Source organism: Virgibacillus sp. MSJ-26 (assembly GCF_018918075.1).
Classification (GTDB): Bacteria; Bacillota; Bacilli; order Bacillales; family Amphibacillaceae; genus MSJ-26.
In genome coordinates, this window is record NZ_JAHLPW010000009.1 from 1 (window position 1) to 115,343 (window position 115,343).

Annotated in this window: 118 protein-coding genes, 3 pseudogenes and 5 riboswitches (1 of these 126 running past the window's edge); of the genes and pseudogenes, 44 read left to right on the forward strand and 77 right to left on the reverse strand. The window is 36.5% G+C overall.

The features are described from left to right. Positions 1-329 precede the first annotated feature (329 nt). The 3 genes from KQI49_RS09765 to KQI49_RS09775 are packed head-to-tail and all read right to left on the reverse strand — an operon-like array spanning position 330 to position 3,069. Complete coding sequence (locus KQI49_RS09765; protein ID WP_216488458.1) at positions 330-740, reverse strand: YwpF-like family protein; 411 nt, start codon at positions 738-740, stop codon at positions 330-332. A 26-nt stretch (positions 741-766) separates the two neighbouring features. Then, positions 767-1,789 carry a GTP 3',8-cyclase MoaA gene (moaA, locus tag KQI49_RS09770; RefSeq protein ID WP_216488460.1) on the reverse strand — a complete coding sequence of 341 codons (1,023 nt, stop codon included), beginning with the start codon at positions 1,787-1,789 and terminating at the stop codon, positions 767-769. Positions 1,790-1,803: 14 nt separating this feature from the next. Further along, positions 1,804-3,069 (reverse strand): molybdopterin molybdotransferase MoeA, encoded by a 1,266-nt coding sequence (locus KQI49_RS09775; RefSeq protein ID WP_216488462.1) that lies wholly within the window; start codon positions 3,067-3,069, stop codon positions 1,804-1,806. Between the two features lie 208 nt (positions 3,070-3,277). On the opposite strand from KQI49_RS09775, the gene KQI49_RS09780 reads away from it, so the two are divergent. The 8 genes from KQI49_RS09780 to KQI49_RS09815 all read left to right on the forward strand — a co-directional run bounded on the left by KQI49_RS09780 (position 3,278) and on the right by KQI49_RS09815 (position 8,438). Then, positions 3,278-3,484 carry a DUF1657 domain-containing protein gene (locus KQI49_RS09780; RefSeq protein ID WP_216488464.1) on the forward strand — a complete coding sequence of 69 codons (207 nt, stop codon included), beginning with the start codon at positions 3,278-3,280 and terminating at the stop codon, positions 3,482-3,484. 240 nt (positions 3,485-3,724) lie between these two features. Next, positions 3,725-4,186, forward strand: a complete 462-nt coding sequence (locus KQI49_RS09785) for a YhcN/YlaJ family sporulation lipoprotein (RefSeq protein WP_216488466.1) — start codon at positions 3,725-3,727, stop codon at positions 4,184-4,186. 18 nt (positions 4,187-4,204) lie between these two features. After that, entirely contained in the window at positions 4,205-4,684 is a 480-nt protein-coding gene (gene spoVAC / locus KQI49_RS09790; protein WP_216488468.1) for a stage V sporulation protein AC, read from the forward strand. Continuing rightward, positions 4,684-5,700 carry a stage V sporulation protein AD gene (gene spoVAD, locus KQI49_RS09795; protein ID WP_216488470.1) on the forward strand — a complete coding sequence of 339 codons (1,017 nt, stop codon included), beginning with the start codon at positions 4,684-4,686 and terminating at the stop codon, positions 5,698-5,700. The genes spoVAC and spoVAD overlap by 1 nt, the downstream gene beginning before the upstream one ends. Further along, complete coding sequence (gene spoVAE / locus KQI49_RS09800) at positions 5,697-6,050, forward strand: stage V sporulation protein AE (RefSeq protein ID WP_216488472.1); 354 nt, start codon at positions 5,697-5,699, stop codon at positions 6,048-6,050. The genes spoVAD and spoVAE overlap by 4 nt, the downstream gene beginning before the upstream one ends. 11 nt (positions 6,051-6,061) lie before the next feature. Then, positions 6,062-6,262 carry a DUF1657 domain-containing protein gene (locus KQI49_RS09805; RefSeq protein ID WP_216488474.1) on the forward strand — a complete coding sequence of 67 codons (201 nt, stop codon included), beginning with the start codon at positions 6,062-6,064 and terminating at the stop codon, positions 6,260-6,262. Between the two features lie 17 nt (positions 6,263-6,279). After that, a complete protein-coding gene (locus KQI49_RS09810) occupies positions 6,280-7,137 on the forward strand; it encodes a DUF421 domain-containing protein (RefSeq protein WP_216488476.1) in 858 nt (285 codons plus the stop codon). A 74-nt stretch (positions 7,138-7,211) separates the two neighbouring features. After that, entirely contained in the window at positions 7,212-8,438 is a 1,227-nt protein-coding gene (locus KQI49_RS09815) for a dicarboxylate/amino acid:cation symporter (protein WP_216488478.1), read from the forward strand. A gap of 199 nt (positions 8,439-8,637) precedes the next feature. On the opposite strand, the gene KQI49_RS09820 is transcribed toward KQI49_RS09815, so the two are convergent. The 6 genes from KQI49_RS09820 to KQI49_RS09845 all read right to left on the reverse strand — a co-directional run bounded on the left by KQI49_RS09820 (position 8,638) and on the right by KQI49_RS09845 (position 14,948). Continuing rightward, positions 8,638-9,621 carry a zinc-binding dehydrogenase gene (locus tag KQI49_RS09820; RefSeq protein WP_216488480.1) on the reverse strand — a complete coding sequence of 328 codons (984 nt, stop codon included), beginning with the start codon at positions 9,619-9,621 and terminating at the stop codon, positions 8,638-8,640. Between the two features lie 448 nt (positions 9,622-10,069). Then, complete coding sequence (gene thiT, locus KQI49_RS09825; RefSeq protein ID WP_216488486.1) at positions 10,070-10,648, reverse strand: energy-coupled thiamine transporter ThiT; 579 nt, start codon at positions 10,646-10,648, stop codon at positions 10,070-10,072. Positions 10,649-10,747: 99 nt separating this feature from the next. Continuing rightward, positions 10,748-10,848: riboswitch (TPP riboswitch) on the reverse strand. Between the two features lie 94 nt (positions 10,849-10,942). After that, the gene (locus KQI49_RS09830) at positions 10,943-12,073 is read right to left on the reverse strand and encodes a tetratricopeptide repeat protein (protein WP_216488488.1); all 1,131 of its coding nucleotides are present in this window, start codon (positions 12,071-12,073) and stop codon (positions 10,943-10,945) included. 65 nt (positions 12,074-12,138) lie between these two features. Next, positions 12,139-12,996 (reverse strand): VanW family protein, encoded by an 858-nt coding sequence (locus KQI49_RS09835; RefSeq protein ID WP_216488490.1) that lies wholly within the window; start codon positions 12,994-12,996, stop codon positions 12,139-12,141. A 114-nt stretch (positions 12,997-13,110) separates the two neighbouring features. Beyond that, the gene (locus tag KQI49_RS09840; protein WP_216488492.1) at positions 13,111-13,365 is read right to left on the reverse strand and encodes a hypothetical protein; all 255 of its coding nucleotides are present in this window, start codon (positions 13,363-13,365) and stop codon (positions 13,111-13,113) included. A 374-nt stretch (positions 13,366-13,739) separates the two neighbouring features. After that, the gene (locus tag KQI49_RS09845; RefSeq protein ID WP_216488494.1) at positions 13,740-14,948 is read right to left on the reverse strand and encodes an NAD(P)/FAD-dependent oxidoreductase; all 1,209 of its coding nucleotides are present in this window, start codon (positions 14,946-14,948) and stop codon (positions 13,740-13,742) included. Positions 14,949-15,169: 221 nt separating this feature from the next. Between KQI49_RS09845 and KQI49_RS09850 the strand changes: the two genes are divergently transcribed. From KQI49_RS09850 to uraA, 4 genes are all read left to right on the forward strand, one after another. After that, positions 15,170-15,829, forward strand: a complete 660-nt coding sequence (locus KQI49_RS09850; protein WP_216488497.1) for a DNA-3-methyladenine glycosylase family protein — start codon at positions 15,170-15,172, stop codon at positions 15,827-15,829. 135 nt (positions 15,830-15,964) lie between these two features. Next, the gene (locus tag KQI49_RS09855; protein WP_216488499.1) at positions 15,965-16,459 is read left to right on the forward strand and encodes an AMP-binding enzyme; all 495 of its coding nucleotides are present in this window, start codon (positions 15,965-15,967) and stop codon (positions 16,457-16,459) included. A 123-nt stretch (positions 16,460-16,582) separates the two neighbouring features. After that, positions 16,583-18,178 (forward strand): amidohydrolase, encoded by a 1,596-nt coding sequence (locus KQI49_RS09860; RefSeq protein WP_216488501.1) that lies wholly within the window; start codon positions 16,583-16,585, stop codon positions 18,176-18,178. 262 nt (positions 18,179-18,440) lie between these two features. Then, positions 18,441-19,721, forward strand: a complete 1,281-nt coding sequence (gene uraA, locus KQI49_RS09865) for a uracil permease (protein ID WP_216488503.1) — start codon at positions 18,441-18,443, stop codon at positions 19,719-19,721. Positions 19,722-19,984: 263 nt separating this feature from the next. On the opposite strand, the gene KQI49_RS09870 is transcribed toward uraA, so the two are convergent. From KQI49_RS09870 to KQI49_RS09915, 10 genes and pseudogenes are all read right to left on the reverse strand, one after another. Further along, positions 19,985-20,773 (reverse strand): sulfite exporter TauE/SafE family protein, encoded by a 789-nt coding sequence (locus tag KQI49_RS09870; protein ID WP_216488741.1) that lies wholly within the window; start codon positions 20,771-20,773, stop codon positions 19,985-19,987. Positions 20,774-20,823: 50 nt separating this feature from the next. Continuing rightward, positions 20,824-21,051: a sulfurtransferase TusA family protein gene (locus KQI49_RS09875; protein ID WP_216488505.1), complete on the reverse strand. Its 228-nt coding sequence runs from the start codon at positions 21,049-21,051 to the stop codon at positions 20,824-20,826. Positions 21,052-21,082: 31 nt separating this feature from the next. Then, a pseudogene (locus tag KQI49_RS09880) lies at positions 21,083-22,213 on the reverse strand (MBL fold metallo-hydrolase). Positions 22,214-22,224: 11 nt separating this feature from the next. After that, complete coding sequence (locus tag KQI49_RS09885; RefSeq protein WP_216488507.1) at positions 22,225-22,788, reverse strand: sulfurtransferase TusA family protein; 564 nt, start codon at positions 22,786-22,788, stop codon at positions 22,225-22,227. A 30-nt stretch (positions 22,789-22,818) separates the two neighbouring features. Continuing rightward, a complete protein-coding gene (locus tag KQI49_RS09890) occupies positions 22,819-23,298 on the reverse strand; it encodes a DsrE/DsrF/DrsH-like family protein (protein ID WP_216488509.1) in 480 nt (159 codons plus the stop codon). 86 nt (positions 23,299-23,384) lie between these two features. Beyond that, positions 23,385-23,573, reverse strand: a complete 189-nt coding sequence (locus KQI49_RS09895; protein WP_253286772.1) for a metal-sensing transcriptional repressor — start codon at positions 23,571-23,573, stop codon at positions 23,385-23,387. Between the two features lie 175 nt (positions 23,574-23,748). After that, positions 23,749-25,155 (reverse strand): D-alanyl-D-alanine carboxypeptidase/D-alanyl-D-alanine endopeptidase, encoded by a 1,407-nt coding sequence (dacB, locus tag KQI49_RS09900; protein ID WP_216488518.1) that lies wholly within the window; start codon positions 25,153-25,155, stop codon positions 23,749-23,751. 278 nt (positions 25,156-25,433) lie between these two features. Beyond that, positions 25,434-26,855, reverse strand: a complete 1,422-nt coding sequence (locus KQI49_RS09905) for an MDR family MFS transporter (RefSeq protein ID WP_216488743.1) — start codon at positions 26,853-26,855, stop codon at positions 25,434-25,436. A 194-nt stretch (positions 26,856-27,049) separates the two neighbouring features. Then, on the reverse strand, positions 27,050-28,252 hold the full coding sequence (locus tag KQI49_RS09910; RefSeq protein WP_216488521.1) for a dicarboxylate/amino acid:cation symporter: 1,203 nt from the start codon (positions 28,250-28,252) through the stop codon (positions 27,050-27,052). A 206-nt stretch (positions 28,253-28,458) separates the two neighbouring features. Continuing rightward, on the reverse strand, positions 28,459-28,743 hold the full coding sequence (locus KQI49_RS09915; RefSeq protein WP_216488523.1) for a hypothetical protein: 285 nt from the start codon (positions 28,741-28,743) through the stop codon (positions 28,459-28,461). Between the two features lie 198 nt (positions 28,744-28,941). Between KQI49_RS09915 and KQI49_RS09920 the strand changes: the two genes are divergently transcribed. Then, entirely contained in the window at positions 28,942-29,040 is a 99-nt protein-coding gene (locus tag KQI49_RS09920; protein ID WP_216488529.1) for a YjcZ family sporulation protein, read from the forward strand. Positions 29,041-29,147: 107 nt separating this feature from the next. Beyond that, positions 29,148-29,225 (forward strand): annotated as a pseudogene (locus tag KQI49_RS18600) (YjcZ family sporulation protein); the annotation flags it as partial. A gap of 130 nt (positions 29,226-29,355) precedes the next feature. On the opposite strand, the gene KQI49_RS18770 reads toward KQI49_RS18600, so the two are convergent. Continuing rightward, on the reverse strand, positions 29,356-29,490 hold the full coding sequence (locus KQI49_RS18770; RefSeq protein ID WP_256439004.1) for a hypothetical protein: 135 nt from the start codon (positions 29,488-29,490) through the stop codon (positions 29,356-29,358). A gap of 209 nt (positions 29,491-29,699) precedes the next feature. Between KQI49_RS18770 and KQI49_RS09930 the strand changes: the two genes are divergently transcribed. Then, positions 29,700-29,975, forward strand: a complete 276-nt coding sequence (locus tag KQI49_RS09930) for a YqhV family protein (protein WP_216488534.1) — start codon at positions 29,700-29,702, stop codon at positions 29,973-29,975. 272 nt (positions 29,976-30,247) lie between these two features. Here the strand turns inward: KQI49_RS09930 and KQI49_RS18915 are convergent. The 3 genes and pseudogenes from KQI49_RS18915 to KQI49_RS09945 all read right to left on the reverse strand — a co-directional run. After that, positions 30,248-30,713: pseudogene (locus tag KQI49_RS18915) on the reverse strand (ATP-binding cassette domain-containing protein); the annotation flags it as partial. A gap of 45 nt (positions 30,714-30,758) precedes the next feature. After that, positions 30,759-31,520 carry an aliphatic sulfonate ABC transporter permease SsuC gene (gene ssuC, locus KQI49_RS09940; protein WP_216488535.1) on the reverse strand — a complete coding sequence of 254 codons (762 nt, stop codon included), beginning with the start codon at positions 31,518-31,520 and terminating at the stop codon, positions 30,759-30,761. A 32-nt stretch (positions 31,521-31,552) separates the two neighbouring features. Beyond that, on the reverse strand, positions 31,553-32,512 hold the full coding sequence (locus KQI49_RS09945; protein WP_216488537.1) for an aliphatic sulfonate ABC transporter substrate-binding protein: 960 nt from the start codon (positions 32,510-32,512) through the stop codon (positions 31,553-31,555). Between the two features lie 171 nt (positions 32,513-32,683). Here KQI49_RS09945 and KQI49_RS09950 point away from each other — a divergent pair, with 171 nt between their 5' ends. Next, positions 32,684-33,163, forward strand: coding sequence for a DUF3231 family protein (locus tag KQI49_RS09950; protein ID WP_253286773.1), 480 nt, complete (start codon positions 32,684-32,686; stop codon positions 33,161-33,163). A 22-nt stretch (positions 33,164-33,185) separates the two neighbouring features. Next, entirely contained in the window at positions 33,186-34,421 is a 1,236-nt protein-coding gene (locus KQI49_RS09955) for an MFS transporter (protein WP_216488539.1), read from the forward strand. 6 nt (positions 34,422-34,427) lie between these two features. Here KQI49_RS09955 and KQI49_RS09960 read toward each other — a convergent pair whose 3' ends face one another. Next, positions 34,428-35,027: a YitT family protein gene (locus KQI49_RS09960; RefSeq protein ID WP_216488541.1), complete on the reverse strand. Its 600-nt coding sequence runs from the start codon at positions 35,025-35,027 to the stop codon at positions 34,428-34,430. A 232-nt stretch (positions 35,028-35,259) separates the two neighbouring features. Between KQI49_RS09960 and KQI49_RS09965 the strand changes: the two genes are divergently transcribed. Continuing rightward, entirely contained in the window at positions 35,260-35,415 is a 156-nt protein-coding gene (locus KQI49_RS09965) for a Spo0E family sporulation regulatory protein-aspartic acid phosphatase (RefSeq protein WP_253286774.1), read from the forward strand. 127 nt (positions 35,416-35,542) lie between these two features. Here KQI49_RS09965 and KQI49_RS09970 read toward each other — a convergent pair whose 3' ends face one another. From KQI49_RS09970 to KQI49_RS09995, 6 genes are all read right to left on the reverse strand, one after another. After that, positions 35,543-38,317 carry a UPF0182 family membrane protein gene (locus KQI49_RS09970; protein WP_216488543.1) on the reverse strand — a complete coding sequence of 925 codons (2,775 nt, stop codon included), beginning with the start codon at positions 38,315-38,317 and terminating at the stop codon, positions 35,543-35,545. A 149-nt stretch (positions 38,318-38,466) separates the two neighbouring features. Further along, a complete protein-coding gene (locus tag KQI49_RS09975; RefSeq protein WP_216488545.1) occupies positions 38,467-39,084 on the reverse strand; it encodes an alpha/beta hydrolase in 618 nt (205 codons plus the stop codon). Between the two features lie 19 nt (positions 39,085-39,103). Beyond that, positions 39,104-40,090 carry a ring-cleaving dioxygenase gene (locus KQI49_RS09980; RefSeq protein WP_216488546.1) on the reverse strand — a complete coding sequence of 329 codons (987 nt, stop codon included), beginning with the start codon at positions 40,088-40,090 and terminating at the stop codon, positions 39,104-39,106. A 27-nt stretch (positions 40,091-40,117) separates the two neighbouring features. Continuing rightward, complete coding sequence (locus KQI49_RS09985; RefSeq protein ID WP_216488547.1) at positions 40,118-40,726, reverse strand: flavin reductase family protein; 609 nt, start codon at positions 40,724-40,726, stop codon at positions 40,118-40,120. A 91-nt stretch (positions 40,727-40,817) separates the two neighbouring features. Further along, a complete protein-coding gene (gene wrbA, locus KQI49_RS09990; protein WP_216488548.1) occupies positions 40,818-41,426 on the reverse strand; it encodes an NAD(P)H:quinone oxidoreductase in 609 nt (202 codons plus the stop codon). A gap of 280 nt (positions 41,427-41,706) precedes the next feature. Next, positions 41,707-42,159, reverse strand: a complete 453-nt coding sequence (locus tag KQI49_RS09995; RefSeq protein WP_216488549.1) for a MarR family winged helix-turn-helix transcriptional regulator — start codon at positions 42,157-42,159, stop codon at positions 41,707-41,709. 554 nt (positions 42,160-42,713) lie between these two features. Here KQI49_RS09995 and KQI49_RS10000 point away from each other — a divergent pair. Both KQI49_RS10000 and KQI49_RS10005 read left to right on the forward strand, forming a co-directional pair. Further along, positions 42,714-43,301, forward strand: a complete 588-nt coding sequence (locus KQI49_RS10000; RefSeq protein WP_216488550.1) for a cell wall hydrolase — start codon at positions 42,714-42,716, stop codon at positions 43,299-43,301. Positions 43,302-43,478: 177 nt separating this feature from the next. Beyond that, positions 43,479-44,165 carry a peptidylprolyl isomerase gene (locus KQI49_RS10005; RefSeq protein WP_216488551.1) on the forward strand — a complete coding sequence of 229 codons (687 nt, stop codon included), beginning with the start codon at positions 43,479-43,481 and terminating at the stop codon, positions 44,163-44,165. Between the two features lie 238 nt (positions 44,166-44,403). Here KQI49_RS10005 and KQI49_RS18605 read toward each other — a convergent pair whose 3' ends face one another. The 20 genes from KQI49_RS18605 to KQI49_RS10105 form a co-directional block, all read right to left on the reverse strand. Beyond that, positions 44,404-46,176: a carboxypeptidase regulatory-like domain-containing protein gene (locus tag KQI49_RS18605; protein WP_253286788.1), complete on the reverse strand. Its 1,773-nt coding sequence runs from the start codon at positions 46,174-46,176 to the stop codon at positions 44,404-44,406. Continuing rightward, entirely contained in the window at positions 46,152-47,696 is a 1,545-nt protein-coding gene (locus KQI49_RS18610) for a S8 family serine peptidase (RefSeq protein ID WP_253286776.1), read from the reverse strand. Before KQI49_RS18610 ends, KQI49_RS18605 begins: the two co-directional genes overlap by 25 nt. 248 nt (positions 47,697-47,944) lie before the next feature. Beyond that, a complete protein-coding gene (locus KQI49_RS10015; RefSeq protein ID WP_216488552.1) occupies positions 47,945-49,117 on the reverse strand; it encodes a hydroxymethylglutaryl-CoA synthase in 1,173 nt (390 codons plus the stop codon). A gap of 426 nt (positions 49,118-49,543) precedes the next feature. Then, a complete protein-coding gene (locus tag KQI49_RS10020; RefSeq protein ID WP_216488554.1) occupies positions 49,544-49,837 on the reverse strand; it encodes a HesB/YadR/YfhF family protein in 294 nt (97 codons plus the stop codon). Between the two features lie 441 nt (positions 49,838-50,278). Further along, positions 50,279-51,934, reverse strand: a complete 1,656-nt coding sequence (locus KQI49_RS10025; RefSeq protein ID WP_216488556.1) for an ABC1 kinase family protein — start codon at positions 51,932-51,934, stop codon at positions 50,279-50,281. A gap of 101 nt (positions 51,935-52,035) precedes the next feature. Then, positions 52,036-52,341, reverse strand: a complete 306-nt coding sequence (locus KQI49_RS10030; RefSeq protein WP_216488558.1) for a phasin family protein — start codon at positions 52,339-52,341, stop codon at positions 52,036-52,038. Positions 52,342-52,505: 164 nt separating this feature from the next. Beyond that, entirely contained in the window at positions 52,506-53,225 is a 720-nt protein-coding gene (locus tag KQI49_RS10035; RefSeq protein WP_216488561.1) for an ATP-binding protein, read from the reverse strand. Beyond that, a complete protein-coding gene (locus KQI49_RS10040) occupies positions 53,226-53,813 on the reverse strand; it encodes a cob(I)yrinic acid a,c-diamide adenosyltransferase (protein WP_216488563.1) in 588 nt (195 codons plus the stop codon). Positions 53,814-53,834: 21 nt separating this feature from the next. Beyond that, on the reverse strand, positions 53,835-54,269 hold the full coding sequence (locus tag KQI49_RS10045) for a bifunctional adenosylcobinamide kinase/adenosylcobinamide-phosphate guanylyltransferase (RefSeq protein WP_216488565.1): 435 nt from the start codon (positions 54,267-54,269) through the stop codon (positions 53,835-53,837). Further along, a complete protein-coding gene (locus KQI49_RS10050) occupies positions 54,203-54,841 on the reverse strand; it encodes a histidine phosphatase family protein (RefSeq protein WP_216488566.1) in 639 nt (212 codons plus the stop codon). The genes KQI49_RS10045 and KQI49_RS10050 overlap by 67 nt, the downstream gene beginning before the upstream one ends. Then, positions 54,799-55,593: an adenosylcobinamide-GDP ribazoletransferase gene (locus tag KQI49_RS10055; RefSeq protein WP_216488568.1), complete on the reverse strand. Its 795-nt coding sequence runs from the start codon at positions 55,591-55,593 to the stop codon at positions 54,799-54,801. The genes KQI49_RS10050 and KQI49_RS10055 overlap by 43 nt, the downstream gene beginning before the upstream one ends. Before the next feature lie 19 nt (positions 55,594-55,612). Then, positions 55,613-56,197 carry a bifunctional adenosylcobinamide kinase/adenosylcobinamide-phosphate guanylyltransferase gene (locus tag KQI49_RS10060; protein ID WP_216488570.1) on the reverse strand — a complete coding sequence of 195 codons (585 nt, stop codon included), beginning with the start codon at positions 56,195-56,197 and terminating at the stop codon, positions 55,613-55,615. Beyond that, on the reverse strand, positions 56,179-57,255 hold the full coding sequence (gene cobD, locus KQI49_RS10065; protein WP_216488572.1) for a threonine-phosphate decarboxylase CobD: 1,077 nt from the start codon (positions 57,253-57,255) through the stop codon (positions 56,179-56,181). The genes KQI49_RS10060 and cobD overlap by 19 nt, the downstream gene beginning before the upstream one ends. Beyond that, positions 57,230-58,189 (reverse strand): adenosylcobinamide-phosphate synthase CbiB, encoded by a 960-nt coding sequence (gene cbiB, locus KQI49_RS10070; protein ID WP_253286777.1) that lies wholly within the window; start codon positions 58,187-58,189, stop codon positions 57,230-57,232. The genes cobD and cbiB overlap by 26 nt, the downstream gene beginning before the upstream one ends. Then, complete coding sequence (locus KQI49_RS10075; protein WP_216488574.1) at positions 58,186-59,655, reverse strand: adenosylcobinamide amidohydrolase; 1,470 nt, start codon at positions 59,653-59,655, stop codon at positions 58,186-58,188. The genes cbiB and KQI49_RS10075 overlap by 4 nt, the downstream gene beginning before the upstream one ends. Before the next feature lie 4 nt (positions 59,656-59,659). Further along, complete coding sequence (locus tag KQI49_RS10080; RefSeq protein ID WP_216488576.1) at positions 59,660-60,718, reverse strand: FecCD family ABC transporter permease; 1,059 nt, start codon at positions 60,716-60,718, stop codon at positions 59,660-59,662. Further along, the gene (locus tag KQI49_RS10085) at positions 60,678-61,667 is read right to left on the reverse strand and encodes an ABC transporter substrate-binding protein (protein WP_216488578.1); all 990 of its coding nucleotides are present in this window, start codon (positions 61,665-61,667) and stop codon (positions 60,678-60,680) included. Before KQI49_RS10085 ends, KQI49_RS10080 begins: the two co-directional genes overlap by 41 nt. Before the next feature lie 128 nt (positions 61,668-61,795). Next, positions 61,796-61,976: riboswitch (cobalamin riboswitch) on the reverse strand. Between the two features lie 1,045 nt (positions 61,977-63,021). Further along, entirely contained in the window at positions 63,022-63,201 is a 180-nt protein-coding gene (locus KQI49_RS10095; RefSeq protein ID WP_216488581.1) for a hypothetical protein, read from the reverse strand. A 142-nt stretch (positions 63,202-63,343) separates the two neighbouring features. Next, on the reverse strand, positions 63,344-63,526 hold the full coding sequence (locus KQI49_RS10100; RefSeq protein ID WP_216488802.1) for a hypothetical protein: 183 nt from the start codon (positions 63,524-63,526) through the stop codon (positions 63,344-63,346). Between the two features lie 37 nt (positions 63,527-63,563). Continuing rightward, positions 63,564-64,256 carry an NAD(P)H-dependent oxidoreductase gene (locus KQI49_RS10105; RefSeq protein WP_216488583.1) on the reverse strand — a complete coding sequence of 231 codons (693 nt, stop codon included), beginning with the start codon at positions 64,254-64,256 and terminating at the stop codon, positions 63,564-63,566. 209 nt (positions 64,257-64,465) lie between these two features. Here KQI49_RS10105 and KQI49_RS10110 point away from each other — a divergent pair, with 209 nt between their 5' ends. The 3 genes from KQI49_RS10110 (at position 64,466) to htpX (ending at position 66,296) form a co-directional block, all read left to right on the forward strand. Continuing rightward, positions 64,466-64,765: a DUF3219 family protein gene (locus tag KQI49_RS10110; protein WP_216488585.1), complete on the forward strand. Its 300-nt coding sequence runs from the start codon at positions 64,466-64,468 to the stop codon at positions 64,763-64,765. A 79-nt stretch (positions 64,766-64,844) separates the two neighbouring features. Then, positions 64,845-65,393 (forward strand): LemA family protein, encoded by a 549-nt coding sequence (locus KQI49_RS10115; RefSeq protein WP_216488587.1) that lies wholly within the window; start codon positions 64,845-64,847, stop codon positions 65,391-65,393. Between the two features lie 12 nt (positions 65,394-65,405). Then, positions 65,406-66,296 carry a zinc metalloprotease HtpX gene (gene htpX / locus KQI49_RS10120; RefSeq protein WP_216488590.1) on the forward strand — a complete coding sequence of 297 codons (891 nt, stop codon included), beginning with the start codon at positions 65,406-65,408 and terminating at the stop codon, positions 66,294-66,296. A 93-nt stretch (positions 66,297-66,389) separates the two neighbouring features. Here the strand turns inward: htpX and KQI49_RS10125 are convergent, their stop codons facing one another. Both KQI49_RS10125 and KQI49_RS10130 read right to left on the reverse strand, forming a co-directional pair. Then, on the reverse strand, positions 66,390-67,238 hold the full coding sequence (locus tag KQI49_RS10125) for a cobyric acid synthase (protein ID WP_216488592.1): 849 nt from the start codon (positions 67,236-67,238) through the stop codon (positions 66,390-66,392). Positions 67,239-67,265: 27 nt separating this feature from the next. Continuing rightward, positions 67,266-68,108 carry a glycerophosphodiester phosphodiesterase family protein gene (locus KQI49_RS10130; protein WP_371817550.1) on the reverse strand — a complete coding sequence of 281 codons (843 nt, stop codon included), beginning with the start codon at positions 68,106-68,108 and terminating at the stop codon, positions 67,266-67,268. 271 nt (positions 68,109-68,379) lie between these two features. Between KQI49_RS10130 and KQI49_RS10135 the strand changes: the two genes are divergently transcribed. The 4 genes from KQI49_RS10135 to KQI49_RS10150 are packed head-to-tail and all read left to right on the forward strand — an operon-like array spanning position 68,380 to position 71,152. After that, the gene (locus KQI49_RS10135) at positions 68,380-68,760 is read left to right on the forward strand and encodes a GntR family transcriptional regulator (RefSeq protein WP_216488594.1); all 381 of its coding nucleotides are present in this window, start codon (positions 68,380-68,382) and stop codon (positions 68,758-68,760) included. 1 nt (position 68,761) lies between these two features. Further along, positions 68,762-69,646: an ATP-binding cassette domain-containing protein gene (locus KQI49_RS10140; RefSeq protein WP_371817551.1), complete on the forward strand. Its 885-nt coding sequence runs from the start codon at positions 68,762-68,764 to the stop codon at positions 69,644-69,646. Continuing rightward, positions 69,633-70,376, forward strand: a complete 744-nt coding sequence (locus KQI49_RS10145; protein WP_216488598.1) for a hypothetical protein — start codon at positions 69,633-69,635, stop codon at positions 70,374-70,376. Before KQI49_RS10140 ends, KQI49_RS10145 begins: the two co-directional genes overlap by 14 nt. Further along, complete coding sequence (locus KQI49_RS10150; protein ID WP_216488600.1) at positions 70,373-71,152, forward strand: hypothetical protein; 780 nt, start codon at positions 70,373-70,375, stop codon at positions 71,150-71,152. Before KQI49_RS10145 ends, KQI49_RS10150 begins: the two co-directional genes overlap by 4 nt. A 412-nt stretch (positions 71,153-71,564) precedes the next feature. Here KQI49_RS10150 and KQI49_RS10155 read toward each other — a convergent pair whose 3' ends face one another. The 3 genes from KQI49_RS10155 to KQI49_RS10165 form a co-directional block, all read right to left on the reverse strand. Next, on the reverse strand, positions 71,565-72,161 hold the full coding sequence (locus KQI49_RS10155; protein WP_216488602.1) for a DNA-3-methyladenine glycosylase: 597 nt from the start codon (positions 72,159-72,161) through the stop codon (positions 71,565-71,567). Between the two features lie 24 nt (positions 72,162-72,185). Beyond that, positions 72,186-72,938, reverse strand: coding sequence for a prepilin peptidase (locus KQI49_RS10160; protein ID WP_216488604.1), 753 nt, complete (start codon positions 72,936-72,938; stop codon positions 72,186-72,188). Between the two features lie 76 nt (positions 72,939-73,014). After that, positions 73,015-73,557: a histidine phosphatase family protein gene (locus KQI49_RS10165; protein WP_371817552.1), complete on the reverse strand. Its 543-nt coding sequence runs from the start codon at positions 73,555-73,557 to the stop codon at positions 73,015-73,017. A 98-nt stretch (positions 73,558-73,655) separates the two neighbouring features. Between KQI49_RS10165 and mnmM the strand changes: the two genes are divergently transcribed. After that, a complete protein-coding gene (gene mnmM / locus KQI49_RS10170) occupies positions 73,656-74,222 on the forward strand; it encodes a tRNA 5-(aminomethyl)-2-thiouridylate-methyltransferase MnmM (protein WP_216488606.1) in 567 nt (188 codons plus the stop codon). Between the two features lie 37 nt (positions 74,223-74,259). Next, positions 74,260-74,787: a gamma carbonic anhydrase gene (locus KQI49_RS10175; RefSeq protein WP_216488608.1), complete on the forward strand. Its 528-nt coding sequence runs from the start codon at positions 74,260-74,262 to the stop codon at positions 74,785-74,787. A 237-nt stretch (positions 74,788-75,024) separates the two neighbouring features. Here the strand turns inward: KQI49_RS10175 and KQI49_RS18920 are convergent, their stop codons facing one another. After that, positions 75,025-75,108: a putative holin-like toxin gene (locus KQI49_RS18920; RefSeq protein ID WP_371817555.1), complete on the reverse strand. Its 84-nt coding sequence runs from the start codon at positions 75,106-75,108 to the stop codon at positions 75,025-75,027. A 176-nt stretch (positions 75,109-75,284) separates the two neighbouring features. Between KQI49_RS18920 and KQI49_RS10180 the strand changes: the two genes are divergently transcribed. After that, positions 75,285-75,551, forward strand: a complete 267-nt coding sequence (locus KQI49_RS10180) for a YgjP-like metallopeptidase domain-containing protein (RefSeq protein WP_216488610.1) — start codon at positions 75,285-75,287, stop codon at positions 75,549-75,551. Positions 75,552-75,982: 431 nt separating this feature from the next. Here the strand turns inward: KQI49_RS10180 and KQI49_RS10185 are convergent, their stop codons facing one another. The 6 genes from KQI49_RS10185 to metK form a co-directional block, all read right to left on the reverse strand. Beyond that, positions 75,983-76,279 carry a DUF4870 domain-containing protein gene (locus tag KQI49_RS10185; protein ID WP_216488611.1) on the reverse strand — a complete coding sequence of 99 codons (297 nt, stop codon included), beginning with the start codon at positions 76,277-76,279 and terminating at the stop codon, positions 75,983-75,985. Between the two features lie 362 nt (positions 76,280-76,641). Further along, positions 76,642-77,208, reverse strand: a complete 567-nt coding sequence (locus KQI49_RS10190; RefSeq protein ID WP_216488613.1) for an NADPH-dependent FMN reductase — start codon at positions 77,206-77,208, stop codon at positions 76,642-76,644. Positions 77,209-77,515: 307 nt separating this feature from the next. After that, a complete protein-coding gene (locus KQI49_RS10195; protein WP_216488615.1) occupies positions 77,516-79,177 on the reverse strand; it encodes a peptide ABC transporter substrate-binding protein in 1,662 nt (553 codons plus the stop codon). A 253-nt stretch (positions 79,178-79,430) separates the two neighbouring features. Continuing rightward, a riboswitch (TPP riboswitch) is annotated at positions 79,431-79,532 on the reverse strand. A gap of 177 nt (positions 79,533-79,709) precedes the next feature. After that, positions 79,710-80,618 (reverse strand): DMT family transporter, encoded by a 909-nt coding sequence (locus KQI49_RS10200; protein WP_216488617.1) that lies wholly within the window; start codon positions 80,616-80,618, stop codon positions 79,710-79,712. A 41-nt stretch (positions 80,619-80,659) separates the two neighbouring features. Beyond that, positions 80,660-81,013 (reverse strand): DUF2200 domain-containing protein, encoded by a 354-nt coding sequence (locus KQI49_RS10205; RefSeq protein ID WP_216488619.1) that lies wholly within the window; start codon positions 81,011-81,013, stop codon positions 80,660-80,662. 448 nt (positions 81,014-81,461) lie between these two features. Continuing rightward, entirely contained in the window at positions 81,462-82,658 is a 1,197-nt protein-coding gene (gene metK / locus KQI49_RS10210) for a methionine adenosyltransferase (protein ID WP_253286780.1), read from the reverse strand. Between the two features lie 231 nt (positions 82,659-82,889). Then, positions 82,890-82,998: riboswitch (SAM riboswitch) on the reverse strand. A gap of 204 nt (positions 82,999-83,202) precedes the next feature. Here metK and pckA point away from each other — a divergent pair. From pckA to KQI49_RS10230, 4 genes are all read left to right on the forward strand, one after another. Continuing rightward, entirely contained in the window at positions 83,203-84,795 is a 1,593-nt protein-coding gene (gene pckA / locus KQI49_RS10215; RefSeq protein ID WP_216488621.1) for a phosphoenolpyruvate carboxykinase (ATP), read from the forward strand. Between the two features lie 392 nt (positions 84,796-85,187). Further along, complete coding sequence (locus KQI49_RS10220) at positions 85,188-86,180, forward strand: ABC transporter substrate-binding protein (protein WP_216488623.1); 993 nt, start codon at positions 85,188-85,190, stop codon at positions 86,178-86,180. Positions 86,181-86,192: 12 nt separating this feature from the next. Next, positions 86,193-86,966 (forward strand): ABC transporter ATP-binding protein, encoded by a 774-nt coding sequence (locus KQI49_RS10225; protein ID WP_216488625.1) that lies wholly within the window; start codon positions 86,193-86,195, stop codon positions 86,964-86,966. A 66-nt stretch (positions 86,967-87,032) separates the two neighbouring features. Beyond that, the gene (locus KQI49_RS10230; RefSeq protein WP_216488627.1) at positions 87,033-87,839 is read left to right on the forward strand and encodes an ABC transporter permease; all 807 of its coding nucleotides are present in this window, start codon (positions 87,033-87,035) and stop codon (positions 87,837-87,839) included. A 38-nt stretch (positions 87,840-87,877) separates the two neighbouring features. On the opposite strand, the gene ytkD is transcribed toward KQI49_RS10230, so the two are convergent. The 3 genes from ytkD to KQI49_RS10245 form a co-directional block, all read right to left on the reverse strand. Then, positions 87,878-88,360, reverse strand: coding sequence for an RNA deprotection pyrophosphohydrolase (gene ytkD / locus KQI49_RS10235; protein WP_216488629.1), 483 nt, complete (start codon positions 88,358-88,360; stop codon positions 87,878-87,880). 23 nt (positions 88,361-88,383) lie between these two features. Continuing rightward, a complete protein-coding gene (locus KQI49_RS10240; protein WP_216488631.1) occupies positions 88,384-88,932 on the reverse strand; it encodes a hypothetical protein in 549 nt (182 codons plus the stop codon). Positions 88,933-89,099: 167 nt separating this feature from the next. Next, positions 89,100-89,420, reverse strand: coding sequence for a hydrolase (locus KQI49_RS10245; protein WP_216488633.1), 321 nt, complete (start codon positions 89,418-89,420; stop codon positions 89,100-89,102). A gap of 1,037 nt (positions 89,421-90,457) precedes the next feature. Here KQI49_RS10245 and KQI49_RS10250 point away from each other — a divergent pair. Continuing rightward, entirely contained in the window at positions 90,458-91,441 is a 984-nt protein-coding gene (locus KQI49_RS10250) for an ABC transporter substrate-binding protein (protein ID WP_253286781.1), read from the forward strand. Between the two features lie 93 nt (positions 91,442-91,534). Continuing rightward, positions 91,535-92,323: a GNAT family N-acetyltransferase gene (locus tag KQI49_RS10255; RefSeq protein WP_216488635.1), complete on the forward strand. Its 789-nt coding sequence runs from the start codon at positions 91,535-91,537 to the stop codon at positions 92,321-92,323. 99 nt (positions 92,324-92,422) lie between these two features. On the opposite strand, the gene KQI49_RS10260 is transcribed toward KQI49_RS10255, so the two are convergent. From KQI49_RS10260 to KQI49_RS10280, 5 genes are all read right to left on the reverse strand, one after another. Beyond that, on the reverse strand, positions 92,423-93,877 hold the full coding sequence (locus tag KQI49_RS10260) for an o-succinylbenzoate--CoA ligase (RefSeq protein ID WP_216488637.1): 1,455 nt from the start codon (positions 93,875-93,877) through the stop codon (positions 92,423-92,425). A 201-nt stretch (positions 93,878-94,078) separates the two neighbouring features. Continuing rightward, on the reverse strand, positions 94,079-94,897 hold the full coding sequence (gene menB / locus KQI49_RS10265) for a 1,4-dihydroxy-2-naphthoyl-CoA synthase (protein ID WP_216488639.1): 819 nt from the start codon (positions 94,895-94,897) through the stop codon (positions 94,079-94,081). A 30-nt stretch (positions 94,898-94,927) separates the two neighbouring features. Further along, positions 94,928-95,740, reverse strand: a complete 813-nt coding sequence (gene menH, locus KQI49_RS10270; RefSeq protein ID WP_253286782.1) for a 2-succinyl-6-hydroxy-2,4-cyclohexadiene-1-carboxylate synthase — start codon at positions 95,738-95,740, stop codon at positions 94,928-94,930. Between the two features lies 1 nt (position 95,741). Further along, the gene (menD, locus tag KQI49_RS10275; RefSeq protein ID WP_216488641.1) at positions 95,742-97,487 is read right to left on the reverse strand and encodes a 2-succinyl-5-enolpyruvyl-6-hydroxy-3-cyclohexene-1-carboxylic-acid synthase; all 1,746 of its coding nucleotides are present in this window, start codon (positions 97,485-97,487) and stop codon (positions 95,742-95,744) included. Positions 97,488-97,523: 36 nt separating this feature from the next. Continuing rightward, the gene (locus KQI49_RS10280) at positions 97,524-98,912 is read right to left on the reverse strand and encodes an isochorismate synthase (protein ID WP_216488643.1); all 1,389 of its coding nucleotides are present in this window, start codon (positions 98,910-98,912) and stop codon (positions 97,524-97,526) included. A gap of 217 nt (positions 98,913-99,129) precedes the next feature. On the opposite strand from KQI49_RS10280, the gene KQI49_RS10285 reads away from it, so the two are divergent. From KQI49_RS10285 to KQI49_RS10295, 3 genes are read left to right on the forward strand one after another with little or no spacing between them, the layout of a single operon-like run. Then, a complete protein-coding gene (locus tag KQI49_RS10285) occupies positions 99,130-100,065 on the forward strand; it encodes a 1,4-dihydroxy-2-naphthoate polyprenyltransferase (protein ID WP_216488646.1) in 936 nt (311 codons plus the stop codon). Between the two features lie 33 nt (positions 100,066-100,098). Further along, positions 100,099-100,494, forward strand: coding sequence for a hotdog fold thioesterase (locus KQI49_RS10290; RefSeq protein ID WP_256439006.1), 396 nt, complete (start codon positions 100,099-100,101; stop codon positions 100,492-100,494). 52 nt (positions 100,495-100,546) lie between these two features. Beyond that, the gene (locus KQI49_RS10295) at positions 100,547-100,903 is read left to right on the forward strand and encodes a TraR/DksA C4-type zinc finger protein (protein ID WP_216488648.1); all 357 of its coding nucleotides are present in this window, start codon (positions 100,547-100,549) and stop codon (positions 100,901-100,903) included. 43 nt (positions 100,904-100,946) lie between these two features. Here KQI49_RS10295 and KQI49_RS10300 read toward each other — a convergent pair whose 3' ends face one another. From KQI49_RS10300 to KQI49_RS10320, 5 genes are all read right to left on the reverse strand, one after another. After that, positions 100,947-101,534: an ECF transporter S component gene (locus tag KQI49_RS10300; protein ID WP_216488650.1), complete on the reverse strand. Its 588-nt coding sequence runs from the start codon at positions 101,532-101,534 to the stop codon at positions 100,947-100,949. Between the two features lie 157 nt (positions 101,535-101,691). Further along, a riboswitch (FMN riboswitch) is annotated at positions 101,692-101,831 on the reverse strand. A 714-nt stretch (positions 101,832-102,545) separates the two neighbouring features. Then, positions 102,546-102,710, reverse strand: coding sequence for a hypothetical protein (locus tag KQI49_RS10305; protein WP_216488652.1), 165 nt, complete (start codon positions 102,708-102,710; stop codon positions 102,546-102,548). Between the two features lie 153 nt (positions 102,711-102,863). Continuing rightward, entirely contained in the window at positions 102,864-103,079 is a 216-nt protein-coding gene (locus KQI49_RS10310; protein WP_216488654.1) for a DUF3221 domain-containing protein, read from the reverse strand. A 379-nt stretch (positions 103,080-103,458) separates the two neighbouring features. After that, on the reverse strand, positions 103,459-107,796 hold the full coding sequence (locus tag KQI49_RS10315) for a S8 family peptidase (protein ID WP_305852325.1): 4,338 nt from the start codon (positions 107,794-107,796) through the stop codon (positions 103,459-103,461). A gap of 554 nt (positions 107,797-108,350) precedes the next feature. Beyond that, positions 108,351-109,412, reverse strand: coding sequence for a M20/M25/M40 family metallo-hydrolase (locus KQI49_RS10320; protein ID WP_216488656.1), 1,062 nt, complete (start codon positions 109,410-109,412; stop codon positions 108,351-108,353). A 143-nt stretch (positions 109,413-109,555) separates the two neighbouring features. Between KQI49_RS10320 and KQI49_RS10325 the strand changes: the two genes are divergently transcribed. From KQI49_RS10325 to KQI49_RS10340, 4 genes are all read left to right on the forward strand, one after another. Further along, positions 109,556-110,566 (forward strand): potassium channel family protein, encoded by a 1,011-nt coding sequence (locus KQI49_RS10325; RefSeq protein ID WP_216488658.1) that lies wholly within the window; start codon positions 109,556-109,558, stop codon positions 110,564-110,566. Between the two features lie 109 nt (positions 110,567-110,675). After that, positions 110,676-111,059 (forward strand): S1 domain-containing post-transcriptional regulator GSP13, encoded by a 384-nt coding sequence (gene yugI / locus KQI49_RS10330; RefSeq protein WP_216488660.1) that lies wholly within the window; start codon positions 110,676-110,678, stop codon positions 111,057-111,059. A gap of 250 nt (positions 111,060-111,309) precedes the next feature. Beyond that, positions 111,310-112,656 (forward strand): glucose-6-phosphate isomerase, encoded by a 1,347-nt coding sequence (locus tag KQI49_RS10335; RefSeq protein WP_216488662.1) that lies wholly within the window; start codon positions 111,310-111,312, stop codon positions 112,654-112,656. 211 nt (positions 112,657-112,867) lie between these two features. Then, positions 112,868-114,046, forward strand: coding sequence for a MalY/PatB family protein (locus tag KQI49_RS10340; RefSeq protein WP_216488664.1), 1,179 nt, complete (start codon positions 112,868-112,870; stop codon positions 114,044-114,046). Between the two features lie 133 nt (positions 114,047-114,179). Here KQI49_RS10340 and KQI49_RS10345 read toward each other — a convergent pair whose 3' ends face one another. Both KQI49_RS10345 and KQI49_RS10350 read right to left on the reverse strand, forming a co-directional pair. Beyond that, complete coding sequence (locus tag KQI49_RS10345; protein ID WP_216488666.1) at positions 114,180-114,764, reverse strand: superoxide dismutase family protein; 585 nt, start codon at positions 114,762-114,764, stop codon at positions 114,180-114,182. A gap of 89 nt (positions 114,765-114,853) precedes the next feature. Continuing rightward, a complete protein-coding gene (locus tag KQI49_RS10350; RefSeq protein ID WP_371817553.1) occupies positions 114,854-115,060 on the reverse strand; it encodes a hypothetical protein in 207 nt (68 codons plus the stop codon). Between the two features lie 117 nt (positions 115,061-115,177). Between KQI49_RS10350 and kapB the strand changes: the two genes are divergently transcribed. Beyond that, a protein-coding gene (kapB, locus tag KQI49_RS10355) for a kinase-associated lipoprotein KapB (protein ID WP_216488668.1) crosses the window boundary here: on the forward strand, positions 115,178-115,343 show its 5' portion. The gene runs 236 nt beyond the window's last position; 166 of the gene's 402 nt are visible here — the first part of the coding sequence; the start codon lies at positions 115,178-115,180; its stop codon lies beyond the right edge, outside the window.

A 115,343-nucleotide genomic window follows, 5' to 3' on the forward strand; every position in this document is an offset into this window, starting at 1 on the left:
GAACTACTTTCCATTTAAAGTCGGGTGAATAATATGGATTTGCCAATGAATACCTCTCCTTTTGAATAGTTGTTTTTTTATTTTTTAACTGTCTACTCAAAAGGGAGCATATCAAAGCGTAGCGTATTTCCGTAGCGATGGTTTACCTCATTCTTTTAATAGATAGTGTTAAATTACCACACAGTTTATGAATTTCGTGTATAAACAGCTTTCTTTATCAGTCAACGAAAAACCATAGTTCGATTGCCACGCTTAACGTATTGTCTGGAAAATGATTAGAGGAACTATAAGCAAAATCTCGTTTACTATGCGAAAGTTGAATTTATTAATTACACAAGTTCTTTGAAACGCTTAAGCAGCTCCTCGCCTTGGTAACCTTTAGTGATGAGATTACTTAATAAATCTTCTACCATACTTTTACGCCTATCAACCATTTCTCCAATTAATAGTACATTCATAAAGTCTCCAATGTCATTTAACCCTAAAATTCGACTGTTTAAAGTAACAGGTGCATTACTCTCTTTGGTTATTTTAACTTCTATCGTCGTTTGTTCGTTATTATCTTTTAACTGTTGAAATAAATCTTTATGTTGTTTATCTAAATATACTTCCGTTAACCATTGACCTTCTTCATCTTCTCGATTAATCATCAATCCGTCAATAAATTCAATAGGGTGTTTTTTTATTTCTTCTTGTTCATACAGTAGAATAGATAAAGAATTTAGTTTAAATGTTTTCATTACCGGTCATCTCCTACTGACAATGATTAGCCACCTATATAAGACATTTCAATTTTTTCACGGTTATCATGTTTTCGTTCAGCCCTCTCATCTGAATAGCGATCTTTTCGACCAGCCCAGAGAGAAACTAATTCTTCAGTTAGCTCTTCTTCGCTTAATCCCCCACGTATTTTTTGTTTAATATCAAATCCACTGGAAGCAAATAAACAGGTATAAAGCTTACCATCTGCTGACAGTCTTAGTCTTGTGCATGTACCACAGAACGAATCAGATACGGATGATATAACACCTATTTCACCTTCACCATCAATGTATTTATACCTGGAAGCTACTTCTCCATAATAATTTTCTTCAGCAGGTTCGAGTGGCATTTTCTCATTGATTCGGTCTACAATTTGTTTTTTTGTAATAACATTGTTTAGATCCCACCCATTATGGTTACCGACATCCATAAATTCAATAAATCGTAATATAACATCCTTATCCTTGAAATAGCGTGCTAGTGGAACAATCTGACTTTCATTCATCCCTTTTTTAACAACGGAATTCACTTTAACTTCTAAACCCGCTTTCTGAGCTGCTTCAATTCCCTTAAGAGCTGGGAGCGTCCCAACGTTACGACCATTTATTTTTTTAAACACGTCATCTTCTATCGCATCTAAACTAATATTCACACGTTTTAAGCCTGCATCTTTTAAAGCTTGGGCTTTTCTAGGTAATAGAAACGCATTCGTCGTTAATCCGATATCTGCAATACCCTCGATTTTTGTCAATTTTTGAATCAACTGTTCTAGATCTTTCCGCATTAAAGGCTCGCCACCCGTTAAGCGAATTTTTTGGACCCCTAAGCTAGCAAATTTTTCTGCTAAGCGAGTAATTTCTTCAAAACTTAATAGTTCACTTTTAGGTAAGAAAACGTAATCATCTCCAAAAACCTCTTTAGGCATACAATATGTACACCTTAAGTTACATTTATCAGTAACTGAAATTCGTAAATCCCTTAAAGGTCTTCCAAAATGATCCTTAATCGGCTCTATATGCTTAGTCATCTTGTTCACTCCTTTTAAAAGTTTGCTTGACCCTCAAATTCATTTAATAATAAGACATCAACCAAATCGCCTGAACGATACTCTTCAGTTCCACCGGGCAAAACCATAAGTGATGTGGAATGTGCTAAGGAACTTACCACATTTGATTTGTCTTTACCCGCCAAATGAACTCTTAAATCTCCATCAGAATCATAAGTCACATAAGTTCTTACAAATCTCGTAAAAGGATTCGCCTTTGGAAAGTCCATTGCCATCTTAGCTTTTGTACGCGTAAGGTAAGGATTTTTATTATATAAATTATACTGAATGATTGGTCTTGCAAATAATTCAAACCCAACATAACAAGCGGACGGATTGCCAGACAAACCAAATAAAAGTTTGTTGTCTAAAATGGCAACAGTTGTTACACTGCCAGGTCTCATTGCAATTTTATTAAATAAAACATCAGCCCCTAACTCTTTATAAATGTCAGGTAATAAGTCAAAATCCCCAACAGAAACACCGCCTGTCGTTATTAAGAAGTCTACTTGACTCAAGGCTTTTTGAACCATTTCCATACTGGGATTAAATTCGTCTGCCAACTTCCCATAATAAATATAGTCGCCACCTGCTCGTTTGACTTGCGATGCAACCATGTAAGCATTAGAATTACGGATTTTTCCTGGTTCCAAAGGTTCATCAACTTCAAGCAATTCTGTTCCTGTCGCAAGAATACCTACAATAGGTTTTTTTACAACTGATACTTCACTATAACCAAATGTGGCCATCACCGCTTTGACTCCAGGATTAATTAAAGTACCTTCTTCAACTAATACGTCTCCTTTCCTTACTTCAGAACCCGTCTCAATAATATTTTGATTTTTTTTCATTTTATGTGTCAGAGTCATATATACTTTATCGTTTTCTTCGTAAGTGTTGCAATTTTCTAACATAGCAACGCAATCAGCTCCAACAGGGATTTGTGCTCCGGTCATAATTCGAGTGGCCTGCCCTGTCTTTATTTCCTTATCCGGTAAAATACCTGCGCCTATATGTTCCACTATTTCAAAAGTTACAGGATTATCTGAATCAGCATCTTTGGTATCTTTTGCACGAAAAGCAAATCCATCATAAGGTGATTTATCAAATGAAGGCACATCATTTGTGGCTATGATTGGTTCGGCAAGTCTCCTGTTATCACTTTCAATAAGAGAAACTCTTTCCTCTTCACCAAGCAAACGATGTTCCATAACTAACTTTACAGCGTCTTCTACTGGAATCGGTTTTCTTATTTGCATCAAATCATCCAACCTTTCACAACTGTGTATATACTATTAAGTCTAACAAACTTAGAAAAAAAATGATATTTTACCCTCTCAAAGTTCATTAAAGTGTAAAAACATTATGTCGTTTTTAAGTATTCGTGACGTGAAGGAAAAAAATAGTACGTATAAATACAGCTAAAAATTAAAAATATAAGACGTGAATAGCAAAGGAGGGTGTGTTTTTATGACTGTGGGATCTCAAGTTAAACAAACAATTGCAGGTTTAAAAAGTGCCCAAGCAAGCTTTGAACAGTTTGCATTACAAACAGAGAACAAACAAGCAAAAAAGTTATATGAAGACGCAGCTAAACAAACAATGAGTATTTTGGAATCAGTTCAACCCCGAGTCCAAGAAATAGAACAGGAAGAACCCCAATATAAAGGGTTTTAAAGAACAAAAGCGAAAGCGACTGGTCAGCCCCGACAAGCTTAAGCAAGAAATCGAAGTGGAGACTTTTACCACGTAGAGTTATTGCTTAAGATCTCGAGGGGCTAGGCGACAAAAGCGCTGGGCACCAGCAATATATAAGCTGGAGATGGCCAAGTTTATTCTAAGTAAAAATAAAACAAGGGGGTGAAACTTGTATTGTTTTCACCCTCCCTCAAAATGTCTAATAACTAGGTGAATATCATGAATCGAAAAAAACTGTCCGTATTAATCCTTTTGATAATTACAATGATAGCATGTAGTTCTCAGCCTAACACTTTGGAAGATAAAAATAATACAGAAGTAGAAATGACTAAAATTAATAATCCAACTTCGTTCAATCAAGATATTTCTAATCAAGCGAAAGAATATGTAAGTAAAGATAAAAACATAACCAACGTTTATGCAGTTAATACTGAAAAAAAACTTGTAGTCGCAATAGAAATCCCTCATATGAAACGATTTCAACTACAAAAAATTGAAGACAAATCAAAGAAAAAAATTAAAGAAGAATTTCCTGAAATGGATATAAATTTTTCAACTGATAAAAAAATTATCATAGAGCTAGAACAACTTGAACAGAAATTAAAAACAAATTCTTTAACAAAAAAAGAAATGGATAAAAAGATTAAAAAGATTATCAGTTTAATGAATGAAAAAACTTAAATGAAAAGGTGAACATATATGGCAGATAATAAAAAGAAAAACTTACCACCAGAAGCACAAAAATATCAAGCTTTCCAAAAACAAAGAGAAACGGAACGTCCAGTCTTTAAAAATTGTTTAAAAGCTTTCTTTGTGGGTGGTTTCATTTGTGTTATAGGTCAATTTATTTCCACCTTCTATATATACTTTTTTGATTTCACCGAACAAACTGCAGGTAATCCTACAGTGGCAACCCTTATATTTATAACGATGTTACTTACAGGATTTGGGCTTTATGATAAAATAGCTCAATTTGCTGGAGCTGGTACCGCTGTTCCCGTTACAGGGTTTGGTAATTCTGTGATTTCGTCTGCCATTGAACATCGTACGGAAGGGTTTGTCCTCGGAGTTGGGGGTAATATGTTCAAATTGGCCGGATCAGTTATATTATTCGGTGTTTTCTCAGCATTTATTATTGCTTTAATCAAAACGCTCCTTATTCAATGGGGGGTTTTATAATGCTACTTGGACACCGAACATGGATGTTTAACAATAATCCAGTCATCATTAATACAGGTACTGTCGGAGGTCCATTGGAAGCAGAGGGTAAAATACCTGAAGCATTTAATATCTTACATGATGACTTATGGCTGAAACAAAGTTCCTATGAAAAAGCTCAACAGATGATGATGGAGGAAGCGAGTCAATATGCTATTAAAAATAGTCCTATCAATAAAGAACAAGTTGATTTTTTTATAAGTGGCGACTTAATTAATCAAATCACTCCAACTACATTTGCAGCTAATTCAGTTGGCACTCCTTATTTAGGTCTGTTCAGCGCATGTGCTACGTCAATGGAAGGCCTCGCTTTAGCTGCATTTATTATAAATGGAAAAGGAGCTAATTATATTCTAACTGGAACAGCAAGCCATTATAGTGCGACTGAACGACAATTTCGTTATCCCACTGAATACGGTGGACAAAAACCACCCACTGCCCAATCGACTGTAACTGGAGCAGGTTGTGGTCTTGTAGCAAGAGAAGGTAATGGTCCTGTGGTTACATCAGCTACGATTGGTAAAGTGGTTGATATGGGTATGACCGATCCTTTTAATATGGGAGGAGCAATGGCACCAGCAGCAGTTGATACTATAATAGCCCACTTAAAAGAAAGAGATATCGATCCGTCATACTATGATTTAATCGTGACAGGTGATTTAGGGAAAGTTGGATGGAAAGTTTCCTTTGATTTGCTGAGGGAAAGAGGAATAAATGTAACTGAAGACCAATACCTAGATTGTGGAACGGCAATATATCATGATAGTCAAGGAGTTATGTCAGGGGCAAGTGGTACCGCTTCTTCCGCAGTAGGTATTTATGGACATTTTTTAAAGTTAATTGAAACCGGTAAAATAAAAAGATTACTTGCTGTTGCCACAGGAGCTCTACATTCTCCTCTTACGGTACAACAAAAAGCAAGTATCCCGTGTATTGCACACGCTGTATCAATTGAAGCAGGAAGTGATAAATTATGATTTTTCTTTGGGCATTTATCGTTGGGGGTCTAATTTGTGTGATTGGTCAAATCATGTTCGATGTATTTAAACTAACCCCAGGTCACACTTTAAGCACGTTAGTTGTTATAGGCGCAATTTTAGACGGATTTGGTTTATACCAACCCCTTATTGACTTTGCAGGAGCTGGAGCTACAGTTCCGATAACAAGTTTCGGAAATCAATTAGTACATGGTGCAATGGCGGAAGGTGAAGAACATGGGATCATTGGTGTTGTTACAGGCATGTTTGAAGTGACCAGTTCTGGAATCTCAGCGGCAATCGTGTTTGGAATGATTGGTGCGATATTGTTTAAACCAAAAGGTGATTAGGAGGTGAAAATATGACTGTCGGGTCAGAAGTCAGAACATGTTATGCCACAATAAAAAGCATTGAAGCAGAACTAAGCACGCTTGCTGTAGAAACTACTGATAATAAAGCAAAACAATCTTTAGAAAAAAGCATTCAAATCATGGAAGAAATTAAAGCTGATTTGGATAAGCAACTTATTATGCTTATCAATGAGGAACCACAATACAAATAGGAGAAAGGATAATATGTATGCCTAATTGGGGTATCGTTATTCTCAAGACTTTCACGTTAATTACATTATTGTTTTTAATGACGAAACTGCTTGGTAAAAGACAACTAGCACAGTTCACAATTTTTGAATATATTTCAGGAATCGTGTTAGGTGGCATTGTTGCTATTCATACAAGTACAATGAAATATACATTTACTTACGGTATCATCTCAATGTTTATATGGTTCATTATTACATTTGCTGTCGAACAATTCTCCTTAAAGAATAAATCTTTTCGTGACTTGTTCCAAGGAAAAAGCGCAGTACTTATCCAAAATGGAAAAATTATGGAAGATAACCTGAAAAAAGAAGGCTTTTCAAGTGATGATCTGCTTGAGCACCTTCGTTATAAAGATATTTTTAATGTGGCTGATGTGGAATTTGCTGTATTAGAACCTTCAGGGATGGTAAATGTACTTCCTAAAAAAGAGAGTCTTCCTCCCACTGCAAAAGATCTCGAATTAAAATTAGCACCTGCTAAAGAGCCGCAAACTGTAGTAATGGATGGCGAAGTCATGCTCGAAGGACTTGCTAATCTGTCACTTAATCCTACATGGTTAGAAATAGAGCTTGAGAAAATGAACGTCAGTATTGAAAACGTATTTCTTGGCCAAGTGGATCATCATGGACAACTAACAGTTGATTTATACGATGATAACATTGCTGTTCCAAGTCCAACGCAAAAACCCCTTCTTAAAGCACAAATGAAAAAATGCCAAGCAGATTTAGAACTCTTCGCTCTAGCAACCGAAAACGATCAATCAAAAAAAATGTATGACAAAAACAGTGAAAAATTACAACAAGCGATTGATTTGGTTAAGCCTTATTTAAAATGATTATGCTTTTTTATTAAACTGTTTTCGTGTAAAATAAACTTATTGTAACAACCTCACGAAAAGGACTGAACATAATGAAAAGTAAATTAAAAGCATATCGTTTTCCTATAATTCTATTATTTTCAATTTTTATTGGCTCAATTATAGGATTAATTTTTGGAGAGAAAGCGGAAATTATTAAACCTCTTGGAGATGTTTTTCTTAACTTACTGTTTATGGTTGTTATCCCCCTTGTTTTTTTCACCATCGCTTCAGCTATCGCTAGCATGGATAGTATGAAACGATTAGGTAAAATCATGGGATCAATGATGACTGTTTTTATATTAACAGGACTGATTGCAGCTGTTGTCATGCTCGTCGCCACATTAATTTTTCCACCCGGAACAGGAGCTAACATCCCGATAGAAACACCTGATAATGTTGAGGAATTAACTTTAGCTGACCAGCTGGTTCAAACCTTTACAGTTTCTGATTTTGTAGATTTATTCTCACGTGAAAATATGCTAGCCCTCATCATCTTTTCTGTGTTAATTGGAGTCGCAACAGGGCTAACGGGTGAAAAAGGAAAACCTTTTGCGAAATTTTTAACAAGTGGTTCAGAAGTATTAATGAAATTAGTACAGCTCATTATGTACTATGCGCCTATCGGACTCGGTGCTTATTTTGCCTCTCTTATTGGTGAGTTCGGATCAGATTTAATTGGTGATTACGTTAAAGCAATTATTATTTATTATCCCGTTTCAATTTTATATTTCGTAATAGGTTTTACCCTTTATGCATTTTTGGCTGGTGGTAAAAAAGGTGTTAAACGTTTTTGGAAAAACGCTTTGTCACCTGCGGCAACATCGCTTGGGACAGGTAGCAGTATTGCTTCTCTCCCTGTAAACCTGCAAGCAGCAAAGAATATTGGTGTTCCAAAGGATATCCGTGAAACGGTTTTACCCCTCGGAGCCACGATTCATATGGACGGCTCTTGTCTCGCCGCAATGCTAAAAATTGCGTTTATATTTGGTGTGTTTAATATGGACTTCATGGGAATCGACACATTTTTAACAGCAATTGGAATCTGTTTGCTGTCAGGCATCGTCATGAGCGGGATTCCTGGCGGTGGATTTATGGGAGAAATGATGATCATCACCCTTTATGGTTTGCCTATCGAGGCTTTACCAATTATCTCTACCATTGGAGTACTTGTTGATCCGCCGGCTACTATGATTAACGTAACAGGCGATAACGTATCAAGTATGCTTGTTACAAGACATCTGGAAGGCAAAGACTGGATGGAAACAAAAGCTAAATAATATAGTCGTGAAAAATGATTCCAGGGAGGATAATAATGATACACTACCTGGAATGCGGTGCAAGAACAATTTCAGAGAGGATAATACTAATGCCCCCTACGTAATTATTAATCACGAGGGGGCTTACCAAGTCTCTGTAGAAAGCGTAGCGATTTTTAGCAACTTTGGAATATCACCTTCAGTCGTCAATCAGCTACTTTTAATGGTCAATTGTTAATGCTATCTTGCCGAATTGTTTATTTTCCTTTAGATAATCAAAAGCATCTTGTGCTTCTGTTAAGTTATAGACTCTATCGATTACTGGGTGAGTCTTGTACTGTTCTATGTGCTCAATCATTGCCTGAAGCTCTTGTTTACTACCCATTGTTGATCCAATTAATTGATACTGACCATAGAAGAAGTCACGCAAATTTAAGTTTATCGTATCCTCTGTTGTTGCACCAAATACAACCATTCTTCCGCCCTTTTTAAGAACTTTCAATGATCGATTAAATGTCGCACGCCCAACACTATCGATGACTAAATCAATCGTTTCATCTTTAAGTTCATCCAACCAATCCGAGTCAGTATTTAATGTCAAATCAGCACCCAGTTCTTTTGCTTGTTTAAGTTTAGCATCGTCTCTCGAGGTGACAATTACACGTGCTCCGATGTTTTTTGCAAAAGAGATCAAATAGGTAGCAACTCCACTCCCCGCTCCGGGAATGAATACAGTTTCCCCTTTTTTAATCTGACCTTTAGTAAACATTGCTCGATAGCCAGTAAGGGCCGATAAAGCAAGAACCCCTGCTTCTTTCCAAGATAAGTGTTTTGGTTTTGGTTCAAGTTGGTCAGCTGAAATCACAATTTTATTTGCAAAAGTCCCGTTATTAGGCATTCCAAGAATATCAAAGGATTCCGGTGGAGCAGGAGTTTCATCTTCCCACCTAAGAGATGGATTTATTATAACTTCATCCCCTACTTTCACATTGTCTACTCCTTCCCCAATAGAATCAATTATGCCTGCTCCATCAGACCCTAAAACGAGAGCCTCAGCTTTATCTCCTCTTCGATTTGGAATGTATAAATCACGACGATTTAATCCAGCAACCCGAAGGGAGACAACTACTTCACCTTGACTTGCTTGCGGTTCATCCACGTTCTTTAACTTTAATTGTCCATCTTCATGCACAAATGCCTGCATTTTATTCATCCTTTCTTTATTTCTATTATAATTTTCGGGTATTCAGAAAATAGTGTGGAAAATTTAATATTAAAAAATCGCCCCTCACGAAATATACTCGCTTTCCGTGGGGAAAGAAGAATTGTAGTTCATTCTTCGTCGCTGGTGAGCCTCATCTCCCACAAAGGTTTTTGGTGGGACGAAGCTTGCTGCAGTCCCAGGAGTGTCGCATATTCCATTCGCTATTAAAAGTTCCCTTTACAAATTCCACGTAAAAATCCGAATAGCCTAATTTTCTAAAATTGTTCTTTTATTTATCTTTACATATGATTATTATTTAGCAAGTTTTTTGTCTGGGTAATCTCAAATTTCTCGATAACACAAAAAGTCAGACGGTTTATATAAAACCATCTGACCTTTTTATATACACTATTTCTATCTATCTGTGAGCAGAAACTTCTATTTATTTTTAAGCAGCTGAACTTAATATGGTTCTTGGTTGTTTATAAAATAAATAATAAACGACAATCGTACTTAAGATAAATCCAGGTATTAAGTAAGTGCTATTATAGACCAATGAGTAAACCCACGCTGCCTGCCCTTCTGGCGCTGCATCACTAAAGAAAATAATTCCAGCAACAAAATGAGCGGTGAACCTAAGTGCTGTTCCAAACAGTACACCAAGCATAATATATATAAAACTCATCTTATTTTCACCTTGCTTAAACGACTGCTGAGCTGCATTAGCAAACACACCAGCAAATCCTAAGACCATAAATGCAAAACCATATTCAATGGCACCTTGCCAAAAATTAAGGATATAAGCATCTCCTACAGCAATCTGCAAAATCCCCCATAAAAACCCTGATAATAACCCACCCTTAAGCCCCCAGCGAAACGCAACAATAAAAATGGGAATCATTGCAAATGAAATCGAACCACCAGCGGGCCAGATTTTAAACTTTAAAAAAGGGATAATGTCTAAAACTAATGCTAAAGCTGTAAAGATTGCTACTTCAATTAAAAACAAAGTACGTTTTGAACTCAAGATAACTCCCCCCTATCTTTTTTCATACACACAAAAAAAGTAATGCCTAGGGGAGTTTCCTGATGGGAGTTCCGCTCACATTACTTAATATAAATATATCCATCAAAAAAACCACATCCCTACGCTAGTACTAACTAACAGGTTCAAAGGGTCTGAACAAATTGTTCACTCTCAGCCAGATGGCTCCCCCTGAGGCTTTATTTTCACTTTTTTTGTTACTTTTATCATACCATACCAACTATAAAACGGCAATTTGCGTATACTGCGTCATTCTGAGTCAAGCATATAAATTCACTAGTACGCCATATTTTTAACGAGTTTATCCTCAAAAAATCTCTTTTTCTTTTCATTTTTAGTTTGGTTAAAAAAAGATATAACATCAGCTAAAGCATTTTCAAGTAGCTCATGATCATTCGCTTTCTCAAGCAGTTCGATGGCTCGCTCATATGATTTACCAGCTTGAACATTATCTGCTGCTTTTTCGTGGGTAAGACAATAAGCATATTGCATGTAGATCATCCCAAGCGTACGTGCTGGATATTGAGGCTGTTTCATATAAGCTTCAATCGTTTGTTCATAATATGGAATAGCTTCTTCTAGTTTTGCCTGATTAAAATAGTAAAAAGCAAGTTCCGTTAATGCTTCAGCATGGGTTATACTATCTTCTAACGATGATCCTTTGATAATATCAAGAGCTTCTATTAAATGAGGATATGCTTGTTCTCCCATTTCATTGCCGGCATATGTTTTCGCTAGGCCGACAAGGCTATACACTTTTATATCGGACTGTTGATCATCTGCAAGTGCATTGGCCTGATGGAAATACTTAATCGCTTCTTCTGTCTCTTGTAAGGCTGAATACAACATACCAATTTTAAAAGTTAAATAAGTGAGCATATAGCTATCATCATTCATTTCTTCTGTTTCTTTATAATATCTTAAACCTTTTTGATAATATTTAATAGCTCGTTTATATTTCTGAAGATTTTCTTCAGCCTCTCCTAACACTAAATAACATCTTGTTAACATAAATAAATCCGGTGTTTTTTCGTTTTCTAAAACTTTAATGGCATCTGTCATTATCCTTCTAGAGAGTCGGTAATCACTCATAAAAGCAAGCTCAGCCAATTGGATTAACTGGCTAGTCTCTTTTGAGTTCAATTCATAATATAAACGGTCAATAATTTCTTTTGAAGCTTTATATTCACCTATCTCAGCATGACTAATAGCGTCGATTATATCCATGAGGTTCTTTAAATTTTTATCATTTGGAAATTGATTCACAGCAACTTTAGTTTTAGAAAGAACATTTGGATAATGTTCTCTTTTAAATTCTTGAATTATTTCCGCTAAAGTTTCTTTGTTTTCATCCGTTGTAACAGCTTCGATTAATTCATTCAAATCTAATATATTCATCGTCTCCATAGAATCAACTCCATACACTCTTTTTTTAACTAGTGTATCACTCAGCTAAAAAGAACTAAACTATTTCAACGGTGATAGGCATCATTTGATGAATAAAGAGTGACAATCACTTTGCCACCTTCAGTCTTAGCCCGAATTAATACTGGGTGACTATAATTATTTTTAAAAACGAAATCAGGCCCCCACCAACTCACTGTCGCGTCTTTACCAGGCGGGACATACGGAACACTACGACTATGTGAATAACGTTCTACTATTTCAATCCCTTTTAAATTGACGGCATTGAAGAGAGTTGATGATACTTGGCAAATGCCTCCACCTATATCTTCGGCTAATTCACCCTTAACAATCACTGGTGCCTTCTTATAACCTCTTTCCTTTGTTCGTTCACCCACGACGTTATTAAAAGAAAATTCTTCATACGGAAAAACAACATGATTGTTTATTGCTTTTACAGCCAGACGAATATTAATTGTTCTCTCTTTATTCGATTCTTTAAAATAAGTTTGATAACTTTCCAATTCATTTGATTTTATTTCTGATAAAAGTTCACTATCTACTTTTGGGAATGTATTTTTTTTAGGTAATTTTATTTTTTTGGATGATTGTCCATAAAAAGAATTCATAAAAATGGTGAGAAATTTAGATCGATTAAGCCTGGCACCTTGTTTTTCAGGGATAATCTGATCATTTTTATCCAGCGTGGCATTGACGGGTTTTTGATAAATCTCATTCTCTAATTTATCTAACAATAGATTAACTTTATCCCAATCTATAAACAGCTCATCTGTGTACGGTATAGTAAAATCATTATAAAAAATAGTTTCATTTATATCTTTTTCAGTAATAATTAACTTTTCTCCGGAAGCACTTATTGGTCCAACAAATATAAGTAGGACTAATATAAATATAACCCTAAACATAAAACAACCTCCTTGCTCTTAATTATAGTATTTATCGAATTACCAGAATCATGTATGAATCAAAGGAGGCTATTTTATTTTGATATATATATAAATAGGTGTCAGAGGAAAAAATCATACTAAATAAATAAACAAACCAATAAAAAACACAACTGTGAAAACACTATAGATAACAATTTGTAGTGGTACATCAGAAGATAATGAACGTTTTTCGTATTCCTCCGAGCGCTTGAGCTGATCTTCTAGGGTATCCCCTTCTTCTTCGTACTTTTTCATTTTATTTTCTTCTTGTTTAAAAATGAATAATGTCCAGACCAACGCGACAACAAATAAGATAAATGAAGCAATGATTAACCATGTTATATTCATTTTAATCATCCTTTCATGCTAATTTACAAGAAAATACAGCAATCACAGAACTTTATTATTAATGATTACACTATAATCATACTGTAAAACATACTAACTAACAGTGAGCTATATCACTTCATAGCAAACTTAAATCAAAGTTATAAAACAGTCTTACCTATTTTAGACAAAAAAACCATCCTGTTTTAAACAAGATGGTTTTTAATATAATCAAATTAACATTAAATTATCGAAAATCTCTTGAATCTTCCAACTTACGGCTAGCTACGATATACCCTATTAGTGAGGCTAGTCCCAAAAGTAAAAACGATCTTAATTTCATTCATGACCCCTCCTCTTTTCTGGAGATAAGCTAAATTAAAAAGCTTTTTATATTAAAACGGACGTACTTTTCCTTTTTTAAGTAAGAATTTCATACCACCAAGCATGTATAGTGAACGATTGTCTACTACTTTCTTCATTGTAGCGGCTGACTTACCGTACAATTTCTTACCATATACTGTCCCCATAGCATCAGATATACCAAGTGAAGCAACTGTTCCTTTGTCATCAAATACAAAGTTTTCTAATGGCTGGTTATGAAGAAGTGCTTTAATATTCTTAGCACATGTGATACCGTGCTGCGTTGCTGCTTGTGCCGTTGGTGGGAATGGGCGACCTTCTTTTTCATTCATGACCCATGCACAGTCACCAATGATAAAGATATTATCTTCACCTGGCGCTCTTAAGTCACCGTCGACAGTTACTTTACCTTTAGTCAATTCAAATCCAGAGTTGCTTAATACAGGGCTACCTGTAACTCCGCCTGTCCAAACGATGGTGCCAGCTTTAATTTCTTCATGATCGTCACCAACAACGAAACAATCTTCTTTACACTCTTGGATTTTCGCACCTAGTCTGAACTCAATACCACGGCTTTCAAGTGATTGTTTAGCATATTCGACCAATTCTTCATCAAAGCTTGGTAAAATCCTTGGAGCAGCTTCTACATTAATAATTTTGACCTTATAACGATCGATATCATATTTTTTACAAAGCTCTGGTACTTTTTCAGCTAACTCACCAACAAATTCAATGCCGGTAAAGCCAGATCCACCAACTAAAATAGTTAAATCGTCATCGTTTTTCTCTTCACTGTTTTTATATTTAACAAATTGATACTCGATATGGTCTCGGATCAACTGACTTGAGTCGATGTCTTGAATGAAGAATGCATTTTCTTCCATGCCTTTAATACCGAATGTATTTGTAACAAATCCTAAAGAGATGACCAAATAATCATATGTCAACTCACTATTTTCAAGGATCACACGGTTCTCGTCTCTTTTTACTTCTTCAACTGAATCATAAATCAAACGAACACGGTTCGGATTAAATACATCACTAAGCATTATACGTGCCTGGTTATGGTTAATCGTCCCGGCAGCTACTTCATGCAGCCATGTCGATTCATAGTGATAATTATGTTTATTTACTAGGACAATCTCTGCTTCTTCTGGTGATAGAGTTTGTGTTAATTTTCTTGCCGTCATCATGCCACCGTAGCCGGCACCTAATACGACAATTTTAGGTTTTGCGTTCATGAAATTTCCACCTTCCTTTTTTCTAACTATCTGTAACTGGAATCCTAAGGCAAGAGTAATATCTTAATTTTATAAATTGCATTCATACCCGGACACCTTTTTTCTCATATATATAATACCAAAGTTTTTTTAATTAATCTAATAAACGTTCAAAAATAAGACAAAAATCTCTGGAAATCTCATTAAAACTTTCTTATTCTATATATATAGGAGTGTTTAATATGTTTAAAAAGCGATATATTTCCCAAAGCGACCAATCAGTAGCTGAATTAGGAAACCGGGATCCTATTATGAAAAAGTTGATAAAATTAATTGGTGATTTAGAAGTAGAAACTAGACCAGATTTTTTCGAATCTTTAATTAGATCAATTATTGGTCAACAAATCTCTGTTCAAGCCGCTCATTCAATTTACCAAAGGTTACTCCAATTAACAGATAATCAATTAACGGTCGATAAGTTAGCTGAAATGACTCCGGAAGATTTACAATCAGCAGGCTTGTCAAAACCTAAAATCAAATACATCCAAGATTTAACTCAAAAAGTTTACAATGGTGACTTAAATTTAAAAAGTTTAACTCGACTCGACAATGAAACCGCCGTCAAAGAGCTGACAAAAATAAAAGGGATAGGCAAATGGACTGCTGAAGTGTTTCTCATATTCTCCTTGGAAAGAATGAATGTGTTAGCAATTGATGATATTGGATTACAACGGGGAGCAAAATGGCTTTATCAAGTAGATCAATCTGAAAGAAGAGATATACTGATAAAAAAAGAACCAACCTGGCATCCACACTTAACATTAGCATCGTTTTATCTATGGGAAGCTGTTCTCTTGAATTTTATAAATGATTATCAATCCATTGATGAAATAAATCACTAAAACAAAGCCCATGAGTTAAATTTTGTTCTTTAATTAAAATTTAGATAACTTTAATTAACCGCTTTCAATTATGATGTATTCTATGATATAATTTTGAATAATCCATCAACAACGTAAGAGAAAGAGGGTTTCCAAATGGTTGATACACAAGTGCGTATTGTTAATAAGTGTGGCAAAGATGTCACTAAAAATGGTAAGGAAATAGGAGAAATTATCGTCAAAGGTAAGGCAGTTACCAGCGAAGATTTAAATTTTTCTCAAGATGGCTGGCTTCATACTGGTGACCTAGGGACAATGGATGAAGAGGGTCGAATTAACGTGGTAAAAAGTAATCATGATATAAATGGAACGGAAGAAGAAATATCAACTTTTGATATTGAAACCGTTTTAACGCTGCACCCTGCTGTTGAAGAAGTTTCAGTTGTTCCACAACCTGATGAAGCATTAGGAGAGGTTGCCCACGCCTTCGTTGTTTTAACTGCGGGGTATAACGTAGATGAAGATGATTTAATTACGGATGTAAAAACTAAATTAGCACCTGAAGATCCTCCATTGAAAATTAATTTTATGGAGGAACTACCAAAAACTTCAAGTGGTAAGATTCTTAAAACGCAACTTGAAAACAAATAATGAAATATAATTAAAAAACCATACGTAAAATACAAATCCAGCATAGATAACTTGAATTGTTGTACAACAATTCAAGTTCATTTATTTTGAGGGGCTATTGAAAAAGAGTCAAGGAGGGAGTTAATGAAACAGCTTTTTATTAACGGTAATATACATACATTTAATCGGCTAATGCCGGTAGTAGAGTCAGTTGTTGTGGAAAATGGACGGATTATTGATCTCGGATCCACAGATGATATGCTTTTACAATGGGGGCGATCAGGACATCAAATTATTGACCTTGATGAAAAAACGGTTACACCCGGGCTAATTGATAGCCATCTACATTTATCAGGAATCGCAGGTAATTATCTTAATCTAGATTTAACCAGTTTAACTTCTAAGAAAGAACTTTTAAATAAATTAAAGGAAAAAGCCGACAAGCTTTCAGAACACGATTGGTTATTGGGCAGAGGATGGGATGAAAACCTTTTTACAGATGGTGATATACCAACAATTAAAGAACTTGACTTCGTAGCGCCCCACGTCCCTTTATTCCTGCCAAGAATATGTGGCCATGCTTTTTTAGTTAATTCAAAAGCGTTAGAAAGAGTCAATTACCACTCCAATATATCTGTACCTGAGGGTGGACTAATTGAGTTAGATAATCAGACTAAACAACCTACGGGCCTACTTCTAGAAACTGCTTCTACGCTCATAGAAAAACATATTCCGGAAGCCTCTTATGATGAAACAAAAAGAGCCATGCGAAAGGCCATTAAACTTGCCATTAGGAATGGACTAACAAGCGTTCACACAAATGATCCGCTTAACTTAGGAGGACTAACCTACACATACAACTTATTCGACGAGTTAATCAACCAAGAACAAATGCTATTAAGATGCAATCTATTGATTAATCATGAATTCATCGAGGAAATTAAAGATTTAGGATTTTATACAGGATTCGGAAATGATTCTCTAAAAATCGGTGCAATTAAAATATTTTCGGATGGGGCTCTCGGCCGAAGAACGGCCCATTTAAGTAAACCCTATTCTGATGAGACGTCCACATATGGTGAATCAATTTATAACGAGGAGACTCTATATAACATTATTAATAATACTCGACACTTACATATGCCTGTCGCTATACATACTATCGGTGACCAAGCATTAGAGAATGTACTTGATATATTGGATCAATTTCCTTTAACACCATATAGAGATCGTTTAATTCATGTGCAAGTTCTTCGTGAAGATTTAATTCAACGACTAGCGGAGCCAGGAAGATGTGCTGATATCCAACCTCGTTTTCTAGCTGGTGACTTCCCGTGGGTTCAAAATAGATTAGGTGATAAAAGAATGGAGAAATCCTACGCGTGGAAATCATTATTAGATGCTGGTGTGCTCTGCTCAGGCGGATCTGATGCCCCTGTAGAACCGGTAAATCCCTTACTAGGCATTCATGCAGCCGTAACAAGAAAACTTCCTAAGGAAATGCATAATGGCTATAATCAGCAAGAAAAATTATCCATATATGATGCCTTCAAATTGTTTACCGTTTTTGGTGCCTATCCAACAAACGAAGAAACCATTAAAGGCACAATTGAAAGAGGTAAATTGGCGGACATGACAGTTTACTCAAAGAATCCTTTTACGATGAAGGATCCTGATGATTTATTGAATTTAGACATTGACATGACTATTATTGGTGGAAAAGTAGCATATAGTAGGTGAAGCTACTAACCAATGTTGAAAATAAAGATTGACTTTTTCTATTGAACTTGTAATAATATTGATAATAAGTTTATACGGTTACCTTTAATCCAGTCCTGTGAGACTGGCAAGGTGAAGAGCAGGATTCATCTGCTCTACAAAAATTACACATTTGTCTTTATATGTCTAATTTTATTACCTTGCCAATTCAATGGCAAGGTTTTTTTATGGAAACAATGCGGTAACCGATAAACCATCAAATTAATGTAGGGAGAGATGGACTTTGTCACATTCTGAGATTCAAGTTGATGAACGATTACCGCTTTTAAAAAGTTTACCGCTTAGCTTACAACATCTATTTGCTATGTTCGGTTCAACCGTTCTTGTACCTGTATTATTCGGTGTGAACCCCGCCACAATTTTATTAATGAATGGTGTTGGAACGCTTATTTATATCTTTATGACCAAGGGAAAAATACCCGCTTATCTTGGTTCAAGCTTTGCATTTATATCCCCTGTGTTTGTGGTTTTAAATATGTATGGTGGAGATGGATACAGCTACGTTTTAGGAGGGTTTTTGGCTGTAGGAATTGTCTTATGTTTAGTGGCAGTGATTATAAGGTTCGTTGGCACGGCTTGGATTGATGTTCTATTCCCACCTGCAGCTATGGGGGCAATTGTTGCTGTAATTGGTCTTGAGTTAGTACCTGTTGCAGCCGATATGGCCGGCTGGATACCACCAGAAGATGCTGTTGAAAATTGGTCAATGGATTTGACAGTAGCACTCGTTGCCTTAGCTACACTCTTAATTACGATTATTTGTTGGGTTACATTAAGAGGTTTTTTAAAAATTATTCCTATATTGATTGGAATCGTTACTGGTTATATTATTGCCTATTTGGCTGGTCTAGTTGATTGGACACCTGTCCAAGAAGCGCAATGGATTTCCTCGCCACAATTTTACAGTATGAAATTTGATTGGTCTGCTATTTTGGTTATCCTGCCAGCAGCATTAGTGATTATACCGGAACATATTGGTCACTTATTTGTTACAGGTAATATTGTTAACAAAGATTTAACCAAAGATCCAGGTCTTGACCGGTCACTTGCAGGAAATGGTGTTTCTACGATACTTTCCAGCTTATTTGGTTCTACACCAAATACAACATATGGTGAAAATATTGGGGTATTAGCGATAACTAGAGTGTATTCCACTTGGATTATTGGTTTGGCGGCAGTTATTGCAATTGTCCTGTCGTTTGTTGGTAAGTTGGCAGCTATAATATCATCCATCCCCCCTGCTGTTATGGGAGGCATTTCATTACTATTATTTGGAATTATTGCTGTGAGTGGACTTCGAATGTTGGTTGAAGCCAAAGTGGATTACAATCGTCCGCAAAATTTAATTTTAACATGTGTTGTATTAGTTATTGGGATTAGTGGCGCTTCCATTAATATTGGTGAAATCTCCCTAACCGGTATGGGGCTAGCCACCATAGTAGCCATGATTTTAAGTCTCTTTTTCAACGCTCTGGATTTACTCAATTTAACCAATGAAGAATAAACAAAAGTAGTGAAGTTCTTAACAAGACTTCGCTACTTTTGTTATGTTGTTGCTCAGTTCATTAACATAAATAAAGCCATAAACTTTCCCAAAATTTGATTGGAAATACATTGATGTTCGCTAGTTCAACGATTTCCTTGAAATAATGTTTCACTGTCATGATAATTTATAAGATGAAGGACATAATTCGTTAAAAATCCTAAAACTTGTCCTTCATCGTTATTATGAAGGAAAAAATCTGAAGAAATTCCTTGTCCAATCTACTAAACGAGTATAATATCTAGCCATATTTTAATAGCTGTAGCCAAGATAAGTACGGCTAAGATGCCTTGCAATAGTTTTACATTTACTTTTTTACCTACTTTAACGCCAAGTGGTGAAGCGATAAGACTAGCTACAATCATAATTAAAGCAGGAACTAATAAAACCTGTCCAGTAAGTAGCTTCCCTGTCGTGGAACCAATGGAGGAGATAAACGTAATGGCAAGCGATGTCGCAATTGTCATTCGGGTTGGGATTTTTAAAATTAATAACATAATTGGAACTAATATAAAAGCGCCCGCAGCTCCAACTACTCCTGCTCCAATACCAACAAATAAAGCCGATACAGTAGCAACCCACTTATTGAAGGTTACTTTTTCAAGAGGAATGGAATCAATTTCTTTTTTTGGAATAAACATCATGACAGCTGCTAATACTGCTAAAATACCATAAACCAAGTTCACTGAACTATCAGTCATAAAACGGGAACCATATCCACCAATAAAACTACCAATTAATATACTTGTCCCCATATAAATAATTAATTGTTTATTTAAGTAATCACCCTTACGGTATGCAAATACACCACCAATAGTTGCAAAAAATACCTGAACGGCGCTAATTCCTGAAACTTCATGTGCAGAAAAAGCAATGAAACCTAATGCAGGCGGAATATATAACAACATAGGATATTTAATTATAGAACCACCAATTCCAACCATTCCTGATACAAACGAACCGATAAAACCGATAACAAACAATAATACTAAAAATATAATAGAATATTCGATTTTTGACACCCCCTAGAAATTAAGAAAGCCCCCGATTATGGAGGCTTATATTATCCTTTTTTTATCCAAAATTTAAAGACGCCCTCTTCTTCAGTATCTTTTAGCAGTTCATGTCCCCCTGACTTCGTCCAAGCTGTAAGGTCACTTTTTGATCCGGGATCTGTAGCATGAACCTCTAAAATTTCGCCCGATGCTATAGTTTCCATTGCTTTCTTAGTTCTAACGATTGGCATTGGGCAGGCAATTCCTGTGGCATCTAAAGTTTTTTTAACGTCCATTTTTCATCTCTCCTCTAATATAAATTAAAATTTATTTATGAACCGCACAACGATTGGGGCCTATTTCCATTTCTTTTTGTTCATCTATAGTTGGAGTCAATTTCCCCATATTTGTCTCCCTAATTTTCATGTGGGCATTCGGTTGTGGCGGTAAATTCTCAGTAACCATCTTTTTAAATTCTTCTTTATCGTTAACTTGGAGTCCAGAGTTTTTTTTATAAAGATCTCCCAAACTGGCTGACACATGTCCATCTTCCCCTAATTCTTCAATAAAGGAAAAGTGAGCTGGTAGGACAATAATCTCTTTAGATAATTCTTTATAACGCTCATATAGTGTCTCTCTTAAGTCACTTACCCAGTCATCTGCTTTACCGGCTAAATCAGGCCGGCCAATCGATTCAACAAATAAAATATCACCAGACAGCAAATAAGTGCCGTCGACAATAAACGATGTACTGCCTATCGTATGACCAGGCGAATAGATCGGTTGGACTGTAATAGAAGTATGACCAATTGTAATATCTTCACCTTCAACAAGCGGTTCATAATTATAAACTACTTCAGTTGCATCTTTTGGTGGTAAATGATAAGTTCCACCTACTTTTTCTGCCAAGCGTCTTCCACCGGAAATATGATCTGCATGTAAGTGCGTATCCAGCACATGAGTTATTTTCAATTCATGCTCGCTGGCAAATGTTTCATAAGCTTCGATATTACGGCTAATATCAATAACAGCAGCTTCTCCGTTTGATTCAATCAAGTAAGATAAACATCCTTTACCTAAACGAATGAATTGATAAAGTTTTCCTCCATCTTTTAGATCGGCAATTTTGACTGGAGTAAGCTGTTCACTCCAAGCTGCCATGCCACCCGTTTAATTATAAACCTTTGTATAGCCTGCCTCTTCAAGCATCTCAGAAATCATTTCTGATGATCCACCTTTAGCACAAACCACAAGTACCTCTTGGTCTTTTTCTATTTTTCCTTCAAGAGGGTCAACTCCATCTAGTAGATTGAAATAAGGTTCGTTAATGATATCTACCGTTTTTCCTTCAATCTTCCAGTCATCAAATTCTTCAGCATTCCTAATATCCAAAATAAATGTTTTCTTTTGATTTAAAATTCGGCTAGCTAACTCTTTTGATGTAATTCTTTTAACCACTTAAATCCCTCCTAATTTTTTTCAATAGTACCTTTCCATTGGTTCATGCCAGGCACTATATTAACAATTTGTTGAAAACCTTCGTCTGAAAGTCTTTGTGCAGCTAAATCACTTCGGTTACCTGATCTACAAATAACATAAATCGATTCATCTTTATTTAACTTATTAAATTCCATCTGACTAAAAGGCATATTTATTGCCCCAGGTATGTGCCCAAAAGCAAATTCTGCTGGCTCCCTGACATCTAAAATAAATAAGCTCTCATCATTTTCGATCTTTTCCTGCAAATTTTCTAGGCTTAAAACTGTATCGTGTTTTCTTTCTTCCTTAGTTTCTGGACTGCTTACCTTTCTTATATAATGCTTTATAAGCGGTCCTTCTTCATCTGTTCCTAAATAATCATGGTCAGCACTCTTTGCCCAAGCCTTCAAATCGGAAATAGAACCTTGATCTGTTGCCTGTACTTCTATGATTTCTCCAGGTTTCAAACCGGCGAAAGCTTTTTTTGTTTTCACTATCGGCATCGGACATGCTAAACCTTTTGCATCAAGAGTATAATCTACTTTAATTGTCATATTAAATCCCTCCAGAAACTGTACTTTAACTTAAATAAATAAATCAATACTACCATATTCAGCATCACCGATATAAGCGCCAACTCCTGCATATTCGATGTCGTCTAATAATTCTTCTTTTTGCAATCCAAGTAAATCCATTGTCATCGTGCAAGCAATCAATTTTATATCCTGTTCTTGGGCCATGTCAATTAACTGTGGAAGGGGGACAGCGTTGTGCTTTTTCATAACTTTTTTAATCATTTTTTGGCCTAAGCCTCCAAAATTCATTTTAGAAAGCCCCATTTTATCTGAACCTCTTGGCATAAACCTACCAAACATTTTTTCCATAAAACTTTTTTTAACTGGTATATTTTCTTCTTTACGTAACGCATTTAGTCCCCAAAACGTATGGAAAATTGTAACATCGTGATCATAGGCAGCAGCACCGTTTGCGATAATATATGCCGCCATCGCCTTATCATAATCTCCACTAAACAATACAATTGTTGTTTTCGTCTTTTGACTCATGACTTCATTCTCCTTCCTTATCCTCCACGATTAAATACATATACCCCTACATGTATTTAATTTAGTAAAAAAATAAATAAATTATTTTATCTACTTTTAATCAATAAATTAACAGCTTCTTCAACAAGTTTTTCAGCATGACGGTCTTCTTTTGATTCATGTATACATTGCTCTAAATGTTTACTTACTATCATGGCTGAAGCATGGTCTAATGCTCCTTTGACAGCAGACATTTGATAGACAATCTCTTCGCATTCTTTTTCTTTTTCCATCATATGAATTAACCCTCTACTTGGCCTTCAATTCGTAACGATTTTTCATCTTAGTATCATATTGCATTGTATTTCTCCCCTTTCTTTAAAGAAGTTAAAGTCCACTATATACCACGTGGGGTATATAGTCAAATATAATTATCTAAAAGGGGAGAAATTGATCTTTTAAGTGGCTACGCTATGCATGTTCTGCAATTATTTTGATTATATGGTCTAATATTCCCGGTCCATCTTCTTCATCAAGAAGGTTATTCAATAATAATGAAAAAATAAGTTTTTTATTCTCTCGACCAATGAGATAGCCAGACAATGTACTGACACTATAAATCGTACCTGTTTTAGCTTTCACCTCATATTCCTCTAAACGTTCGCTTAATGTGCCACCTACCATTCTTTCATTATTTCCTGCCTCAGGTAAAGAATTTAAAAAGACCGGAAACCAAGGTTCATTTTGTATATGGCATAAAGCTTCTATTATTTCATGGGCAGGAATTAATGTGGCATGAGAAATTCCTGAACCATCGCGAATTATTAATGTATCGGTATTTACTCCGCATGTTTTTAATTGATTGAGTAAAACATCTAGCCCATATTCCCAACTACCTTCGTTACACATAAATTTTCCCATTTCTTTTACTAACATTTCTCCAAGTCCATTATTACTTAATTTCATAAAGGGAATAATTATCTTAGATAGAGGTTCTGATGAATGACTGTACAAGAGTTGAGCCGATTCAGGTGCCGCTGCTCTGCGTAACTTACCTGTCCAGCTGACACCTTCTTGTTGCAATGCTTCCTTGAATAATGCAAGAACATAATAAGTTGGTTCCCATACTGCAATCCATTCACGGACTGGTGGTAGTGAAACAGGCATGAAGCCTTCAATAATAATTTTGTTTGTGCCATGTTCTCGGTAAATAATTAAATCATCTTCAGAGCCTGCTAGAGATGTTTCAGCTCTATTTTCGATATCAACGTAACTCGTGTTCGGAAGAATCTTTACAGCGGGTTTTTCATCAATCTCGGTGGAGGTCACTTCTACGATAATCGATCCCGTGTCAAAATCAGCGTTCGGTGAAACAGTTAAAGCTGAAACTTGAGAACCATAATAAAAATGTTCATCACTCCAAATCATATCATTCGATAAGCGTATATCATCATACCAAGTATCATCTCCTACAATATCTCCCTTAATAACATTAATTCCGCCTTCTTTTATTTGCTTAGCGAATATTTTCAAATCCGATGTTAAAAGAGTTGGATCACCTTTTCCTTTCAAATATAAAGTACTATGTAACTGACCATCTTTAACTGAACCATCTATTAATAAATCTGTACTAAATGTATAATCTTCACCTAAAACTGATAAAGCAGCAATGCTCGTAAATATTTTCATATTTGAAGCAGGTCTTAAACGGGTATGGGACATATGTTCTAAAATTGTGTTTCCAGTTGTTGCTTCTTTTACTTCCATGCCAACTAGAGCTCCTTGTAACTTGTCTTCGGTAGTTATGTATTCGGTGATTTTATTATTGAGCTTTAAATAGGCTTTATCCGTTGTTGTCGCCTTACTATGATAAACCATAGTTCATCTCTCCTTAGTCTTAATTCAAATATTTGCCTCATTAACTTATATAATTCCACATAAATCTCTTAATCCCTTTATTCACAAAAAAAGCGTGAGGCGCCGTTTAAGAATGTACAAACTGGATGTACTCCTGACGGGATAAAGGAGACCGGAAGAGCAAAGCGATTCAAGGATATTATAGTTTTTCAAATCAAAAAATAAGAAATCTTGAGAAGTATCATCCTCCAAGATTTCTTATTGGTCAGTTATAGATTTGTACTATTTTTTTGGTTCATTTAATTACCTTGCTGTGTCGGCATTTCAACTGGCTTTGTATTTTTAACAAAGAAGGCCAATACGAGTGCTATAATTGCAAATATACCAGCAACAATGAAGGAGACGTTGACACCTCGAATCATACCCTCAACTCCTTGTTCGGGAATGGTTGCTTTAGTCATTATGGTAACTAACAAAGCAGTACCTACAGATCCTGCAACTTGGCGCATAGTATTATTCATGGCTGTACCGTGCGGAATAAGCTCATTGCTTAATGAATTCAATCCTGCTGTTGTTACTGGCATCATCACCATTGCGATTCCAAACATTCTAATGGCGTTTACAGTTGCCAAATACGTAAAGGACGTTTCCACATGTAAATTTGCAAACATGAAGGTAGTAATGACCGTAATAACTAACCCAATAATCGCTAACCATCGTGCACCATATTTGTCAAATAGTCTTCCTGTAATTGGACTCATAAGTCCCATGATAATGGCTCCCGGCATAAGTGACATTCCAGATTTCATCGCAGAGAATCCAAGCATATCTTGCATCATGATTGGCATTATGACCGCAGCCCCTATCATAGCAACGAATGAGACCATTCCAAGCGCTGTTGTAATAGTGAACATTTTGTTCTTAAACACTCTAAATTCAAGAATTGGTTGTTCTAATTTCAATTGACGTAGGATAAACCATACTAAAGTAACAGTTCCAATAATTAAGGATACATACACATGTGCACTTGTCCAAGTATGGGTGCCTGCCGAGCTAAATCCATACAATATACCGCCGAACCCAAGAGTTGATAAGGCGATTGATAACATGTCGACCTTTGGATACTTCTGTTTAGTAACATTCTTTAAGAGGAAGTAAGCAACGATCAAGTCAATGACAACGATCGGTAAAACAATATAAAATAAACTTCTCCATGGGAATTGGTCTACGAGCCACCCTGATAATGTTGGTCCGATAGCTGGTGCAAAGGCGATGACCATACCAAACATTCCCATTGCAGATCCTCTTTTATTAATGGGAAAAATAAGAAATAAAATAGTCTGCATTAAAGGCATCATAATTCCAGCACCTGCTGCTTGCAGGACTCTACCTGTCAGCAAAATAGTGAAATTAGGAGCAATTGAAGATATAAATGTACCTACTCCAAATAAACCCATAGCTGTAAAAAATAATTGTCTTGTTGTAAAACGATCAATCAGGAACGCAGTAATAGGAATCATAATCCCATTAACTAACATAAAAACCGATTGTAGCCATTGAACAGAGTTAGCATCAATATCTAAATCTTTCATAATATGAGGAAATGCTGTTGTTAATAAGGTCTGATTTAAAATAGCCACAAAAGCTGCAGAAATTAAAACAATGACAATTGGTGTTCTATTTATTGTTTCTGAAGAATGAGGCGGATTTTGCTGGTCAATCACATATATCACACTTTCTTTTAGTAAGATTACATTAAAAAGTACGTTTTTTTAAACTACGAAAGCTAATTTTAGCATAGATACAAACGATAATAAATGAAAAAGACTATATAAATTAAACATAAAAAATACACCCTTCAACCTATTATGGCAAAAAGGTGTGTATTTTATAAAATATTGTTGTTTAATTTATCTCAAGACACTTTCTTCTGCTTCTTTTGTTCCGAGACGTCAACGACCACGCTGGCAGATGCATCACCTATTATGTTAACAGATGTGCGCATCATATCCAGAATACGGTCAATCCCTGCAACAAGTGCCAAACCTTCTAAAGGCAATCCAACAGCAGCAAGGACCATCGTTAACATAATCATTCCGGCACCTGGTACTCCCGCTGTGCCGATAGAAGCCAACGTCCCTATTAACGCAACTGTTGCTAGCTGAGCAAAGGTTAAATCAGTTCCAAAATATTGAGCGATAAAAACGACCGCCAAGCCTTGGTAAATCGCTGTTCCATCCATATTTATTGTTGCTCCTAAAGGGAGAACAAAACTACTCGTTTCCTTTGATACATTCAAATTATCTTCTGCAGACTTCATTGTTACCGGGAGAGTCCCCGCACTACTACTAGTGCTGAATGCTACCGCAGCTGCCGGGAAAATTCCTTTCAAAAACTGACCTAGATTCATATTACCCAACATTTTAACCGCTACAGAGTATACGATAATAATATGAATTAAACATGCAATAAGCATGGCTATTATTAATTTTATGAGTGGTAATAAAACAGCCGCTCCATATTCCCCGACAATCGGAGCTAAGAGACCGAATATACCTATGGGTACAACAGTCATAATCATACCTGTGATTTTATACATAATTTCAGCAAAACCATCGAAAAACCGTTTGACAGGTTCAGCTTTTTCTCCCACCATAGTGATTCCTATTCCCACAAATATAGCAAAGAAAATAATTTGTAGCATATCCGCATTTACTAATGATTCTATTGGATTCGTTGGGATGATGTTTAAAATGGTTTGAACAACACCTTCTGACTCTGCCACGTCTACTTCTTCACCGGTCATCTTTAAATCCGTCCCTGTTCCCGGTGAAAATACAAAGCCAGCTAATAAACCTAGGGAAATTGCAATGAAACTTGTCACTAAATAATAAGAAATTGTCTTTCCACCTAATCGACCTAACTTCTTTATATCTCCAGTACTTGTGACGCCTACAATGATTGTTGATAAGATTAATGGAACAATAATAAATTTAATAAGCCTTAAAAATAAATCACCAAGGGGCTCTACAACGCTAATTTGATTTCCAAATATAAGACCAGCTATAATAGCAAGAATAAATGCACCAACAATTTGCCAAATTAAACTCTTTTTCATATGACTCCCTCCTTTTATAATAAATCGCTTACATTGAAGATCTTTTTGGCATAGCGACTACGTCTTAATAAAAGCCTATTCATTACTTATCATAATATTAATTATTTTTTGATATCTTATCATTCATATTATCTACATAAAAAAACACCCACAGACAGGCTAACCTTTGATCCTCTGTGGATGTATATAATTTTCACATTAATTTGTTACCAAAAAATAAGAGGTAATAAAGATAAAGCAGCAATTGTACCTAAGGCAATTCGATATCCACGTCCATAACCATATGGACCATAACCACCCATTCCAGGACCGAATCCTCCATAGCCGAAGCCACCTAATCCACCGCCTCTTCTTCCTAATGGTCTCAAGTGAACGCGACGTTGATTCACATTTTCAATTATTCCTCTATGAACCTGCCCATGATGCGTCCTGATTTCTACAGCCCTGCCACGATACTGTTGGCAGAGACCATGATAATATTTAACTGACATGTATTCACCTCCAGTACAGCCTTGTCACATAATATGTTAGTAACCAAGACTCTGTATGGGGGAGGTAATTAGATTACAACTTTTCTTAAAAAATCTATCACTTTCGCCCAAATAGTCATTTCTAGTCCTCTCGCCTATAACGTTGAGGACACTTTCACATATATTAATGTTAGATAAAGAAATTGGAGGTGCTTTTGAATGAGTGAAGCAGGATATGGTTATGGCGGCGGATTCGCGCTGATTGTTGTATTGTTTATCCTATTAATTATTGTTGGTACCGCTTATGTTGGATGGTAAATCATAAATATTAATTAGGAGGTTTTTATATGTTTTGTGGATATGGAGGAGTTGGAAATTACGGGTACGGCTACGGTGCTGGCGGTAACGGCGGTGGCTGCTCCGGCGGCGGTTACGGTGGCGGCTTTGCGCTAATCGTCGTTTTATTCATCCTTCTCATTATCGTAGGAGCAGCTTGGATGTAATCTTATCCCTATCACTTGTCAATATTTGACAAGTGATAGATTGCTTTACATAAATATAATCCAAGTGATAATCTTAAGTGCAACTGAATCACTTAAAATTACCCCCCACCTCACAATGGTGGGGGGGCTGCTATTGTCGATAAATATCATCCGCATTTTTATAACGTAATCTTTCTGATTTTACTTTATTCTTTTTATTAGATGCAGATTTTTTCTTAATATTTTTAGATTCTTTTAAGATATCATCATTTTTGTCTTTTACCATACGGATAACCTCGTTAATCATGAATTATTTTATCTACATGCTTAAGGTTCTCTTCTCCTCTTAATTTATCCTAATAAATGCCGTTATATTTTTGATTAAAACATTAATTTAACTCATCCACCGCTTTACTCGTTCTAAACCTTTGTTCTTATGTGTACAAGCAGTGCATATAATGATTAAAAACAGATGTTAGATCGTGGAGGAATACAATGCTTACTTTTTTACAAAAAGCAATTATAGTAATGGCATTATTAAGGGTATTGTCTGGTTCAATTGAATTATTTGCGGCATTTCTTATGTTACGATTTAATGATATTGAAAAAGCTTTAGTTATTAATGGTTCTTTATCGTTAATTGGACCATTATTTTTAATTGTATCTATATCAGTGGGTCTTTATGATATGGCTGATAAATTACCGATTCAGAAAATGATTTGGATCGTTTTAGGTGTTGCTTGTATTCTTTACGGGGTTAAAAGCAGTTAAGTCTATTACGTCTCCCTTTAGCGTATCTTGACAATGATTGCTTCCTATAATATGATCTAATATTCTTTTATGGTAGTAAGAAAAAGCTTCTTGGGTACGTTCACGAGGTCTTATTAAGTTAATATGTTCGTCTAAAGCAATCAAACCGTCTTCGATTAAAACCACCCGGTCAGCCATAGCGACGGCTTCTTCAACGTCATGGGTTATCAAAACTGAAGTGAACCCTCGTTCTTTCCATAAATTTTCGATGAGTGCCTGCATTTCGATTCTAGTAAAAGCATCCAAAGCTCCAAGGGGTTCATCAAGCAAAAGCAATTCTGGATTATGGACTAAAGCTCTCGCTAAAGCAACCCTTTGCTTTTGACCACCTGATAATTGACTGGGCCAGTCATTCATCTTCTCTTTTAGTCCAACATTATTAAGGGCTTCAATTGCTCTATATTTATTATCTTTAGAAAGTCCAATACACACGTTATCTAGCACGTCTTTCCAGGGGAGCAACCTCCCGTCTTGAAACATGATTCGTGCCTTTTCATTTAATTTATCTAAAGGTTTATCATTCATATAAATTGTACCATGACACTGTTCTTCTAAACCTGCCATTAATCGTAAAAGTGTGCTCTTACCACATCCACTTTTACCAATGACAGCTATAAACTCACCTCTCATGATGTTTAAATTAACATTTTTTAATACAGATAATTTTTCGTAGTTCTTTTTTATATCTCTTAAAACCATATGATTTTTTTCATTTACCAAAGATTCCAAAATAGATCTCTCCTTCTACGTGTTCCATCTGAGATATCGCTCTTCAAAATACTTAGCAATGATGTCGGATATTTTACCTAATAAAGCATAAAGAACGATGCTAAGAACAATGATGTCCATTTGCATAAAATCTCGTGCATTCATTGCCATATAACCTATGCCAGCATGTGTCGATATGGTTTCAGCTACAATTAAAGTCAACCACATCACTCCAAGTGCATAGCGAATTCCAACTAAAATAGAAGACATTGCACTAGGAAAAACAACGTGAAAAAATAATGATTTTCCTTTTAAGCCGTAAGCGCGCCCCATCTCAATCAGTCCTTTATCAACAGACTTAATACCATGATAGGTATTAAGATAAACAGGAAATAACACACCGAGAGCCACTAAGAAAATTTTAGACATTTCGTCGATACCAAACCATAAAATGACGAGAGGAATCAAGGCTAAATGTGGAATGTTCCTCAACATTTGAACAGATGTGTCAAATAAAAGTTCAGAGAAACGGAATATTCCATTAAATAGCCCTAATAAAAATCCGATTCCTCCTCCTATTAGGAAGCCAATTAATGCCCGCCAAAGACTTGCGGAAAGATGAGTAAATAGTTCACCTGTTATCATAAGAGATATACCAGCTTGAAATACTGCTGAAGGTGCAGGTAATATTCTGTCTGGTATGATTCCCACCCAAGAGAATAATTGCCATAGAATTAATAATAAAACAGGGACAAGCCATGGTATTATTTTTTTGAATACGTTTCGATCCCGTTTCAAATTACCACCTCCTCAAAAATTCATCTCTCTCATTACTCCATAACATCACGTACATTTATTTCTTTAGGTATTATATTTAATTCATAAAAAGTATCTGCAATTTCTTGTTGTTCCTCAATTATCTCTTCCGTTATATCATCAACACCATATGTCCTTCTTTCCACTGCCATTTGAATGGATTCTTCATCGATATTTAAAATGGGAGCTAGCATAAGTATTAAATCGTCATGATTATTGTTTGCCCATTCAGATGACTCTGTTACCTCATTGATAATCATGTCAGCTATATCTGCATGGGCAACTGCAAACGATTCAGTCGCTATAAAGAAATCTCGGTCTGTCGATAAACCTTCACCATTTACAAGCATTTTCCCATCCGAATTAATTTCGGTTGAAGCGGTAAATGGATCCCAAACAACTATGGCATCGATATTTCCTTGTTCAAAAGCAACTCGCGCATCGCCTGGAGTTAAAAAAGCTGGGATAATATCCTCGTAATTAAGTCCGTCTTGTTCAAGTGCTTTGACTAATAAAAAATGTGAACTAGAACCTTTGGCAAAGCCAATTTCTTTTCCTTTTAAATCTTTTATTTGCTTTATATTTGAATTCTCTCGAACCAATATTCCACTACCATGAAATTTCGATTTCCCAGCTGCTAATATAACAAAAGAAGCTTCAGCTGCTTGTGCAAAGATTACTGGCGAATTTCCTGTTCGCCCTATATCAATACTACCTGCATTTAATGCCTCAACTAAGGCAGGACCTTCCTGAAATTCCTTCCATTCAACATCATATCCTCTTGACTCCAGTTTTTCATCAAGTGAGCCGAGGGACTTTACAATCACTAGAGGCCCATTCTTTTGATAACCAATACGAATCACGTTATCTTCTTTATCTTGCATAGCAGACGAAATCTCTTGGGAACTGCATCCGATTACGATTAACATCAACAAAGCTAAACTAGACCATAATAAAACTATTTTATGTCTCATATTTCCCACCTTATTTGCCCATAATAAACTTCTAAGTTAGCCTATGTATAAAATTTTGGTAGGTTCCTGTCCTTAAAAAATTCAAACATATTTTTATAAGCTATAGTAAATACTAAGAAAGTGAAAATTTTGCTGATATGCGGTGTATTGATCTAAAAAGGAGGATGAATATTGACTAAGGAACCTTATCATTCCGGTGAAGTTTATCATTTATGGAACTATCTATATGAAGCTAAAGAAATTATAGTCACAATACAAGTTGCACGTAATCACACTGAAGATAAAGATTTGAAACTTTTTCTTGACGATATGATGGAAAGCAATTTAACGGAGGAAGAGCAACAAGTGGAAGTTATATTGAAAGAGACAGGTATCAGGTTACCACCTGCACCACCAGACAAGCCTAATGTAGAAATTCAGGATATCCCTGCAGGGGCAAGGTTTAATGATTCAGAAATAGCGAGACTCGTTCAAAAAGAATTATTAGCAAGTCAACTTCAATGCAGTTACATCATAGGTATGTCAACACAAGAAAATATTAAAAATCTATTTGAAGAATTTCATTCCCAAAAAGCTGAATTTGAAATTAAACTCCTTACCATTACGAAAGATAAAGGTTGGTATACACCCCCACCAATTAATTTAAAATAACATGATTACAGGAGTGACTTAAATGGCAAAAAAAAGTCAAGGAATGGCCATTGCAGCCATTGGATCCATTCCGCTTATCATGACGTTGGGAAATTCTATGCTCATCCCAATACTTCCAGCAATGAAATCATCACTCGAACTTTCACAATTACAAGTCAGTTTTACCATTACTGTTTACTCGATTGCTGCTGCCATTTTCATACCAATTTTAGGCTATTTTTCCGATCGATTTTCGAGAAAAGTAATTATTATACCTTCACTCATATTAACAATTATTGGTGGAGTCATTGCTGGACTAGGGTCTTCAACATTAAACTCATATATCTGGTTACTCATCGGCAGAGTGGTCCAGGGTATAGGGGCAGCAGGGAGTGCTCCGATTGCCATGGCTTTAACAGGTGATCTTTTTAAAGGTGAGGAACAAAGTCGAGTGCTTGGCATTCTTGAATCTTCAAACGGACTTGGTAAAGTATTATCACCAATCTTTGGCTCACTCTTTGGCCTCATTGTATGGTACTCTGTTTTTTACGCTATTCCTATACTAAGCCTTATAGCTGTTATTTTGACCTGGATTTTCATTAAGGAAAAAGGGTATCGTGAAGCGCCACCTCCTTTTCGTAAGTATTTTCACGGTCTTTTAAACGTCTTTAAATTAGAAGGTAGATGGTTGTTTATTTGTTATTTAGCTGGTGGAGTATGTCTTTTTACGTTATTTGGTATTCTTTTCTTTTTATCTGACGTTTTAGAGGAAAAACATAAAATTGAGGGTGTCATCAAGGGTGTTATTTTGGCAATTCCACTGCTCGTTATGGTAACCACCGCTTATTTAACCGGCAGTAAAATTGGAAAAAATCTAGAAAAAATGAAACTTTGGATGCTAATAGGCTTTGGCCTTATGACTGCATCTTATATTTTATTAGCTTTTTTTGGAAAACTTATTCCTTTTCTAGCTATACTTAGTATCAGCAGTGTTGGTGCTGGTCTTATTTTACCTTGTGTAAACAGTCTAATAACAGGTTCAGTAGGAAAATCCAAACGAGGTTTTGTCACATCGTTGTATAATTCTGTTCGCTTTATTGGTGTTGCGATCGGTCCGCCTGTTTTTGCTCGTTTAATGGAGTGGTCGATAAAAGGGATGTTTTTATCACTTGCCACCTTGACATTAATCATTGGATTACTTGTCCTCCTGTTCATCAAGGTAAAAGGATTTGATGGAAAAGAAAATAAAGAAACAGTATTTCGTTATAATTATCTTTGAAGTTGTCTATCCAGTTGGAGAAGATGTACTGGTATGAAATCTAAATACAAAATCAATAACTGTAGTTGAGATCCATTGACTTAATAAGGCCAGGAAAAATATTTTCCAACTTATAATCGCCGCTGTCATCAGAAATATGGTACAATTGATAATAAGTAAGGGCTTTCCAGGTAAACTGCTTCTCGCCTTTGAAATCATAAAGGCCAATACTCCAACACCACCATTTGAAACGCCTACACGCATCAAAGTGCCAATGCCTGTCCCAAGAAAAATTGAACCAATCACCAAATCATAAAGTATATGTCTATTTAAGATCACTACATGACTTTCAAAAAAATGTATAGCAAAAGAAGTCATTGTAATACCAATGAACGTCCATAACGCGAATCTTTTCCCCAAATATTTAACGCCTAATAAGAGGAAAGAAAAGTTTACAACCCAAAGAGCGGGTCCCATTCTAATATTAAGCCAATAATTAATCAAAATGGCCATACCTCCCGCTCCCCCTGATGGTATGGCGTGAGGAAATAGAAAAACCCCCATACCAAACCCTTGGAAAATCGCACCGATTAATACTAATCCACCTTTAACAATTGTTCGTTTCATTGAGGACTCCTTCCGATAGCAAAGCTGTACAACCCTATTTATTAATGCTATTCTATTTAACAACATTTAATGAGCCATCAAGAGATAATACTTAAATTCATGGAAAATCCTAATAAATGCGGCATGATACTTATGATTTCATCAGTAATCAGGCAAAAGTGGCAAAGAGGAGGTTTAATACTTACCAAACAGGATACGGTACATTGTATAAAGAATCTGGAGGGTAAAAAACTTGAATGAACTAGAAGAAAAAATAGAACAGATTAGAGATAAAATGTATCAAGCATATAACGAACGCCAAGATGAAGACACGATTTTAAAAATATCGACTCAACTTGATCGATTACTGAATGAACAAAGGAGATTAACTACTAAAGTAAACAAATAAAAAAGGGAATTAATAATACGCTATAGAAAAATCCGAACAATATTTCGTGTCTTTTCAAAAGAGACTCGAATTTGTTCGGATTTTTTATATTGTAATTTAGAAAATCCTGTATTATTTTTTACTCGGTTTACTGTTGTTCCTCTAATCGCGCTTCAATCTCAGACATAATTTCGCCTGCCTCTTCCCAATCACCTTCAGATAGGGCGTCTCGATAAGCATCAAACAGCTCTGAAACTTCATCCAATAGCTCGTCAGCTCCTAAGATAGGATCTGGTGTTTCTTCTGTATCAGGTTCATCCTCTAATTCACTGTCTTCGGCTGCGTCTTTATCCTTATCTTCCTTGTCTTCAGTCTCTTCAGCTTTAAAATCCGAATCCACTTTAGACAAGATTTCTTCAAGAGCATTATCAAATGTATCTTCCATCACAATATTATCCTCATAGGCCATAATAACTTGTTTGACTTCAGGTAGAGATGTTTCATTGGAAGATTCAATATAGACAGGTTCAACGTACAATACTGTATCTTGGATCGGTATCGCAAGAAGGTTACCACGAATGACTTCGGACCCACCTTGTGACCAAAGATTCAATTGCTGTGAAATATAACTATCTTGGTTGATTCTATTCTCAATCTGTTGTGGCCCATAAATATTTTTCTGTTTAGGGAAGCGATAGACAAACATTTCCCCATAATTATCTCCATCATTACGTACACCCATCCAAGCAATCATATTTTGTCGCTTCTTCGGCGTATACGGCATCATGAGAATAAATTCTTCTTCATCGTATTCAGGTAATTTCATGGTGATATAGTACGGCTCCATTTCGATATCTTTGTTGAAGTACTTTTCTGTTGGAAATTGCCAGAAGTCTTCACGATTATAAAAGATTTCTAAGTTTGACATATGATAAGTCCCATACATGGATGCCTGTATTTCAAATAAATCAGTTGGATAACGGAAATGACTTTGAATATCTTCAGGTATATCCGATGTGAAAAGATCCGGGAAGATATTATCATATGTCTTCATTAATGGATCATCTGGATCAACAATATAATAGTCGACTTCACCCGTATAAGCGTCAATAGCAACTTTAACCGAATTCCGGATATAATTTTTTCTGCCATCAAATGCCTCTGAGTATGGATAATTTTCTGCTGACATATACGCATCTATTATCCATGCAAGTGAGCCGTCGTCTCTCACTATAATATAAGGGTCATCATCGTATTGTAGAAATGGAGCAATTTTTTTCACACGATCCATAATATTACGTGTTGCTAAAAACTGACTATCTTTTGTGATTTGATCTGAAACCAACATTCTAAAAGACTTCTCCTCTAATGCAAACAGGAAACGATTAATTCCTTTTAAAGGAATTCCTGACTCTGCTTCAAAGCGATGGGATTGATTTTCGTCACCTGTCGGATAATCAAATTCATCTACCTTTGAATTAACGATAACGTTTGGATAAGGCTCTTCCCCAAAATATATTTGTGGTCTTGTTACATCCACTGTTCCTTCAGGTGGAATATTTTTCACCATATATTCAGGCTGTCCTTGACTTGTTACCTGATTAACATGGCTCATTGCCACACCATATCCATGTGTATATCTTAAGGTACTATTTACCCAAGTTTTAGCTTGATCTGGTAAATCATCTGTACTCAATTCTCTTGCTCCAACAAACACTTGTTCATAATCGCCATCAATCTCATAACGATCGATATCCATATCATTAAACTTATAATATGTTCTAAAGGTTTGAAGTTGATTATAGATGTCTAGAAGTGGTCGTGAATCGTTTAATCTAACGTTATTTAATGTCAGTTCATTATCTTTTACCATGTCTTCATTCAACGTATGTTCACCGGGATGTTCCTCTTCTTTGATATCATCTAGACCATACGCTGATCTCGTATACTGGAGATTATGCTCTAAAAAAGGTTTCTCTCTAGAAAATTCATTTGGTGATACAATAAAGTTTTGTGTAACAATTGCTGCACCTTGCCCAACAATAACTAAAGCCACATAAACAACAATTGGAATAAGCATTGTTTTTAACTTGCCACGACTTAAACCAATAATTATCCAGATCGTTCCGATGATTGCAACTGCTGCTAAAATATAAGCCTTTGGAATATTGATAACCTTGTCAGTAAAACTCATGCCGTGCACAACACTTTGTTGGAAGAGATTCACTTGATTGGTTAGTAAGGTTTCATATGGTGCAAGTATATGAATGCCTGCTAAAAGGAGTCCAATAAAGCTAAGTGTAACTCCCATATGTAATTGAGCTGAGCGACTCATCCGATACATATTAAAAACAGAGTATGCCCCAACTTCGATTAATAAGAAAAAGACGCCTAAGCCCAGTAATACATAAAGAATGAATTTCACAAATGGCAAAATGAAAATATAGAATGATACGTCCATATTAAAATATGGGTCTTTTTCATTAAATGAGGCATGATTCAATAGTTTAAGTGTTGGCTCCCAACCAACTCCTTGGACAATTGAACTTCCTAAAAGTCCTAAAAACACAGAAATTGCAAGCATGATCAGCGTGCTTGATTTACGATACCGAATAATGGGTGGTACTCCCTCAGATCCTAAGTGCCCCATATAAGAAAAACGAATCCAAAATAAAGTGAAATAGGAAATGACGCTAAATATTAAAAAGCCAGCAACTCCTAAGTATACTTTGCTTGTAAAAATGGTTGTAAATACTTTTCCGAACCCAAGTGAGTCCATCCATATATAATTTGTCAGCCATTGAAATGTGATGAGACCAATGATGACAACAAACAGTAATACAGCAACAATAGTCCCTATTCGTTTACCGAACTTTTTTATCTTTTCGATTTGTTCGTGTGACAAATTTGTATTATTGTCCAAACTTTTCCCCCCTAAAATCTTTCAGACTTACAATCTATGATAACAGAAAATCGAATTGATTTCTTTCATTTTGTGAAGTCCTTACTTTAATTTATAGGGGGATTTTAAAAAAGTAGTTTATATTTAATAAAACTTCGTTTATTGGGATTTTACGCCCCATTAAACGTAGCTAAATACCAATCCTTGGCAGCAGCAACTTCCGACATTGTTAATTGGTGGCCTTTATTCTCCCAGTGTAAATGTACTTCTGCCTTGGCTTCTTCTAAGATAAATTTTAATTCCTCCGATTCTTGAGATGAACAAATAGGATCATTGGTACCTGCCGCAATAAAAATATTCTTATCCAATAAAACAGGAAGCTCTATTCCTCGTCTAGGAACCATGGGATGGTGTAAAATAGCCCCTTTAATCGCATCCTGATAATGAAACAACAAGCTTGCAGCAATATTAGCACCGTTTGAATATCCAATAGCTAATATGTTGTGACGATTAAACCCATATTTTTCAGCCGCTTTATCTAGAAATTCATATAACTCTTTTGTACGGAAAACCAGATCTTCTTCATCAAAAACACCTTCTGCCAACCTCTTGAAAAAGCGAGGCATACCATTTTCGAGAACATTCCCTCTTACACTCAAGATATTTACCTCAGGGTCTATTTTTTCAGCAATAGGGAGTAAATCGTGTTCTGTTCCCCCAGTTCCATGCAAAAGCACGAATGTCGGTTTTGATTGATCAGTTCCTTTTTGAAAGATATGTTTCATCACTTAATTTCTCCTTATCATGTTAGTTCTCATACTCTTTTTCAAAGTCTTTAGAACTTCTAACTGTATCAATAGGACGAACCAAATTTTCAATTTTTGCACGCTTTGATTCAAAAAATGGTGGTAAAGATAATTTTTCCCCTAATGTTTCATATGGTTCATCTCCCATAAACCCAGGACCATCTGTCGCAATTTCAAATAAAATTTGGGGAGCCACATTTGTATACAATGAGCCAAAATAATAACGTTCCACGTATCCAGAGTTAGGGAGATTAAATTCTTTTAGTTGTTCTATCCACTTATTCAGCGACTCACGGTCAGCAACACGAAAAGCAGCATGGTGAACAGTACCGTATCCTTGTCTTGCTTGTGGTAATTTATCATTAAATTCTACAATAACTTGTGCACCATTTCCTCCTTTTCCCGTTTCGAACAAATGAAAGGTACCTTCTTGAGCAATTTTTTTAAATAACAAGACTTTTTCCATCATTTCTTTGAAGTAATCAAGATGAGCGGTACGTACAAATACTGGTCCAAGACCGGTAATTGCATATTTCAGTGGTATCGGTCCCTTTTTCCATGGCGTTCCTGAAGCAACACCTTTATTATTTTCATCAGAAATCAACTGATAGTGTTGATCATCGAAATCAACAAATGATAACGTCTTTTTCCCAAATTGTTTTTTAATTTTTGTATGTTTGACGTCGAGACGTGTAAAACGTTTTGCCCAATAATCTAATGCTTCATCTGTCGGGACACGAAAAGATGTTTTTGAAATTTCATTGGTACCATGTTTACCTTTTGGGACACCTGGAAAATCAAAAAAAGTCATATCTGTCCCCGGATTCCCTGCGTCATCAGCAAAAAACAAATGATAGGTTTGTATATCGTCCTGATTAACTGTTTTTTTAACCAAGCGCATGCCTAATACATACGTGAAAAAGTCATATATTTTTTCTGCACTGCTTGTAATTGCAGTTATATGGTGAACACCTTTTAATTCATTCATGTTTCAAAACCTCCAATATCAATTTTTCTATTTTGGTCTTTCGATAGAAAATAGTTCTCCAATCTTTGCATAATCAGAACCTGCTAACCGGCTAATCGGACCAAGTAAATTGGGATTTATCTTTCCATCTTGATAGATTTCTTTATCAATGTGGAATCGAACGACCTTTCCGATTAAAAGATCAGATCCCACGGAATTATCTTCATCTAATTCCAGGGAATGTTTTAGGATACATTCAAAACGCACTTTAGATTCTCTAATACCTGGGACATTAACTCGTTCACTTTCAACAAGTGTTAAGTTTGTTTTTTGAATTTCACTTTCGTTAGGTGGCAGTGATGCTGCTGTAGCATTAATTTCATTAACGTTATATTCATCAACAATGTGTATGACATACTCTTTATTTTTCAATATATTTCTAGCTGTATCTTTAACAATCCCATTTCTTCGTTGAACAGAAATTGAAAGTAGCGGAGGATTGGATGAAACAACATTAAAGTAACTAAATGGTGCACCATTTACTGTTCCGTCTTCCGCCACAGTTGTTACAAACGCAATCGGCCTTGGAACTACACTCCCGATAAGTAACTTATAATTTTCACGTTCGGTATTATTTTCTGGATTAAAGGAAAACATGACATCCCCCTACTTTATTCATCTGAGTTTTTGATTTTGAGATTAATATAAAAACTGACTAGGTCAGTCCTAATCAGTTTTTATAAAAAATTTAATTTCCAACTATACGACCTGCAATATCCAGTGTTCGTTTAACTTGTACTTCAACGGCTGGCTTGACGTCTGGTGACATATTTCCTTCAGCATCTACAGTAACACTTGTACCATATGGATTCCCACCTGTTGTAAATAACACTGGATCAGAATATCCAGGAGGTACGACAATTGCTCCCCAATGCATCAATGAAGTATATAAAGAAAGAATACTTGCTTCTTGACCTCCATGATCGTTTTGAGCTGAAGACATAGCACTAACTACTTTATTAACTAAAGCTCCTTTAGCCCATAGTCCACCTTGCATATCAAGAAATTGTTTCATTTGTGAAGCCATACCACCAAAACGTGTTGCTGTACTGAAGATAATGGCATCTGCCCACTCAAGATCTTCTGATGTGGCTTCTTTAACAACATCTTTTGTTTCATTATGGTGTGCTTGCCAGGCAGGATTTGATGCAATTGCTGCATCTGGTGCAAGTTCACCAGCTTTCACTAATCTTACTTCAGCACCTTCTGCTTTAGCTGTTTCTTCAGCCCATTTAGCTAATGTATGGTTCGTTCCTGTTGCACTGTAGTAAACAATGGTTAATTTAACATTTGACATATTTTATTACTCCTTTTAAATTTATATTTCATTAACAGTTTTCCCTGATTTACAATTTTTAATTGAAATGTAAACTTTACGTACTGCTAACGCTATATTCCTAACTGTAAGTTGCTCCAGTTTCACATATTGTTGCATGATAGACGAAAAACTTAAACATACTCATTTCAAAATCTGTTTATAACAAAGATGAATAGTGAGATAATGCTCCTTTCTTTTTATCCTTAATTAATACATTACTAATTCGAGATATTTATATAAAAAAATTAAGTTATCTTTCTTAATTTTTTTGGGCATAATAACCTAATTTTTTTAGTTGATCGATCATTGATTCTTTTTCTTCGTAATTTAGTCCGCCCATAATATGGTCAATCGCTTTTTTATGTTCTGGAAAAATATCGTCCATCAATTGTTTACCTAATTCGGTCAAGGTTGCATAAGTAACCCTACGATCATTTGGACAAGCGCGTCGTTTTAAGTATTCTTTTGTTTCCAGTTTATCGACGACATAAGTCATACTGCTGCTCGCAAGTAGTACTTTTTGGCCGATTTTTTGTATCGGTTGATCACCTTTATTATATAGCAGCTCAAGAACCGCAAACTCTGATAAATTCAAGCCATGATTTTTTATATCTTTAATAACTTGCTTTTCAATCGATTGCAATGCCCTATTTAAAACAACAAATAATTTTAAAGAAAGATCACTATCTTGAGTGATTTTTTCAGAGTTCATTTATAACTCATCCTTCACAATAATATCTCGAATTCGAACTAATTATATAATATATAAAAAAAGATGTCAAGACTTTAACTTAATAATTTGCCCTTTATTAAACTTCAAGATCAATGCCATTTAACACTTGATTCCCAGAGTAATTCATTGTTAAGTCTCTTATAGATAACACCTTTTCACCGTATATAGTTATATACTCCTATGATTCAATGTTTTTACTAACATAACATTTTAGAAAAATACTGTCATTATTCTTTACATTAAAATTCAGTAGGGCATTATTAAATGAGCACGTGACACAAGAAAATCTACGTGAAGTATACGATAATTTTGTAATCTCTATGTAACAAACACATTACAATACACCCTATTATTTCCAATGCAACTATAATATTGAAATTAATAGTTCTGGAGTACTTTTCCAATTACTATCCTTTTCCCGTACTAGTATGTGAACAACCAAGGTGAAAATAAAAATCCAACATTTGTTAATGAAAAAGTATGTTACATCGATTACTATTTTAAAGTGAGCAAGAAAACTAGGAGGTTAACAAATGAATCGACTTAAAAAGCTTTCATTTTTATTTATATTTTCAATCAGTCTTTTTACGCTGCCGCTATCTACAGAAGCAGCTTCTTATACAGTAAAAAAAGGGGACTCCCTTTGGTCAATCGCCAATAAATTTGGAACAACCATTGATAATTTGCACATGGCTAATGGTCGCTTCATCCATACTTTGTATGCCGGTGAAGCAATTCAAGTACCTGATACAATATCAAAAACAGAAAAAGAACTACTCGCCAAACTCGTACATGCCGAAGCGAAAGGAGAACCTTATGCCGGAAAAGTAGCTGTCGCAACAGTGGTTCTTAACCGGGTCAAACATGAAGATTTTCCGAATTCTATTAAAGGTGTTATCTATGAAAAGGTCTCTGGCCACTATGCCTTCTCACCTGTTAAAGACGGTGCCATTAACCAAGAGTATAACGATGAAGATATGAAGGCAGTCAGCGAAGCTATTGCATACAAAGGGCAAGGAAATGGATCAATCTATTTTTACAACCCAAAAACAGCAACAAGTAAGTGGGTCTCTACACGGAAAGTGACCACTACAATAGGAAATCATGTTTTCGCAAAATAAGAATAAAAACCATGTCCAAAATTAATTAGGACATGGTTTTTGTTATGATGAGTTACTTAAGTTGAATACACTGTATAAGCAAAAAATGTATTAGTATGCTTTTAGAATAGTCTGTCCATAAAAAAAATGCTATACTATATCCAATTGACTTTTTCGACTTAGGAGGTTTGTGAAAAAATGTTCACAAAACATAGCAAGTTTTTTCTTATTGGTATGATTTTAATTCTTGCTGTATTAATTATTGGTTGCGGTACAGAAGATAAACAAGAAGCAGAAGAACAGGAGAATCAAACTGAAAACGAAAATGAGACGGAGCAAAACAATCAATCGGGACAATTAAATAAAGATGAAAATCCAGTTGTGACGATAACTATGGAAAATGAGGAACAAATTGTAATTGAACTATATCCCGATATCGCTCCCAATACTGTAAATAATTTTATTTCCCTCATTGAAAATGGCTTTTATGATGGACTTATCTTCCATCGTGTTATCCCTGACTTTATGATTCAAGGTGGCGATCCTGATGGTAACGGTACAGGAGGTCCAGGGTACGCAATCAAAGGAGAATTTAATTCCAATGACTTTGATAATGATTTAAAACATACTCGTGGTGTCATTTCAATGGCCCGTTCTCAAAGTCCTGATTCAGCTGGTTCGCAGTTTTTCATAATGGTCAGTGATTCACCTCATCTTGACGGCGACTATGCAGGGTTTGGAGAAGTTGTTGAAGGAATGGATACAGTTGATGACATTGTTTCAGTCGAGCGTAATGATCAAGATAAACCACTAGAAGATCAAGTGATGGAAAAAGTCGAAGTTGATACAAAAGGATTTGAGTATGACGAACCAGAAGTTGAATAAATGATTATACAAAATTATATGAACAAAAGCGCGGGGCACCCGTCTAGCAGCGTACGGACTGCGCCTCGCCAAGCGTGTTGAAGCTCATGAGCATCGGTTTTAATTGACCATTCATTACGTAGGAGATAAAGGAAACATGCCCCTGCAAAATGGAGCCTCAAAGCTTTCTTAGTTTCCTAAATAACAATGAAAAAGAGGTTGTTTTCTTTAGCAACCTCTTTTTCATTTACAAAATTATTTAATCAACATTAATATATAATTTTCCATTCGCTTTTTTATAGGTTTGGTTTCCATAATTATCTGTTACTTTTACTTCAATGACAGCTCCTTCGGCAACGGCTTGCTTACTAGCCGTCCAGTAACCAACATAATGACCATCAGACATCTCCATCAAGGGGAGTTCAGTTTGACTACTTATCAATGAATTGTAGCCAGTTAGTGGCATCTGAATCATAAATACCGCTCTTTGTCCTAGCTCGCTATCAAATTCTATTTTCACACTTTCCCCACTGTTTATGAAGACATCTTCACTGGGAGATAAATTTTTAATATTCGGCGAGTGATAATTGACATCAACTGTTACTGTTTCATTAGTGACATTACCAACTTTATCCTTAGCGACCACTTCTATTTCATTTTCTCCATTTTCTAATAACACTCTTTGAGAATAAGAATTTCCATTTATTTCAGCCTTTTGTCCATTTACTTCCACTGCATCAAGTTGCTTATCATGAACCGTACCTTCAACGATAATTGTTTCACGATTTATCTTTTCGCCATTTTTCGGAGTTTCAATTGTTAAATCTGGATTCTGATTATCAAGTATTACTGTGATAGTTTCAGATTCACCTGCATATGTGTCCTCAACATATGAAACAGCCTTTAATTGGTTTTCTCCTTGACCGAGTGCTAGTGTTGTATTAAATTCACCATTATCATTTACATTCACTTGTTCAATTTCCTCTTTATTATTAACGAGCTTTATCTCTGTATTTGGTGTCGCTGTCCCTTTTACAACTACTTCATCTTCCTTTGTCATATCTCCGTCTTGCGGTGATGTAATTATAGGCTGATCCACTTCATATTCAACTAGAGCTCGAATCATTTTATTTCCAGTGAGGAAGTTAGACTCCAATTGGTACCAATTTCCATGAAAATTTTCCCAACTGCGCTCTGTGAAAGGTCCGCTTTTATCTTGCTGTAACATTGGCGCGCCCCTGCCGTCTTCAATTTGCATGTAGGCAAGATAAAAATCATCTTCTACTACAATTCCTTCATTTCTTAAATCTACAATGGTCCATTCACCGTTTTTAATAGCGGTAGCATCAATTGGGCCAGCGATTCTTTCTCCAGGTGCACCACCCAATCCATTGGCATCGTATACCTCCACTTGAAAGGCCTCACCACCGCTTTTGGAAAATAAGAATTTGCCCCCTGTCACCATTGCCTTATCCTTCCCTTCAGGCAATGACATTCTGACGCCCCAGCCGCTACCCGCTTCATGGAACCGACTTCCACCATCACCCGTTCCATCGTCATAGATAAGTTCATCTTCCTCATAACTGTAAAACGGTTGGAGGGATAAATTTAAATTAGACGTTGTATCATCTACAGTCAGTCCAGTTTCTTTACCATGATACCCCTGCGCAGCTATTTTAAGTGTGTATTTCCCTTCATAGGCAGTCAGATTAAATTTTCCATGATCATCTGTTTTTATAGGGGTAACATTTGCGTCTTCTTTTAGCTGTAATGTCGCTCCCTCAATCACTTCCCCAGTCTGTTCATCAGTAAGTATTCCTTGTATTGTTCGCTCAGGAATAGGTTCTAAGTGAAAGTCTTGTGTGAGCGTCTCACCTTTTGCAAAAGTAAGTTTTTCTTCAATTGGATAATATCCATAACCCTCTGCTTCAACACCATATTCTCCAGCTGCATACTGAATCGAATATGATCCATCTCTGCTATCCGTATTGACAGAACGATCTTGTCCTATAATTCGAACCTCAGCCTGCAGAGGCTCTCCATCGTTAAAGCGTCTACTAGTCCATAACCATACCCATTATTTGGTGATGACTTATACTCCTCATCCGTTAGAGGAACGGTGGTCGATATTAAAATATCTTCCATCTCTCTGACTGTCAATGAATGATCCACTGAACGAAGTAATGCTGCCACTCCAGATACTGCCGGACCAGCCATGGATGTGCCGCTATTTTCTGCGTAATCTCCTCCTGGGACGGAAGAACGAATAACTTGGCCAGGAGCTGAAATATCTGGCTTGATTTCATCATAAGGTGATGGACCTCTTAATGAAAAATCCGCTACTTTATCTCTAATATCTGTCGCACCTGTTGCAAACGATTCAGGATAATTCGCAGGCGATACCACCGACCCAGAGCCACCAGAATTATCATTATCAACATTACCTGCTGAAAACTCTGGAAAAATATTTGCTTGTCGCCATTCCTTTACGACATCACGATACCATTCATCAAGCCCTGGACCACCACCCCAAGAGTTATTCACAATGTCAGGTGCCATGTCAATTCGGACATTACCCTCATCATCTGTTGGAGCTAAAATCCACTCAGCTGCAGCAAGTAAATCTTTATCCGTCCCTCCTTCATCTGTAAAAGCTTTAACTGCAATCCAAGAAGATTCTGGAGCAACCCCAATTTGATTAGTTCCATCTGACTCACTTCCAACCATCGTTCCAACAGTATGAGTACCATGTCCGATATCATCATAAGGTGCTGACTCATCTGCAGTTGCATCAAACCAACTAAATGTATGATCAACATCGCCTGTCTTAGAATTAAAGCCACGATATTTTTCTTTTATAGCGGGATGATCCCATTCCACCCCTGAATCAATACTTGCAATAACCACACCTTCCCCTGTTATACCTTTATCCCACACTTCTGGTGCTTTTACTTTTTCCACACTCCACTCAATATCCGCTCGCTCTGATTGTGGACGTTTGACCTGTTCACTTTGTTCAACGTCTGTAAATAATTCTCTATTTTCGTTCGGTAAAATTTTTTCAACTTCTGAAAAACTAGCAATTTCTTCAGCAACTTCTTTAGTAGCTGTGACAGCAAGACCATTAACAATAAAATAAGAATGAATATCTTTTACTTGGCTTGCGGCTTGTTTTTCAAGAAAATCTAAAACGTTTACTTGCTCGGTCAACGCCGTCTCTTTTAATTCAGAAATAACAGCGGAATGTTGCTGGCGTTGCAGCTGTTTACTAGATATTTTGTTTTTTTCAGCTGACTTTTTTACATCTTTAATAGCTTCCTCTGTATCCGCCTTCTCTTTAAATTTAACTAAAAACGTTATCTTATCTTCTTTATTGAATTGATCAATAACTCTACCGCTTAATTTGTTTGTTGTATTTTCATCAGAATCTCCTGATATTTCATGTTGTACTCTTCCTTCTTCAGCTAGAGTAACGGCTGGTAAAAATAGAGAAAACGCTAGCATGACAATAGCGATTATACTAAATAACTTTACATCTCTTTGTTTATTCAATCCCCTTCTCCTCTCACACTAAAGTAATTTACTAGATTGATAGCTTATTGAATTACTATAGCGTAAAGAGAATGTAATATATACCAATTTTCTGCAAAATATATTAATTTATCTAAAATGAGAGGATAGTCATAGCTAGTTATCAGTGAATTGACGTTATCTTATATAAGTGAAAAAACCCAAAACAGGACTTTTATATTAAAAAACACTTTACCCGCTCAAGCCTGCAAGTAAAGTGTATTACCACATTATTGTTTTTTATTAATATACTGACGCATATGACCCTTTATCCCAGCAACACATATTTCAGCTGGATCTTGACCGACATCTAACTCAACGGTTGATCCATCTATTGGCAGTGTCTTTAAAAACACTTCCTCATATTCAGAAACGGAGAGTTCTTTTCGAGAGGTTAGTAATTTTTCATGTGCTTCTTTTTGCAAGTAATCTTTAAAGCAAGGTTGCAGTATCCCACTGAAAAACTCACCAACTGCGCCTGATCCATAGCTATATAGACCAATTCGATCTCCAGATTCAAGGTTTGCTTGATGTTCTAATAATGAAAGTAAACTCAAGTAAAGTGAACCTGTATATATATTACCAACATTTTTATTATAAGTTTTGCTAATCTCAAAATTATCTAAGAGACGTTCTTGAGTTTCCTTAGAACCATCTTCTATAACTGTACGCAAAGCTTTTAAACCCATTTTTGTATATGGCAAGTGATAACATATCGCCGTAAAATCTTCTAGCCTTAGTTCAGTTTCTTTTTTATATTGCTGCCACACTTTTTGGAAAAAGTTGATGTATTGTTCATTGGAATATTTTCCATCAACAAACGCTTCTTCAGAGTAAGTCGGACGCCAAAAGTCCATAATATCTGCTGTTAAATAAGTACTTTTATCTTCAAGTGTCATAATTTTAGGGTTAGCACTAATAAGCATAGCAACCGCCCCTGCTCCTTGGGTTGCTTCTCCTGACGTCTGGAGCCCGTACCTTGCAATGTCAGAAGCGAGAACGAGAACTTTACTTTCGGGATTTAAAGCAATATGTCCTTTCGCTAACTGCAGAGCTGCCGTCGCCCCGTAACATGCTTGCTTCAATTCAACTGTTCGAGCTGACGAGTTAAGTCCTAGTAGGTGATGAACGTAGACACCAGCTGATTTTGAATGATCAATCCCAGATTCAGTACCGAACATAACTAAATCGATATCACTTTTATCATCGTCATTTAAAATTTTCAAGGCAGCGTTAGCCGCTAATGTGACAGGGTCTTGCGTAATCGGCGAAACAGCCATCTTTTCCTGACCGATACCAATGGTAAACTTTTCTGGTTCGACTTCACGATTAAGTGCAAGTTGATTCATATCTAAATATAAATTGGGAGTAAAAAAACCAATTTTATCTATTCCTATTTTCATCGTTATTTATCTCCTTTATTACACTGGACAACATTCATCTTAGGTACTCTGATTATAGCGTGATTTGATTCACATATAAATATAAACAAATTCAATCATAATACATTGAAATATAAAACTCAATTAAGAAACCAATCACTTAAGTGTATTGATGTACTTCAAATACTTAATTTGTAAATTCTCATATACTTTTTATAGACATCGGTTATATTGTTCTAGATGATACCCAATCAAAGGTTTTAAGTTAGAATATTGGCCTGGGGACAAATGGTTACTCACAATAATGTGAGTCTCAATATTATATGTATTAAGCTGATTGATCATAAGCATTTGTTCCTCTTCACGAAAAGCATTTAAGTGGATATGTGCATCAATGACTGGTAGCATCAATTCTCGCCTTTTATCGTTTTATGAAAAAGTGGACCTTTAATCAAATAAATAGTCCACTTCATTTTTCTCTTGTTCTTTGACAACTTTCATATTGAATTCATCAAGAAACCAAGAATCACGTTCATTAAAATAGAAAGTCACCCCTTCAACGACTCGTTTCACGGCCATATCACTTGATTCGCCTACTGAAATACCGAGAAAATAGTTTGGATGGGCGGTTGGTATTCCACCATATATTTTTACGAAAAATTGGATATAATCGCCTGATTCTATTCCCATTTCGTCTTTAAACCATTTTGCAGCTTCTTCACTAATTGAAAATTCCTTCATGACTAACACCTCTTTGTATGTTGTTCATAGATAGCACATGATTGCCACTATGTTTTGCCTACTCCTAGATTAAGATTTCTAAACTTATTATATCTATAGTTTTTGATGATCTCTTAATATTATTCTACTCTAATTCTTAAGTATATGGCTAGTATAATAACTTTGAATATAACTACTAAATGCTTTCCCTACTAGAAGAAAAATAAAACAACCAATAAATTCTTCAACCTTGAGTAGATTTATTAAACCGTGAATTTCTGCACAAATATCATTCAGATTTTCATCAGTTCCACCTTTTCTAAAAATTAACAACAAAAATAGCTTGTTAATAATTTTCGGTATCATTTAATTTCTTTAACACAAACCCCCATGAAACATTTACCATAAGAATGTTTCATGGGGTTTACAAAGGGGGGTATAGTTTTTCAGGCAAATTCTATGTTAAAACCGGCCCGATCGAAATATGCCGAATAAAATCCATAAAAACATCAGTGTCGCTACAACGAAGCCGACTTCAATTACAGGAATATTCCACAGCATCGTTGATTGTCCCGCAATCGCTGACCCAATAATAAGACCCGTCATAATGATACTAAAAGAAAGCAGGACAATACTAAATGAAAGTCGGTTACTAATTTGGTCCAGTTTTTTTAATGTTTGATTAAGACCAGGAATATTTAATTCAAATCGAACTTTTCCCTTTTTTATAACCGAACGTAATTCTTTTATCGTGTCAGGCAAATCAGAAACAATTTCAGTATATTGTTCGACTTCTGCTATAATGTTTTCTGCAATTTTCTTAGGGTGATACCGTTCTTTGATTAATTGTTTACCAAAAGGTTCAGCCATTTTCACGATACTTAGTTCAGGGTCAAGTCTCACAACTATAGCTTCAATCGTTAGTAAAGTTCTTCCAAGTAATGCGAGATCTGAAGGTAATTGAATATGATGGTAATAGGTAACTGTGAATAAATCATTGACTGCCTCACCTAAGCTTACTTGACTTAACGGTACATCATAATATTTCTCCCTAAGTAAATCAACGTCTGCTCTAAGTTGTTTCATATCCACGTCTTGAGGAATAACACCCATCCTATCAATTGCTTTAATTAATCGATCGGTATTCTGTCGCATTAAGGCAATGACAAAGGAAGATAAATGATGTTTCATTTCTGGAGAAAGACGTCCAACTGAGCCAAAGTCTATTAAAACAACTTCTTCACCCGGTAAAGCCATGATATTTCCTGGATGTGGATCACCATGGAAAAAACCATCAATAAATATTTGATGAAACATTGTGTCAACTAGGCGCTCAGCGAATACATCATGATTAATCCCTTTATCTAGCAATTCATCTTCATCATTCAATTTTGTACCGTGGATAAATTCCATCGTGAGGACTTTCTTGGTGGAGAATTCCCAGTAAATCTCCGGTATACGAACACGTGAATCATCTAAAAATTGATTAGCAATCTTTTCAGCATTAAGGCCTTCATTTGTATAATCCAGTTCAGCTCTTAATGACCGGGAAAATTCTTTAATAATATTTTTGACTTGGTATCTTGATGCCCATTCCAACTGATTCTCAGCTAAATTTGCTAAATCATACAAAATATCCAAGTCAGCAAAAATCTTATCCCGTATATCTGGTCGTTGAACTTTAATTGCAATTGGTTCTCCGGAAATTAAGACACCGCGATGCACTTGGCCAATGGATGCAGCGGCAAGTGGCGTTTCATCAAACTCTTTAAATAGTGATTCAACGTTGTCACCAAGTTCTTCCTCGACGATACTCATGGCTTCTGCTGAAGAAAAAGGGGGGACGTCATCTTGCAATTTCTCTAGTTCATGGATAATATCTTCAGGCAAAATATCTGAGCGTGTACTGGCAAATTGCCCTAACTTAATAAAAGTCGGTCCTAATTCCTGTAAAAATAGTCTCACGCGCTCTCCCGTTGTGTGAGCTGGAACCTTAGCCTTATCTTTTGTAAAGACGCGTTTTGGCAATGATAATAAATCGTAAAGGCCAAGTTCCACAGCAATATATCCAAACCCATAACGTGAAAATGCAAAAACAATATCACGATAGCGTTGCATATGTCTGATTCTTTTTTTAAAAATAATTATCCCCCCTATAAGTAGGTAAAACTTTATTCAGTGGCGGTTCGCTTCGTCTCTCCACTGAATAAAGTTCCGTTTTACTCTTGTTTATTCAACAATTCTGATTCTAAAAGTTCAACTCTCTTTTTTAAGCCTTCCACTTCTTCCTTAGTTGCTACATTCATTTCTGCTTTAAAGTCATCAAATTTCTTATTAATTCTTTCATCAATTTCTGTTTTAGCCGATTGTCCTTTTGCAACAAGATCATCAAAGTACTTACGTGACTCTTCTTTACTTAACTCGCCTTTTTCTACTAATTCATTAACGACTTTTTCAGCTTGTTCTTTCGTTACCACAGCAAGTCCTAATCCTAGCGATAAGCCTCTTTTAATTGTATCTTTCACGTTAATCCTCTCCTTACTTTGATTTGTTATTCATCACTACTTTACATTATTATAACTCTTATATCAGTTTTAAAGAAAATTAAAAACTTCTCCTGTGTGAAAAAGACATTACTCATATTCTATACCCAATCACGATATTCTTTAATCTCCTTAATAAATAAACGTTATCTAGAGACTAACCTCACTTCATGATACCAGCCTAAACACTTTTCGCTTACTCTATGTTTTAAGCTAGCAGGATATACAACAATAAAACACGTGGCTGGTCCTGATGACTTTTTCAAATCTAGTTCAGTTTCTAATTTAAATGTTCGTTTATTAAAAAGTTGATGTAACTCATGTAAAATTCCTCTCGAACCAACAGGAAGAATGGTAACGTTATCAAGTTTAGAAAGATCCTGAAATACTTTTAATGGCGCAATATCGTCCTGGTTGTTCACTAGTTCGTGACCGACAAGTGGCTTACCAATAACAGCAACTTTTAAATCATTTCTTTCCTTAAATGAAACGTTCTCTTGTTCGGACTTTTCCCTTTGTCCAATAATAACCAAGCCAACGGCAGACTGATGTAAGGAAAAATTACTCTCTGTACTTCCAGTAATACTTATGTTTTCCACATTTAGTTCTTTCATCCCTTGCTTAATTCCCTTTATGAGTGAAGACCAAGCCTCGTCACCTGAAAAATTATGCAAGATAATGGAAATAGGCTCTGCACCTGCTGATACGCATTCCATCCAAGCGACACGAAAATTATAATAGGAAACGACCTCATAAGGTACTTGCACATAGTCATTTGGTTTCATGCCAATCGATCCACTATTATCTACAGCTATTACCAGCTCATCTCCATTTGGTAGTTCAATTATTTCCACATCCCGTTTCAATTACTTATCCTTTTTTCGCCCTTCACGGAACACTTTTGCACTGCGCACATATTCGACGTCTGGTACATTGAGCCTGAAATTAATAACTCTTGCTAATGCGAAGAAGTAATCTGACAATCTATTTAAATATTGAAGTGTTACAGCTGGAACTGTATCATCCTGTTTAATTAAAGATACGACTAAACGTTCAGCCCGACGAGTAATTGTTCGAGCTATATGGATGGTTGCAGCTGGTTTTGTTCCACCTGGTAAAATAAATCTCTCTAGTTTGGGAGCTTCTTCCACCAAGACATCAATTCTTTCCTCTAAATATTCAATCATTCCCTCGTGAAGTTTTAACGGTCTTTTCTTGGCAACACTTGCTAAATCTCCGCCACAATCAAATAATTCATGTTGAATTTTTACTAGATCTTCAAGGACGTCTGAAAATAATTCGGACTCTTGCTCAAGTTCGGTAATCGCCTGACCTACAAATCCATTTAACTCATCTACTGTACCATATGCTTCGACACGAATATCATCTTTATCAACGCGTCCTCCAATTATTCCTGTTTGACCTTTGTCACCTGTTTTTGTATAAATTTTCATGTTGATCCTCCTCTTAACTTTTTATTTAAGTTGCTTAGCAATACCATACCAAATGTAATCTACTCTGTTACTTACAGCAACCAGATCTTGATAAAACCATCCTGTTAAATCACGCCATGTGCGTTCAAGGCCTGACATGGGGACAATTCCTTTTGAAATATCGTTTCCTATAATGATAAGCTGACGTTCGGGAATTTCTTTTTCCCACTCGGCCCATTGTTTAATTAATACTTTACCATAGTCACGATCTATATCTGTATGATTTGTTTTCAACTTATTTAAAAGCAAGCGTTCTATAGCGGCAAGCACAACAATATTCGATTTAAACTGTGATAAATCTTGTGGAACCGAATCTTTAGAAGCATCCAACCATAAATACAGATTATTTTCTAATTGATAATGTTCTTTGACCCAGCGAGCTTTTCCATTATAGGCACCTCCTGTAATGACATGCATCCCTTCTCCCCCTTTTTGTTATCTTTTTTCCATGTTAGTTGGTAGCCACCACCATGAGGCACTTGCCAATGGAAAAATGATTCAGGTTGCCTGGATAACGTCGATAATAACTGACGAATAACGCCGCCATGTGTTACGATAGCTATTTTTGAATAAGCATCCTTATTTATGACGTCTTTAACTTTTTCAAAGCCTTGTTCGACACGAAGCTTAAAGTCATTAAGTGATTCACCATGAGGCGGTGTGACGTCAAAAGGATTATCAAGCCAATTCCTATACAGTTGAACCTTTTTCAACTCATTATACGTCTTTCCTTCCCAATCACCAAAATCAATTTCTCTAAACTCTTGAATAGGTATTGCTGTTTCATTTGGAAATAATCGGTCAACAGTTTGAATACACCGTTTCATAGGACTGGAAAAAATAAGCTGATGCTCTTCAGTTGTAACTAGATTCAAATCATCTTTGCCCTGTTTACTTAAAGGTAAATCAGTCGATCCTATATACGCCTTCTTTTCATTCCACTTTGTTAGACCATGACGAAATAGTGCAATAGCCACACAATTAGCCATAAAAAAGTCTCCACTCCTTCCACAGAAGCCCCAATCACGTCACCTGTTATGCCACCAAACCATTTCATTATCTTTTTGCGACTAATGATAAATGCTATAGCAGATAAACCTACTAAAAGTAGATAAATCATACTTACCATTGGATAGATAAAATAACTTACAATACCAAATAGAACAAGATAACTTAAGTAAGTCCATGGTTTCTCATTGATAATTGCCTTTTTAAAGAAATATGCCATCCCACCGTTTTTCGCAAGAGGTAAATTGTACATCACCATACCCATGAACAGCTTTCCTAGAAAGGGAATAAACAAGATTAAGACGTAGGTAGTTAGATTTGCAGCTAAGACTGTTTCATAAATAAATAGAAAGCGAGCTGCCAGAAGAACGATTACATTTAAAACACCAAACGCACCGACACGGGAATCCTGCATTATTGTTAATCGCTTTTGAACATCTCGAAAAGAAAAATAGGCATCACTACAATCTATCCAGCCGTCTAAATGAATCGCACCTGTACCAATGATCAACAACAACCAAAGAAAGAAGCTGCTTGCTAGAGGTGACAGATGGACCACTTCTAGAACTAGATACAATCCTAATGCATACATAATCCCTTGCATAAAACCGATGAGAGGAAATGTCTCTACGGCACGTTTAATCGTTTTATCTGTTACTGGGACTTCTTTTGATAAAGGTATGATGGTGAAAAATTGTATATTTAAGATTAACCCGTATAAAAATGATTTCATACCTCACCATCCTCATCATTTAATTATATGTTTTGTACTCGCTTTTCATTTGTATTGGGACTCCCATTTCTACTAAGTAAGCTTCAGTTGATTGTTGAACCAACACTTGGTGCAGCCGACCTATTAATTCAGCATAGACCTCAACCACTGGGGAATCATTCAATGGAGCTAACAGCACCTCATTGGAAACAATAACCAACGAATGGACCTTACGCTTTAATAAATACAATCCATCTAAAACTTTTGAATAAATTTCATCTTTAAAAGTCCCTAATTCTCCTTCATTATTTTTTGAAAAAAGTTCATTTGTTAACAAAATAGTTAAACAATCAAGAAGGACAACATCTTGAGAAGTGAACTCAGGAGCAAGTTTATGTATATCGATAGACGCTTCCCATGTTGTCCATGCTATTTTACTTTCGGCACGATCTTTTCGATGGCGTTTAATGCGTTCAGTCATCTCCTCATCCGTTGCTTTAGCTGTTGCGATATAATGTAAATTGGAGCCTGAAGCACCACTCAATTTTTGGGCATATTTTTCAGCAAAAGCGCTTTTCCCACTTCTCGCTCCTCCAGTTATAAAAATTAATCCTTCTGTTTCCACTGTGATAAAGCCTCCACTAATCGATTATTTTCTTTTTCCAATCGTACCGCAAAGCGCAACCACTCACCAGCTAAACCGGGAAAATTTTCAGTATGTCTGGGAACGATGCCGTTTTTCAATAAAAATTTAAGCAAAGGACGCTGATTACCTAACGAAGGATCTTTTAATAGATAAAAGTTTACTTGACTATCAGATAGAATGTACCCGGTTTCTTTTAAAACAGTCTGTACTCGTTCTCTTTCTGCTTGGATGAATCGTTGCGTCTTTTGCACGAAACTAAGCTCATTAATGCATTCTTTTCCCGCTTCAAGGGCTAAAGCATTAACGCTCCATTCGGGCTGATAAGCTCTTAATTGTTTAATAACCCTTTCATTTGCAAGAACGTAGCCAAGACGTAGCCCTGCGATCGCGTACATCTTCGTTAAAGAACGAATGATAAGTAAGTAATCACTATTTTGAATTTCATGTGAAAGTTGTACGTAATCCGTATAAAAATCATAAAAAGCTTCATCGATGATTAAATAACAGTTATTTGCTTCACAAATTGCTAATAGATGTCGTATGTCTTCACTTGATTGAATCGTTCCTGTCGGGTTATTGGGATGACATAAAAAGATGGCATCAACATTAATAATGACCTCGGATAGTTCGTTTAAATCTAATTTCCAGTCAGGCGCTGATAAATTTATATGACAAATCTGACAACCAGAGGCTTTAGTCACTTTTTCATATTCTGAGAAAGCTGGTTGAATAATGCCTATATGCTTATTTGTTAACATTCTACCTATTAATGTAATCAGTTCTGCACCACCATTGCCAAGTAGAATATTAGACACTGGAAGTCCTTCTGATTCGGCAATAAGACGAAGAAGCTCTCGCCCTTCCGGATCCGGATAATCCCCGATCACAGAAAACCACTCTTCCCATTTTTCTTTTATACTCTTTGGCGGTCCAAATGGATTAACATTTACACTAAAATCAATCACGTTTTTCGGCATGGTTAAATTTAAAGCATGGTATAAATAATTTGGGTTAGAGCCGTGTAATGGCAAATTCAATTATAAAACCTCCAGCTATCATTAAAATTAAAAACAGGAAACTTGTCCGCTTCATGATCGTGACAGTTTTTGAAATATGTCCTGTATTGAGATCATAAATCGCGTCACCCATTTCAGTTCGATATGACTGCTCACCATCATAATAGTTGTTTCCACCGAGACGGACACCAAGAACCGCAGCAACCGCCGCTTCTCCCCAACCACTGTTTGGGCTCGGATGTTTGCTTGCATCACGTCGTAAAACAGACCATGCTTTTTTCATTGGTACCTCTTTAGAAGGCGAGCTAATAATCATAATAAGCCCAGTAATACGGGCTGGTATATAGTTAATGACATCATCCAACCGTGCAGAAGCCCATCCAAACTTGGTATATTTTTCATTTTTATAACCTACCATTGAATCACATGTATTAATCAAACGATAAGCTATCGCTAGTGGTGCTCCCCCAATAGCCGCCCAAAACATTGGCGCCGTGATGGCATCTGTCGTATTTTCAGCAACCGTTTCGACTGTGCCTCTAACAATCTCTTTTTCTGATAAATTATCAGTATCTCGACCAACAATATAGGAAAGCTTTTCACGGGCATTGATTAAGTCTTTATTTTTTAAAGGATGCTCAACTTCGCTTGCAGCTTGGCGTAAACCTTTTTGAGCAATCGTCGTCCAAATTAACACCGTTTCAATAAAGAGTCCTAAATATAGATTTAAACTATATGTAAATAACATTATTAACGTGGCACTTAATATGACAACAATTAATATGACAACCATGGCAGTTCCTTTTAGCTTTAGATAACGGCCTTTATTCCATTGTTTATCAAAAAAGCGAATCATGTTACCAAATAAGATAACGGGATGTGGAAAACGCGGTGGGTCACCGACTAAAAGATCCAGTATATATGCTAAAACTAAAGCACTAAGGTGCATAATCATGATTTGACTTCCTTATTAAAGTAATTCATTAACGCCTGTTTTGTACACTTAAACACGCCTTTTCCTATCATTTGCCCGAGCGGTGTCGCGCTCCCAGCATAGGTTAATTTCGCTCCTGCTTGAGTTGCTGCAATTAAAATACTATCAGTCGACGTGCCTGTTGCCAGTGTATTTGACTCTGGGTCTGTGACTTTGAAATTCTGTAAAGCTTTTACCTTCGCTTCAGTTGCTGTCATCACTGCTTGGATATATGCTTCCTCACTTAACTCTCCATTGATAAACACCCAAATATTAATTGTCCCTGGAATATAACCTGGTACACGGCTCACACCCAGAGTAGAGTCTACTGCATTCCCCACACCTGCAGTCACTACAAATAATCCGGAAAAACCTTCCTCATGGATAAATTGATAAGCGACCTGTGATAAATTAACGGCAGTCATCATTCCAACCGTATCGTCGGGATGGAAACCATGTGATTTTAAATATGCTTCCATTTCCTGTTTATGATCATCAACGTTGTAATTTTTATCAACATAACGATTGACGAATAGATGATTCCAACCAAAACCTGATCCTGTCACACCAGACGACATCGTTCTAAGAGATTGTTTTGCTTCAAGTGTAATTTTTTCATTAGTGAATCGCAGTAGCGTTTCATCTATTTGTGTCTTCTCATCTTTATTGACTGTTTTAGGTACGAGCATCATTTGTGGTTTCGCGACTTTTGGATGCGGATACTCTTCAATCGAAGCATGATAAACCTCTTCTATTCTCTCTTTTTTAATCACTTTATTAGGTGAGTCACAAATTTCCGTCTTACCATCCTGAAGCAGAAGTAAACGATCACAGTAAAGTCCAGCTAAATTTAAGTCATGAAATATTGAAATGACTGTTAGGTCCTTTTCCTTTGTCCACGATCTTAATACGTCCAACAGTTCCTTTTGATAAGCTAAATCTAAATGATTGGTCGGCTCATCTAGTAATAGAACTTCAGGATCCTGAGCAAGTGCTTGTGCTAGAAAAACACGCTGACGCTCTCCACCAGATAGTTCATCAATCGTTTCATTTTCATAAATATCTACGCCTGTCTGTTTCATCACATCTTGAATAATCGCTTCGTCGCTTTCAGTCAGGCTCTGGAAAAGACCCTTTTGATGAGCATATCTACCAAGTGATACAGTCTCACGCACTGTATAGCTGAACGTTTGTGTCGTCGTTTGTGGTAAAACAGCCACCAAACGGGCAAATTCTTTTGCATTATAAGTTCTGATTGATTTACCTTTAATTGTTATTTCACCTTTTTGAAACGGTAAAATATGACTAATCATTTTAAGCAATGTCGACTTACCGCTACCATTAGGACCTATCACGCCGAAAAGTTCTCCTTTATCCACTTCAAAGGAAATACTTTCAAGAATTGGTTTACTAGAATAACCGCCCGTTATTTTTTTGACATCAATCATGCTATCAACTTCTTTCCATTCGACTTTTCATTAAAATAACTGCAAAAATGGGCGCTCCTATTAAAGCAGTAATCACCCCGATGGGAAGTTCAGACGGTGAAATAATTGTTCTTGAGACTAAATCAGCCAAGATTAAGAAACTACCTCCCGCTAAAGTTGATAATGGTAAGAGGTGAATATGATTCGGTCCCCATAATAACCTTACAAAGTGCGGAATAACAAGCCCTACAAATCCAATCGTTCCTGAAACAGCAACGGCAGCACCCGTTAATATAGAACCAGCAATTAAGATATTCATTTTCTTACGTTCAACATCAACGCCTATATGCTTGGCGTGATCTTCACCGAAAGACATGGCGTTTAATTCCTTAGCATGCACAAGTAAAAGTATAGAACCAATTAAAAAAAACGGAACGATGATTTTAACATGATCCCAACCGCGCATCGAAACACTTCCCAGCAACCAACCGATAATCTGTCGTAATTCCTCTCCTGTGAGCGCAATCATGAGCGAGATAAGCGCCCCTAAAAAGGAACTAAAAATCACCCCTGTTAAGATAATGGTTTCCACTCGCATCGCCCGGTCGATTCTTTTGGCAAAATAGAGAACAACAAATATGGTTATAAATGAAGCAACAATACTTAAGAGGGGTAAAGTAAATGATCCTATAAAAGGGAATGAAAGTCCAAAAAAGATGGTCACTACTGCACCAACCGATGCTCCGGAAGATACCCCTAACGTATAGGGATCTGCCAGAGGATTTCGTAATAATCCTTGAAATGCAGCACCAGCAATCGATAGTGAAGCACCAACAAAGCCTGCCAACAAAACACGTGGCAGACGAATATTCCAGACAATATTAACATACATAGAATCAATAGAGTCGATTGATACACCTGGAATAATCTTCGATATAATAATTTTAATAATATCTAAAAAGGGGACCGATACAGTCCCAATCGACGTACCGGTCAGCACAGCTAGTCCCCCTATAAGTATTAAAATTATATAAGCAACTGCCTTACTTTTCACCGAAAACTTCTGGATAAATGGCTTTTCCAAGTTCCTCTGCTCCCTCTACTAGACGTGGACCAGGGCGGCTTACAATATCGGTATCAACAAGGTATACCTGTTCATCTTTTACTGCATCGATATCCTGCCATGCTTTTCGTTCCATAACATCCTCAACCGGATTATCAGTATAATCATAAGTTAAAACGATGACATCTGGATTCATTTCCACCACGGCTTCCTCACTTAATTCAACCCAGCCATCTTCATCTTTAGCGACATTCTCCGCATGAAGTATGTCTAAAATATCATCTTCAAACGTATTTTTCCCTGGAGTGAATATTTCAGGAGCTGGTGAAATTTCTATATAAACATTCTTCATGTCATCTTCATCAATCTCATCTGCTTTCCCAGCTACCACGTCGAGATCATCTTGCATTGTGGTAATAAGCTCTTCCCCCTTATCTTTTGCACCTGTTACCTCAGCCATCATTTCAATGGATTCATAGACTTCATCAAAATTAGTCGCATCGTTAACAACAAACACGGTCAATCCTGAATCTCTTAGCTGTTCAATAGCGTCAGCATCGTTTGTAGGATGTGCTAAAACTAAGTCTGGCTCAAGTGACAAGATTTTTTCAGTGTTTAGCTCAAGTCCACCTATTTTTTCTTTATCCTGTACTTCTTCTGGGTAATTATCATGGTCTGAGACACCTACAATTTTTTCACCTAAATCGAGTGCAAATGCTAGTTCAGTAATACTAGGAATAAGTGTTACAATTTGTTCTGGTTCTTCTTCAATTGTAACTTCTTCTCCACTTGTATCTTCTAGCGTGACAGGGAATACTCCTTCTTCAGCTTCATTATCACTAGTTTCAGTTTGTTCTGTTTCAGTGTCTTGATTATTACTGGTTTCTTCATTTTCAGATGTATCTCCACATCCTGCTAAAATTCCCATCATAAGTAATAATGATAGTAAAAATAAATTTATTTTTTTCATTATGTCTCCCCCTATAAGTGTGCATTAAAAAAACATCCCCGTTATAGAGATATTTGAATGAATAAATTAGAAATGTGATTTTCCTTCTAATTCTTTTCATACACCTCCTATCCGCGTAGGCTAACTGGCGCATTTTCAAGAAGAAGGTAGGTCTCCTGGCTTATGGCAGTAGGCATTGTGCCTTCCCATACTATAAAAGTACAGTGGCCTTTACAATGCTAAACCATATACAGTGGCGGGACCGCGTTGGATTTTCACCAAACTTCCCTATTAAGTCTTATAAAAGACACCTTAATCTATTAATTATTCAATTTTCGAGCGCTAATTACAGTATACACCATTTTTTTATAATAGGATAGAATAACTCTTTTATTCATTAGAAGACTTTATCTGTACTCCCCGAAACGCTGGCCTACACTTCTTCCGCCTAACTTGGTAAATCCAAGCATTTTGCCGCGTATACAGTCAAAAATTGAAGTAATATTATTGGCAATCCCATTAAATCTGGCACAACTTCAAGCGGATCAAGTTCACTATTTTTCATCAAAACTAATGCAAGCACTGTTATAACGGCAGCAACAAATATACGTAAATTTCTTAAAGAATTCGGCCTTACTCATGTTTTTAGTTCCTGTATATGATGCGATTGTGTATGTTGTTGAATCAAGCGTAGTCGTAAGAAGTATGATTGCGATGATAATAAACATAATTAAAAACAATGTTGAAAATGGCAGTGTTAGTAATATTTCTGGAATCGCCTATGATAACAAGGTCGGGGCTAACAAATATGTTAATATCATTTTCTTAATTGTCCGTCCGAGACACTTTTGCAGCAAACACACTATGACGTGGCCCATGTCACACTGTAAGCAAACCAAAATACTGCATGACTTTTGATATGTGTTGTTCCACTAATATCAAGTGAATTGGTACAAAATGCTAAATCAATAATGAGAATAAAAACCTGTTCGTATTCGTGAAAAAACGAGAATAAATACACCTGGTCCAATCACCATCACCAAGATAGCGAATAAACCTGTCAAATTAATCTATCGGACACGAGTTCTTGTAATTGTGATTTCCTTGTCCGATTGCGAGCTTCTATTGGACATGAATGTACGGAAATAGGAAGCCAATGTCCAATTGCATGGTTCAATTGGATGAATGCACAATGTTCCCCCTCTTCAATCCATAAAAAGAGAAACTTTGACTTGAATCAAAGTTCCTCTTTTTTCTTATTTTCTTATTCGTATCAGTGTGTCTTTCACTTAGTTCGAACGATGCATCGTCCCTTTAACACTTAAAGTATTTTTATCCACATGTCAATCAATAGCTTCCTTATTTTGGTAAAACATTACTCTAATTTATTTGATTCTGATTTTATATTTTCTTGTTTTACCTGTTCAGTGTCTGTATTACTATACACATGCGTGTTACGTCCACCTGTCGTTTTAGCAATCCACTCTTTCGCTTCGTTATATGTTAGGCCAGATTCCCGGCTCTGTTGCAATATTTTTTGCTTATCGTTATCCATACCAGTATCACCTCCACATACATTATGATGTGTTATAATCTCGTTACAATGTATCGATAACTATATTTAAAACTTTATTGACCAATAAACGGGGAATAAAAAAAGAGCAATCCAGCTTATATCAGACTGCTCTTTCCATATATTAATCATACCAGTTTTTCGGGCTCCAAAGCGTTCCGTCAAGTTCCCCTTCCATTTGCCATATACGTTTATCCTGTTCAAGGATTACTGTTTGTGCTGCTTTAATGAGTGCTTTTTCATCAAAGCCGACTTGTTCAAACAGTTGTTCTAGTTCTTTAACCATCCATTCATTTCTTTCTTCCAACAAGGAACACCCCTTTATATATTAAACTGTCGTAGTATTAATACATCTCTTCGATAACTTTAGTAAGTTCATTAATATTCATTCGGTTTTCTTCAATAAGCTCGACAGCGTGATTGATAATATTTTCTCCTGCCTCATCTATGTCAGCGGATTTAAGAAGCCTCAGTTGATTGACAATCCATTTTTCTTTTGAGGCTAAACTATCATCATTTTTATTTGTCAACATTCGCTGGTACTCGATAAATAAATCCATCTTCTCTTCATCGGTCATATAGGCAAATTGGAAGACAGTTAATGGTTTTAAATAAACCATGCCTGTTTTATGAGCCATTGCTTGAAACGGTTTTGTTAATTCGGAAATTGTATATAACTCTCTACCACCAGCTTGGTACTCCCTTTCATGAACGCCTAGCATAAAAATAAGGCCGAATTCTTTTCCAGCTAACTCGCCCTGCGCACCACCATGAGCAAAGCCTTCCGTCAAAACCTCATCCTGCCACTGTTTAAGAAATGCGGGGGAACTGTACCAATAAAACGGGAATTGAAAGATAACTCGATCATTATCTTTTAAAAGTTGTTGTTCTCTTTCCACATCAATTTTCCCATCTGGATAGGCAGCTTCTAAGTGATTAACGGTGACCTGTTCAGTCTGGGGAACGGCACTTAGCAAAAATTGTTGACTACTTGATTCCAATATGGAAGGGTGGGAAATAATGAGTAAAGTTTTCATTTATCGATACACCTACAATCATTAATAAATTATGTATATTTATATCTTATCATAAGTCATATTGAGGTCTTTAGCCAAAAATTTAAACCTTTTATTAATATAAAGTTGGAGTGAATACAACCTTCCTTAGAAGTGAAATTATTAATAAAACGTTGTATAATGACTGGATAGAAAGATTGAATGTCTTTTAAAATTTAGGAGGAACTAACTTGATTGAACAAATAATATTGAATACTACGCCAATTGAAGTGGACAACTTTTCTCATACAACGATCCATGATAATAAATCTCATGATCTTCGTCGTGTGGTAACAGTTGACTTTAAAGTAACTAGCGAAGATTACCATAACATTACAACATTACTTTATAAAAATGACTTTGACATCATCATCCCAGGTAAAAACGTCGAATTCCAAGGTCAGATCCAGAATTACTACACTTCAATCACCAATCTTTATCACGAAGGACAAGTGGGTAATTTTCACCTTGAGCTAATTGAGTCCCAATAACTAATCGTTACCTGCATGAAACAATGGGATAAGAATATATTATGATATAAGATCAACTTTAATAGAAAGGATGAACGGTATGCTATCGACCATTATCATTATAGCTATTATTGCTATCATCGTGCTTTTCTTAATTTCGACCTACAATAGCCTTGTTAAATATCGCAATTGGGTAAAGGAATCTTGGAGTCAAATTGATGTTCAATTGAAACGACGTCATGATCTTATTCCCAACCTTGTTAATACGGTAAAAGGTTATGCTGCACATGAAAAGGAAACACTTGAAAAAGTTATTCAAGCACGTAACCAATTAGTCAGTGGGACGCCTCAAGAAAGAATTGAAGCGGACAACCAAATTCAAGGTGCTTTAAAATCTATTTTCGCTTTATCTGAATCGTATCCTGACCTTAAAGCGAACCAAAATTTCCTTAATCTTCAAGAAGAATTAACATCATCAGAAAATAAAGTAGCGTATTCACGCCAACTTTATAATAAAACTGTGGCAGACTATAATATTAAACGTGAATCATTTCCGACAAACATTATTGCTGGTATGTTTAATTTCGAGCATGAAGATCAACTAACTATTCCGGAAGAAGAACGAGAAGTACCAAATGTGGAGTTTTAACGGAGGACGCGAATGCTATATAAACAAGTTTTACAAAATAAACGAAAAACAATTATGCTTGTTACCTTATTCAGTATACTTGTTTTAGCAATTGGTTGGGGCATTGGCTATCTTTTTGGGAATGACCCATATACTGGCCTAATCATCACAATCATTATTTTAGCCATCTATTTACCAATGACCTATTTTACCGCTAGTTCACAAGTTCTAAGCATGGCTGGCGCACAGGAGATTTTGAAAGAAGATCACCCGCAACTTTTCGATATCGTAGAAGAATTATCCCTTGCTGCCAGAATACCTATGCCTAAAGTTTATATCGTTAACGACCCATCACCCAACGCATTTGCAACAGGAATTAAACCTAAAAAAGGTGCCGTCTCTGTGACAACAGGATTACTTGAGAAATTGAACCGCGAAGAATTAACAGGCGTTGTTGCACATGAAATAGGCCATATTCGCAATTATGATATCCGGCTGATGACTATTTGTATCGCACTCGTGGGAGTGGTTGCGATACTTGCAAATATGGGTTCGCGAATGATGCTATTTGGTGGAGGACGAAACAGGGGAGGTAATAATAAACAAAACCCTATTTTGATGATTGTCGCCTTATTACTTGTTATTCTTGCCCCTTTGGCCGCTCAATTTGTCCAACTAGCTGTTTCAAGAAATCGTGAATATTTAGCAGATGCAACAGCTGTCGAATTAACACGCAATCCGGTTGGGTTGATTAATGCCCTCAGAAAAATCAGTGGCGATTCGCATGACGTCAAGCGTGCTAATTCAACGACAGCATCCATGTATATTGATATGCCTTTGAAGAAAGAACGTAGGAAAAGAGCAAGTTTACTTTCCACCCATCCTCCGATTGAAAGTCGGATTGAGCGGCTGGAAAATATGTAAATATCGATTACGGAACGGTCACTCATTACTTTGATGAGTGACCTTTTTTATTCCTTTTAATAAATAATAACTGGCCCTCTACTAAAAATATCATTACCTTCCATCCCACTCACTAACCAAATGTTTGATCCGTGTCCAATCAATGTTCTCTTTTACAGATTGAGCGAGATGATCAATTTGCTCATCGCTTGGTAAGTAAGATTCATTAAGATGGGAAGCTTGATTATCTGTTGACAGAGAATCTTCATCTTCAATATCGTGCTCTATATAAGGTATGACACCTAATACAGGAAGACCTGTCCTTTCTTCAATTATTCGAACCGCGTCTTGAAATAAAGATGTCTTCCCTTTAAATTTATTGATAATTATTCCCGTGACTCGCTGTCTTTCCTCAGGATTCATCAATGCTAAAGTACCCTCGATACTTGCAAAAACACCACCACGATCGACGTCAGCAACAAGCAAGACTGGCACATCTGCTATCTTAGCTGTTTTCATATTTGCAACATCGCTGTCTTGCAGATTAAGTTCAACAGGACTACCTGCCCCTTCTATGACAAGTACTTCGTAGGTTTGTTTTAATTTTAATAAAGCTTCACGAATGGCCTCTAACCATTTTTCATGAAGTTCTTCATCACTTATACCGTCTAACTCACCCACGTTTTCCCCGAATAAAACAATATCTGAACGCGAATCCGAACCGATGGTCAGTAATATTGGGTTCATAAATCTTGATGGTTCGACTCCTGCTGCTTGAGCTTGGATAACCTGAGACGTGGCTACTTTTTTTCCGTTTTTTAAGATGCGATAATTATGAGTCATGTTTTGCGCCTTAAAGGGAGCAACAGCAAATCCTTCGTCATGAAATATTCGACAAAGTGCTGTGCCAAGTATGCTTTTACCAACATTTGATGACGTGCCTTGTAGCATGATTCCTTTCAAAATACCAACCTCCTATCTAAAACCAGCCTACTTTTCATTCAATAAATCTATTAAAATATCAGGTCGATCAGTCAAAATCCCATGCGCCCCAAGATCTATTAACTTCTCCATTGAATTCTCTTCATTAATCGTCCAGTAATGTATATCGACACCTGCTTTCTCTGCACCACGAATTAATTTTTTATCTTCCAAGTTAATTGGTCCCTCTTCTGTTGGGATTTGCAGAGCATCAACTTGAGGTCGGTAAAGTCCGTTTAAAAATAATTTATGGAAAATGACAAATTTAGTCACCTCCGCACGACTTCCGGCTATTAACGCTTGCCCACCAGAAACGTCTTCAACCAAATCGATAATCTCTTGATCAAATGAAACGATTAAAGCATCACCTTCCAATCCATAATGTTGAATCGTCTTCCACAGTTTTTCACTGATCGTCTGATATAACTCAGGGTCATTCGTCGTCTTAATTTCTATGTTCCAACGCATATCAGGTATATGCTCGAAAATTTCTTCTAAAGAGGGAATGATCACGCCTTGCTTTCGAAAACTATGGTTACCATTCAAATCCTGAAAGTTTGCTCCTGCATCCAAAGATTGAATTTCTTCCAATGTTAAATCATTCACTCGACCTTCGCCATCTGTTGTACGATCTACCGTGTCATCGTGGATTGCGACCAAATGACCGTCTTTTGTCATGTGAATATCAAATTCAATGACATCCGCCCCTATATCTTTCGCGTTTTGAAAAGCTTCTAACGTACTGGACGGTGCTAAATCTTTTCCACCTTGATGAGCGATAACTAAAGGACGTTCTGACGTGAAGAAATCATGTTCTCCTCTTTTTTCACGTGGAAACAGAAAAATAATCACCCAAATAATTAGTACAATTAGAATCGCCCAGCCCAGATATCGCCATTTAGAGCGTTTCTTCTGCCCGGCTCCTGCCTCTACTTTTTGATCGATAATTTTTTCTCCCCCTCCCTCACTTTACTTTGTGTTTTAAAACTATTATAGCAGGATAGCATTACTCCTGAAATATGAAAAGAAGCTTTCTGATTCACATTGACAAAAACCACCGCGGGTAATATACTAAGTTACACGACTAATGCACTGAATTACCTAAAAGGAGGTGCCCAACTTCATGCTTGATTTTGACAGCACCAAACCAATTTACATACAAATTTCTGAGTGGTTAGAAAATGAGATATTGAATGGACAATTCGAGGAAAATGACAAAGTCCACTCTCAATACTCACTTGCGGATATGTTTAATATCAATCCCGCTACTGCGGCGAAAGGATTGAATTTATTACATGACGATAAGGTTTTATACAACCGGCGTGGTCTGGGGAAGTTTGTTGCTGAAAATGCAAAACAAATTATTTTAGCAAAACGAAAAAGTGAAACACTTAAAGGTCTTATTCAAGATGTTGTCATTGAGGCACACCAATTAAAAGTAACGGAAGAAGAGTTAATTAAGATGATTCAATTATCATTTAGCGAGGAAAAGGGGGATGAATAATATGGTGATTGAAACGAATACATTAACAAAGTATTTTAACAAGGTGAAAGCTGTTAACGAAATATCCATTTCGATTCAGCCTAATACCATTACAGGAATTGTCGGGAGAAACGGTGCAGGTAAAACGACATTCTTGAAAATGATTGCGGGATTTCTAAAACAGTCAAGTGGAGATATTAACGTATTTTCAGAGCGACCCTTTAACAGTTTGATTGTAGCGAATAATTCCATTTTCGTGGATGATGAGATGCTTTTTCCAGATGTATTGACGCTTAGAGAAATTCTAGTTGAAGGAAATCGTTTTCACAAAAATTGGGATATGAATTTAGCTCACAAAATGTTGGATTACTTTTCATTTAATCCAGATGCCGTGCATGCTCAACTCTCCAAAGGAAAAAAGAGCACATTTAATATGTTATTCGGTCTTTCCACCAGATGCGCTTTAACGATATTTGATGAACCAACGACAGGTATGGATGCGGCTGTGCGTAAAGATTTTTATAGAGTCTTACTCAAAGATTACCTGGCATATCCAAGGACGTTTCTGATATCAAGTCATCACTTAGATGAGATGGAACATTTGCTTGAAGATGTCCTACTGATTGATAAAGGAAAATTACTCATTCATATGCCGATCGACGACTTACAAGAATACGCGGTCGGATTATCAGGTTCAGCACTAATTATGGAATGTGTCCTAAAGGATCAAGACGTCCTTTACCGAGAAACAATTAATAAAAATACTATTTTCGCGATTGTTAAGCGTGGAGCTGACGTTGAGAACCTCAAGCGAATGGGTATCCGCATAGCTCCTGTCAGTCCTTCTGATTTGAGTATCTATATGACTAAAGATTTTAAAGGAGGTATAGATGATGTCCTTAAATAAGGTGAATTATATGAGTCTGGTTAAAAAGCAATATCAATTTAAACTAAAAGCATACTTGAACGTCTTTAATTCACTTATTATTCTTCAATTGTTCAGCATCTTAATAGCATTTAATCCTACGATATCCCATGGAATGAGTGGTTATAGCTATCATGGTTCTCTTGATTCTTATACTGCTGATTTCAGCGTTGTCTTCACTCTTTTATGGGGATTTATCACTGCTTTTTTAATTACGACTAGAGCATATCGAGAAGATGATTATACGTTTGTGACAAACAATCAAACTCAAGTGTGGTCAAACAGTTTATTTCTATTAACAATAAGTTTTCTCAGTGGATTAACTGCCATGTTATCTGGATCTTTGTACCGCGTTATTTTTTACTTTGCTAAAGATACAAACGAGATTATTTGGCACCACGTGACTCTTACAGACTTTTTCATTGGTTTCATGGCAACATCAATGTATATCCTGCTTTTTTGCTCATTAGGTTATCTTGCCGGCACTCTTGTACAATTACATAAAGTATTTGTTTTCATACTTCCGGTGCTATTTATTGGCTTACTTATTATCAGTGGAAATGCAGGGAAAAATAACTTTCTCGTAAATTCATTCTTGTTCTATTTTCAGGAAGGCAATTTAATTTTATTTACATTAAAAATACTTGTGACGTCAGGGCTGCTCTTTAGTTTATCGATGCTTTTAATTAGAAACAAGGAGGTTAGGGTATGATTTCATTTGTCGTGGCTCAACTCATTTTCTTTTTAGGAATGATTGCCCTGTTTATCGTTTTATTGCGGTTTTTCAAATCAAAATTTATTAATCGGAAACGAAATCAATGGCTGTTAACTGGCTATCTAGTGATTCTCATAACGTCATTCACTATCTCATACATGCTTCCCATCAACGACAATAATTCAGCTCGTAGTGTGAGATTAATTAATGAAGATACGAAAATCCCTAATTTACACGTTGTTCCTCAAATGACAGGTTCCATTGAGATGGCGGAAGATTATTTAGTGAATGAATGGGAATTTGATTTTGAAGGAACGGAATTGAATATCGAGATGCTCGGTGAAGATATTATAAGTAATATTGCGATAGAAACAGCGAATTTAAATAACACCGTCGAAGTTGGCTTATATATGACTCCCCACATCATAGACAATATTGATTTGACAACAGGCCATATCCCAACTGCGAATGTTTCACTTGAAGATAGTAAACTAACATTTCAAGCATCTGCCCCTGTAGAGGTAAAAATTTCACAGGTTAATAAAGAATTTCCTATTCGTCAATTTAAAGATTCTAATTATCTTAGTAACCCTGATTGGGGAACTGGAACAGGTGTCTATGAAGAAAGCACAACCTATGCGGAAGACAACAAATATCTCGAACCTGTAGATAATCGCATATTCAGCACGGAATTACTATATATTAAAATACCAGCGGACGTTGATGTGAGTCCTAATGAAGAGTTAAATTTATTTTTTGTGGATGGAGACTAGAGGAGATGACCCTTGACCCTTTAGTCTTTTTTCAATATCTATTTAGATCAAGGAGATTTAATAGTGATTCGAGTAGGATGACAATTGAACTCCATCTGTGGGGAGTATTATCACGAAATGGGGATCCCCTCGTCTGATGAGACCAATTAGAAGTGATTTTTACGAAATTGTAGTCTTCATTTGGGTAATGAACGACAATTTAAAGAGACTTTTATGAAAATGTGGTCTTCATAGAGGTGATGAACGACAACCTCAAGAGACTTTCATGAAAATGTGGTTTTCATCGAGGTAATGAACGACATTTTAAAGAGACTTTCATGAAATTGCGGTCTTCATCGAGGTAATGAACGACATTTTAAAGAGACTTTCATGAATTGTGGTCTTCATCTTGCATATAAAGGAACGATATTTTTTATCTTGACACGTAAGGATTTCCTTTTACCCAAAATCGATAGGGATAGTCTCTCGCTTCCCCTGAATTATCTATACCGATACGAGTCCCGCGTACAATTTCTCCACTAGGCTTTCCTTTTGCAATAAACAAAGGAGGTTCAAAAAGTTTACGCCCATAATCTTCCATGGTAATTCCTAATGCTTTCGTTAATTTACCAGGGCCGCTCGTTAAATTCGTCATTTTATCTACAGGACGGCGCTTTTTCATCAACTCTATTCCAGCTAACGGCTCAACTGCCCGAATAAGAACAGCTTGGGGATTCCCCTCCTCCCCACTTACTATATTGACGAGGCGATGAGTATGCATTTGATATATATAAGCATGTCCAGGTGCCTGGAACATTATTTCGGTCCGTTTCGTGCGGCGCTTTTTATAGCTATGAGCAGCCTGGTCTCCCTCACCTAAATAAGCTTCTGTTTCAACGATAATACCCGATGCTGTTCCTTCATCAGTTTCTTTCACTAAAACCTGACCAAGCAAACTTTCTGCCAATTGAAGTGTTGATTGATCGTAGAATGATGGTTTTAATGGTTGAAATTCATAATTAGACTGCATTCTTTAATCCTCCTACTGATGTAATTAAAAAAGTGAAAAATAAGCCTCTATTAATTCATTCCCAAAAAAGTAACTTATTAAAGCAGCGATGATGATATAAGGCCCAAAAGGAATCGGTTGCTTATGGTTTATGCGACGAACTTTTATTAAAACCATCCCAATTATAGATCCTAATATCGACGCTAAAAATAGTGTAAACAACACGCCTTTCCATCCTAATACAAGGCCAAGAACACCGAAGAGTTTCATATCCCCGCCACCCATACCACCTTTACTAATGATAATAATGATGGCGAGTAAGGTAAATCCTAACACCGGTCCGGTAAGAGCGTCGTACCAAGGATTAAGCGGAGAAATAATTCGCATCACGAGGATAATGGGTAAGAAAAACAGGAGTATTTTATTAGGGATCAGCATGTAAATCATATCCGTTACAAAAATTATCATTAACATACTTATGAAGATGAAAGCAGTAATCAGCTCAAGGTCGAACCCCAATTCCAAGTAGCTATACACAAATAATAATGCTGTAAACAGCTCAATAAACGGATATATAAATGAAATTCTACTCTCGCAACCGCGACATTTTCCTTTTTGAAATAGGAAGGAAAAAATTGGAATAAGTTCATACCAACGCAATTGACGTTGGCAAGTTGGACAGTAAGATCGATTATGGCTAAAAGGGATATTTTTAGGTAAACGTAACGCCACGACATTAAAAAACGAACCTAAAACACTGCCGAAAATAAAAAATATTACAACCCAATATGTTTGCATATATGGCCTCCCTTAAATTAAGTGATAAAACTTTTCATCTGGTAAAAAGTCTATAAACACAGAATACTAATTTTCTCTAATCATTTTCCATCCAAATTCTTTCAATTGTCCCCCCATCATTATCCGAAATAACATAGACATCAGGATTACTGAGATGCTTCCATTCGTTAAAACCGAATTCAGAATCGTAGTGATGCAACAATAGACTCATAATATTTCCATGAGTTACAAGGAGTACGTTGTCACATCCAGCATTGACGCTTTCTTTAACAACTGTGACAATACGATCCATTGCCTGTAAACCCGATTCTCCACCTTCATATGTAATCGTTAAATCTTCAAATGTTTTCTCAAGTTTTTCTAACCAATCCGGTAAATTCTTAGTGCTAAGCACTCTCTCCATCAAACGGGCGTCTTCCTCAATATCAACATTTACCTGCTTTGAAAACGGCTCTATTGATTGGATAGCTCTTTCATAAGGACTGGATAAAATTCGTTCAACCTTATAATCTGATAAAAAGTCTGCCAATTGAATAGCCTGTACCTTCCCATTTGTCGTCAATGGAGCATTAGCTACCTGGCCCTCTGCCTCACAATGTCTTACAATGTATATTTTCACAACTAAACTGCCTCCTATTATTGCTTTATATTTTTTAATCAAAGTCTATCATGATAAACTAGTATTAAATAGGAAAAAATGAGGAGTTACAAACATCTATGCTTAAAAGTATTTTAAATTATGCGCATTATTTAATCCAGCAATCTGTCGCAAAAGGAGAAACCGTCATCGATGCTACTTGCGGTAATGGAAATGATACACTATTTTTAAGTCGGCTTGTTGAAGATGAAGGGCATGTCCTTGCTTTTGATATTCAGGAAAAAGCCATCGATAATACGAAAGAAAAACTAAGTGAAGAATTACGTCATAATGTAACAGTAATCCAAGACAGCCATGAAAACATTCCAAAATATGTTGACCCTAAGTTAACAGGGCATATTGGAGCAGCTATTTTCAACTTAGGCTATTTACCAAAAAGTAATAAAAAAATCATTACTCACCCAGAATCCACTATAGCAGCACTTCATGAAATTTTAAAAATTTTAAAGAAGAATGGACTCGTTGTTCTCGTTATTTATCACGGGCATGAAGGTGGAAAAGATGAAAAGAATGCTGTTCTTGATTATGTTATAAATTTAGACCAGAAGAGTTATAAAGTACTACGTTACGGGTTTATTAATCAAAAGAATGATCCACCATTCATCCTAGCTGTCCAAAAAAAGTAATGTAAGATGTGGTTGAACGTTTTGAAGGAGGATTATCATGATTCATCATTATAAAGACATTTATCCGTCGATTCATGACACTGCTTTTATAGCAGAAAATGCCACAGTTGTTGGTGATGTGGAGATAGATGAGGAGTCGAGTGTATGGTTTAATACGGTGATTCGTGGGGACGTGGCGCCGACTCGGATTGGCAAACGAGTGAGTGTCCAGGATTTATCCATGATTCACCAAAGCCCCAATCAACCAGCTATTATTGAAGATGACGTGACGATTGGGCATCAAGTAACAATCCATTCAGGCATTATTCGCAAAAATGCGCTAATCGGCATGGGCTCACTTATCTTGGACGGAGCTGAAATTGGCGAATATGCATTTATAGGAGCAGGCAGTCTTGTCCCTCCTGGTAAAAAAATACCACCCCATTCCCTAGCTTTAGGGCGACCAGCCAAAGTAGTTAGAGAACTAACAGAAGAAGATTATGCCGATATGACGCGGATTATCAAGTCATACATTGAAAAAGGACAATATTATTTACATCATACGGATCTTGGTTTTAAAAAATAAGCTGATCAAATTAAGAATCGGTGGTTGCTAATTCTGAAATCCGACTTTGGAAAATATTAATGTTTAAATTATACGACAAATGAGGTATAATATAAATAGAAGTTCATACGATATAAAAGACCATCCCATGCGACAACATGGAACGGTCAATTGTGTAATAGCCCTTCAAAGGGGCGACTCACATTAAAGGTCTAAAAATAACTACCCTAAATGCTTGTCAAGGCTTATATAGGGTGGTTATTTTTTGTTTGTAAATGACAGCATCGCTACAATGAGACTCCCAAAAGAAATCATGAGAATCAAACTTTGGAAAACCGTCATTTCGATCACCCCCTTTCTACTAAAAGGGGTGAGCCACCACTATGAAAGCCTTATTACACTGACAATAGTATAGCATAATAACTTGCTATATTGTTCTATACAAAGCGACATGTTATTTTATTTAGCAGCAGATAATTGTATAATAGTTTATACCAAATTAGAAAGTAGGCTATATAATGCATAGCATTGATTATGGCACAGAAAAAATTCACTACAATGTTCATCGGCAGAATCGGCAAGATGTGAAAATTTCGGTTGACCTTGTTGATGGTGTTGTCGTTTATGTATCAGAAGATGTGACAGATGATAAACTAAGCGAGCTTGTCTCAGGTAAAGCAAGATGGATTAGTGAGAAGTTAGCTGATTTACAAGAGGTACAAACGAATGTTCAACCGAAAGAATTTGTTAGCGGTGAAAAGCTCCCCTATTTAGGACGCTCTTAACGTTTGAAACTTCATCGCGCTAAAATTGATAAAGCAACCATTGGTATGAAACAAGGAAAATTCATTGCCACAGTGCCTGACACTTGGCCACAGAAAAGAGCTTCAACGTTATAGCAAAATCTCCAGCAGACTTTTTGGATTTTACAGGTCACTACCTGGAATATGATTTAAGAGCAAATCCAGGGACGGTAAAGCAGGTACACTACCTCGAATATGGTTTAGAAGCAAATCCAGGGAGGATAAAGCAGTTACCTACCTGGAATATGATTTAGGAGCAAATCCGGAGAGGATAATGCAGGTATACTAGTTGGAATGGGTGCGGAGCAATTTAGAGGACTTTTTCAGTGGTCTCCGCCTGTCCCCGTGTCCAAAAGTGAATTACATATCCCGAACCTTCGTCTATCTTTATATGCTCAAAAAGTAACGATCTATTAATTCTCTATTAACACCTTTATGCCTTTTACGAAATTTAAAATAAAGTAGTAAATTGCGATTAGAAAACAAATACCAATGGTGATTAGAATTACCGTTTGATTGCCTAAATTCAAAGCCAAGACTGCTAAACCAATAAAAACAGCCAGGTATGGTGCTAAGTGTATCCACAATGACTTTCCGGCATGACTTCTCACATTTCCTGAGGCAAAAATATATACAATGATTGGAAATAAAAATGGTGCAAAAAAAACACTAAAATAACATAAAGAGGACAAAACCTTGTCTGCCTTCATATGATTCATCCTTTCGTGACATTAGTTTAAAATAGTTACTTTTAAAGATTTCTTATCTGATTCTTATCCGACAGTCATCATTTGCTACTTCTTCATCGATAGTTGATACTGTAATTTTCCACATTCTACGATTGATAATCCCATTATAAGAATGAAATGTGGAATCTTCTATCGATTTCCCTTACGATTTTCACATTTAACCTTACAATTTTGTCATGTTCGAAATAGCGTCCAATATATTTCGAAATTTTTTAGCAAAATAAAATCGGGATACAAATCATAAGCGATTTTTATCCCGATTTAAATTATTATTCTTTCCTTGTAACTAACCCCGTCACTCAGAAAGAGGTCTATTTTTATTCTTAAGCTTTCACTGTATTTCTTGTATTATCATAGAAAGCTATGAAGTTCTTAACAACTGAATCCAAGAAATCGATTGTTGCTTGGTCGATCAATTCACCTGCTTCGTTTATCTTTTCATGAACCGAGCCAATGTAAACTTCATTCCCTGGTAATAACGTAGGTGCTAATGCTGGATTAGATAGGATTTCTCTCAAGTGCATCTGGGCACGGATACTTCCAAATACGCCGATAGATGAGCCCACGATGAACCCAGGTTTATTTTGAAGTGTGTAATCACCGCCACGCGATAACCAATCAATCGCATTCTTCAACGCTCCTGGAATTGAGAAGTTATATTCTGGAACCGCAAATAATACGGCATCCGAGTCTTTTATATTATCTTTAAACTTTCTCACGTTTGCAGGTGGAGTATTTTCAATATCTATTGAGAACATTTCCAAGTCATTAACGAAAACCGGTGAAATATCCAATTGATCCGCATAACGATTTTTCATATATTGAATTAGTTTCAAATTGTGTGAAGTAGAACTAGTACTACCTATAATTGCTTTAACCCTAATTGCCATTATATCAATCTCCTATAAAAATGGTGTGTAATTTTAATTTTGTTACTTATATAGTTTGTTCTATTTTAAAAATAAATTCAACAGTTTTGCTTAAAGAGAACCGTAAATAGATTATTTTGTTATCGAACCTTCCCCGCAGTCATAACACCTTAGAAGAGGAAGGAAAATAAAGGAATATTATTTAAGTATCGTTTATAAACGTTCAACAGTCACATATAATAATATCTTTAATTTATAATAGAAAATCTGAGCAGCCCGGTAATAACAATCCGGGAGGCTCAGGTTTCTTTGTAGAAACACATTAACTTTACGCTTCTACGTCAATCCATTTATAGTTATCAGCACTTACCTTGTAAGTAATAAAATTCTTAATTTTGTCTTTCTCAAGATACGCTGTACCATTTTGTGAAATCGGAATTAATACTGCATTATCTTCAATTAAAATTCTTTCTGCTTCCAATAATGAATCCCAACGCTCCTTTGGTTTTCCTGCTAGAGATGATTTGGATTTTAATACCAATTCATCATACTTATCGTTGGAAAACCCGGTATGGTTACCCGGACTATCCGTGATGAATAGATTAAGATACGTCATTGGATCCTGATAATCACCACCCCATCCTGTTAAAATGAGATCAAAATTTTGAGTAACATTTGCTTCTACACTTTGTTTGGGTGGGACATTCTTAACGATAATTGTCAGTCCTGGAAGAGCGCTTTCCCACTGATTCTTTAGATTTTCAGCAAGAACTTTAGTTGAGCTAGAATCTGATGTGGTCAGTTCTAATTCCAATTCATTTATATCTAATTCCTTTAAGCCTTTTTCCCATTTATCTCTCGCTTCACCTTCATCGTAATACGTAAGATCACCGTTTTCGCTACGAAAATCTTCATCTGTATCCGGATTATTTGCCAAGCCTTCAGCAACTGTTGCATAAAGGGGAGTTGATCCGTTATTTAATAAATGATCAACAATCGCATCACGATCAAGTGCCATGTTTAATGCTTGCCGGATGTTCAAGTTAGCAAGTTCTGTCTCTTCGTCATCTTTTCCTTGATTCATTTTAAGAAATCGCACACCACCCGTCAAGTAGGTATGATACTCGTCATCTGTTTGATATTCATCCACAAAATCACCAGATAACACAACACGGTCAAGCTGATCATTCTCATAAAGATCAATGGCGGTTTGTGTATCTTTCACCACATTCACCTGAATCCGGTCTACGTTGACAGACTCTTTATCCCAGTACTGATCATTCTTTTCATAAGTCCACGTATCCCCTGTTCCATTCCAATCAGTTAAAATGAACGGACCATTATACAAAGCATGATCACTGTCAAGGGCGTAGTCTTTACCTTGTTCCTCAACATATTCCTTCGGCTGCGGGAAAAAGACAGCGGTTGTCAATAAGTCTTTAAAATAAGGAACTGGAGCCTCTAAGGTCACTTCTAAGGTTTTATCGTCAAGGGCATTTACACCTAACTCGTCTGACGGTTTGTCTCCAACTAAAATATCAGTAGCACCTTCAACAATTTCTTCAAATTGTGGCCCATAAGCTGCAGTCGTTTCCGGATCAACAGCTTTTTTCCAAGAATATTCAAAATCATGTGCAGTTACAGAGGATCCGTCTGACCAAGTAACATCATCGCGCAAAGTAAAAGTATAAACTCGTCCATCATCACTCACATCTGGTTCACTGGCAGCCATCGCCAATTGAGGTTCGCCATCTTTATCCAGACGATACAACCCTTCAAACACTTGATTAATAACATTAAAACTAAAATCATTATCCGCCAAAGTGGGATCAAGGCTTGGAATCTCTCCAGGAGCACTTAAATGAACGACCTTCTCTTCTTGTTCGTCTGTCTCTTCAGACGATATATCTTGTTCTTCACTCTTGCCACATGCACCTAGTACTAGTGTAAATACTATTAAAATTAATAAAAAACTTCGTATGTATTTCATTTTAGTCTCCTTTTTTCGAAGCACAGAAACTTCTGAACGCTTCTTTTAAAAAACTATTAATCTATTTCGATCTCATATTCATCCTACTTTAGATAATCTATCTAGGAGCAAACTTTCACCAGATAAAGAGCTGCAGACGCTATATTCGTGTAGTGATGATTTGTCACAACTCCCCCCTTTGTCATAAACTGCACAAAAATACTGCATCCATAGGAATGCAGTTTATTCTGACACAATTATAAACTTGATTGGTCAGACCATTACCACACTTCCTCACGCTGGCATTATCCAGTTCGAGTCCTAAGGGTCAGGCACTTAGCCTTCTCAGCTTTTAAAAGCTCCCCGAGTGCGAATCGATTATCCAAATTTTCATTTTACACTCATTAAATAAAAAGTCAATTTATTCCTATATAGACTAATTAATCTTAATACTTCAACTACATTTATTTCAAGAAAGTGTGTTTACATTTTGCGAGGTGTTAAGATATCAATTATTTACGTCAATTACTGTTGTTCAGTACCTGTAACCTCACTATTCAACCATTTGATATTCTCCCTCACTCCTAATACTTTTAGGTGCCCTCAATAAAACGCCAATCCCTAACATCAAGAGAAAGATTCCGAACCAAGAAGTGATTGTTAAGTGTTCACCTAATAAGAAGACCCCGAGTAGTGCTGCGGTTAACGGTTCTGCTAACGTCAAGGTAACTGCAGTTGATGACGTAACATAAACAAGTCCTTTAGAAAACAGATAATAAGCTATTCCTGTTGCCATTATGCCAAGTTGAAGGCTCACACTTAAACCCCGAACACTCATAATCCAGGACATGTCAAAAATAAATAAAAATGGAGATAAACAAATGGCACTAAGTATAAAAACAACAGCTACGACGGATAATGATGAATGTTCCTCAACTAAAGATCGACTAACAAGCGTATAACTAGCAAATGATAACCCAGCACCAAGGGCTAGGACAATTCCAAAAGGATCTATCACGATGGACTCTTGATTACTAAAGAGAATAAGACAACCTAATATGGCTAATCCAGTAGAGAACCACCAAACTTTAGGTGGACGAGTCTTTAAATAGATCCATTCTGTTAGTCCTGAGAAGATGGGTGCACTCCCAATCGCCACTACTGTGCCTATGGCCACCCCCGTAATCGAAACGGCTGAAAAAAATAAAGGTTGATAGAAAGCCATACATAAAGAGGCCATAAACGTTGTTTTAATCGGCCAATTTTGGAAATTAAGTTTACCCCTAGCTATAACAATCGATAACAAAAATAAACCACCCACTGCTAAACGAGTAGCTCCTATCGCTATAGGATGAGCAGTATCTGGTGCAAGAGCTTGAGCAGTGCCTGTTGTACCCCAAAAAACTGCAGCAAGTAACACTAAAAAAGGAGGCCATTTCCCCTTTATTTTACACACCTCCATAACATTAACAATTTTATAAACCTATGGATAATAGGAATAGGTTATAATTTCCGTAGTATTTTCTCCATCTTTTTTCCCTTTGCCAACTCATCGATCAATTTATCCAAATAACGAATTTCTTGCATCGTTGGTTCTTCGATGTCTTCTACTCGAACGCCGCAAATTACTCCTTCGATTAAAGTTCGTGCTGGATTCAATTGTGGAGCTTCAGCAAAGAAGGTCTCGAAATCTGTCTGCTTTTTTAGCTGTAGTTCTAACTCCTCCTGGGCATAACCCGTTAACCAGCGAATGATGTCATCGACTTCTGTTTTCGTGTGTCCTTTTTTCTTTGCTTTATTAATATAATTCGGATAAACACTTGCAAAACTCATGGTATAGATTTTATGTTTAGTCATAAGAAATTCTCCTTTACACCCTTTAGTTTATCACAAACATTTGTTTGCTTTACAATTATTTCACTTTTCCGCTTATTTAATCGAGCGATTATGAACCTATCTTAACAGTTTTCCAAGGCTTCAATTCAATTAGATAACATTCTTTTTAAAAACTGTTCAATACACAAAAGGCGTATTTCATGCCCCGTCACTATAATGTGAGCAAGAAAAACGTCCTTATAATTAACTAAATCTGATCTTGCAGCTCCGTTCGCTCTGGGACGTTATCCCTTGTCGTTCGATGAGGATAGTGATTAATTTCTGCCTCAAATAATTTGTGTGCTATCATTAAAGTATTTCAAGACTATGATAATAATATAATAGTTCTAAAACATACAAATTAAAAAGCTTGTACAGAAAGAAGGCTTTTTCTATACAAGCAAATTATACAAACGTAATGTTTGCTGTTTTAAATTGTCAACGCTTTTAATTCGTCTATCTTGTCCGTTTTCTCCCATGGAAATAAAATATCTTTACGGCCAAAATGACCATAAGCTGCAGTTGCCTTAAAAATTGGTTTTTGCAAGTCCAACATACGGATGATTCCTGCTGGACGAAGATCAAAAATCTTACGAACCGCTTCCACCAATAGTTCCTCACTTACTTTTCCAGTGCCGAATGTATTAATGGATATAGATACAGGTTCCGCAACCCCGATAGCATAAGCGATTTGGACTTCACAGGTGCTAGCAAGTTTAGCAGCAACAATATTTTTAGCGACGTACCGAGCAGCATAAGCAGCTGAACGATCAACCTTTGTCGCATCTTTTCCACTAAAGGCTCCCCCGCCATGCCGGGCGTAGCCGCCGTATGTGTCAACGATTATTTTTCTTCCTGTTAGCCCTGCGTCACCTTGTGGCCCACCAATTACAAATCGCCCTGTTGGATTAATATAATACTTTGTTTTATCGTCAAGAAGATGGCTTGGAACAACCGGATTAATCACATGTTCGATAATATCTTCTTCGATTTGTTCGGTATCTATGTCTTGACGATGTTGTGTGGAGATCACCAATGTATCGACTCGTATCGGCTGATCGCTTTCATCATACTCGATCGTTACTTGCGTTTTCCCGTCCGGACGCAAATAATCTAGAATATTTTCTTTTCTCACGTCAGCTAGACGCTTGGCCAATTGATGGGCAAGTGATATAGCTAAGGGCATCAATTCTTCGGTTTCATTATTAGCAAAGCCAAAAACTAACCCTTGATCCCCTGCCCCTATAGCAGCAATATCTTCTTCATTCATTTGCCCTTCACGTACTTCTAGAGCTTTATCTACACCTTCAGCGATATCTGGTGACTGCTCGTCTATCGCCGTTAAAACCGCACACGTTTCAGCATCAAAACCATATTTAGCCCGTGTATAACCAATTTCACTAATTGTTTCCCTAACTATTGATGGAATGTCTACATATGTAGTGGTGCTTATTTCACCTGAAACTAGCACAAGTCCAGTCGTCACCGTTGTTTCACAAGCAACACGTGCATTTGAGTCTTTTTGTAAAATTTCATCTAAAATAGCATCAGATATTTGATCACTTATTTTATCTGGATGCCCTTCTGTTACAGATTCAGAAGTAAATAAACGTCGATTAATAGCCATTTTGGCTAAAGCCTCCCTTAAGCAATGATACGGAAACCTATCTTTATCAGATTGAGTATATAAGGAAAGGGGCTGCTAAATAATCCCTGATTTCATACTAAACAACCTACAGTTTTATATAGTCACCTATATATTTTTCCCTTATAATATAAGTATATATTCATATTTCATCGTTTTTTAAATTAAAAAATCCCTTCCTACAATTATGAGGAAAGGAATGATGACCTTTCACTCTTATTGCTCAAGGAAAAAATTCCTTGCATCAGGTGAGCACCTTTTCACACGTTGTGAGGTTGCTGGGCTTCATAGGGGCTGTCCCTCCACCGACTCTGAATAAGAGAAGAGTATCCGTTCATTGGTAATGCTAAATGAAAACACAGGTCATTGTCAACTTTTTTCCTTTTCACATATGGATTAACATTAATAAATTTTTATCATTAAATAGTATGGACTATTAATTTATATGTGTTATACTAATAACCAGATTATTAAATGATGGAAAGCGCTCTTTCCAATTAAAAATTTTCATAAAGGCGGTATCAATATGAAAGCAGTCAAAAGTTCTTCATTGATCAATGATTTAATGGTACAGGATCACTTACAATATAATTTATCTGTACCTCAATTAGTGGAGAAAATCCTGTCAAGAAATGAAGGCATCCTAACAGATTCAGGTGCAGTAAGAGCAACAACCGGTGCTTACACTGGACGTTCTCCCAACGATAAATTTATTGTTAAAGATGAGGTTAGTAATCATATCGTAAATTGGGGAACAGTTAACAGAGCAATTGAGGAAGATATTTTTAATAAATTATTAGGTAAGGTCATTGATCATTTAAAAGAAGTAAATGAAATATTCACTCTAAATGGTTATGCTGGTGCTGATAAAAAATATCGCTTACCTATACAAATTATCAATGAATATGCTTGGCATAATTTATTTGCAAAACAATTATTCGTTCGACCAACTTCTGAAGAACTAAAGTCACATGAACCTGAATTTACAATTATATCTGCACCATCGTTTAAAGCCGATCCAGCGATTGACGGAACGAACTCTGAAGCTTTTGTACTCATATCTTTTAAACAAAAAGTGGTTCTTATCGGTGGAACAGAATATGCAGGAGAAATCAAAAAATCTGTATTCTCCATTATGAATCTTTTATTACCGCGTGAAAATATTTTATCAATGCATTGTTCCGCCAATGTCGGTACAGAAGGTGACGTTGCTTTATTTTTCGGACTATCCGGTACAGGTAAAACCACATTATCCGCAGACCCCTATCGTTATTTAATTGGTGACGATGAGCATGGTTGGAGTCCGAATGGCGTCTTCAATATCGAAGGCGGGTGTTATGCAAAATGTATTAATCTATCAAAAGAAAAAGAACCTGAAATTTACAATGCGATTCATTTTGGATCAGTGCTTGAAAATGTAACTGTTAATGACAAAACACGAATACCTGATTATGATAACACATCCTTAACAGAAAACACACGTGCTGCCTATCCATTAGAAAATCTTGATAATATAGTTTCACCAAGTGTTGCCGGCCACCCAAATGCCATTATCTTTTTAACAGCAGACGCATCCGGAACATTACCTCCTATTAGTAAATTAACAAAAGAGCAAGCAATGTACCACTTTTTAAGCGGATATACGAGTAAATTAGCTGGAACTGAGCGTGGTATAACTGAACCTGAAGCAACTTTTTCGACTTGCTTTGGTGCACCTTTTCTACCACTTGCGCCGTCCACTTATGCAGAAATGCTAGGAGAAAAAATAGAGCAGCATGACGCGAAAGTTTTTTTAGTTAATACAGGTTGGACAGGTGGAGCGTATGGAGTCGGCCATCGTATGAAACTTTCCTATACTCGTGCCATGGTCCATGCTGCACTTGAGGGTGAACTTAATTCTGTAGAAACCATCACAGATGAAGTTTTTGGTTTGAAGATTCCTTTACATGTTCCTGGGGTTCCTGATGACGTTCTCATACCACGAAACACATGGACTGATAAAGCAGCTTATGATCAAGCAGCTCAAAAACTCGCAACACAGTTCTACGAAAATTTCACACAATTTTCTTATGCAAGCGAAGATATTAAAAAAGCAGGTCCAGTCTATAGGCCTGAATAAATCTCGACCTCATCCCAAGAGGGTTTTTATATAACTCACCAAAAGGTGAACAATACTTTCAAACACCAATCTTATTATATAAGGTTGGTGTTTTTTATCATGTTCGATGCAAGTGTCATACTGAATATAACTGCAACTATTAATATTCATTGCAATGTTACCATCAACACAAATATGGGACATCTTTTCAAGGGCTCACACACCAAAGTTGGTCTTCATTACATATGCACACTCACCCTTTCACAAATCTACAACTCACCCTCGATAAGTAGCGACCCTTCCAATTTATCAAACAAAAAACATTTTCATAATATAGGCATTCACACATTTTTTCTCTTAGCATAAAATGTGATGAAACAGGATTCACAGGAAAGTGAAAGGAGCGATTGTACTTGAGGCTTTTTAAATATATAACACTATTATGTTTAACAGCCCTTATTTTATCTGCATGCGGTGCAGGTGAGGAAAGTAAAACGTCCATTAAACTAGCAGAAGTGACTCGTTCCGTATTTTACGCCCCTCAATATGTAGCATTAGAGCAAGGATTCTTTAAGGAGGAAGGTCTCGATGTTGAATTACAAACAACTTGGGGTGGAGATAAAACAATGACTACCCTTCTGTCTGATGGAGCAGATGTCGCCTTAGTAGGAGCAGAAACATCAATGTATGTGTATGGTCAGGAATCAAAAGATTATGCTGTGAACTTTGCTCAACTAACTCAAACTGATGGGACATTTTTAGTTTCTAAAGAACCACAACCTGATTTTGAATGGGATGACTTAAAAGACAGTACATTTCTTGGCCAACGTAAGGGTGGAATGCCGCAAATGGTCGGAGAGTATGTCATTAAGCAACACGGGATCGACCCACATAATGAACTAAATCTATTACAAAATGTTGATTTTGCTAATATTCCTGGAGCTTTCGCCTCAGGTGACTCAGATTATGTCCAATTATTTGAACCCACGGCAAGTGTGTTTGAAAAAGAAGGAAAAGGTCATGTTATTGCTTCATTTGGTGAAGAGTCTGGCCAGGTTCCCTACACTGTATTCATGGCTAAATCCAGTTTTATTGAAGAAGATGAAGAAGCAATTAAAAAATTCACTCGTGCCATCTATAAAGCACAACAATGGGTTGAGGAACATTCTGGTGAAGAGATTGCAGAAGTTATTGAACCATATTTTGAAGACACAGACTTAGGTATCTTAGCAACATCCATGGAGCGTTATAAAGGGCAGAATTCGTTTGCAACAAATCCAATTCTAAGTGAAGAAGGTTGGAATCACTTGCAAGAAATGATGGATGAAGCCGGTGAACTCCCGGATGATGTACCTTATGAAGAGTTAGTCAACACAAATATTGCTGATGACGTGATGAATGAATAAGGAGGCTAAACCATGTCATATCTCACATTAAACAATGTATCACACCATTACTTTACTAAAAAAGGGTATACAAAAGCATTAAGTGATGTATCCTTTTCGGTGGAAGAGGGCGAATTTATTTCTGTAATTGGCCCAAGTGGTTGCGGGAAGTCAACAATATTATCGCTAGTTGCCGGTATTTTAAAAAATACAGCAGGCGAAATTCTTTTTAAACAAAAGCCGATTAACCAATCAGGACTAGAAATTGGCTACATGCTACAGCAAGATTATTTGTTTCCTTGGAAAAATATAATGGAAAATATGTTAATTGGTCCAAAAGTAAAAAAAGGAAATTTAAATGAAGCCAAAGAAACTGCCCTAGCCCTTTTAGATGAAGTTGGTTTAAAAGACGAAGCCGATTCTTACCCTGATTCATTATCTGGCGGCATGAGGCAAAGAGTTGCTTTAGCAAGAACACTTATGACCGACCCTAATATATTATTATTCGATGAGCCATTTTCTGCACTAGATTATCAAACTAAGTTAAGGTTAGAAAATTCCGTTGCCGATCTACTAAAAAAGCATCATAAAACAGCCATTCTCGTTACACATGACATCGGTGAAGCCATTTCTATGAGTGATCGCATTTTACTTATGGGCCAAAATCCAGGAACCATTGTAAAAAAATTTGAAGTTCCCATTGAGATACGCAATGAGATTCCTTTTAAAGTCAGACGACATCATAAATATCAGAGTCTATTTGATAACATTTGGGAAGAATTAAATAAAAATGAAGCCGTCTCTTAACATTCAATTTATAAATATAGAGACCCAGCTTATAGGTATGTTTTTAATTAAAGGAGTTGAATAACTATGTCCCACTCTCATGATCAACACCTTTACGACAATTATCTCAGTCGAGTGAGGCGAGAAAAGAAAATTGTTCTCACTTGGCAAATTGTGCTTTTAATTGGTTTCTTTGTTCTGTGGGAAGTTGCCAGCCGACTGTTTTGGATTGATCCACTCATATTTAGTTCACCGTCACAAATAATCAATCTACTCATAGATCGTTTTTCACAAGGAAGTATGCTTAATCACGTACAAGTGACTCTTTTTGAAACCATTGTTGGCTTTTTATTAGGTACAATTTTTGGGATTATCTTTGCATCAACATTGTGGTTCTCCAATCGATTATCAAATGTTATGGACCCATATCTGGTTATTATGAACGCCATGCCAAAAGTTGCACTAGGGCCAATTATTATTGTCGCTTTAGGACCAGGTTATATTTCCATTATTACCATGGGAGCAATCATCTCAGTAATCATCACTACCATCGTCGTCTATTCGGCTTTTATAGAAGTCGACCCAAACTACGAAAAAGTCTTAAAAAGTTTCGGAGCTTCGAAATGGCAATGTTTTAAAGAAGCTGTATTCCCCGCTACTTTACCAGTTATGATTTCTACGTTAAAAGTAAATGTTGGTTTGTCATGGGTTGGAGTCATTGTTGGAGAATTTTTAGTTTCAAAAGAAGGACTTGGATACTTGATTGTTTACGGATTCCAAGTATTTGACTTTACACTTGTATTAGCAAGTCTTGTTTTAATCGCCATTTTTGCAGCTATTATGTATAAAGTGGTTGAAAAGGTTGAAAGTTGGTTAATAAAGCATGCAACTTAAATTAATAAATAAGAGGGATCGTTCGAGGTCGATCCCTTTTATTTATGAGCAAGTATTTTGTTATTTTCAATATATGTCATACTATGCGTTAACACATCGTCTTTCATAATAAAACTATAATGATGTTCACTTTTAACATGAGCTGGAATTTCACTAACTAATACCGGTCCATTAGTTTCGTAATATGTTGGTTGGTTCATTAGCTTGCTGATAGTAGCAAAGTACACATTTTTAATAATCGTATCTTTTGCACCTTCAACAAGATATTGTGCAATATACGTTATGTGTTCTACAATACCACCTGTTTCCTCTTTAACTTCTCGAATGGCAGCTTGTTCTGCTGTTTCTCCTTTTTCAACTTTTCCACCAGGAAATTCATAACCTCGGCTTTTATGATGGGTTAAAAGCCATTCTCCTTCAAATCGGCAAATAACCAATATATGTTTCGGCGCCTTTGAAAAAGGGTGATCTGTAAATGAGAGTTTAACATTGTTATTATAGTAATCTGTAAAGTTATACATCGTCCAACTACCTCTAAACTTTTTTATAAATGTTCAATCTTTGAGATTTTCCAACCATCCTCTTCATAGATGAAGTCGTATTGAATGGTGTATGTTCCATCTAAATCTGTTTTATTTTCTTGGATCACTCTTGCAGATTTATTAGAAGATATTATATCATAATCATTATCTGGATTAAACCATGGTGGCGTTTCGGTTGGAATAATATATAATCCATCTTCTGTCTCGTTAAAATAGAATTCTACATAAGGCTCAGCTGACTCATGTGTTGATATATTTTCAAATTCATCAAGCAATTCGTCTTTTGTCTCATATTGAATAACTTTGTAATCATCATCTATATCTTGTAAAATAACATTCATAAATTCATCAGTTAAAGATACAATCTCTTCATGAGTAAGATCAGCACTGGATTTCTTATTTTGTTCTTGATCCGCTATCTCCGCTTGTTGTTCGTCCGATTTTTCATAGCCCGCAAACGCAAGGATGGGTTGAATACTGAAAGTTACACATAAACCAATGGTTGCAGGAATACCAATGTATTTTATCCACTTTTTTATGTATACATTCATAATTTTTAGCCCCTCTAATAATTATTATTTATCTATTTATAGTATTCCTTTTAATCCTTTGGACTAAACTCCTTTTAGGGCGAAAGATCTAAATAAAAAAGTAAAGAGCAACATTCAAAAAAGAATAAGGTATTATGTTATCCTTATTCCTCCTTGCTTGTGATTATTCACATATGATGATCTCCTAAAACACCCATTTCTTCAATATGTTGTTTTGTGTCCCCATCTCCCAAATTATAAATCATTTGGAAAGCTTCAGTTATGCCTTGATCATAGGCATCATTTTCACTGTCTTTATGATAAGCCATAATAGGTACATGAGCCCGCATGTAAGCCCCGAAATCAGCATCGTTCATATTATCCATCTTAGCTCTTAATTGACTAACTTCATCTTCTGTTGCCTGGATTGTAAAATGGTCGTTATTGGCATATTTAATTTGAGATATTTCGGTTGAACTTAAATTAATGTAATATGTTTTCTTCTCCATCATTTATCACCTCAAACGTTATCTTTTCCAATAACATGTCAATTCATTCAAGCGGTTTGAACACTTGAAAATACAATATTAAGAATAAATATTTTTAACTTCAACTTACGCATCTTCGTCTAATTTTTTTCTGACAATACGTTTAAGCGGGTCAACCGAACTATAGATTTCCATTGACCTATCTAGATAGCTGTTCATACACAAAATCCATAAACTGCGACATAGTTCGAATGAAGAGTCTTTTCCCCTTCTGTTAAAGTAAGCGATAATTCGAACGCTGCGGAAAAAACGCTACGCTTTCCGTGGGCGGCTGATGAGCCTCCTCGTGCTACGCACTGCGGGGTCTCATCTAGGCCTCAGCTCCCACGGGAGTCTCCGCGTTTTTTCCTCCGCTTGGATTAGCTTACTTTCACGGCAAACAGACTTTGTAATAGTTAATCTTCTGGACAATGTCTAATTAAAAATCGTAGTGTCTACCCTAGCGCAGGCAGAATACGAAGACTCCTATGGGAACAACACGTGTCTGAAGACCCCGCAGCGGTGGTTTTTCCGCGAGGAGGCTGAAGCCGTGCCCATGGAAAGCGAAGTATTCTGCCGAAGCGAGGTGTACGCACTCTATTTGCTCGGATTAAACGGATCCCCATATTCACTATGTCGTAGTTTATATCAAATGCGCAGTAATAAAGATTTTGTGGGCTTGATTATCCAGTTTTCTCAGGGTCAGTTCATCGAGAAGTCAACTGGTGTTTGTATTTTATCTCTATTCCATGATCCCAAGGTTATATGTTAAAGTCATCCTGCGAAAGTTGGATTATACTAAATTAAATTTTATAAGAAAAATCCCGTAATTGCGTATATTTGACGATAATAGAGTCTTTTTTATGATATTAGTTTAAAAAAATATAGAGAACACCAGAAAGATGCCTTTATGTGTCAATAGCAATATGAACTTGCGTTTGCTATCTTTCTTATATCATCTTATCATTTAAATAGTAAGAGATTTTCGTTAACAAATTGCTATCATGAGGAGAGACAAAATGAGAAAAAGAAACATTATTATTTTTGGAATTTTTCTTTTAATCGTACTATTCTTTACTGGATGCAGTTCGGATGCTTCTGCAAAAAAAGAGCCGATTAAATTTGCAGATGCGGGTTGGGAAAGTGCACGATTCCATAATGAAGTTGCTGGTATTATAATTGAAGAAGGATATGGATATAAAACTGAAGAAGTTACCGGATCCACAGCAGCAATCATGACCGGGATTGAAAATAACGACATCGATGTACATATGGAAATATGGTCAGAAAACGTAATGGATATTTATGAACCTGGGCTTGAAGAAGGTTACTATATAAAACAATCAGTTAACTTTGACGACAACTTTCAAGGTTTATACGTTCCGACATACGTCATAGAAGGTGATCCTGAACGAGGTATCGAGCCTATGGCCCCTGACTTAAAATACATAACGGATCTACCTGACTACTGGGACTTATTTAAAGATCCAGAAGACGATTCAAAAGGAAGAGTTATCGGATCAATATCAGGTTGGACTGTAGATGAAATATTATTTGATGGATTTGAACATTACAATTTAGATGAATCCTATAACTACTTCCGTCCAGGTTCGGAATCAGCCATTAGTATATCTCTTGCTAGTGCCTATGAAAAGGGCGAACCATGGATTGGCTATAACTATGAACCAAACTGGGTTATGGGTAAGTATGATATGACACCGATTCTAGAAGAAGATCCCGAGGGACCGCTTCAATCAATTGGCGCGCAGGACATCGATATTATCACGAATGATAGCCTGCCTGAGCGTGCCCCGGATGTTGTGGAGTTTTTACAGAATTACGAAACATCAAGTGATATCGCAAACGAGGCACTTGTATTTATTGAAGAAGATGAGGCAACAGCAAATGAGGCAGCCATCAAGTTCTTAAAAGAAAATGAAGACTTATGGACTCAATGGGTCTCGGATGAGGTCGTTGAAAAAGTCCAAAAAGCCATTAAATAAAATATAATATAAAACAGGCAATAAGAACATAGGGAGCAGCATATTGTGAAGCTTGTGTCTCTTTTCCTACTTATTATATTAGGGGGAAACAACATGGAGGTAAAAAGAAAACAACAGCTTATGATTGAAAATCTCATTGCAAAGACAACATTTTTAAGCAAGCAAATGAATGGGGCGACAATTATAGAAAATGATATTATTACCGCTGTAGACAGCGATTTCCCTTCATATAATGCGAATATTATTACGCTGAAGTCCAATGAAGCTGAACAAATTGAGGACAGCTTACCAAGCGTCCTATCGACATACACTGAGAAAAATCATCCTAAAAACATATGGAGCTTTGAGGAAAATAAAGATGTTAATACAATGCTTGAAAACATTGGATTGAGCGAATATGAAACATCATATATTGCCATGATTGCAAATCTATTTTCAATGAGGCCATCCATGCAGCATCATGATGAAATGGACATTCAAAGGATTCAATCTCCTAAAGACATAATAAAATTTGGTGAAATTATTTCAACACTGTATCAAGGAACTCCTGAAGCTAAGGCAATTCAAAATTATTATTCTAAAGCAGCTAACATTCCTTTATCCAAACAAGAAAATTTTCATTTATACAAAGGTATTTACGAAGGAGAAATTGTCACAATCGGCTCTCTTATGATAACTGGTAATACAGCGGGAATTTACGATATGGTTACTTTAGAAAAGATGCGTGGAAAAGGTTTTGCCACTTTTATGATTCAATATTTGATCAATCAAGCCAAATCCAGGAATGTAGCTTTTTGTACTCTACAAGCATCGTCAGACGGGGCAAACATTTATAAAAGAGTTGGGTTTGAACCTATTGGAACATTAAAGGTTTATGAATAACAACTAATATTTAAAACTGATATTCCTAAATAGGCTGGGGCAGTCGTATGATATAAACGCTTATGTCCCTAGCTCTATTTTATTGATTACTTTTATAGGTTAAAACAATTCCTTTAATTTATGACGGACAATTTTGTTTGAAGCATTTCGTGGTAGATCTTTAACAAAATAAATGTCCTTAGGTCTTTTATAAGAGGCTAAATTCTCTTTAGCAAATTGCATAACATCCTCTTTTGATATCGTCGATCCTTCTTTTTTTACTATAAATGCGACCGGAACTTCTCCCCATTCATCGTGTTGTATTCCCGTAACCCCGACTTCGCTCACTCCTGGGATTTCCAATAAGTAACTTTCAATTTCAGACGGATAAACATTCTCACCACCTGAAATAATTAAATCACTACGACGATCTACTACATAAAGAAAGCCTTCTTCATCTAAATAGCCTAAATCTCCTGTTTTGAGCCAATCATTCTGAGTTGATTTCATATTGGCCTCTTTATTTTTAAAATATCCTTTTGTCACCATTGGTCCCTTGACATAAATTTCGCCTACTTCATTTTGATTTTCTGCTGCTATTTTTAACTGGGCCGGTGTTAAAGGCTTCCCTGCTGAACCTAATTTACGTAAAGCATCAGTCGGACTTAAAGTCGCAATTTGCGATGATGTTTCAGTGAGACCATATGATTGAAAAACTGGGATCGAAGCATCTTTTGCTTGAAGTAAGACAGGTTCAGGTGCAGGCCCTCCTCCTAGAAGCATACAGCGAAATGTATTAGGATAACGCTTTTCACCAAGATCGTTTAGCAGTCGTTGTAACATAACGGTAACTACAGAGGCAATAGTGACGTCTTTTTCCATAATAGCTTCTTGGAAAAGATGTCTATCAAATTTTTCCATAACATAAACTGGCATGCCATAAATAGCACTTTTAAGTAGAATTGACAAGCCACCAACATGGAAAAATGGTAGAACGGCGAGCCATTTGTCTTCATGAGAAAGCCCAAGATTGAGAGCTGATCCAACAGCACTCCACCAATGGTTTCCATACGTATGGATTACCCCTTTAGGAAATCCAGTCGTACCTGAGGTGTAGATAATAGTGAAGGGATTTGCCAGGTTTATTTCTTCTTGTAGTGGTTGATCTATTTCTCCATATGAATTTACTTCTGTAAAGCTTTTCATTGTATTAGTCTGTATATGAGTTGCCTTTTCAACTAAAGCATCTAAGTATAATAAAGTGGATATTTCTGCATCATCAATTTGATATTGCAACTCTCGATTTGTTAATTTTGTATTTAATAAAACGATGACAGCACCTAAATAACTAAGCGCATGTATAGTAATAACCATTGATGAATGATTTGTTGAGAGAATACCCACATGGCTACCTTTAGAAATTCCCAAGTGAGCGAGCTTTTTCGCATAAGATTTACTCTGATCACATAATTCTTTGAAAGTCATTGTCCTGCCATTAACCAATTCTATTGCAACCTGATTAGGCTTTAGCTCAGCCTGTTTTGACAACCAATGTGGAATGATAGTTTCCGCCATATAAACGCCTCCTCTTTTAAAAATATTTACTGGAAAACACTAATACACTCATTGAAAAGCTGAATAGAATCAAATCTATGTATATTATAGGTCAAAAACATGAATCATAGGTAGCAAAAATAACCGAACAATGACAATTGACATTAGCTCATTGTTCGGTCTTTATTAATTATATACTAAAATCCGATTTCTAATATCTGATTAAGGAAAACGTGGGAACTGATCGAAGTCTGGCTTTCTTTTTTCTTTAAATGCATCACGACCTTCTTTAGCTTCTTCAGTTGTGTAATAAAGAAGAGTTGCATCCCCGCCCATTTGCTGCAGTCCAGCCAAACCATCTGTCGCTGCGTTGAAAGATGCTTTTAAAAACCTCAGTGCAGTTGGTGATTTTTCAAGAATTTCAGAGCACCATTGTAGTGTTTCTTCTTCTAGTTTATCAAGTGGAACGACCTTATTGACCATGCCCATCTCGTATGCTTCTTCTGCATTATATTGACGGCAGAGGTACCAGATTTCGCGAGCACGTTTTTGCCCTACCATTTCTGCAAGTAATCCTGCTCCATAACCAGCATCAAAGCTGCCCACTTTTGGTCCTGTTTGTCCAAAAATAGCGTTATCTGCTGCAATGGTTAAGTCACAGACGATATGAAGAACATGTCCACCGCCAATTGCGTATCCAGAAACCATGGCAATGACCGGCTTTGGAATCGTTCTGATCAAGCGCTGTAAATCTAAAACATTTAGGCGTGGCACTTGGTCATCGCCAACATAGCCACCATGTCCACGGACTGATTGGTCGCCACCAGAGCAGAACGCTTTTTCTCCCGCTCCTGCAAGTAAAATAACACCAATTGAAGAATCATCTCTTGCATCTGCAAAGGCATCAATCATTTCGTTAACGGTTAATGGTGTAAAGGCATTTCTCTTTTCAGGTCGATTAATTGTAACTTTCGCAATACCGTTATATTTTTCATAGATTATTTCCTGGTAATCTCTTGCTTTCTCCCATGTTACTGTCATGAAAATCCTCCTATGTAGTGGTAGTTTAATTTAGCAGTTTGATTGTTGGTTTACAATAAACTCTTTTACTATCTTACCAAAAATTCCGGGTTGTTCCACATGAATTGCATGGCCTGCGTTAGAAATTATTTGAAATTCATTCCTGGGAAGCAGTTTAGTCATCTGTTCGTTAATTAAAATAAACTTTTCATCTAACTTTCCAGTGAGCAATAAGACAGGACATTTAAGTTCTGTTAACTGGTTCCACCAACTTGGTTGAGAACCTGTCCCCATGGATCTTAAAGACTCTGCTAATCCTTCAGGGGACTGTCGAATCCGTTCGTTGCGGATTACTTGCTGAGCATCATACGATAAGTTTTTTTGAGTTTTAAAAAGTGGAATAGATTCCCAGTAATTAACGAACGAGATAAGCCCTTCACTTTCAATACGTTTAGCTAACTGATCGTCTTTTTCAATTCGCTTCAAACGTTCCCCTTCAGATTTCAATCCTGGTGACACGCTCTCTAAAATAAGTGATTCGACCATTTCTGGATAGTACATAGCAAAAGACAGGGCTGTACGACCACCCATGGAATAGCCAAGCAAATGAACAGAAGATAAGTTTAAATACTCAAATAAAGTCTTCAGTTCTTTTGAGCATTGCTCCATCGACCTCGGTTTGTTTACTCTTGTTCTCCCATGGCCCGGAAGATCAATTAAAATGAGTTGAAATGAATCTTCCCAACGGTTAATAAAAGGATGCCATGTTTTCATACTTCCTGTAAAACCATGTAACATAACTAAAGGTGTCCCTTGTCCATAAATCTCATATGCATACACTGCGTCATTTATTTTAAATTCCAAGTTATCTCACCTTTTTTAAGATCTTTTCATGTATATCATTCCACAATTTCTGATGCCAATGACTGTTTTTGGTTCGATCTGTTTTCACCTCAATAACCGATAAACCACCAGCATTATAAGATTCTTTCAAGTTAGTTTTTAATGACTCTTCATTTTCTGCAAGAAGGTATGTTCCATTGTACATTTCAATGGCTTTCTTAAATTCAATGTCAATCGGTGTACCGAACAAGGCTTCAAAATGCTTACCATGCTTCGCTTGCGGTAAAAACGAAAAAATTCCGCCACCATTATTGTTGATTAATAAGATAGTTATATTGATACCATAATGTTTTGCGGTTAGTAATCCATTCAGATCATGAAAAAAAGACAAATCACCTAATAATAATGTGACATGATTTTCAGTTGTAGCCGCTGCTCCAAGAGCACTTGACACCATGCCATCGATGCCATTTGCTCCTCTGTTTGCGAGAACTTTAATTTTCTTTGTCGTTGTTGTAAAAAAGGTATCCACATCACGAATAGCCATGCTATTACCTACATAGAGTTGATTTTCTTCTGGAATGACTTCTAGCAAGCCACGAACTGCTTCGCCCTCTGTAATTACTGCTTGGCTGGGAGCAGATAAGTAACTTCTTGTAATTTGATTCATTTGTTGCCATATAGTTAACCAATTTCCTTCAATGTTGGGTAAATTGGGCTGAAATTTCACTGCATCTTTACAAAACAAAATCGGATTAGCGTAAATAAATGCACTGTTAATACCTGAAGGATCTCGGTAGCCTTCATTATTTTCAACAACAAATTGAGGTATATCGTCATTTTCTTGAACATAAAAAAGATAGGCCTTGGAAACTGGCATTGCTCCAAAACGGATAATGAAATCAGGCTTTAATATTTCCCTGATTGATTGATCTCTTAAGAAAGCATCATAACCTTCAATGATATTATCTTTTTTGTGAGCACCTGAGCGTAATTGAGAAAGCGGATCAGCTAATATTGGGAGCCCCCACGTTTTAGCAAGCTGCGTGAGGCTCTTAGCTAATTTAGAATCGATTTGTGGACCGCAAACAATAACACCTCGTTTTCGTGCTTGAACTTTTTTTAGAATTTGACTAAGCATGCCTTCCGCTACTCGTTTTGCCCCATTGTAAACTGGGTGATGAGTTGTTTCTTGATGTGACATCCATAAATTTTTTAGAGTGAAATCAGGTACGAGTGGCTCTCTAAGTGGAAAATTCAAATGTACTGGTCCAGCTGGCTCCATCTGGGCAGTTGAAATTGCTTTTGATGCGCAACTGCGTGAATAATTAAGCATCTGCGGGCTGCTTTCAGGCAAGGCCATTTCATGAAACCATTTCGGATAATCTCCATATAAATCAATTTGATCAATCGCTTGCGGTGCTCCAACATCTCTTAATTCATGCGGCCGATCCGCTGTTAATACAACTAATGGAACACGGCTGTAAGTAGCTTCAACAACTGCTGGATAATAATTTGCTGCAGCTGTACCAGACGTGCAAATTAGTGCCACGGCGCGATTTATCTGTTTAGCAATGCCTAGCGCAAAAAAAGCGGCTGAACGTTCATCTATAATGATCCATTCTTTCAATTTAGGATGCTCCACCACCGTCATTGCCAGGGGGGTTGAGCGAGAGCCTGGCGAAATAACAACATCGGTTACTCCGCTCTTTACAAGTTCATCAATAAAATGCGCTATATATCGTGTTAAGTCCTCTGTGTGTGTCATCATTTTCCTCCATTAAAATCATCATGCTAGGGACTATTAGTTACTTTCCTGCAAAACATTCAACATGGGTAAAAATTTCATACCCGTTTCTTGATATTCGGCGTCAATATCTGAATCTTTAACAATACCACATCCAGCAAATAATGACGCCTCATCTTCTTGAATTAATCCCGACCGAATACCGACAACAAATTCACCATTCTGATTACTGTCAACCCATCCTATCGGTGCACCGTACCATCCACGATCTAGCAGTTCATGAGAACGTATAAAGGCTAAGGCATCTTTTGTAGGCGTTCCTCCAAGGGCAGGAGTTGGATGAAGTTTTTTAATAATATCAAAAACGGTTGCTTCCTTTTTAATCTTTGCTTTCACTGGAGTGTATAGGTGTTGCAGGTTTTTCAGTTTATATATAGTCGGTGTGTTTGGTATATCAATGTTAGTGCAGTGTTCCTCAATCCCTTTACGAATCATTTGGACAACGAAATCATGTTCTTCTAAGTTTTTCTGATCGTTTAAAAGTTGATGGCTTAACATTTCATCTTCTTTTTTTGTTTTACCTCGAGGCAATGTACCAGCTATACAATCTGAAAGCATATTCTCCTTTTCCACTTTTACTAATCGCTCCGGGGTAGCACCTACAAAACAATCCTCACCATAATCAAAAGCAAACACATAACTATTAGGCTGAGTTTCAAGTAATTTTTTAATAACGGACGTTACATCTACTTTTTTTGAAAAAGTTAAGCGCATTTCCCTGGCCATAACGATTTTTTCTACATCTCTATGACGAATAGTTTCTCTTGCTTGATGAACTGCTTGTTTCCATTGTTCAGGCTCAATTTCATGTTTACTGTCAAGTGCAACTATGGACTGTTTTTGATTAGTTTCTGTCAGCAATATCTGTTCCTTTTCCAAAAGTTCTTCTGCTATGGTATGTGGATCATCTTCTGTGGATAGATATGCATTTTTAGTTAAATAAAACTCGCCATTATATTTTGTTATTAATATTTCCGGTATATGTAACTGACTATCAGCAAAATTCTCCCATAAGCTTGATTTCTCTTTGAGAGGATCAAATGACATTCCACCTAGCGCAACTAATCCAGTGCCTGGTGTTTCATAGGGATTATAAACTTCAGCGTGCCTTTGAATGTTTTCAAACGCCGATTGTGTTTTTTTAAATCGATTTTCTGTTGCAGTGATATTATAAATATTGCCAGCACTGACTACGAGAAAATCATCATTTGTGCTCATCCAGAAAGTACGGTAAGGTGTTAACTTTTTAGCAACTGAAAAGAATAACAAAGGGTTTATCTCCTCAATTTTCCTAGTCATACTTGCTATTTTTCTATCGTTTTGACTCATTTTTAACAGTGTATCATTTATAAACGATGCAAATTTTTTTTCATCTAAATCCAACATGTCAAGAAGCCTCCATATCTAAACATCAATCTATTTCTTTAATTCACTGTATCTATTTTATTCTCTTTTAGCATCTTTCTCAAGGAATGCCCATCACGAGGTAAGTTTGACACTTTAAGCTGCATGAAAGCACTTGTTTACGACAAAAAATGAAATTAAATTGACACCCCTCTATTAATTACATAAGATAATGATATAGTTTTTAAGAGGAAGGGTCATGGAATCAATGAAAAAACATCATGTAAAAGACGCATTAAATGAACGAGATGGCTTCCATGTATGGTGGCGCTTATTACGCCCTCATACACTTACAGCATCGTTTATTCCTGTTTTCGTAGGATCGATGGTTGCTTATAACGATGGATCGCTTCATATAACATTGTTTCTTGCTATGCTTTTAGCATCAATTTTAATTCAAGCGGCAACGAATATGTTCAATGAATATTATGATTATGTCCGCGGTCTCGATAATGAGCAATCGGTCGGGATCGGCGGAACGATAGTCCGCGATAAGATTGCACCGAAAACTGTTTTAAACTTAGCTTTGGCATTTTTTGGAGTCGCTATTTTATTAGGTATTTATATTTGTTATATGTCAAGTTGGTGGGTTGCTTTAATCGGTGCTATAGGAATGTTAGTAGGTTATTTATATACAGGTGGGCCAATTCCTATCGCTTATACACCATTTGGTGAGCTATTCTCTGGTTTTTTAATGGGAACAGTTATTATCGGAATCAGCTATTATATCCAGACATTAACTTTGTCGGTTGATGTTATTTTAATATCAATCCCTATCGCTATATGTATCGCGACAATTATGCTATCAAATAATATTCGAGACTTGGATAACGACAAAGTCAGTGGGAGAAAAACGATTGCTATTTTACTTGGTCGAAAAAACGCAGTCCGTTTTCAAGCAACATTATTTATCATTGCTTATGGCTTGACGGCTCTCTATATTATTACCGGAATTCTACCCCTTTGGTCCCTCATCACCTTGATCAGTGGAATGAAAGCCATCGAGGTGATTAAAAAATACAAAGGAAAAACCCAACCACTTGAAATCATGCCTGCCATGGCAGCGACAGGGAAACATAATACGTTTTATGGCTTTTTGTTAGGTGTATCGCTTTTGATCAGTCATTTTTTCTAATTGATAATTAAAGATCTGGGGAGTGGAGAAATTTTGGAGGATAAATTAATCAAAGACACATTGATTGAGACACTTGGTATGGAAATTACTTCAATGGACAAACAAGCTGTTGTTCTAACGATGCCTGTCGATTCACGAACACATCAACCGGCCGGCTTCTTGCATGGTGGAGCTAGTGTCGCCCTGGCCGAAACAGCTGCTAGTATTGGTGCTTTATTAAATGTTGATCCCGAAGAAAAATCCGTATTTGGAATTGAAATTAATGCGAACCATATTAAAAGTAAAAAAAGTGGCGTCGTGACAGCAAAGGCTGTCCCACAGCATATTGGCAAACGTACCATGGTTTGGGAAATTAACATTACAGATGAAAATGAAGAGCTTATTTGTGTTTCAAGATGCACAATTGGGGTAGTAGCTAAAAGAGGATAGTGTTTAGATCTTTAAGCACATCTTTACTTAGTTCCAAGAAAGGAAGGCAGCTATGTCCCAAGATCATTTAACACAAGAACAATTAAGTAATTTTAAAAGTCGTTTATTAGAAATGAAAGAAGAAATCATGAAAGACTTGTCTAAAGCGGATCGTGATAATGCTCAAGATGCTATTCACGAATTAGCGGATTTTCAAAATCATCCAGCTGATGAAGGCACTGAAGAATTCGAGCAAGAACTCGATAAAGGATTCATAATGATGAGTGAAGATAAACTAGAGGAAGTCAATAATGCCCTTAAGAAAATTTCAGAAGGCACCTATGGTTTTAGCGAGAAATCAGGTGAACCTATCCCTGTCGATAGACTCCAAGCAGAACCTACTGCAAGAAATCGTATAGAAGAAGATTAAAAAAGCCAACTTTCCATTTGGAAGTTGGCTTTTTTCGTTAAATTTATGAAGCTGGTTTCGCTTGTTTTTGTTCAATCCAAGACCGCATTTTAACAAAGAGAGGAATAAACAACATTCCAATGACAACACCTTTAATAAGGTTAAATGGAAAGACCCCATATAGTACCGTTACTCGCTTAACAGCTTCTATTTTCATTTCTTCCATTCCCATAAACCAAGCATAAACAGGCAAAATCACCAAATAATTCAACACACTCATGGCGATCGCCATTACAATTGTCCCCACAACTAAACCAGATAAAATACTTTTAACACTTTTGTATTTATGATAAATAACCGCAATCGGCACAACGAATAGAAGACCAGATAAAAAATTCGCAGCGACTCCAACAGGCTCTCCCCCACCAATTGCTAGATAGAGTAGGTTTTTAATTCCTACTACAATCACTCCTGCAATCGGAGAAAAAATAAATGAAGCAATAAGCGCGGGCACTTCACTAAAATCAATTTTCAAAAATGGCGGTAAAAACGGTAGTGGAAAATTTAAAAAGAATAAAACTAGTGAAATAGTTCCTAGTAAAGCTAAAATAATCATTTTTAATAGTTTTGATGACTGAATGTTTGATTGCATATTCAGTTCTCCCTTCATCTTTTTTATCGATTTACATCTCGTGATGAAGGACAAGCTTTATTTCCATGAAAATAATAAAACCCTAAAGCTACCATTAGGGGCTTTAGGGTTGATAAATTCATAGAAACCAATGACAAAAACACGTGTCATTTTCAGCTCACATCTTCTCCCATCCAGACTTTAACTGTCGGTTCTGGTCTCACACCAGATCAACCGCGTTTCTTCACGCGGGTCACGGACTTAGAGCCTTTGCTCCTTACCGTCGGTCGGGATTTACACCCTGCCCCGAAGATGAAATCGATATTTTATTGTTAATTACAATTATACATTATTGAGACGATTTTGCAATGGTTTAGATTTGATTGGAGAGTACAGAAGGTTTTGAACTCAATTCTAAAGTTTTAATCTTCATCTCGGTGGCCTCATGACTGGATGAACGACAACTTTCCGAGATTTCAACTAAATTGTGGTCTTCATCATTGTACTTAATATTTTATATTTATATTCGTTGTACTACTCGTAATAAGTCCACTGACGCACTGCGACAATATTATAATGATTAGAAAGAACCCTGCTGATTCTTTTTTTGACACCTTTTCATTACACCAACCAAAAATCGCATGAGTGGTAAACTTTTCTTACAACAAAATTAAGGAGTCGATTGAAGTGCTATTGTGTCCCTTGACAATATTTTGGTATGTTGGACTTTCTGAGAACGGTAATCATGTACTTCATCCGTTATGATTTTACAGGTTGGACAGAAATAGGGTCTACGTTCCATCTCAATATTAATTTGACATAATCCATCCATTTCATCTACTTTTTAATAGTAAACCCTTTAAATCCTATTAAGCAAATGTCGTTATTCAATGACACGCAACTCCGTTTTTGGTTTGTTCTAAAAAAGTCTAACAAAATAAGGAGCTTACGTATATTTTTATACACAAACTTTCTTATTAACCCGATATGCATTTTAGGATTTCATCTCTCGTATGCGTTATAATATTTCATTTAATTTCCATTATTCTTTATGAACTTCACAACTGAACTTGTCATTTTAGGTCCGCCATTGGCAAGACTATGGTCATCAAACATAAATCCACTTGAATGAAGAGCAACAATCTCATTAGAATTATTTAATACAGCTGAACCCGATTGCCCTTTATTGGTATCCATGTCGTAATAAGCTATAGTGTCACTTTGGCCTAATAATTTCCCTTTCATTAAAGACAAATGATGAAACGAACAATAATACAGATAATTTTAATTAGATACAGTTCCGGTTGCTCACATGGCAGTCAAAGATACAAAGTATGTATTAATTATTGCCTACTCATCGACCAATTCAACCGAAAGCGTTTTAATTTGTGCAGGATCTGATTCCATTATAGCGCCATTATATCCAACCTTTATCCTGTCTCCTACATGAAATGTTTCGTCGTTGTTGACTGAAAGGGCAACAAGTACTTCTCCCATTGTACCATCGACGAGCGCTGTACTCTCGTAAATTTCTTTGATCGTTCCTGTAAAATAAAAACTTGCCATTTCAATCTCATTAATTTCTTCATCATTTCCATTAATTGAATTAGAACACCCAGCAATTGTAAAAAAACAATGATTATTAATACCTTTGATATCCTATGCATCGCAAATGTCTCTCCTTCCGTGCACGATAAAATAGTTCTATTCGAACGAGTTCAAACCAATTCAGGCTAAAAATAATGCTGTTTTTCTGTACTGGTTAAGCCATCCGTTTTCTTAATTGCCTCTTGCAATGTCTATAAATCACATCCCACATCTTTTTATTCTAATTTAATGTGCAGTCTATCTTATTATATCTGAAAATTAAAATAAATAAAATGATTAGCCCGTTTTCTTAAAATGAGCCAGACCCTATCAAGGATCTGACTCTTTTAATAAACTATTAATCTTCCACATTAATGAACAACTTACCATCCGCTTGTTCACGCGTCTCGTTACCGTAAGCATCTTTTACAATAACTTCGATAACTGCACCTTCAGCATATGCGTTTGCCGGCGCTGTCCAGTAACCTACATAGCGACCATCTTCCATTTCCATCATTGGAAGTTCAGTAGCGTTTTGGTGAATACCTGTATTTGTTAGTGGCATGTGCACGACAAATGTGGCGCGTGCTCCTGGTTCACTATCAAATTCAATCATCACACTTTCACCAGAATCGACATGCTGATCTTCTGTTGGGGTTAAGTTGTCAATTTCTGAAGCGTCATATTTTACATCAAGCGTGACTGTTTCAGTTGTTGTATTACCTGCAAGGTCAGCTGCTACAATTTCAATGACATTCTCTCCGTTATCTAACAAGATACGCTTAGAGAAGTCTCCTTCATCATTGACATCAGCTTTCTGTCCATTGACTTCAACGTAATCAAGGTTTTCGTCTTGAACATTTCCTTCAACAGTGACTGTTTCGCGATTTGACTTATCTCCATCAACTGGATTATCAATCGTTACTTCAGGCGCTTCTGTATCAAGAGTTACCATAACTGGATCAGATTCTCCTGTTTTGGCACCATCGATTTTAGAAACGGCGACGAATTCATTTTCACCTTCAGAAAGTTCTTGATCAAAGGAGAATTCTCCATCATCTCCTACCTCTACTGAATCTACTGCTTCCCCATCGCTCAACAATTCAATCGTTGTTGTTGGAGATGCTGTTCCTTCAATTGTAATGTCAGATTCATTAGTTATGAAATCTTCAGCCGGAGATGAAATAACTGGTGTTTCAACTTCATAGCTTACACGAGCACGAATCATATAGTTCCCTTCGTCTGCTGGAGATGGCTCCCAAGAACCGCCAACCAACTGGTGACTTCTTCCAGCGTTCGGGCTTGTTTCATCAGTTGCTAACCCTGGTGCACCCGTATTTGCTGCTGTTTGAACATAAACCATGTAGAAGTCTCCGTCAACTTCTATGTTATGCTCGGATAAATCAACAACTGTCCAGTCTGTTTCATCACGAATAGCTTCTGCATCGATTGGTCCAGCAAGTTTTTCTCCCGGTAAACCATCAACACCAGAGGCATCCCAAACTTCTACTTGGAAGTCTGTTCCACCTGGAGTAGGGAATTCAGGATTCCAGAACTTAAAGACACCATCTGTAACGATTGCTTTCTCTTTACCTTCTGGTAGGGACATTTTCACACCCCAGCCGTTGCCTGCATCATAGAAAGCACGTGCATTATCTGCAACACCGTCATCATAGCCAATTTCTCCACCTGGAACTGTATAGAATGGCTCAAGTTCAATATCTAAGTTAATATCTTCGTTCATATCCACTTCAACTTCTGTTCCATGATAGTCTTTAGCCATCACTTTTAAAGTATAAGTTCCTTCATATGCTGTAAGTGAATAATCTCCGTCAGCATCCGTTTCTACCGGCTCAACGTTAGCATCTTCTACTAGAAGTAGAGTTGCTCCTTCAATAGGGTCGCCAGTAGCTTCGTTAGTGATTGTTCCTGTCACTGTTGCTTGATCAAGCTCATCAAGTGTGAAGTTTGCTTCAACTGCTTGATCAGCTTCCACCTCAACTTCTTGTTCAACCGATTCATACCCATAGGTTTCAGCTTCAACTGTAAATGTGCCAGCAGCACTCATTAATGAATAGCTTCCATCAGCTGGATCTGTTTTAGTTGAACTTCCTGTTTCTAGTACACTTACTGTAGCTCCTAAAGGTAAGCCTGCTTGAATTTCCGCTTGATCATTAACTAACTTCTCCTGGTGCGGAACAACAGGTTTCTGTTTCGTTGGATCAACATCTGGCTTATCTTCTTTTAATGCTTTGTCAGTGCTTAAAGTCTCTGAAGTAACGTTCAATGAAGCCGAACTCTGATTAGATTCTTCAGATAAAGCTACACTATCAATATACCATCCTTCTTTATTAACACTGATGTCAGATGTAGCGTTAAATGCGATATAAATTCTTTCGCCGCTATAATCTGATAAATCAATTTCTGTATCTGTCCAATCAGAAGTTAATCCCTCAAATGTTTCAAGTTGAGTCCACTCTTCCTGATCTGTTGATACAACGAGATGGCCAAAGTCATATGAAGTCCCCGAATCATATTGTTCAAACTCATGCCAGTGTGTAAATTGTAGGTAAGCATCCCCTTCTGGCAAATCGATTGGTGGCATTTCAAGAGAAGCATTCATGTTGCTATCATACTGACCTGATAGATTTGTAGCATAAACATTATCACCAGTTAGAGCGCTTCCAGGACCTGACGTTGGTTCGCCCCACTCCCAGCTATTTTCATCACCATAAGATGTCCAACCAGCTGGTTCTGCTTCAAAGTCTTCAGAATATCCAGTTGAAATACCAGACTTTAATTCAACACTATAATCATCACTAATCACTTCATTATTACCAAAGTCATTAATAACCCAATGATACTCAAGTAGTTCGCCTACTAAATCTTCACCATCAATAGAGGCTTTATACTCACCATCTTTAAAATCTCCTGAAACACGGTCAGCTTCTACTGTCTTCATTTCTCCACCATCAACTTGGTAGTTTAATTCGACAGATGTCACACTGACGTTGTCTGAAGCTTGAATTTTTAAGTCAAGTCCCATCCCTGAATAAGACTCAGCAGGTGCTTCATGTTCGAACGTTGGTGCTTCATTATCTTCACCATCTTTTGTCACATAACCTTCAATCGAGCCAATACCATCCATAATTGACGTAACGGCTGCAGATGCATCAATTAACCCGTGACCATAACCATTGTTTGGTGACTCTGGATATTCATCATCTGTCTTGGGAATAGCAGTGCTGAGTAAAATTTCTTCCATATCATCTACAGAGATATCAGCATTTACTTGTCGAAGTAGTGCAGCAATCCCTGATACAGCAGGACTAGCCATCGATGTTCCATTATTTGAGCCATAGCTATCACCCGGTATAGCTGAACGAATACCTACACCAGGCGCTGCAATGTCTGGTTTAATTTCGTCATACGGAGAAGGTCCGCGTAATGAGAAATCTGCAACCACATCATTACTATCTGTTGCGCCAACTGCGAATGATTCTGGATAATTGGATGGAGCTGCTACTGAGCCAGGTCCACCTGGGTTAAATAAATCCGTATTACCAGCTGCGAATTCTGGGAAGATATTCGCATCTCTCCAGGCAATGACCGTATCACGGTACCACTCATCAAGTCCTGGACCGCCACCCCAAGAGTTATTAACAACATCTGGAGCTAAGTCAGCACGTCCACCTGGAGCCAAAATCCATTCTGCAGCATCTAGTAAATCTGCATCTTTAGCGTTACCTGCCGCGTCAAAGACTTTAGCAGCAATCCACTTTGCACCTGGAGCCACTCCGATTTGGTTGGATCCGTCTTCTTCATGTCCGACCATTGTTCCAGTCACATGTGTACCATGACCATTATCATCCACTGGAGTTTCATGTCCGTCAGAAGTTGCATCATAGAAACTATATTCATGATCAACATCACCAGTTTCAGAGTCATATCCCCGATATTGTTCTTTTAATGCTGGGTGATCCCATTGAACACCAGTATCTAGACTAGCTACAACTGTACCTGAACCATCCACTCCCATTGCCCAAGCATCTGGAGCATTTACACGATCAACGTTCCATTCAATTTCTTCATCGTCTTGGAGACTTGCTTTAGGCGAGTCTACCTTGTCGTCAAAAGTAACATGAAGTTCACGCTCTTCGTTTGGTAGAATTTTTTCTACTTCTGGAAAGCTTGCTAGTTTTTCTGCTATTTTTTTAGGAGCAGTGACAGCCATTCCGTTAACAATATGATAAGAATGGAAACTGTCTACATTATCGTTTTCAACTTGTTCTTCTAAAAATTGCTTAACATTCGCTTGAGATTCAATTGAAACGGATTTCAATTCAGAAATTACGGTAGATCTTTGGTTAAGTGTTGCTTTATGTGATGATAGCTGTGCTGATTCAGCCGCTTTTCTTGCTTCTTCAGCAACTTTTGTCGTATCTGCTTTTTCCTCAAACTTAACTAAAAATGTTACCACATCACTGTCTTTATACTCATCCATCAAACGATTGCTAATCTTTTCTTCAACTCGCTTGGCTGGATCAATCGCTGATTCATGTAGTTGTCCGCTTTTATCGCTTTTACCAACAGATAATGTTTGTGCACTTAACGTTGGAGCGAATAATGAGAATATCATCAATACTGTAGCAATGATACTAAATAATCTCACACGTTGCTGCTTTTTATTATACAATGTATTTCCTCCCTTATTTTTAATAGATACAAAAAAACACTCTACCCTCCTTTCTCTAAATTTAGGTTGGCGATCGTGTGCCTACTTCATTTTCATGATGTTAACTTAACTTTAAAGTAAAAAATAGAAAAAATGTGTCGAACTATGTCGTTCATTTTTAAAAAATTCTAAATTGAATAATAATAACTATTAAGTTGACTACTTTCCTTAGGTGAAAAGTAGTTATCGTTTTTTTAAAGGAACAATAAACCATTGATTTATCAACCTTCTTGGATGATCATGATTTTAATTGAAATCTAGTGAGAATAGTTTTTCATGAAAAACGAAAGAAAAATGAACAATTTCACCTAAAAAGTTGCTAGAGTTCCCTATCACTATTAAATAGTGAAGCAATTAAGAGGAAATATTATTTTTTCGTTTCTTTTCATTGATGGCTCTAGTTCTTAAGTCTGTTAAAATTTTCCGTGATACAGTTCTTTTTAACTATCAACCTTTTATGGAACAAAATAAAAAATCCTAAACGAGAATTGACCTCGTCTAGGATTTCACATTAATTAGGCATCTTCGAGCGGATTCAGGCTTTCATTCCCAGTTAAATTAGTAATCATTTTTACAAGTAAATCAATCTCTTCTTCCATATCGCTTATACTAACTGTTTCAACAGGTGAATGCATATATCTTAATGGCAAAGATACAAGAGCAATCGGCACACCTTGTCCAGTGAGTCGCATTCTGTCGGCATCCGTTCCTGTCATTCTGGGGGTAAGTTCGTATTGAAGAGCCATATCAAGCTCTTTGGCCGCTTTTTCAAGATGATGATTTATTTTATAATTGATTGGCGCGCCTTTAGCTAGCACTGGTCCGCCTTCCAGTTTTACGTCGCCATGCTTATTTTTATCTACACCGGGATAATCTGTAGCGAAAGTGACATCACAAGCAATAGCCATTGTAGGTTTGATGCCTGCCGCTGCAAAATAGGCGCCTCCCATATTCGTTTCTTCATTAACCGTGCTTGCTGCATAAACACCGATTTCACAGCCTTCTGATTTTAATCTTTTTAAAACTTCTGCAACGATAAAAGCACCTGTGCGATTATCCAAGCCCCTACCCGATATATAACGATCTTGCAAAACTTCTGGTTCGCGTTTATAGACAGCAAGGTCACCAATTTGAATAAACTTCTCTGCTTCAGATTTTGTTCGGTATCCACAGTCGATAAATAAATCTTCTAGATCAAAATCATCCTTTAATCCCCCGTGATGCTGGGCATTCACGCCAATAACTCCTAAAACGGTTTTATTATATCCTAACACAGTAACCTTCATACCCACTGCAGCTTTCGGATTAATGCCACCTATCTTTTCAAAATGCAAAAAACCATTATCATCAATTCGATTAACTACGAGTCCTATTTCATCACAATGTCCAGCTAAAAGTACCTTAAAAGAAGCTTCTGGATTTAAAATGCCTATCGCATTTCCCGCATGATCTGTTCTGATTTCGTCCGCGAACTCTTTAACATAGTTAATCCAACTTTTTTGAATCTCCACTTCTTGGCTTGAGGGTGAAGGAGTGCTCAATAAATTAAATAAAAAATCCTTGTTTTTAATTCCCATTTTCTTCCTCCTGTCAAACGCTTTAATTATTTACTATTCTTATATAATAGCAAAACTGAAGGTACTTTTTGAATAAATGACCTTCTTTTCTCACATACTAACTTAAAGTTTAACTAAAACAACTGAGCACCAATGGGGGAAATATGGGTATTGAACTATTAAGACATATATACTTTCGCATTCCGGTTCTTATCAGACTTTTGCTCACTATTTTACTTGTGATGGTATCATTTGGAATTTTAATTCACTTTGTAGAGCCAAACCAATTTCCGACTTTTTTTGACGGTATATGGTGGGCTTTTGTCACCGGAGCAACAGTGGGTTACGGAGATTACACACCACTAAGTGCAACTGGAAGAATCATCGGTATACTACTTATGTTAACAGGTGCAGGCCTAATCACATTCTATATTTCCCTCTTTGCTGCTTCAACGATAAAATATGAAAGAGATTTATCAGAGGGAATCGTATCTTATAAAGGAAGTGGCCATATTATTTGTATTGGCTGGAATGAACGGACTAGAAAATTAATTGAAATGGCTTTTAAAGTGAATTCACAGCTAGAAATCGTCTTAATTGATCAATCGCTTGGACATCTTTCTTACCAACATTATCCAGTCCATTATATTCAAGGGGATCCTACAGAAGATATCACTTTAGAAAAAGCCAAACTAAAAGATGCTGATCAAGTTATTATCACAGCAGACATCACTGAATCTGAACCACAAGCTGATAAGTACACGATATTATCCACTGTTGCCATTCGTGGAAATAATGAAAGTATACCAATCATTGCAGAAATCTTAACAAAAAGACAGATAGTTAATGCCCAACGTGCTGGCGCGACAACGATTATTAGACCAAATGACTTTATAAGCACTCTTTTATACCATGAATTATTTCGAGAGGAAGAAGCCCATCCATTCGAATCCATCTTATCTCTATTGATGGAACAGCAATTTTTTCAAATCAATCTTCCCACAACTATGATTAATAATACGTTTTGGAATGCTGTCAATTATTTTAAAGACGAGAGATGTATGATTATTGGACTGATGCGAAACGACGAGTGGCTGATTAATCCAGCCCATGATTTCATTCTCGAAGAAAAAGATAGTTTAATTGGCATCAAATCGTGGGAAGACATTAAATAAATGCAAACCACTCACGTACCATAAGAAAGAGGATTTTGCCAAATGACCCCTTTTATGATAAAATATAAAAATGTGTTAAAAAGCGAATACAAAATGGGAGTTGTTCAGCATGACAGATAATATTGAAAAAGGTCAAATTATACAAGGTAAAGTTACAGGCATTCAACCTTATGGAGCTTTTGTTGCATTAAATGATTCAGTACAAGGGCTTGTTCACATTTCGGAAGTGACTCACGGTTATGTGAAAGATATAAATGAATATTTATCAATCGGTGATGAGGTAACTGTTAAAGTATTAGACATTAATGAAGAATCTAATAAAATTTCTCTATCCATCCGTGCGACTGAAGAAGCACCGAAAAAAGATACAAAACAACCAGCGCCGAAACCTAATACACAAGACACAAATGCAGCAGGCTTTAATACTCTAAAAGATAAATTAGAAGAGTGGATTGACCAATCAAAAGATCGCAAGCAAACATTTAAAAATTAATAGGTAGTAAACTCATCCCTCATAATGCAAACTGATATTATGAGGGGTTTTATATATAAATGATAATTGATGAATAATGAAGCTGTATGAAAGTAATTGATAGTCATTTATTGTTCATCATTTACTCGAGTTAATCCCTATTCACCATCATGATTCTTGATTTCATTTCTTTCCTCCGTTAAAGTTAACATGTATTATCAAAATATATCTTAGCAAAACTTACTTTAATATAGCTATAGGAGGAATCATCATGACTCATGTAACGTTCTCATATGAAAAGGCACTTGAGTTCTTTAACCAGCATGAATTAGACTATTTAAAACCTTATGTCGCAACAGCACACAATGCTTTGCACGATCAAACAGGCCAAGGTAATGATTTTCTTGGTTGGATTAACCTACCAGAATCCTACGATAAAGAAGAATTTCAGCGTATTAAAACTGCTGCAGAAAAAATTAAAAGTGATACGGATGTTTTGCTTGTCATTGGAATCGGTGGCTCCTATTTAGGTGCTCGTGCCGCTATTGAAATGTTAAATCATTCTTTTCAAAATCTTTTATCAAAAGATAAGCGTCAAGCTCCTCAAGTTATTTTTGTTGGACACCATTTAAGCTCTACCTATATAAATGAGCTGTATGATGTTCTTGAGGGTAAAGATGTATCTATTAATGTCATTTCTAAAAGTGGAACAACAACTGAACCAGCTATAGCATTCCGTATGTTCAGGAACTATTTGGAGGAAAAATACGGTAAAGAAGAAGCGAAACAAAGAATCTACGCCACAACTGATAAATCTAAAGGTGCCTTAAAGACAGTTGCAGACCAAGAAGGTTATGAAACCTTTGTCATTCCAGATGATGTTGGCGGTCGCTACTCCGTCTTAACAGCAGTTGGACTTTTGCCCATCGCCGTTAGCGGTGTATCCATCGACGATATGATGGAAGGTGCGAAAGTAGCAATGGATGATTTATCAAAATTTGAATTAGATAAAAATCCAGCTTATCAATATGCTGCCGTTCGAAATGTTTTATACAACAAGGGGAAAACAATTGAAATGCTGATTAATTATGAGCCACAGCTTCAATATTTCGCCGAATGGTGGAAACAGTTATTTGGAGAAAGTGAAGGAAAAGACCAGAAAGGTATCTTCCCAACATCTGCTAATTTTACAACTGATCTCCATTCACTAGGACAATATATTCAAGAAGGTCGCCGTGATTTATTTGAAACAGTATTACATGTTAATCAATCTAAAAAAGAAGTAACAGTTGAAAACGATAAAAATGATGCAGATGGACTTAATTATTTAGCTGGTAAAACATTACATGAAATTAACGACAAGGCTTTTCAAGGAACTCTACTCGCCCACACAGATGGTGATGTTCCAAATTTAGTGGTAGAAGTACCGAAGTTGGATGCCTATACATTTGGATATCTTGTGTACTTTTTTGAAAAAGCTTGTGCAATAAGTGGTTATCTCCAAGGAGTTAATCCTTTTGATCAACCAGGTGTAGAAGCATATAAGAAAAATATGTTTGCGTTACTTGGAAAACCTGGATTTGAAGACGACAAAGAAGCACTAGAAAAACGCTTATAGTGCGATGAAATTTTAATGAGGTTATACTGCCCACATACTTTCCTAAAAATTATTTTCCAATAGAGTGTTTATAAATTTGTATGCTGGGTATAATTAGTAATGTAAGACTTTCTCGTATTCCCCCTGTAGGCAAAGCGTCAAAAACGCTTTGCTTTTTTTTATGTTTTTTTAGGTTATAATAGCCTTATTAGTATCACAAGGAGGTTGTTGTATGAGTTATTTTGAGACAGTACCTAATCGAAAAAATACACGTTCTGTTAAATGGGATACACTTGAGGAAGTTTTTCAATCAGGTGATGTTCTCCCTATGTGGGTTGCTGATATGGATTTCAAAGCCCCTGAAGCCGTAAATAACGCATTAATAGAAAGAGCAAAACATGGAGTCTACGGTTATACCATTATTAATCCCGAAGTGAAAGGCTCTATCGTCAACTGGCTGCACCGGCGTTTTAATTGGAAGGTTGAGGAAGAATGGTTATCATTCAGCCCCGGCGTTGTCACAAGTCTACATATAGCTGTTCAAGCCTTTACTGAACCAGAGGATAAAGTATTAATCCAAACACCCGTTTATCCTCCTTTTTATAATGTTATTGAGGCGCATAATCGACAAATTGTAAAAAGTCCTTTGATCCTCAAAGACGACCATTACTCTATCGATTTTACTGATTTTGAAAATAAACTTAAACAGGGTGTCAAAGCTTTTATTTTATGTTCTCCCCACAATCCTGTTGGTCGGGTATGGACGAAAGAAGAATTACAGAAAATGGCAGAGTTATGCGTCGAAAATGACGTTATTCTTATTTCAGATGAGATTCATGCCGACCTTGTGCTAGGTGATTATAAACATACACCCATCGCAACTTTATCCGAGGATATTGCTATGCAGACAGTCACGTGTATGGCTCCGTCAAAAACGTTTAATCTCGCTGGATTGCAAGCCTCATATATCGTTACAAAACATCCTGAAAAACGTTTGAAAATTGATCAACTATTGAAAAAGCAAGGACTGGGATCGCTTAACACGATGGGAAGCACAGCACTCCATGCCGCTTATGAACATGGTGAAGAGTGGCTTAAAGAACTGCTTAAGCTTTTAAACAGTCATCAGGAATACGTCGTTGAAATGTTCAAAACACATACACCTGAACTAAAAGTCATCCCTGCTCAAGGTACTTATTTATTATGGATTGATTGTAGTAGACTCGGAATGACTGATGAGGAATTGCACCAATTTATGGTAAGTGAAGCACGTGTTGGACTAAATGCGGGAAGCTCCTACGGTGAAGAAGGCAAACAATTTATGAGGATGAATATAGCGACTTCTAGACAAACTCTTGAAAAAGGAGTTAAGCAAATCGTGAAGGCTGTCAAACATCTAAATATACAATAATGAAGCTTTTTCAATGAGTCTTCACGTTTTCCTATATTAATATATAAGCGTTATAAAAAACCGAAAGTTAGGAGCGAGTATTCTCCTATCATTCGGTTTTTTTATATCTACACTGATAGTTCTGTCCCAATTTCTATTCCTCTTCTTTTTCCTCTTCTTCCAACTCGGCTGGATCGGTAGGTTCCTCGCCTTCTTTCGCCTTTGCATCTTTCTTAATGATACCGCAAGCTACTCGTTCCCCTGACTTACCTCCTGGTTGATTTACGCCATCATCTTTATCAGCTGTAATGACAAGGGATGTCCCGTCTTCTTTTAACAATGAATTTTTTCCATCAGTAAATGTCGCCTCATCTGCCATCAACTCTGCTTCCGCATATCCAGATGAATCGGCCTCAATATTTGGTAAGTCCCCTATATGTGAACCTTCGGGATGCATAAGACCGTGCTCTTTTCCGTCGGGATTAAAGTGATTTCCCGAACTTTTAAAATCTGGGCCTTCACATTTACCGAACTCATGGATATGAACACCATGGAAACCAGGGGATAACCCGTTAACTTCAAGTTTTACCTGAACACCGCCTTCTTGTTCAGAAAGCTTTGCTGTGCCAATCATATCGGCAGATGAATTGTAAATATCAATCTCTTTTACATTCGGCGTACCACTTTGGCAAGCAGATAATATTAATACAAGAATTAAACTAATCAGCCATCTTCTCATTACTTCTTACTCCTTTTTGACAGTCTAATTCTTAGTATCTACCACACGGTATATTCTTAAACAAACAGTGACCCATCCAACTTGATAGGTCACTGTTTTTCGTCAATATTCTGTTGGTCTGTGTGTATATATTTTTCTTCAAATTTCTCTTCATCTTTTTTTGATTTTTTTACGATAAGATACGTAGCAATTACAGCACCACACATAAAAATCACTAATGAAATAACTCCTGGAATATAGTCGGCCTTATCTTCAGGAAAATATAAGAATTCCATAAAATATAAATAATTAAACACGAATCATCACTTCCTCCTTTAGCTAGTATACCAAAAATACATATACCAAGAAAGGTTTCGCGCTTTATTCGCAAAAAGGTCATAAATTTGGCACAATATAGATAGGAGGGGATTTTTATGAAGGATTTCAAAGTGGGAGATATTATCCGGGCACATTACAACTCAGGGACTTACATAGGCGAAATCATAGAAGATCGAGGTAATCGTTTTTTAGTCGAAGTTTTAGCCGTTGACAAACACCCTGTCCAAGGTGATTTACATAGCCCTAAACAAGTACAAGGTG

Coding starts and splice junctions, on each gene's coding strand:
- KQI49_RS09765 (WP_216488458.1), bottom strand. CDS start 740: ATGAAAACATTTAAACTAAATTCTTTATCTATTCTACTGTATGAACAA.
- moaA (WP_216488460.1), bottom strand. CDS start 1,789: ATGACTAAGCATATAGAGCCGATTAAGGATCATTTTGGAAGACCTTTA.
- KQI49_RS09780 (WP_216488464.1), top strand. CDS start 3,278: ATGACTGTGGGATCTCAAGTTAAACAAACAATTGCAGGTTTAAAAAGT.
- KQI49_RS09785 (WP_216488466.1), top strand. CDS start 3,725: ATGAATCGAAAAAAACTGTCCGTATTAATCCTTTTGATAATTACAATG.
- spoVAC (WP_216488468.1), top strand. CDS start 4,205: ATGGCAGATAATAAAAAGAAAAACTTACCACCAGAAGCACAAAAATAT.
- spoVAD (WP_216488470.1), top strand. CDS start 4,684: ATGCTACTTGGACACCGAACATGGATGTTTAACAATAATCCAGTCATC.
- spoVAE (WP_216488472.1), top strand. CDS start 5,697: ATGATTTTTCTTTGGGCATTTATCGTTGGGGGTCTAATTTGTGTGATT.
- KQI49_RS09805 (WP_216488474.1), top strand. CDS start 6,062: ATGACTGTCGGGTCAGAAGTCAGAACATGTTATGCCACAATAAAAAGC.
- KQI49_RS09810 (WP_216488476.1), top strand. CDS start 6,280: ATGCCTAATTGGGGTATCGTTATTCTCAAGACTTTCACGTTAATTACA.
- KQI49_RS09815 (WP_216488478.1), top strand. CDS start 7,212: ATGAAAAGTAAATTAAAAGCATATCGTTTTCCTATAATTCTATTATTT.
- KQI49_RS09820 (WP_216488480.1), bottom strand. CDS start 9,621: ATGCAGGCATTTGTGCATGAAGATGGACAATTAAAGTTAAAGAACGTG.
- KQI49_RS09830 (WP_216488488.1), bottom strand. CDS start 12,073: ATGGAGACGATGAATATATTAGATTTGAATGAATTAATCGAAGCTGTT.
- KQI49_RS09835 (WP_216488490.1), bottom strand. CDS start 12,996: ATGTTTAGGGTTATATTTATATTAGTCCTACTTATATTTGTTGGACCA.
- KQI49_RS09840 (WP_216488492.1), bottom strand. CDS start 13,365: ATGAATATAACATGGTTAATCATTGCTTCATTTATCTTATTTGTTGTC.
- KQI49_RS09845 (WP_216488494.1), bottom strand. CDS start 14,948: ATGAACGCAAAACCTAAAATTGTCGTATTAGGTGCCGGCTACGGTGGC.
- KQI49_RS09850 (WP_216488497.1), top strand. CDS start 15,170: ATGTTTAAAAAGCGATATATTTCCCAAAGCGACCAATCAGTAGCTGAA.
- KQI49_RS09855 (WP_216488499.1), top strand. CDS start 15,965: ATGGTTGATACACAAGTGCGTATTGTTAATAAGTGTGGCAAAGATGTC.
- KQI49_RS09860 (WP_216488501.1), top strand. CDS start 16,583: ATGAAACAGCTTTTTATTAACGGTAATATACATACATTTAATCGGCTA.
- KQI49_RS09875 (WP_216488505.1), bottom strand. CDS start 21,051: ATGGACGTTAAAAAAACTTTAGATGCCACAGGAATTGCCTGCCCAATG.
- KQI49_RS09885 (WP_216488507.1), bottom strand. CDS start 22,788: ATGACAATTAAAGTAGATTATACTCTTGATGCAAAAGGTTTAGCATGT.
- KQI49_RS09890 (WP_216488509.1), bottom strand. CDS start 23,298: ATGAGTCAAAAGACGAAAACAACAATTGTATTGTTTAGTGGAGATTAT.
- KQI49_RS09895 (WP_253286772.1), bottom strand. CDS start 23,573: ATGATGGAAAAAGAAAAAGAATGCGAAGAGATTGTCTATCAAATGTCT.
- dacB (WP_216488518.1), bottom strand. CDS start 25,155: ATGGTTTATCATAGTAAGGCGACAACAACGGATAAAGCCTATTTAAAG.
- KQI49_RS09910 (WP_216488521.1), bottom strand. CDS start 28,252: ATGAAAAAGAGTTTAATTTGGCAAATTGTTGGTGCATTTATTCTTGCT.
- KQI49_RS09915 (WP_216488523.1), bottom strand. CDS start 28,743: ATGTCAGTTAAATATTATCATGGTCTCTGCCAACAGTATCGTGGCAGG.
- KQI49_RS09920 (WP_216488529.1), top strand. CDS start 28,942: ATGAGTGAAGCAGGATATGGTTATGGCGGCGGATTCGCGCTGATTGTT.
- KQI49_RS18770 (WP_256439004.1), bottom strand. CDS start 29,490: ATGGTAAAAGACAAAAATGATGATATCTTAAAAGAATCTAAAAATATT.
- KQI49_RS09930 (WP_216488534.1), top strand. CDS start 29,700: ATGCTTACTTTTTTACAAAAAGCAATTATAGTAATGGCATTATTAAGG.
- KQI49_RS09945 (WP_216488537.1), bottom strand. CDS start 32,512: ATGAGACATAAAATAGTTTTATTATGGTCTAGTTTAGCTTTGTTGATG.
- KQI49_RS09955 (WP_216488539.1), top strand. CDS start 33,186: ATGGCAAAAAAAAGTCAAGGAATGGCCATTGCAGCCATTGGATCCATT.
- KQI49_RS09960 (WP_216488541.1), bottom strand. CDS start 35,027: ATGAAACGAACAATTGTTAAAGGTGGATTAGTATTAATCGGTGCGATT.
- KQI49_RS09980 (WP_216488546.1), bottom strand. CDS start 40,090: ATGAATGAATTAAAAGGTGTTCACCATATAACTGCAATTACAAGCAGT.
- KQI49_RS09985 (WP_216488547.1), bottom strand. CDS start 40,726: ATGTTTTCCTTTAATCCAGAAAATAATACCGAACGTGAAAATTATAAG.
- wrbA (WP_216488548.1), bottom strand. CDS start 41,426: ATGTCAAATGTTAAATTAACCATTGTTTACTACAGTGCAACAGGAACG.
- KQI49_RS09995 (WP_216488549.1), bottom strand. CDS start 42,159: ATGAACTCTGAAAAAATCACTCAAGATAGTGATCTTTCTTTAAAATTA.
- KQI49_RS10000 (WP_216488550.1), top strand. CDS start 42,714: ATGAATCGACTTAAAAAGCTTTCATTTTTATTTATATTTTCAATCAGT.
- KQI49_RS10005 (WP_216488551.1), top strand. CDS start 43,479: ATGTTCACAAAACATAGCAAGTTTTTTCTTATTGGTATGATTTTAATT.
- KQI49_RS10015 (WP_216488552.1), bottom strand. CDS start 49,117: ATGAAAATAGGAATAGATAAAATTGGTTTTTTTACTCCCAATTTATAT.
- KQI49_RS10020 (WP_216488554.1), bottom strand. CDS start 49,837: ATGAAGGAATTTTCAATTAGTGAAGAAGCTGCAAAATGGTTTAAAGAC.
- KQI49_RS10025 (WP_216488556.1), bottom strand. CDS start 51,934: ATGCAACGCTATCGTGATATTGTTTTTGCATTTTCACGTTATGGGTTT.
- KQI49_RS10040 (WP_216488563.1), bottom strand. CDS start 53,813: ATGAAAATTTATACAAAAACAGGTGACAAAGGTCAAACAGGAATAATT.
- KQI49_RS10045 (WP_216488565.1), bottom strand. CDS start 54,269: ATGCATGTCATTACAGGAGGTGCCTATAATGGAAAAGCTCGCTGGGTC.
- KQI49_RS10050 (WP_216488566.1), bottom strand. CDS start 54,841: ATGGCTAATTGTGTGGCTATTGCACTATTTCGTCATGGTCTAACAAAG.
- KQI49_RS10055 (WP_216488568.1), bottom strand. CDS start 55,593: ATGAAATCATTTTTATACGGGTTAATCTTAAATATACAATTTTTCACC.
- cbiB (WP_253286777.1), bottom strand. CDS start 58,189: ATGATTATGCACCTTAGTGCTTTAGTTTTAGCATATATACTGGATCTT.
- KQI49_RS10075 (WP_216488574.1), bottom strand. CDS start 59,655: ATGATTGATGTCAAAAAAATAACGGGCGGTTATTCTAGTAAACCAATT.
- KQI49_RS10085 (WP_216488578.1), bottom strand. CDS start 61,667: ATGAAAAAAATAAATTTATTTTTACTATCATTATTACTTATGATGGGA.
- KQI49_RS10095 (WP_216488581.1), bottom strand. CDS start 63,201: ATGGATAACGATAAGCAAAAAATATTGCAACAGAGCCGGGAATCTGGC.
- KQI49_RS10105 (WP_216488583.1), bottom strand. CDS start 64,256: ATGAAAACTTTACTCATTATTTCCCACCCTTCCATATTGGAATCAAGT.
- KQI49_RS10115 (WP_216488587.1), top strand. CDS start 64,845: ATGCTATCGACCATTATCATTATAGCTATTATTGCTATCATCGTGCTT.
- htpX (WP_216488590.1), top strand. CDS start 65,406: ATGCTATATAAACAAGTTTTACAAAATAAACGAAAAACAATTATGCTT.
- KQI49_RS10135 (WP_216488594.1), top strand. CDS start 68,380: ATGCTTGATTTTGACAGCACCAAACCAATTTACATACAAATTTCTGAG.
- KQI49_RS10140 (WP_371817551.1), top strand. CDS start 68,762: ATGGTGATTGAAACGAATACATTAACAAAGTATTTTAACAAGGTGAAA.
- KQI49_RS10145 (WP_216488598.1), top strand. CDS start 69,633: ATGTCCTTAAATAAGGTGAATTATATGAGTCTGGTTAAAAAGCAATAT.
- KQI49_RS10150 (WP_216488600.1), top strand. CDS start 70,373: ATGATTTCATTTGTCGTGGCTCAACTCATTTTCTTTTTAGGAATGATT.
- KQI49_RS10155 (WP_216488602.1), bottom strand. CDS start 72,161: ATGCAGTCTAATTATGAATTTCAACCATTAAAACCATCATTCTACGAT.
- KQI49_RS10160 (WP_216488604.1), bottom strand. CDS start 72,938: ATGCAAACATATTGGGTTGTAATATTTTTTATTTTCGGCAGTGTTTTA.
- mnmM (WP_216488606.1), top strand. CDS start 73,656: ATGCTTAAAAGTATTTTAAATTATGCGCATTATTTAATCCAGCAATCT.
- KQI49_RS10175 (WP_216488608.1), top strand. CDS start 74,260: ATGATTCATCATTATAAAGACATTTATCCGTCGATTCATGACACTGCT.
- KQI49_RS18920 (WP_371817555.1), bottom strand. CDS start 75,108: ATGACGGTTTTCCAAAGTTTGATTCTCATGATTTCTTTTGGGAGTCTC.
- KQI49_RS10180 (WP_216488610.1), top strand. CDS start 75,285: ATGCATAGCATTGATTATGGCACAGAAAAAATTCACTACAATGTTCAT.
- KQI49_RS10185 (WP_216488611.1), bottom strand. CDS start 76,279: ATGAAGGCAGACAAGGTTTTGTCCTCTTTATGTTATTTTAGTGTTTTT.
- KQI49_RS10190 (WP_216488613.1), bottom strand. CDS start 77,208: ATGGCAATTAGGGTTAAAGCAATTATAGGTAGTACTAGTTCTACTTCA.
- KQI49_RS10195 (WP_216488615.1), bottom strand. CDS start 79,177: ATGAAATACATACGAAGTTTTTTATTAATTTTAATAGTATTTACACTA.
- KQI49_RS10200 (WP_216488617.1), bottom strand. CDS start 80,618: ATGGAGGTGTGTAAAATAAAGGGGAAATGGCCTCCTTTTTTAGTGTTA.
- KQI49_RS10205 (WP_216488619.1), bottom strand. CDS start 81,013: ATGACTAAACATAAAATCTATACCATGAGTTTTGCAAGTGTTTATCCG.
- metK (WP_253286780.1), bottom strand. CDS start 82,658: ATGGCTATTAATCGACGTTTATTTACTTCTGAATCTGTAACAGAAGGG.
- pckA (WP_216488621.1), top strand. CDS start 83,203: ATGAAAGCAGTCAAAAGTTCTTCATTGATCAATGATTTAATGGTACAG.
- KQI49_RS10225 (WP_216488625.1), top strand. CDS start 86,193: ATGTCATATCTCACATTAAACAATGTATCACACCATTACTTTACTAAA.
- KQI49_RS10230 (WP_216488627.1), top strand. CDS start 87,033: ATGTCCCACTCTCATGATCAACACCTTTACGACAATTATCTCAGTCGA.
- ytkD (WP_216488629.1), bottom strand. CDS start 88,360: ATGTATAACTTTACAGATTACTATAATAACAATGTTAAACTCTCATTT.
- KQI49_RS10240 (WP_216488631.1), bottom strand. CDS start 88,932: ATGAATGTATACATAAAAAAGTGGATAAAATACATTGGTATTCCTGCA.
- KQI49_RS10245 (WP_216488633.1), bottom strand. CDS start 89,420: ATGGAGAAGAAAACATATTACATTAATTTAAGTTCAACCGAAATATCT.
- KQI49_RS10250 (WP_253286781.1), top strand. CDS start 90,458: ATGAGAAAAAGAAACATTATTATTTTTGGAATTTTTCTTTTAATCGTA.
- KQI49_RS10255 (WP_216488635.1), top strand. CDS start 91,535: ATGGAGGTAAAAAGAAAACAACAGCTTATGATTGAAAATCTCATTGCA.
- KQI49_RS10260 (WP_216488637.1), bottom strand. CDS start 93,877: ATGGCGGAAACTATCATTCCACATTGGTTGTCAAAACAGGCTGAGCTA.
- menB (WP_216488639.1), bottom strand. CDS start 94,897: ATGACAGTAACATGGGAGAAAGCAAGAGATTACCAGGAAATAATCTAT.
- menD (WP_216488641.1), bottom strand. CDS start 97,487: ATGACACACACAGAGGACTTAACACGATATATAGCGCATTTTATTGAT.
- KQI49_RS10280 (WP_216488643.1), bottom strand. CDS start 98,912: ATGTTGGATTTAGATGAAAAAAAATTTGCATCGTTTATAAATGATACA.
- KQI49_RS10285 (WP_216488646.1), top strand. CDS start 99,130: ATGGAATCAATGAAAAAACATCATGTAAAAGACGCATTAAATGAACGA.
- KQI49_RS10295 (WP_216488648.1), top strand. CDS start 100,547: ATGTCCCAAGATCATTTAACACAAGAACAATTAAGTAATTTTAAAAGT.
- KQI49_RS10300 (WP_216488650.1), bottom strand. CDS start 101,534: ATGCAATCAAACATTCAGTCATCAAAACTATTAAAAATGATTATTTTA.
- KQI49_RS10305 (WP_216488652.1), bottom strand. CDS start 102,710: ATGGATACCAATAAAGGGCAATCGGGTTCAGCTGTATTAAATAATTCT.
- KQI49_RS10310 (WP_216488654.1), bottom strand. CDS start 103,079: ATGGCAAGTTTTTATTTTACAGGAACGATCAAAGAAATTTACGAGAGT.
- KQI49_RS10320 (WP_216488656.1), bottom strand. CDS start 109,412: ATGGGAATTAAAAACAAGGATTTTTTATTTAATTTATTGAGCACTCCT.
- KQI49_RS10325 (WP_216488658.1), top strand. CDS start 109,556: ATGGGTATTGAACTATTAAGACATATATACTTTCGCATTCCGGTTCTT.
- yugI (WP_216488660.1), top strand. CDS start 110,676: ATGACAGATAATATTGAAAAAGGTCAAATTATACAAGGTAAAGTTACA.
- KQI49_RS10335 (WP_216488662.1), top strand. CDS start 111,310: ATGACTCATGTAACGTTCTCATATGAAAAGGCACTTGAGTTCTTTAAC.
- KQI49_RS10340 (WP_216488664.1), top strand. CDS start 112,868: ATGAGTTATTTTGAGACAGTACCTAATCGAAAAAATACACGTTCTGTT.
- KQI49_RS10345 (WP_216488666.1), bottom strand. CDS start 114,764: ATGAGAAGATGGCTGATTAGTTTAATTCTTGTATTAATATTATCTGCT.